The following is a 114,077-nucleotide window of genomic DNA, read 5'->3' as shown; positions in this document are numbered from 1 at the left end:
ACCGCCCAGCAGTTCGCGGCGCGGCAGGGTGAACTCCGTCGGGGCGGGCAGCGCGTGCACCAGGGCGAGCAGCGGGGCGAGGTCGCGCGGCTCGGCGGGGCGTACGGGGTCGGGAAGCCGGTGCCACAGCGTCACGGGGTGGCCCTCGACCAGGCGCGGACGCCGCTCGGCCGCGCGGACGGCCGGGACACCGGACGCGGCGAGCCAGTCGGCGAGGACCACCTCGCGCTCGGCCCGCTCACGGAGCTCGGGGTGGCCGGTGGCGTCCCGGCCGACCTTGACCACCAGGTCGTCGGCCGCGAAGACCGCGTTCTCGCCCAGCGCGAGCAGCTCCGCCGTGCCGGGGAAACCCGCGGCCGTGAGCACCTCGCGCGCTCGCATCTCGTTCATGGATGCGATTTTCGCACCCTTGGCGGCCACCTTGACGAACCGACGGACCGTCAGCACGATGACGGAGGCCTCCCGGAACGTCAGAACGGGATGAAGTCCACCTCAGGCGCATCAGTGATTTACAGGACAGAGGGGTCTTCTTCGTGACATCGGTGACCGCGACGAAGCGGTCCGGAGCGGACGGCCCGCACGACGGGCGGAACGGCCGGGACGGACGGGACGGGCAGGGCGGGCACGGTGGAAGGGGCGGGCGTGCGGGGAGGTTCCGGCGGCCCGGGCGACCGGAGCATCCGGAGCGCAAGGCGTTCGGGGACCGGGCCGCCTGGTTCCTGGTGCTGCCCGCGCTCCTCCCGATCCTGATCCTCAGCGTCGGACCGCTCCTCTACGGCATCGCTCTCGCCTTCACCGACGCGCAGTCCGGCCGGACCCGCTCCACCGAGTGGATCGGCACCCTCAATTTCCAGGACCTGCTGCACGACACCCTGTTCTGGGACTCGTTCCGGATCGGCCTCATCTGGGCCGTGGGCGTCACCGTCCCGCAGTTCCTCCTGGCGCTCGGCCTCGCCCTGCTGCTCAACCAGAACCTGCGGATGCGCTGGCTGGCCCGGGCGCTGGCGATCATCCCCTGGGCGATGCCGGAGGTCGTCGTCGGCATCATGTGGCGGCTCGTCTACAACCCGGACGCCGGCATCCTCAACGAGACCATCCGCGATCTCGGACTCGGCGACGGCCGCGACTGGCTCACCGGCCTCGCCACCGCGCTGCCCGCCGTCATCCTCGTCGGCATCTGGGCGGGCATGCCCCAGACCACCGTGGCCCTGCTCGCCGGACTCCAGAACACCCCGCGCGAACTCCACGAGGCGGCGGCCCTGGACGGGGCGGGCGCCTGGCGCCGGTTCCGTACGGTCACCTGGCCCGCGATCAAGCCGATCGCGCTCGCCATCTCCGCGCTCAACCTGATCTGGAACTTCAACTCCTTCGCCCTGGTCTATGTCCTGACCAGCGGAGGGCCCGGCGGCCGGACCCGGCTGCCGATGCTCTTCGCCTACGAGGAGGCCTTCCGCTACGGGCAGTTCGGCTATGCCGCCGCGATGGGCTGTGTGATGGTCGCGGTCATCTCCGTGCTCCTCGCCGTCCATCTCGTCGGCCGACTCAGGGGAGGCGAGGACCGATGAGCCGAGGACCGATGGGGCGAGGGCCGATGGGGCGAGGGCCGATGAGACGCGCGGCCTCCGGGCGTGAGTCCACCGGGCTGCGTACCGGCCGGGCCGCCCGCACCGGGCAGTACCTGGCCCTCCTGGCGTATCTGGTCTTCCTCGCGTTCCCGTTCGTATGGCTGATCTCGACCGCCTTCAAGCCCGCCCCTGAACTGGGCTCCCTGCACCCCACCTGGATCCCCGAGCAGCCGACGCTGGACAACTTCCGGCAGGCCTTCGACGAGCAGCCGCTGCTCCAGGCCGCGGCCAACTCCCTGCTCGCCGCCGTCGGCGCGGCCGTGATCGCCGTCGTGATCGCCACCCCGCTGGCCTATGTGATGGCCCGCCACCGCGGCCGCCTCGCCACCGCGGCGACCGGCTGGGTCGTGGTCAGCCAGGCGTTCCCGTTCGTCCTGGTGATCATTCCGCTCTTCCTGATCCTGAAGAACCTGCATCTGATCAACACCCTGTGGGGCCTGATCCTCGTCTATGTCGTCTGGTCGTTGCCCTTCGCGCTGTGGATGCTCGCCGGATACGTGCGCGCCGTACCCACCGAGCTGGAGGAGGCCGCCGCCGTCGACGGGGCGGGCCGGGTGCGCACCCTCGTATCGGTCGTGGCCCCGCTGCTCGCCCCCGGCATCGTCGCCACCGCGCTGTTCGCGTTCATCACCGCATGGAACGAGTTCTTCTTCGCGCTCGTCCTGCTCAAGACCCCGGAGAAGCAGACCTTGCCGGTCGTCCTCACCCACTTCCTCGGCGCGGAGGGCGTGGCGGACCTCGGCCCGCTCGCCGCCGCCGCCTTCCTCGCCACCCTGCCCTCCCTCGTCCTCTTCGCCTTCATCCAGCGGCGGATCACCGGCGGGATGACGGCCGGGGCGGTGAAGAACTGATGCGCGCGCCGATCAGGCGGGCCGTCGCCGCCGTCGCCGTACTGGCCCTGCTGCTCACCGGCTGCTCCGGAGGCGGCGACGACGGACGTGACCCGGACGGCACGATCCGGCTCCGGTTCCAGTCGCTGGCCTGGCAGAAGGAGTCCGTCGACGCCAACAAGCAGCTGGTGAAGGAGTGGAACGCCGCCCACCCCGACGTCCAGGTGGACTACGTCCAGGGCAGCTGGGACAGCGTCCACGACCAGCTGCTCACCTCCTTCGAGGGCGGCGAGGCCCCCGACGTCATCCATGACGCCTCCGACGACCTGGCCGACTTCGCGTACGGGGGCTACCTCGCCGACCTGCGCCCCTTCCTGCCCGACCGGCTCAAGGCCGACATCCCCGAACAGTCCTGGCGCACCACCACGTTCGGCGAGGGCGTCCACGGGGTGCCGTTCCTCCAGGAGCCCCGGGTCCTGATCGCCAACACGCACCTGCTGAAGGCCTCCGGCGCCCGCATCCCGACCCCGGAGCGCCCCTGGAGCTGGGAGGAGTTCCGGCGGGTGACGAAGGAGCTGACGGGCAAGGGGCGGTACGGGATCGCCTGGCCGCTCAAGGAGCCGGTCTCCGTCACCCTCAACCTCGGTCTGTCCGGCGGCGGCCGGCTCTTCCACCGTGACGACGAGGACAAGGCGGTCCTGCGCTTCGAGCCGGGCGACGGCGTGGTCACCGGCACCATCCACGACCAGGTCAACACCGACGGCAGCGCGGCCCGCAGCGCGCTGGGCATGGGCGGATCGGACGCGCTGCCCGGGTTCTTCGGCGGCAAGTACGCGATGCTCCCGCTCGGGTTCTCCTACCGTCAGCAGATCATCCAGCAGGCCCCCGAAGGGTTCGGGTGGACGGTGCTGCCGATGCCGGCCGGCACGGGCGGCGCGGTCCAGGGCGTCAGCCCGCAGACGCTGTCGGTCGCCGAGGACAGCCCGCACAAGAAGGAGGCCGTCGCGTTCATCGACTTCCTGCTGCGGCCGCCGAACATGGTGCGCCTGGCGCGCGGCGACTGGATGCTGCCGACCGGGACCGAGGCGCTGGCCGATCCGTCGCTGCGGACGGCCGAGCACGGCTGGGCCGTCGGCACCGCGCTCGCGGAGGGGCTGCGGCCGGCGCCGGCCCCGTCGGTGCGGGGCTATCCGGAGTGGAAGGACAAGGTGGCGACCCCCGCGCTCCAGGAGTACTACAGCGGCGCGATCGACGCCGACGAGCTGAGCGAACGGCTGGTGGAGGACGGGAATCGGGTGCTGGCCCGCTATCAACGCTGACCCCGGCACGGAAGGAGCCGGCACGGAAGGAGCCGACACGGAAAACGGTTGCACGAGACGTCTCGTCTCGCTTAGGGTCTCCGGCATGACGGAATCCCCGCGTGCCCACATCGCCATGTTCTCCATCGCCGCCCACGGACATGTGAACCCGAGCCTCGACGTCATCCGCGAGCTCGTCGACCGTGGACACCGTGTCAGCTACGCCATCCCGGCCTCCTTCGCCGAGAAGGTCGCCGCCACCGGCGCCGAGCCCGTGATCTACACCTCGACCCTGCCGACCGACGAGGACCCCGAGGCCTGGGGCATCGAGCTGATCGACAACATCGAACCCTTCCTGAACGACGCCGTCCAGGCGCTCCCGCGGCTCGCCGAGGCCTTCGCGGGCGACGAACCCGACCTCGTCCTGCACGACATCACCTCCTATCCCGCCCGGGTCCTCGCCCACCGCTGGGGCGTCCCCGCCGTCTCCCTCTGGCCCAACCTGGTCCCGTGGGAGGGGTACGAGAAGGAGGTCGGCGAACCCATGACCGCCGAGCTGAAGCAGACCGAGCGCGGCAAGGCGTACTACGCGCGGTTCGAGAACTGGCTCACCGAGAACGGCCTCGGCCATGTCTCCAGCGACGACTTCGTGGCCCGCCCGCGCCGCGGTCTCGTCCTGATCCCCGAGGCGCTCCAGCCGAACGCTGACCGGGTGAACCGCGAGATGTACACCTTCGTCGGGGCCTGCCAGGGCGACCGCGCGGACCAGGGGGAGTGGGTCCGGCCGGCCGGTGCGGAGAAGGTGCTGCTGGTGTCGCTCGGCTCCTCGTTCACCAAGCAGCCCGCCTTCTACCGCGAGTGCGTCGAAGCCTTCGGCGCTCTGCCCGGCTGGCATGTGGTGCTCCAGATCGGCGCGCACGTCGACCCCGCCGAACTCGGCGACGTACCCGGCAACGTGGAGGTACGTGACTGGGTGCCGCAGCTGGCCGTCCTCGAGCAGGCCGACGCCTTCATCACCCACGCCGGCGCGGGCGGAAGCCAGGAAGGCCTCGCCACCGGCACCCCGATGGTCGCCGTCCCGCAGGCCGTCGACCAGTTCGGCAACGCCGACATGCTCCAGTCGCTGGGTGTGGCCCGGCATCTGCCGATGGAGGAGGCCGACGCCGCGAGTCTGCGCGCGGCCGTGCTCGCCCTCGTGGGCGACCCCGAAGTCGCCGATCGCTGCGAGCGTCTGAGCGAGCAGATGGCGCGGGAGGGCGGCACCCCGAGGGCCGCCGACCTCATCGAGGCCGAACTGTCGCGCTGAGCGGAGTCGGCTGACTGCTGTCCGGACGTTCTCCGTCCCGCCCCGTGTGCCGCACCCTGCGGTTTTCCGGGGCGGGACAGCTGTGTTTCGGCTCTGTGAAGCCTCTGTCACGACGGGTGCGGTCGACGCATCTGCACGCACGCCCTGGCGATTTCACACCCGGAACCGGGTGTTCACGCCCCGCGCGCACACCTTCACGGGTCTTCACGTGTCTTCACGCATGGTCACTCCTGCCCCATAGGGCTCGCGGTGGGGCGCGGGCGACGCTCGGGCGGCCGGCTCCAGGTACCCCAAGGGCGGCTCTGAGCAGGTGATATGGGCAGTTCGGACGTCCTCCTGGCGCGGCCCGGAATCTGTCGGTCCGGGCGAGCCGGACGCCCGTCGGCCTTTCACGGCCCGTGTGACCAGCCATGGCCGATTTCCTCTTACGCAACCTCGTTGAGGAAGTCGCACCTCCATGAAGGCCTTGAACTGTGCTCGTCAATCGGTCAGGGTTTCGAGCCAGCCCCCGGAGATCGTCCGGCCGAGGGCCAATCCCCCCACAAAGAATGACGAGGAGTGCCCTCTTCATGGCAAAGCACCAGCGCACCCGTCGCATCAAGCTGACCGCCGCGATCACCGCCGTGGCGGCCGCCGCGGGAGTCACCCTTCTCGGTACCTCGTTCGCGGGAGCCGCACCGGCTCCCATGGGCACGGTCTACGGCGCGGACGCCGAGACCGCGGTGTCCGGCAGCTACATCGTCCTGCTGGACGGGAAGAAGGCCGACAAGTCCAAGCTCGCCGAGGAGTACGGCGGCAAGCTCAAGCGCAACTACACCTCCAGCATCAACGGCTTCTCCGCCAGCGGCCTTTCGGAGACCGAGGCCAAGCGACTCGCCGCCGACCCGGCCGTCGCCAAGGTGGTGCAGAACAAGAAGTTCACCATCGACGCCACCCAGGACAACCCGCCGTCGTGGGGCCTGGACCGCATCGACCAGACCGAGACCGCGGGCGACAACGCCTACACCTACCCGGACGCCGGCGGCGAGGGCGTCACCGCGTACGTCATCGACACCGGTGTCCGCGTCACCCACGAGGACTTCGAGGGCCGGGCCACCTCGGGCTTCGACGCCGTGGACAACGACGACGACGCCGACGACGGCAACGGGCACGGCACCCACGTGGCGGGCACCATAGCCGGGGCCGCGCACGGCGTCGCCAAGAAGGCGAACATCGTGGCCGTCCGCGTCCTCGACGACAACGGCTCGGGCACCACCGAGCAGGTCATCGCCGGTATCGACTGGGTCGCCGCCAACGCCAAGGGCCCGTCCGTCGCCAACATGAGCCTCGGCGGCGGGGCCGACCCGGCGCTCGACGAGGCCGTCCAGAAGGCCATCGCCGCGGGCGTCACCTTCGGTGTGGCCGCCGGGAACGAGTCCAGCGACGCCGGCCAGGGCTCGCCCGCCCGCGTCCCCGAGGCGATCACCGTCGCCTCGTCCACGGACGCCGACGAGCAGTCCTCGTTCTCCAACTACGGCTCGATCGTGGACATCTACGCCCCGGGCTCGGACATCACGTCCACCTGGAACGACAGCGACACCGGCACCAACACCATCTCCGGTACGTCCATGGCCACCCCGCACGTCGTCGGCGCGGCCGCCGTCTACCTGGCGGGCCACCAGGACGCCACCCCGGAGGCCGTCGCCACGGCGCTCACCGAGGGAGCCACCCCGGACGCCATCGGCAACGCCACCGAGGGCACGGCGAACCTGCTCCTCAAGGTCGTCGAGTAGCCACTCCGGTATTCCGACCGGACGCCTGGCCGCGGTGGTCACGTACCACCGCGGCCCGGCCCCGCGCACACCAGCCGCCGCGCTCTCCCCCACGGGGCGCGGTGGCTGCGCCGTTTCCGGGCGCGGATCCGGCGAGGTCGTCCCCCACGGGAGCTACACCGAGGTGTCCACCGGGGGGTGCCGCTTTCGGGCCGCGATCTCCATAGCGTTCCGATCAGCCGGGGCTCACGGCGCCCGTCGTCACGACAGGCCCGGGCCCGGCCGTATCCGCGCACCGCTTCCCGGAGGCTTTCCCGTGTTCCGCACCTCTTCAACGCCCTCGCCGCCCTCGCCGTCGTGTGCACGGTGGGCGGCATGGGCCTGGTCGGCTACGAGGAGTTCATCAAGAGGGACTCGCCGGGAACCCGTTCCGAGGGCTCCCTCGGAGACCTGTTCACCGGGGCCAGGAAGATCAGGATCGACGGCCGTTCGGTCAACGTCTCCTGCACGGGCGACGCCTCCGGGTCCGGCCCCCTCGTCCTGCTGACGGCCGGCGGCGGCGACGGCCTGGAGACCATGGCCCCGCTCGGCAAGGCCGTGAGCAAGAAGTCCCGGGTCTGCTCCTACGACCGGCTCGGCGAGGGCGCGAGCGACAGGCCGGACGGGCCCCAGAGCATCGACGACAGCTCCGCGATCCTCACCTCGGTGCTCGACCGCCCCGCCGGCGACCGCCCGGTCGTGCTGGCCGGCCACTCGCCGGCCGGCCACCTCGCCGCCCGCTACGCGCCGGGTCACCCGGACCGGATCAAGGGCCTCGTGCTGCTGGACGCCACCGTCCCGACGCTGACCGCCGACATCCCCCGCACGATCCCCGCCTCCGCCACCGGCGTGCCCGCGCAGCTGCGGGCCCAGGCCATCGCGGTCAACAAGGTCGGGCACCCGGAGCAGTTGGTCATCGCGGACGGCGAGGTCCGCCCCGCCGGGGACATCCCCGTGGAGATCCTCCAGTACGCGTCGCAGTGGCCCTGGTGATCAGCCGGGAGACCGCCAAGACCTTCGTCTCCCGCATCCTCACCGAACTCTCCCTCCGCGACCGGGTCCAGGCCGTCGTCTACGCCTACCGGAACGGCCTGGTCCACTGACCTCCGCCGGCCCGCACCGGACCCTGTTCCCGATCCGGCCAATCCGGCCGGATCCCGGGGCGAGGGCCTAGGGTGGGTGGCCATGACGACGACGTACGCGGCGCTGCTGCGGGGGATCAACGTGAGCGGCAGCAAACGGGTCCCGATGCCCGAACTGCGCACCGTGCTCACCGAACTGGGACACACCGGTGTCGCCACCTATCTGCAGAGCGGGAACGCCGTCTTCAGGAGCGGGAGCGACGACGAGGACGCGCTCGCCGCCGATCTGGAGCAGGCCCTGCGCCGCCGGTTCGGATTCGCCGTCGACTGCCTCGTCCGCGACGCCGACTATCTCGCCGCCGTCGCCGACGCCTGCCCCTTCCCCGCCGCCGAGCTGGAGGGCAAGCAGCTCCACGTCACCTACTTCGACCGGCCCGTGGACGCCGAACGCTTCGCGGACCTGGCGGCGGCGGAGTTCCTGCCGGAGGAGTTCCGGCTCGGCGACCGCTGTCTGTATCTGTACGCCCCCGACGGGCTCGGCCGCTCCAAGCTGGCCGTCGCGCTGGGCCGCCCGCGCCATGTCAAAGGCCTCACCGCCACCTCCCGTAACTGGAACACCGTGGTGAAACTCGTGGAGATGACCCGTGTCTGAGCCCTCGTCCGCCGTGGCCGCAGCCATCGAGGGCGAACTGCGCCTGCTGGACCCGGCGGTACGGGCCTCCGCCGGGCTCCTCGCCTCGCTGCTGCACCCCGGCTTCCGGGAGATCGGCACCAGCGGCCGGCTCTGGAGCAGAGAGACGATCATCGCCTCGCTCACTTCGGACGACGCCCCGCGCCCCGGCCCGCTCACCGCCTCCCGGATGCGCGGCGAGCAGCTCTGCGCCGATCTGGTGCACCTCACCTTCGACACGGAGTCCAAGGGGATCCGCTCGCACCGCAGCTCCTTGTGGCGGCTGACCACGGAGGGCTGGCGGCTCTACTTCCACCAGGCGACGCCGTTCAGCGACGACGTCCTCGACGACCCCTTCGCCGGCCCCGCAGCCGAGGTCTGACCCGCCGGGCGGGGCTCCGGCTCCAGCCCGGGGGTCCCAGCCGTGGCGGATACAGGTTAGCCTTGCCTTCGTTTGGCTGGAGATGGGTGGCCGGAAATCGCCTCTCCGTTGTCCGTGACACGCTGAGGAGCAGATGAAGTGGGGGCTGATACCGCTGGGCGCGGCGTCATACGCCGGGCCGTCGCCGGGCAGCGGCGGGACGTCGTCGTCGGATCACTGCTGGGCGCCTGCCACCAGATCGGAGAGGCGCTCGTCCCCGTACTCATCGGGCTGATCGTCGACCGCGCCGTGGTCCGGCCCGACGGGGGAGCACTGGCGATCTGGCTGGTGGTCCTCGCCGTCGTCTACACCCTCCTCTCCTTCGGCTTCCGCTTCGGCGCCCGCGCCGGAGAACGCGCCGCCGAACAGGCCGCCCACCGGCTGCGCCTGGACGTCGTACGCCGGGTCCTCGCCCCGCACGGCGGCGCGGAGGCGGGCCGTCCGCCCGGCGCACTGGTCAACGTGGCCACCGAGGACGCCCGCCGGGTCGGCGCCGTCAACATGGCCCTGACCCTCGGCATCGCCGCCGTCGTCGGCGTCGTCGCGGGCGCGGTGCTCCTGCTCCGCGCCTCCCTGCCCCTCGGGCTCCTCGTCCTGATCGGCGCCCCGGTCCTGATGGCGCTCGGCCACTTCCTGGCCCGCCCCCTGGAGCACCGCAGCGAGGCCGAACAGGAACAAGCCGCGCACGCCTCCGGAGTCGCCGCCGACCTGGTCGCCGGAGTCCGCGTACTCAAGGGGCTGCGGGCCGAGCGCGCCGCCGTCGACCGCTACCGCGCCACCAGCCAGGCCTCCCGCGAGGCCAATGTGCGCGCCGCCCGGGCGGCCGCCCTCCAGACCGGCCTGATGCTCACCCTCACCGGCTCGTTCATCGCGCTCGTCGCCCTCGTCGGCGGCCGCCTGGTCCTCAGCGGCTCCATCGGCCTCGGCGCCCTCGTCTCCGCTGTCGGCCTCGCCCTCTTCCTGCCGGGCCCGATCGGCGTGCTGGCCTGGGTCGGCGCCGAACTGGCCAAGGGCCGCGCCTCCGCCGCCCGGATCGCCGACGTCCTGGCCGCCCCGGGCGAGACCACCGGCGGCACCGCCGAACCTGCCGCCGACGCCCCCGGCGGACTGCGCCTGAACGGACTCGGCCACGCCGGACTCGACGCCCTCGACCTGACCGTCCGCCCCGGCGAACACCTCGGCATCGTCGTCACCGATCCGGCCGACGCCGCCACCCTGCTGCACTGCCTGGCCCGCCGCTGCGACCCGGACCGGGGGAGCGTCGAACTCGACGGTGTCCCGCTCACCGAACTGGCCCCCGCCGCCCTGCGCTCCGCGCTGCTCGTCGCCGAGCACGACGCCCAGCTCTTCGACGGCACCCTCCTGGAGAACGTCACCGCCGCCGCCCCCGCCGGGGCCGACCCGCACCCCGCCATGGACGCCGCCGCCGTCGACGAGGTGGCCTCCGCCCTGACCGGCGGCACCGGCGGCCGGATCGGCGAGCGCGGCAGCTCGCTCTCCGGCGGCCAGCGCCAGCGCGTCGCCCTGGCCCGGGCGCTCGCCGCCGACCGGGACGTCCTCGTCGTCCACGACCCGACCACCGCGGTCGACGCCGCGACCGAGGCCCGGATCGCCGCCGGCATCCGGCGCGCCCGCACCGGCCGCACCACCGTTCTGGTCACCAGCAGCCCCGCGCTGCTCGCCGCGACCGACCGCGTCGTCCTCGTCGACGGCGGCACGATCACCGCCGAGGCCCCGCACGAGGACCTCGTACGCGACCATCCCGTCTACCGCACGGCGGTGCTCACATGACCACGACCGCGGACATACCCGAGCTCGCGGAGAGCGACGGCGACAGCGCCGAACTGCTCCCCGTCGCCACCCCCGCCCGCACCCGGGCCGCCCTGCGCGCACTGGTCCGCCCCGACCGGGGCCTCGCCCTGACCGGCATCGGCGTCCTGGTCGCGGCCACCGCCGTCGGCCTCCTCGTCCAGCCGCTGCTGGGCCGCATCGTCGACATCGTCGCCGACGGCCGCCCCGCCGCCGACCTGACCCTCCCGGTCGTCCTCCTCGTCGCGGTCGCCGCCGTCCAGGGCCTCACCACGACGATCGGGCTGACCCGCGTCGCCCGGCTCGGCGAGACCGTACTGGCCCGGCTGCGCGAGCGGTTCGTCGAACGCGCCCTGAACCTCCCCGCCGACCGCCTGGAACGCGCCGGGGCCGGAGACCTCACCGCACGCGTCACCGGCGACGTCGCCCGGGTCGCCGAGGCCGTCCGCTCCGCGCTGCCCGAGATGGCCCGCTCCGTCCTCGCGATCGTCCTCACCCTCGGCGCGCTGGCCCTCCTGGACGTACGGTTCCTGCTCGCCGCGCTCCTCGCGGTGCCCGTCCAACTGCTCACCGCCCGCTGGTACGTACGCCGGGCCCTCACCCTCTACGCCGACCAGCGGATCGCCAACGGGGCCCAGCAGCAACAGCTCCTGGAGACCATCGGCGGCGCCGTGACCGTACGCGGCCACCGGCTGGAGGCGCAGCACACCGAGCGCAGTGCCGGACGTTCACGCAAGGCCGTCGACCTGACCATGCGCAGCGTCAACCTGGTGCTGGGCTTCTACGGGCGGCTGCACATCGCGGAGTACATCGGCCTGGCCGCCGTGTTGATCGCCGGATTCTGGCTGGTCCGCGACGGCGCTGTCTCCATCGGCACGGCCACGGCCGCCGCCCTCTACTTCCACAGCCTGTTCGGGCCGGTCAACGCCGCACTGGTGCTGCTCGACGACGCCCAGTCGGCGGCGGCCGGACTGGCCAGGCTGGTCGGGGTGACCGACCTCGCCGAGCAGCCGGAGCCGGCGGCCGGGAAGGCGGACCCCGTCCCCGTACCGCACCAGCGCACCGCGCCCGACGCCGCGCCCGACCCCACGGCCGCCACCGCACCCGGCGCCGCCGCCGTCACCGTGCACGCCGTCGGTCACGCCTACGGACCCGGCCGCCCCGTACTGCACGAGGTCTCCCTCACCCTGGAGCCCGGCGAACACGTCGCGCTCGTCGGGACCAGCGGGGCCGGCAAGTCGACCCTCGCCCGGATCGTCGCGGGCGTCCAGCAGCCCACCTCGGGCACGGTCACCGCACCGGCGGGCAGCGGAGAGGCAGCGGTCGTCCTGGTCACCCAGGAGGTCCACGTCTTCACCGGCACCCTCGCCGAGGACCTCCGGCTCGCCCGCCCCGACGCCACCGACGCCGGCCTGCGCGCGGCCCTCGCCACGGTGCACGCCCTCGACTGGGCCGAAGCGCTCCCGGACGGGCTCGGCACCGTCGTCGGCGAGGGCGGCCACCGCCTCGACCCCGCCCGCGCCCAGCAACTCGCCCTCGCCCGGCTCGTCCTGGCCGACCCCGCCCTCGCCGTCCTCGACGAGGCGACCGCCGAGGCGGGCAGCGCGGGCGCCCGGGTCCTGGAACGCTCCGCCGAGGCCGCCCTCGCCGGCCGCACCGCCCTGGTCGTCGCCCACCGCCTCACCCAGGCCGTCGCCGCCGACCGGGTCGTCGTGCTGGAGGCCGGCCGCGTCGTCGAGAGCGGCCCGCACGAGGAACTGCGCGACGCGGACGGCCCGTACGCCGCCCTGTGGCGCGCCTGGTCCGGCAGCCGCACCGCACCCCACCCCTGACCCCCACGGCACCACGCCCCCGTCCCCGGCGTACGCCACGCTCCCGAAGGAATCCGTCACGTTCCGCATGTTCCAGCGCACCCGGCTGACCGCCGTGGCCGCGTCGGGCCTGCTGCTGTTCGGAGCCGCGGCCCGCGGGTCCGGCGAGAGCGACGACAAGGCCGCGCCGTCCGGCGACAGTGCGGCGAAGGGGGCGTTCCCGGTCACCCTCGACCACGAGTACTGCACCACCACCGTCAAGAACGACCCGCAGCGCATCGTCACCGTCGGCCTCTCCGACCAGGACGCGGTCCTCGCCCTCGGCAAGGCGCCCCTCGGCACGACCGAGTGGTTCGGCGCGTTCCAGGGCGCCACCGGCCCCTGGGCGGAGAAGGCGCTCGGCGACAAGGCGCGCCCCACGGTCCTGCACGACGACGGCACCGGCCCGCAGGTCGAGAAGATCGCCTCGCTCCGCCCCGACCTGATCCTCGCGCTGATCGTCACCGGAGTGCTCGGCGCCCCGGTCCTGCTCTGGCTGCTCATCCGCGTCAACCACGCGGGCTCAGGAGGCTGTCCGATGTCCACCGCCGAACCCGAACTCCGGGCCGAGGGCCTGCACCTGGGCTACGACGACCGGCCCGTCGTCAGCGGCCTCGACCTGGCCGTGCCGCCGGGCCGGATCATCGCCATCGTCTGCGCCAACGCCTGCGGCCAGTCGACCCTGCTGCGCGCCCCGGCCCGGCTGCTCGCCCCGCGCGACGGCGCGGTCAGCCTGGACGGACGGGCCCTGCACACCATCCCGACCCGTGAGCTGGCCCAGCGGCTCGGCATCCTCCCGCAGTCGCCGGTCGCCCCCGCCGCATCGTCGCCGAGGGCGCGCCCGTCGGCGTGATCACCGCCGAGACGGTCGAGGACGTCTTCGGACTCCGCTGCCAGGTGGCCACGGACCCGGTCAGCCGCACCCCGCTGGTCATCCCGGTCGGCCGCCACCACACCCCGGAGCCGGAGTCCGAGGAACCGGCCACGATTCTGGGCTGACGGGCCGCCGCACGTACCCGCCCGTACGGCGGCCCGCCCGATGCGGGCTCAGATGCCCGCCGACGCCATCTCGATGACGGAGCGGTAGTTGGCGGCCGTCGCGACCACGCAGGCGCGGTAGGTGCGGTTGTCCTTCACCACGAGGAAGTAGTCGCGCAGGTTCTTCCAGTACTGGACGAGATAGCCGAGGCCCGGGACGAAGCCCGGCGGCCGGGGCACCAGCGCGAACGCCTCGGAGCACCGCAGGATCTGGTCGGTGGCCTGCGAGAGTACGTCGGCGACCTCGGCGTTCATGTTCCAGCCGGCGGCGAGCTGGGGCGTCCAGATGGCGCCCGCGATCTCCCGGAGGCCCTCCTGCTCCTCGGGCGTCGGATCGGCCTGGAGCCGGAACGCCTCGGCGGCCGGCGGGGTGCCGGTGTGCCCGCTGCCGGCGGCCAGGGCCGGTGCGGCCGCCCCGGCGGTGAGCATCGCCCCGGACAGCACCAGAGCTAACGCCGCAATAGTCGTGGACCTGCGTCTTCTCATGATCGTTCCCCTCCCGGTCGCCCGCCCTGTCGGCGGGACCGTGCGCGGTCGCTCCGCGCGAACCGACGCTGACATGCCACCCGTTGCCCGTCAACGGCGCCTGTTCGGCCGTTCCGCGCCCGGGACGGCGTACAGAAATGGCCCACCGCACCGGCTGCGGATTGGCCCGGGATCTTATGCCACTCGCCGCCTAGGCTCAGACGCATGAGTACACAGCACGCCACCACCGGGCCCGCTGCCCGCACCGCCGTCGACTTCTTCTTCGACCCCGCCTGCCCCTTCGCCTGGATCGCCTCCCGCTGGATGCTGGAGGTGGAGCGGCACCGGGACATCGAGCTGCGCTTCCGCCCGATGAGCCTGTACCTGCACAACGAGGGCAACGACCTGCCCGACCGGTACCGCGAGCTGGTCGACAAGTCGATCGGCCCGGTCCGTGTGGCCGTCGCCGCGGCCGCCGCCCACGGCGACGGAATCCTGCGCGACCTCTACACCGCGTTCGGCACCCGCATCCACCGGCACAAGGAGGAGGACTTCGACGCGGTGGTCGCCGCCTCGCTCGCCGAACTGGGGCTGCCCGCCGAGCTGGCGGAGGCCGCGCACTCCACGGCGTACGACGACGAGGTCGCCCGCAGTCACGACGCGGGCAAGGATCCGGAGCAGGGCGCGTACGTGGGCACGCCGACGATCCACGTCGACGGCACGGTCTGGTTCGGCCCGGTCCTCAACGCGATCCCGCGCGGCGAGGAGGCGGCCGGACTCTTCGACAGCTTCCGGGTGCTCGCGAACCACCCGGGCTTCTTCGAACTCAAGCGCGCCCGGCCCGGCGGCCTGTCCTACGACTGAGCCGCCGGGCTCTCACGCCGACAGCGAGGCCCGCTCCCGCACCCGCGCCTCGTCGTACCGGTCCAGCAGCAGCCGCGCCAACTCCGGCGCGGGACCCAGCACATCGGCCAGGACGTCCGCCCCGGCCGCCTCGGCGCCCGCCGCGATGCGGTCGGGGAGCCGGCCGGGTGCGATGACGTACGGGGCCACCGCCACCCGGGCCACGCCCTCGGCGCGCAGCGCCTGTACGGCGTCCTCGGTACGGGAGAAGCCGCCGGCATGAACAGCGGAGGCGAACGCAGGCCGCACGGCGCACCAACCGGTGTGCCGCAGCTCCCGCGCGATTTCAGCGATCACTGCGATCGCCTCCGGGTCTGTGGATCCCGCCGAGGCCAGGACGAGCCCGGTCCGGGGGAGATCGCCGGGACGGATCCCGGCCTCCCGCAGCCGCCGCCCGAGGGTGGCGTTGAGCAGCGGGGACGGGCCGAGGACGTCGGCCTGCCGGATGTGCAGCCTGGGCAGCCGGGCGCGGGCCTCGCGCAGGACCGAGGGGATGTCGGTCTTGGCGTGGAACGCCCGGGTCAGGAGGAGCGGCAGGGCCACGACCTCGTCCGCCCCCTCCGCGGCCAGGCGCTCCAGCACCCGGGGCACGGAAGGGGCGTTGAACTCAAGGAACCCGGTCTCCACGCGCAGCTCCGGCCGCTCGGCCCGCACCCGCTGGGCGAGCGCGTGCACGGTCGCGGCGTGCCGGGGGTCGCGGCTGCCGTGGGCGATGACGAGAAGCGTGGGACGGGACATGGCGTGACTCAGTTCTTGACGAGGAGACCGCGGCTGCGCAGCACCCACCGCTCCAGCGGACTGAAGATCAGCAGGTCGATGGCGATGCCGACGAACAGGATGAGCAGGATCGAGAGGAAGACCCCGGGCATGTCGAAGTTGCTGCGGCCGTTCTCCAGCAACTGCCCGAGTCCCAGACCCAGTTCGGGCGAGGAGGCGATGATCTCGGCGGCCATCAGCGAGCGCCAGGAGAACGCCCAGCCCTGCTTGAGGCCCGCCAGATAGCCGGGCAGCGCGGCCGGCAGCACGATGTGCCACGTCCCGCGGATCCCGGTCGCGCCCAGCGTGCGGCCCGCCCGGAGGAACAGCGGCGGCACCTGGTCGACGCCGGAGACCAGCCCGTTGGCGATCGAGGGCACCGCGCCCAGCAGGATCACCGCGAACATCATCCGGTCGTTCAGGCCGAGCCAGATCACCGCCGGGGCCACCCAGGCCACCGAGGGCAGCGACTGGAGCCCGGACAGGATCGGGCCGATCGCGGCCCGGACCAGCCTCACCCGGGCCACCAGCAGCCCCAGCGGCGTACCGATGGCGACCGCGAGCAGGAAGCCGAGCAGACCGCGCGAGACGCTGGTCCAGACGACCTCCAGCAGCGTGCCCTTGAGCCACATCTCCTGCGCGCTGTCCCACACCGCGGACGGCGGCGGCAGCTTGTAGACCTCGGTGACCTGGGCGCGGACCAGCAGCTCCCAGACCACCAGGACCAGGGTCACCGCCACGACCGGCGGCAGCACCTTGCGCAGCAGGACCTCGCGCACCGGGGTGCGGCGGACCTGCACCGCGTCCAGCGCGTCGAGCCCGGCCTCCAGGCCGGCCAGATCGTCGGGTTTCGCGTCGACCGGTCCGGCCGCCGCCTCGTCCGGCCGCTTCCGGTCGGACGTGATGTCAGTGCTGGCCATGTCGGCGGATCTCCCCACGCAGTTCTTCGGTGATCTCGACGGACAGCTCCGCCACGGCGGTGTCCTCGATACGGCGCGGCTGCTCGATGTCGACCGTCCACTCCCGGGCGATCCGGCCCGGCCGGGACGACAGCAGCACGACGCGCTGCGCGAGCCGTACGGCCTCGCGCACATTGTGGGTGACGAAGAGGACCGAGGCGTTCGTCTCCCGCCAGATCCGGGTCAGCTCGTCGTGCAGCACATCGCGGGTGATGGCGTCCAGCGCGGCGAACGGCTCGTCCATCAACAGCAGTTGACTGTCCTGGGCGAGTGCGCGGGCCATCGCGACGCGCTGCCGCATACCGCCGGACAGCTCGTGCACCCGCTTGCCGTACGCGCCGCCGAGCCGGACGAGTTCGAGCAGCCGCTCCGCCTCGGTGCGGCGCTCCGACTTCGGCACCCCGCGCAGCCGCAGGGCCAGTTCGATGTTCTTGCCCGCGGTCAGCCACGGGAAGAGGGCGTGCTCCTGGAACATCAGGGCCGGCCGCCCGCCGGGGGTCTCGATGGACCCCGCGGACGGGCGGTCGAGTCCGGCCACCAGATTGAGCAGCGTCGACTTTCCGCACCCGGAGGCTCCCAGGAGGGTGACGAACTCGCCCGGAGCGACATCGAGCGTGATGTCGTCCAGGACGAGCTGCCGGCCCGTGGGTCCGGCGAAGGACTTCGAGACGTGCGAGAGACGGGCGGCGTGCTCGACCGTCGTACGGTCCTCGGCCTTGGTGAGGGTGGTGGTCGCCATGGTCGTCACCTCCTGGGGATCCTGGGTCCTGGTACGGATGTGCGGGCTACTTGACGCCGATGCCGGCGTCGGCGACCTCGGGCCGGCCCTCGGCCTTGAGGACCTTGTTCAGCGGGCCCAGGTCGTAGATGCCCCGGAGGTTCGGGTCCTTGAGCAGACCGGACTTCACCGAGTGGCCGGCCTGCGTCTTGAGCGTCTCGGCCAGCGGATCGTCGGTGATCTCGATGGACTCCCACGCCGGGTCGAGGATCTCCTTGGGCAGCGCCTTGCCGCTCAGGGTCTCCAGCGCCTTGTTGGCGGACGCCTTGGCCTCCTCCGGGTTGGCGTTGATCCACTTGTTGGTGGACACCGAACCCTTCAGCACCGCCTCGACCACGTCCGGGTGCTCCTTGAGGAACTTCTGCGACACGATGATGTTCGTGATCACGAACTTCTTGTCCGGCCACAGGTCCGTCTCGTCCAGGAGCACCTTCGCGCCCTCGGAGACCAGCTTGGACGCGGTCGGCTCGGGCACCCACGCGCCGTCCAGGTCACCGGACCTGTAGGCGTCGGGCGTCACCTTGTTGTCCGAGCGGACCACGGAGACGTCGCCCTTGCCGCTCTGGGCGTCGACCTTCCAGCCCTTCTCGGAGATCCAGTTGAGGAAGGCCACGTCCTGGGTGTTGCCGAGCTGCGGGGTGGCGATCTTCTTGCCCTTGAGGTCGTCCAGGGTCTTGATCCTGTCCGGGTTGACGACCAGCTTCACACCGCCGGAGGCCGAACCGGAGATGATCCGCAGCCCCTTGCCCTGGGACCTGGTGTAGGCGTTGATGGAGGGGGAGGGGCCGATGAAGCCGATGTCGATGGACCCGGCGTTCAGCGCCTCGATCTCGGAGGGGCCCGCGTTGAAGGCCGTGGACTCGACCTTGGTGCCGCCCAGTTCCCTCTGGATGGTGCCTTCCTGGATACCGACCAGGGCCGTGGCGTGCGTGAGGTTCGGGAAGTAGCCGATCCTCACGGTGTCGGAGGAGAGCTTCTTCCCTGTGGCGGAGACGTTCGTCTTGGCGTCGTCGTCCTTCGCCTGGGAGCCGTAGCCGCAGGCGGTGGCCGCCAGGGCGAGCAGCGGCAGGACGGCGACGGCGGCGAGGCCGCGACGAACGGTGGGACGGGGGGCAGGCACGGGAGGGTTTCCTCTCGTTGGCCCGATCTCACCCCGCTGTCTGGTCAGGGGGGTGAGACCGGAAGGTCGGCAGGTCTGCGGCGGTTCGGGTACGAGTGCGGGGCGCGCGAGCGGTGCGCGTACGTCAACACGCACATCGCCCGACCCCGCCCTGGCCTCCCCCAAGCTCTCGAATTCGCTCGAGCAGCGGGTGCCCCCTCCCCAGGGCGCCACTGCCCACGCGGCCGCCCTCCTTCGCGAAGGAGGAGAGGAAGTCGGTGGCCATCAGAAGTCCCACTCGGCGTCGTCGTCGGCCGCCACGACGGCTTCGGCCGCCGCGGCGAACGCGGCACCCGCCATTCCGGCGCTCAGCGTCGTACCGTCCGCCGGGTCGATCAGCAGGAACGAGCCGGTGCGCCGGGAGTCCTCGTACGCGTCGAGCGCGAGCGGCTCGGCGGTCCGCACCACGACCCGGCCGATGTCGTTGGCGACCAGCTGTCCGGGGGCCGGGTGCTGGGAGAGATCGTCCAGGGTGAGCCGCGAGGGGATGTCCTTGACGATCGCCTTGACGGTCCGGGTGGTGTGCTTGAGCAGCACCCGCTGGCCCACCGAGAGCGGCTGGTCGGCCACGTGGCAGACGGTCGCCTCGACGTCCTGGGTGACCGGCGGGGCGTCGTCGACCGGTGCGATGAGGTCGCCGCGCGAGATGTCGATGTCGTCGGCCAGCCGCAGCGTCACCGACTGCGGGGCCCACGCGATGTCCACGCTCTCGCCGAGCGCTTCGATGCCGGTGATCGTGGTCGTACGACCGGAGGGGAGTACGGAGACGGACTCGCCGACCCGGAACACCCCGGCCGCGATCTGACCGGCGTAACCCCGGTAGTCGGGGTGCTCGGCGGACTGCGGGCGGATCACGTACTGCACGGGGAAGCGCGCGTGGCAGGCGGTGAGGTCATGGCTGACCGGCACCGTCTCCAGATGCTCCAGAACGGTCGGCCCGCCGTACCAGTCCATGTGCGCGGACGGCTCCACCACATTGTCCCCGGCCAGCGCCGAGATCGGGATCGTGGTGATCTCCGGGACGCCGAGCGAGGCGGCGTACGCGGTGAACTCCTCGGCTATCGCGGCGAACACGGGCTCCGCGTAGTCGACCAGGTCCATCTTGTTGACCGCCAGCACGACGTGCGGGACGCGCAGCAGCGCGGCGACGGCGGCGTGCCGGCGGGTCTGCTCCACGACCCCGTTGCGGGCGTCGACCAGCACCACGGCCAGCTCGGCGGTGGAGGCGCCGGTCACCATGTTCCGGGTGTACTGCACATGGCCCGGGGTGTCGGCGAGGATGAACCGCCGCCGGGTGGTGGCGAAGTAGCGGTAGGCGACGTCGATGGTGATGCCCTGCTCGCGCTCGGCCCGCAGCCCGTCGGTCAGCAGCGCCAGGTCCGGTGCCTCCTGGCCGCGGTTCAGCGAGGCCTGCTCGACGGCCTCCAGCTGGTCGGTGAGGATCGACTTGGAGTCGTGCAGCAGGCGTCCCACGAGGGTGGACTTGCCGTCGTCGACCGACCCGGCGGTGGCGAACCGCAGCAGAGTGGTGGCCGACAGCTGCTCGGCCGACTGAAGTTGGGTGGTCATGGTTAGAAGTACCCCTCGCGCTTGCGGTCTTCCATCGCGGCCTCGGACATCTTGTCGTCGGCGCGGGTCGCGCCCCGTTCGGTGAGCCGGGAGGCGGCGATCTCGGTGATCACGGCGTCCAGCGTGGTGGCGTCGGAGTCGACGGCGCCGGTGCAGGACATGTCGCCGACCGTGCGGTAGCGCACCAGACGGGTCTCGGTGGCCTCGTGCTCCTTGGGCCCGCCCCAGTGCCCGGCGGTCAGCCACATGCCGTTGCGGTTGAAGACCTCGCGCTCATGGGCGAAGTAGATCTCCGGCAGCTCGATGGACTCGCGCTCGATGTACTGCCAGACGTCCAGCTCGGTCCAGTTGGAGATCGGGAAGACCCGGACGTGCTCGCCGGGGGCGTGCCGGCCGTTGTACAGCTGCCACAGCTCGGGCCGCTGGCGGCGCGGGTCCCACTGCGAGAACTCGTCGCGCAGCGAGAAGACCCGCTCCTTGGCGCGCGCCTTCTCCTCGTCGCGCCGCCCGCCGCCGAACACCGCGTCGAAGCGGTGCTGCTGGATCGCCTCGGTCAGCGGGACGGTCTGGAGCGGGTTGCGGGTGCCGTCGGGGCGCTCGCGGAGCTTCCCGGCGTCGATGTACTCCTGCACGGAGGCGACGTGCAGCCGCAGCCCGTGCTTCTTCACCGTGCGGTCGCGGTACTCCAGGACCTCGGGGAAGTTGTGCCCGGTGTCCACGTGCAGCAGCGTGAACGGCACCGGCGCGGGCGCGAACGCCTTGAGCGCCAGGTGCAGCATCACGATGGAGTCCTTGCCGCCGGAGAACAGGATCACCGGCCGCTCGAACTCGCCCGCCACCTCACGGAAGATGTGGACCGCCTCCGACTCCAGGGAGTCCAGGTGGCTGAGCGCGTACGGATTGACGGTGCCTTCCGGCACGGTGGCGACGGTGCTCACGCCAGGCCCCTCTCGGTGAGCAGCGCGTGGAGCGCCGCTGCGGACTCCTGCACGGTCTGCTGGTGCGACTCGATCCGCAGGTCGGGCGATTCGGGGGCCTCGTAGGGGTCGTCGACCCCGGTGAGACCGCTGATCTCGCCGGCCGCCTGCTTGGCGTAAAGACCCTTCACATCGCGTACGGAACACACCTCGACGGGCGTCGCGACGTGTACCTCCAGATAGGTGGTGGACTCGGCCGCGTGCCGCTTGCGGACGGCCTCGCGGCTGTCGGCGAACGGGGCGATGACGGGGACCAGCACCTTCACGCCGTTGGCGGCCAGCAGTTCGGCGACGAAGCCGATCCGGGCCACGTTGGTGTGCCGGTCCTCGCGCGAGAAGCCGAGGCCCGCGGAGAGGAACTCGCGGATCTCGTCGCCGTCGAGCACCTCCACCTTGTGGCCCTCGGTCCGCAGCCGGCCCGCCAGCTCGTACGCGATGGTGGTCTTGCCCGCGCTCGGCAGACCGGTGAGCCAGATGGTGGCTCCCGTCTCCGTCACGCTCATCGAAGTCTCCTGGTCAGTCGTCATCAGCCGTGCAGCCCGCATTCGGTCTTGCCCCGTCCGGCCCAGCGGCCGGCCCGTGCGTCCTCGCCCTCCAGCACCCGGCGGGTGCAGGGCGCGCAGCCGACGGAGGCGTAGCCGTCCATCAGCAGCGGGTTGGTGAGCACCCCGTGCTCGGCGACGTAGGCGTCCACGTCGTCCTGGGTCCAGCGGGCGATGGGGGAGACCTTCACCTTGCGGCGCTTGGCGTCCCAGCCCACGACCGGGGTGTTCGCCCGGGTCGGGGACTCGTCGCGGCGCAGCCCCGTCGCCCACGCGGCGTACGCGGTCAGGCCGTCCTCCAACGGCTTGACCTTGCGCAGCGCGCAGCACAGGTCCGGGTCGCGGTCGTGCAGCTTCTCGCCGTACTCCGCGTCCTGCTCGGCGACCGTCTGCCGGGGGGTGATCGTGATGACGTCGACGTCCATCACCGCGTCCACCGCGTCCCGGGTGCCGATGGTCTCCGGGAAGTGGTAGCCGGTGTCCAGGAACACCACGTCCACGCCCGGCAGCACCCGTGAGGCCAGGTGCGCGACCACGGCGTCCTCCATCGAGGAGGTGACGCAGAAGCGCGGCCCGAAGGTGTCGGTGGCCCACGTCAGGATCTCGGTGGCGGAGGCGTCCTCCAGCTCCCGTCCGGCCCGCTCGGCCAGCTCCCGGAGCTCCTCGTCGGTCAGCTCTCCGCTCAGCAGAGTGTCCGTCATGTCCGTTCCCCTTCACCGTCGTTGCGCTGCACGCCCCGGGTCAGCAGGCCCAGGAACTTCAGCTGGAACGCACGGTTGCAGGAAGCACATTCCCAGGCGCCGTGCCCGGTCTCGTTGGGGCGCAGGTCCTCGTCGCCGCAGTACGGGCAGTAGAACGGGGCGGCTCGCTCGCTCATGACAGCGACTCCGCACTGGCGCGCGCCGCCCAGGCCGCGAAGCGCTCGCCGTCCTCGCGCTCCTCCTGGAAGCGGCCGAGCACCCGCTCGACGTAGTCCGGCAGTTCGGCCGACGTGACCTTCAGGCCACGGACCTTGCGGCCGAATCCGGCCTCCAGGCCGAGCGCCCCGCCGAGGTGCACCTGATAGCCCTCGACCTGGTTGCCGTCGCCGTCCAGCATCAGCTGGCCCTTGAGACCGATGTCCGCGACCTGGATGCGGGCGCAGGCGTTCGGGCAGCCGTTGATGTTGATGGTGATCGGCTCGTCGAACTCCGGGATGCGGCGCTCCAGTTCGTCGATGAGGGAGGCGCCGCGCGCCTTCGTCTCGACGATCGCCAGCTTGCAGAACTCGATGCCGGTGCAGGCCATGGTGCCGCGCCGGAACGGGGACGGCGTGACCTTGAGGTCCAGCGCCTCCAGACCGGCGACCAGGGACTCCACCTGCTCCTCGGCCACGTCCAGCACGATCATCTTCTGCTCGGCGGTGGTCCGCACCCGGCCGGAGCCGTGCGCCTCGGCGACCTCGGCGATCTTGGTGAGCGTGGAGCCGTCGACCCGGCCCACCCGCGCGGCGAAGCCGACGTAGAAGCGGCCGTCCTTCTGCCGGTGCACCCCGAGGTGGTCGCGCCAGGTCTGGGCGGGCTGCTCGGGCGCGGGCCCGTCGACCAGCTTCCGCTTCAGGTACTCGTCCTCCAGGATCTGGCGGAACTTCTCCGGTCCCCAGTCCGCGACCAGGAACTTCAGCCGGGCGCGGGTGCGCAGCCGCCGGTAGCCGTAGTCGCGGAAGATCCCGATGACCCCGCCGTACACGTCGGCCACCTCGTCCAGCGGCACCCAGGCGCCGAGCCGGACGCCGAGCTTGGGGTTGGTGGAGAGCCCGCCGCCGACCCAGAGGTCGAAGCCGGGGCCGTGCTCCGGGTGGTTCACGCCGACGAAGGCGATGTCGTTGATCTCGTGTGCCACGTCCAGGTGCGGGGAGCCGGAGACGGCGGACTTGAACTTGCGGGGCAGGTTGGAGAAGTCGGGGTTGCCGATGAACCGGCGCTGGATCTCGTCGATCGCGGGCGTGCCGTCGATGATCTCGTTCTCGGCGATGCCCGCGACGGGGGAGCCGAGGATCACGCGGGGCGTGTCACCGCAGGCCTCGGTGGTGGAGAGGCCCACCTCTTCGAGCCGCCGCCAGATCTCCGGCACGTCCTCGATGCGGATCCAGTGGTACTGCACGTTCTGCCGGTCGGTGAGGTCGGCGGTGCCGCGCGCGAACTCCTGGGAGATCTCTCCGATCACCCGCAGCTGCTGCGTGGTCAGCCGGCCGCCGTCGATCCGGACGCGCAGCATGAAGTACTCGTCGTCCAGCTCCTCCGGCTCCAGCACGGCCGTCTTGCCGCCGTCGATGCCGGGCTTGCGCTGGGTGTACAGCCCCCACCAGCGCATACGTCCGCGCAGGTCGTTGGGGTCGATGGAGTCGAAGCCGCGCTTGGAGTAGATCGTCTCAATACGTGTCCGTACGTTGAGACCGTCGTCGTCCTTCTTGAACTGCTCGTTCCCATTGAGGGGCGTGTGGTGGCCCACGGCCCACTGACCTTCACCACGGTGCCGTCCGGCCTTGCGGCGGGGCGTGGCGGTCGCAGGCTTTTCCGGGGTAGCGGCCATGGCAATACGTCCTTCGGGACTGCGGGAGGGCGGCTCTGAGCGGCACACTCGCGCTGAGGCGCGGCGGTGCGCAGGGCGGTTCAGAGGTAAGAGAGGTGCGGCGGTGCTGGGTCTGTCAGCTCGCCGGACAGATGGCACTGGACATGCGGCCGAGGTCGACGTGGCGTCGACTCACCAAGGCAATTCCAGTTCCGGACATGACGGAAGCGTGTCACGCGCATCTCGGGGCAGTCCACCACTATCCGTCATGTGGACGGCTGGGTCTCGAAGGGTGAGATGGTGTGGTGCTGGTCACGGAGTGCCACCCCGGCATTGGTGACAAAACGCCCGGGCGTGAACCGTCGAAGGAGGGGCGGTGGCTCCACCGCCCCTCGGGAACACGGACGATCAGGAGGTGTACGCCCCGGGCCACGGACCGGGCGTCGCCACCTCGGGCTCCACCTCGGTCTTGGTGTCGAAGAGCCGGAAGCCGCGCCGCAGGTAGTTGTCCATGGCGTGCGGGCCGTCCTTCGAGCAGGTGTGCAGCCACACCCGCTTCGTCGCCGGCCGCTCCGGCCGGCGCTCCGCCAGATCCCAGGCGCGCGCCACCCCGTAACTGAGGAGGTGACCGCCGATCCGCCGCCCCCGGAACGCCGGGATCAGCCCGAAGTACATGATCTCGACCACCCCGTCGTCCTGCGCGTCCAGCTCCACGTACCCGGCCGGCGTCCCGTTCTCGTACGCCACCCAGGTCTCCGACCCGGGCCGCTCCAGGATCTCCTGCCACTGGGCGTACGTCAGGCTCAGCCGGTCGGTCCACCGGATGTCGCCGCCCACCGCGGAGTAGAGGAAGCGGCTGAACTCCGGCAGCGGAACCTCGGACCGGACGATGCGCACATCGCCCTCCGGCTCGCGCGCCGGACGCAGATCGGCGGGCGAGGTCTGCTCCAGCGACCAGACGGTCACCTCGGTGGTCGGCGCTGCGGACTGCGGGATGTCGCTCATGACGGCCAGAAAACCATGCCCCGGCCCGCCCCCGCACAGTGCCCCCGGCTCAGGTGGCCCGCGGCCCCCCGGCTCAGGTGGCCCGCGCCGCCCTCCGGGCCTCCGCCACCACCGGCGCCATCGAGTGCGGCAGCAGATCCGCGCCGTGCTCCGGGTGGATCACCTCCACCTCGACCCCGTCGCCGAAGCGGTACGGGCGGTGGGCCAGCACCTCCGCCAGATGGCGCCGCAGCCGGGAGACCTCGGCCCGGACCGTCACCGTCCGGGTCGCGTCCCCGAAGATGTCCCGCGCCAGCTCCGAGGCCGTCCGCCCCTGCCGGTGCACCGCCAGCGCGTACAGCAGCTCCGCGTGACGCGGCGAGAGCCGCTCGGTGCGGTTCCCCAGCGGCCCGGTCAGATGCACCGCGAGCGCCCGGGGCCGGCTCAGATCCAGCACCACCCGGCGCGGCGCACCCTGCGCCCCGCCGTCGTCCACCTGCACCAGCCAGCCGCCCGGCAGCGGCTCCACCTGGCACATGCCGAGCGAGGGCAGCCACACCGGACCCGGCCGCAGCGACTTCGGCAGCGGCAGCCGGTCCACCGGGGCCATGCCCGTCACCGCCGCCAGCCGCCCGTGCACATCCACCGCCAGCGCCCGACCGCCGACCCGGCACAGGATCGGCGCGGCCACCGCCCGCAGCCGCTCGATCTCCATCAGATGGCGGGTGCGGATCTCGCCCTCGGCCAGCCGGGCCACCGAGTCGACCAGGGCCAGCGTCGCCGGATGGAAGGTGGACGCCGGTCCGCTGATGTCCACGATCCCGATCAGCCGCCCGTCGCGCGGATCGCGGACCGGGGCCGCCGCACAGGTCCAGCCGTGCAGCGCCCGGATGAAGTGCTCGGCCGAGTGGACCTGGATGGGTATCCGGGCGGCCAGCGCCGTCCCGATCGCGTTCGTCCCGGTCGCCGCCTCGGCCCAGGCGGCCCCCTCCTCCAGACAGATGTCGTGGGCCCGGCGCAGCACCCCGGTGTTGCCCTGCCGCCACAGCACCCGGCCCTCGGTGTCGGTCACCACCATGATCTGCTGCGCGGCGTCCGCGATCGAGGCCAGCCCCGCCCGCAGCAACGGCATCAGCTCACCGAGCGCCGTACTGCGACGCCGGTGCTCGATCTCGTCCGCCTCCAGCAGCCTGCTCTCCGGCGACTGGTCGGGATCGATACCGCTGCGCACCACCCGGTCCCAGGATGCGTCGATCTCCGCCCGGGGCGCGACCGCGGACCGCTCGCCCGCCAGCCGGGCCTCCCGCGCCCGGTGGAGCAGCCGGGTCGCCTGGCGGCCCGCCCCCTGGCCCGTCACCCGCACCACCCCCACAGAACCTGTGTCCGTCATGGTCCCCGTTCCCCCCGAACGCTTCCCGACCCCCGGCCCGGCCCATCCTGCCGTCCACCGGCCCGGAGCCGCCGATCAGTCCACACAATGGTTGCAACCCTTTGCAACTCTGGCGATGCCCTGCGGGTCCGTACAAGACTGGCAGAACACTGTGCGCCGGGCCTGTCCCGGTCGCCCGGTGTTGCAGAAGCATGGAGGGTGGTGCCGTGTCGGCGCAGCACCACCCTCCGTCGCTTCTCCCCGGTCGCCGGGCGACGGCTTTCGCCGGTCCCTAGTCGACGACCGGCCGGGCCCGCGCCACCACCGAGGCCAGCCCCAGCGTGTGCGGCAGCGTTCCGAACCCCGCGCACCGGTCCCGGCCCAGCCGCGAGGCGCAGAACGCGTCTGACACCTCCGGCGGGGCCCAGCGCACCAGCAGCGAACCCTGGAGCACCAGCGCGATCCGCTCCACCAACCGCCGCGCCCGCGCCTCGATGCCCTCCAGATCCGCCAGCTCCGTGAGCAGGTCCCTGATCGCCGCGTCCAGCCGGTGATCGGCCCCGCGCGCCTTACCCACCTCCCGCAGGAACGCGTCCAGCGCCCGCGGCTCCCGCTGCAGCGCCCGCAGCACGTCCAGCGCCTGTACGTTGCCCGAGCCCTCCCAGATCGAGTTGAGCGGCGCCTCGCGCAGCAGCCGGGGCATCCCGGACTCCTCCACGTACCCGTTCCCGCCCAGGCACTCCAGCGCCTCGCCCACCACGGCCGTACAGCGCTTGGTGACCCAGTACTTCGCGGCGGGCACCGCGAGCCGCAGGAAGGCCCGCTCCTCCTCGGTGTCCGTGTCGTACGCCGCGGCCAGCCGCATCGCCAGCACCGTCGCCGCCTCCGACTCCAGCGCCAGATCCGCCAGGACGTTGCGCATCAGCGGCTTGTCGATCAGCGGCCCGCCGAACACGGCGCGGTGCGCGCTGTGATGGATCGCCTGCGCCACCGCCTGCCGCATCAGCGCCGCCGAACCCACCACACAGTCGAGCCGGGTGGCCGCCACCATCTCGATGATGGTGCGCACCCCGCGCCCCTCCTCACCGACCCGGCGGGCCCACGTCCCGTCGAACTCCACCTCGCCGGAGGCATTGGACCGGTTGCCGAGCTTGTCCTTGAGCCGCTGGAGCGCGAAGACGTTGCGCGTGCCGTCGGGCAGGACGCGCGGCACCAGGAAGCAGCTCAGCCCGCCCGGCGCCTGCGCCAGCACCAGAAAGCCGTCCGACATCGGCGCCGAACAGAACCACTTGTGCCCGGTGAGCAGATACTCGCCCGCGCCGCCGACCGGCTCCGCCCGCGTGGTGTTGGACCGCACGTCCGTGCCGCCCTGCTTCTCCGTCATGCCCATCCCGAAGAGCACCCCGCTCTTCTGCCCGGCGGGCCGCAGCCCCTCCTCGTACACGTGCGAGGTCAGCAGCGGCTCCCACTCCGCGGCCAGCGCCGGATCGGTCCGCAGCGCGGGCACCGCCGCGTGCGTCATCGACAGCGGGCAGCCGTGCCCCGCCTCGGCCTGCGTCCAGACCAGGAACCCCGCCGCACGCCGGACATGACCGGCCGGACGCCCCCAGGCGTCCGTCAGCCCGGCCTCGACCGCGTGCCCCAGCAGCCGGTGCCAGGACGGATGGAACTCCACTTCGTCGATGCGATGCCCATAACGGTCATGGGTGCGCAGGACGGGCGGATACGCGTTCGCCTGCGCACCCCAGTCCCGCGCCTGGGCGGAGCCGGCGGACCGGCCGAGCTCCCCGAGCTCCTCCAGTGCCACGGGCCGGACACCGGGCTCGACATGACGCCCGACGGCCTCGGACAGCGCCCGGTCGGCGGCGAAGACGTCATAGCCGACCAGCGGCGGAACCTGATTGGTCACGGTGTGGGTGGTGGCTGCCATGCCGATACGGTAAGGACGTGCAGGCAGCAAATGAAACACCCGAGCGGCCACCGGGCCGGCTCCACCGGGCGCGAGTGCTCTACCGCAACGTCTCCAAGAGGCGGATGGCGTGGCACTTGCTCAAGGACACCGTCAACTCGTGCATCGAGTACCGCATTCTGGGGCTCGCGGCGGAGGCGGCCTTCTTCACCCTGCTCTCGTTGCCCCCGCTGCTGCTCGGCCTGATCGGACTGCTCGGTTACGTCGACGAGTGGACGACGACCACCACGGTCGCCTCCATCGAGCGCAACATCCTCTCCGCCGCGCAGACGGTGCTGTCCGAACGCGGGGTCAACGACTTCGCCAAACCGCTGCTCGCCGACGTCACGACCGGGGCCCGCCCCGACGTCATCTCCATCGGCTTCGCCATCGCCCTGTGGTCCGGCTCCCGCGCGGTGAACGTCTTCATCGACACCATCACCGTCATGTACGGACTCGACGGCCACCGCGGCATCGTCAAGACCCGGCTGCTGGCCTTCCTGCTGTACGTCGTCGCCCTGCTGCTCGGCGCGGTGGTGCTGCCGCTGCTGGTCGTCGGCCCGGACCGGGTGGTCGAGTTCGTGCCCTGGGGCACCGAGGTCATAGCCGTCCTGTACTGGCCGCTGGTGATGCTGCTGACCGTGGCGTTCCTCACGACGCTCTACCACGTGTCCGTGCCGGTGCGGTCGCCCTGGATCGAGGATGTGCCCGGGGCGCTGGTGGCGCTCGGCATGTGGGTCCTCGGCAGCTTCCTGCTGCGTATCTATCTGACCAACACGGTCGAAGGCCCGACCATCTACGGCTCCTTGGCCGCGCCCATCGCCGTCCTGCTGTGGATCGGCATCTCCGCTTTCGCGGTCCTGGTCGGCGCCGCGGTCAACGCGGCCATCGACCGGGTGTGGCCCTCGCTCGCCACGGCCGCCGCCCGCGAGGCCACCGAGCGCGTCCGGGCCGCGCAGGCCGCCGAGTTCGTCGCCCGGACCCGTTCGGCCGGCTACGAGGCCGCGGACGACGACGATGACGAGGACGACTGCCCGGCGTACATGCCCTCCGAGTTCCCCGAGCGCTGGTCCCGCTTCCTGCCGCCCGACGACGTGAAGTCCCGGCTGCACGCGACCTGGGAGAAGGAACCCAAGGACCCGCAGGAGCCCAGGGAGCCCAAGCACGCCAAGGACACCGGGGAAGCCGAGGGCCCGCCCTCGCGCTAGCGTGGGGGCATGGCCCGGGAAGACCAGCGCGACCAGGAACACCGGCGCTACCGGGAACGGCCCTCCCGGCTGGGCGGGGCCGTCGTCTGGACGCTGGACGTTCCGCCCGGCCCGCGACAGGCCGCCCGGTCCGTCCTGCCCGACGGCTGCATGGACCTGATCTGGACCGCCGGACGCCTCATCGTCGCCGGGCCCGACACCCACGCCTTCCCGGTCGACCCCCGTGACCGCGGTTCCTGCGCGGCGATCCGGTTCGGGCCCGGCACCGCCCCCGTCCTGCTCGGCGTACCGGCGTACGAGGTGCGTGACCACCGGGTCGAACTCGCCGACCTCTGGCCCCGCGCCACCGTCCGGGAACTCACCGGCCGGATCGACCGGGCCGCCGACCCCGCCACCGCTCTGGAGGACTTCGCCCTGGGCCGGGCCGCCGACACCGGCCCCCCGGACCCCCTCACGGCGGCCGTCGCCGACCGGCTGCGGCGGGGCGGCTCCGTGGCGTCGACGGCCGCCGAGACGGGTCTCGGCCGTCGCCAGCTGCACCGCCGCTCACTCGCCGCCTTCGGCTACGGCCCCAAGACGCTGGCCCGGATCCTCCGGCTCCAGCGTGCCCTGGCCCTGGTCCGCTCGGGCCTGCCCTACGCCGAGGCCGCGTACCGGGCGGGCTGCACCGACCAGGCGCACCTGGCCCGCGAGATGCGCGACCTGGCCGGCACGACCCTCGGGGCCCACTTCGGGCGTTACGAGGCGTCGGCCGCGGCGAACAGCGAGACCCCGCAGCCGTCCGGGTCCAGCACGACCGCGTAGCGCTGCCCCCACACCGCGTCCCACGGCTTCAGATGCCCGGTGTACCCGGCCCCGGTCAGCTCCGCGTACAACGCGTCCACCTCCTGCGGGCTGTCGCAGACGAAGGCCAGGGCGACCCGCTCACCGCCGTCCGCCGGGCGCTTCCAGTCGGGGTCGAACGAGGCGATGACCTCCTCCGTGTCCCACAGCAGCCGCTGCCCGCCCGGCAGGGTCACCTCGACATGGGGCGCGGACTCCGCCCCGTCGGGGATGTCGAGGCCGAGCCTGCGGTAGAAGGCGAGCGAGGCCGCCAGGTCCGCCGTGATGATGCTGATCGCGTCGAGTCGTGGAGTCATGCCCCGACCGTAGGCACACGGCACCGCGGCCGTCTTGTACGAATCGGTCACCCGAACCGGTGGGTTCACCCCAGGCAGTCCTCCGGCGAGGTCCCCGGATCGGTCAGCGCGAGGCCCAGGGCGGCCCGCTCGGTGATCCACCGCGTCGGCCGGTGACGCGGGTCGCCCGTCGTCGCGTGCAGCGACCGCTGGAGCTCCAGCACCCTCGCGGCCCCGACCCGCTCGCCCCAGGCCAGCGGCCCGGCCGGATAGCCGAGCCCCGTGGTCACCGCGAGATCGATGTCGGCGGGCGCGGCGAGCGAGCGCTCCGCGATCGAACAGCCGACCGCGACGACCGAGGACAGCAGCCGCTGCGCGACCGAGCCCGCGGTGTCCCGCACCACCGACACCGCGTACGGCTCACCGCCCTCCGCGGCCCGCGCCAGCACCGCCCGCGCGTCCCGGGCGGCCGCCGGATCACCGGCCGCCGTCACCGCGAGGACCCGCCGCCGCCCCGCCGCCGGCAGCACCTCGACGCCGAACGTGCGCTCCCGGGGCAGCCCGCCCGCCGCGACCGCCGCCGACACCGCCGTCCCCCAGACCGGCACCATCACCACAGCCTCCGCCGACGGTCCCGCGCCCCGCTCCAGCCGGGCCCCCGCCGCCTCCAGCGCACCGGCCAGGGCCTCCTCGTACGCGGCGGTCTCCGGCCGCCCGCCCGGCACCAGGAACACCGGGCGATCCGCGTCCCCGGTGACCGCGCTCTCCGGTGCCGGGCCGGCCGCCCCGTCGCCGTACGCGTACCAGCCCCGGCCCGTCTTACGGCCGTGCAGCCCCGCCACCACCCGGTTCGGGGTCAGGAAGGACGGGCGCAGCCGGTCCTCGTACCGGAAGCCCTGCCAGATCGAGTCGATCACCGCGGCCGTCACATCGAGACCGGTCAGATCCATCAGCTCGAACGGGCCCATCCGCAGCCCCAGCACGTCCCGGCCGATCCGGTCGATCTCCGCCGGGTCCGCCACCGACTCCTCCAGCAGCGCCAGCGCCTCCGTCACCAGCCCGCGCCCGGCATGGTTCACCAGGAATCCGGGGGTGTCGGCCACGGTCACCGCCCGGTGCCCGCAGCCCTCCACCAGCCCCGTCAGCAGCGCCGGGATCTCCGGGCGGGTCGCCGCGCCCGGCACCACCTCCACGATCCGCATCAGCGGCACCGGGTTGAAGAAGTGCAGCCCGGCCAGGCGCGAGGGGTCCTGGAGCGTCGCCGCGATCCGGGTCACCGACAGGGAGGAGGTGTTGGTCGCGAAGACCGCGGAGGAGGGCAGCGCCCGCTCCAGCTTCCCGAACACCTCGGCCTTGGTCCCCAGATCCTCCCGTACGGCCTCGATCACCAGCTCCACCTCCGGACCCGACGCCCACGGCTCGGCGAGCGGCACCAACCGGGCCACGGCCCCGTCCCGGTCGGCGGCGGACATCCGGCCCTTGGCCACCGCCCGGTCCAGCATCGAGGCGACGAAGCCCAGTGCCTCCGTCACCGCCTCGGGCCGTACGTCCCCGAGCTCGACTGTGTGTCCGGCGCTCGCCGCCCACTGGGCGATCCCGCGGCCCATGGCCCCGGCTCCGACGATCCTGATACGCATGGCGGTGAGAGCCCTTTCGGTGGGGTACCCGCGGCGGAGTACACGGTTCTTCAACGGAGGTAGACCCGGCCCGGGTCGACATCGTCGCGCAGGAGCAGCAGCTCCGCCGGGGTGGGCGGGTCCGTCGTCGCGACCGTGTCGGCCACCTCCAGGTCCCAGCCGGTCGCGGCCCGCACCTGCTCCACGGTGACCCCGGGATGCACGGCGACCAGCCGCAGTTCGTCGCCGACGCCCTCCCGGGCGAGGACGCCCAGCTCGGTCATGACCCGGGTGACGCCGATGCCCAGTGGACGGATGCCGTCCGCCAGGGCCCGTTCCGGACCCGGCGTGGTGCAGAAGTCCAGTTCACCGGCGAAGGAACGCGGCGTGTGGCGGCGCATCACCACGAACACCTCCCGGGCGTTCGCCATCACCTCGACCGCGCCCCCGGAACCCGGCAGCCGCACCGACGGGCGGTCCCAGTCCCCGATGACCGAGGTGTTGAGGCTGCCCCACCGGTCGATCTGCGCCGCCCCCAGGAAGCCCACGTCGATGTGCCCGCCCTGGAGGACCGAGCCGAACAGCGTCGGCATGGACACCACCGCCTCGGCGCCCGTGATCAGGACGGCGTCCGCGATGGTCTCCGGAAGACGGGAGGGGTGCGCCCCGCAGACCCCGGACTCGTACACCACCTCGATGTCCGGCGCGATCGTCAGCCGCGCCAGCTCGGCCGCCAGCGTCGGCAGCCCGATGCCCGCGAACACCGTTCGGCGCCCGGCCAGTTCACGCGAGGCGACGACGGACAGCAGCTCCGATGAGGTGACGGACCGCGTGGGCTCCGCGGGCTCCCTGGACTCCGTGGGCCGACCGCTCACAGCCGCCGCCCGTAGTCCACCGGCTCGCTCAGCGCCTCGCCGACCGCGAGCCCCGCCCAGAACTCCTCGCCCAGCTTCGCCACGTACGCCGCGTGGTCGGCCGTTCCGTACACCCATTCCTCCAGCCACTCCCGCAGCCGCACCGGGTCCGCGCTGATCGCGGACCAGGACCGGTAGAAGGCGTTGTCCCGGTCGTAGTAGCCCTGCGCGAACGAGGGGTGCGCCCCGCGCGGGCAGACGACCACCGCGTCGACCGCGTGCGCCGGGATCAGCGTGCGGTTCGGGTCCGAGCGGATCACCTCGTCCGCGACCAGCTCCTCCACCACCACGACCGCCCGCTCCGCCGCGAACACCGCCTCGGCCTGGACCCCGGTCAGCCCCCAGATCTGGGTGTTGCCCCGGCGGTCGGCGCGCTGCGCATGGACGAACGTCACGTCCGGGTTGACCGGCGGCACCACGTAGATCTGCTCGGGTTCGCGCCCGTCCGGCCCGGGATAGGGCGATGTCACCTTGCGGATGCCCGGGTTGACCGAGGGCAGGTCGCTGCCGCCGTACGAGCGCAGCGGATGGAACGGCAGCCGCTGCGCACCGGCGAGATACCGGCACACCATGCCGTAGTGGCTGTACTCCTCGAACGCCAGCGGCTCCGGATCGGCCCGCTCGATCCGCCGCCGCAGCTCGCCGAGCGAACCGGCGGAGGAGTTGCCCACGAAGGACGAGACCAGCCGCGTCACACACCCGGCCGCCAGCATCTGGTCCACCACGATGTCCGCCGTCATCCGTACGACGGTGAGCCCGCGCCGGCCCTGCCGGATGATCTCGTGGCCCGCGGCGGTCGGGATGAGATGGGTGAACCCTTCCAGGCTCACGGTCTCCCCGTCGTGCACGAAGCGCGCGACGGCCTCCCGCATCGACACGACCTTGCCGGCCGTCCGTTCCACAGCGCTCCCCGACGTCGGTGTACAGGTCGCACCACCGTGCCAGGGGCCATTGATCGGTGTCCAATACCGAATTAGGCTCGCATTGAGAGGCACCAGGTCTCACTCACCGGAAGAGAGCCGAGCGGGCACCCGTATGGAACTGCGCCACCTGAAGGCCTTCCTCGCCGTGGCCGAGGAACTGCACTTCGGCCGGGCCGCCAAACGCCTCCAGATGGCACAGCCGCCCCTGAGCCAGCAGATCCGGCAGCTGGAGCGGGAGCTCGGCGTCCAGCTGTTCCGCCGCAACACGCGCTCCGTCCGGCTCACCGGCGCGGGGGAGACCTTCCTCGATCCCGTACGGACCGTCCTCGACGACCTCGACACCGCCGTCCGGGCCGCCCGCTCGGCGGGCCGGGGCGAGTACGGCCGGGTGACCATCGGCTTCGCCGGCGCCTCCAGTCACGAGACGCTGCCCCGCCTCACCCGCGCCGTCCGCGCCGCACACCCCGGGCTCGAACTGGTCATGACCGGCCAGACGTACGCCAACGTCGCGCTGTCCCGGGTCGCCGACGGCTCGCTCGACCTCGGCTTCGTCCGGCTGCCGGTGACCCGGCCCGGAGTGGCCCACCGGGTGATCGACGAGGAGGAGCTGCTGTGCGCCCTGCCCTTCGACCATCCGCTCGCCCGGCACGCGGCGGTGCCGCTCGCCGAGCTGGCGGACGAGCCGTTCGTCTCCTTCCCCGCCAACACCGGCTCCACCGTGCGCGACGCCATGACCGAGGCCTGCGAGAGCGCCGGATTCACCCCGCGCGTCGTCCAGGAGGCCCCCGACTCGTACACGATCATGGCGCTCGTCGCCGCCGGGGTCGGCGTCACCCTCACGGTCACCTCCGTACGCCACATCCAGCAGAGCGGACTCACCTACCGGCCCCTCGCCGGACCGCCCATCCGCCGACAGGCGGCCCTGGCCTGGCGGGCCGACAACCCCTCCGCCGCCCTGCACGCCGTGCTCGCCGTCGCCCAGGACGCCCTGCCGACCCCCGTACGCGGACCACGCGGCGAACCGATTGAGACGCCGGGCCTCTCGGTGGGGGACACATCCGGTATTGGACCGGCTCAGTCACCGGATGCGAAGGTCACCTCAGCACCCGCCGCTCCGCGCACTCCGCCACCCGCGCCCCGCCCGTCGCCCTGAAGGAAAGGCTCCGCCGTGCCGCTCGACGTCGTCATCTGCGAACCTCTGCGCACCCCCATCGGCCGGTTCGGCGGGGCCTTCGCCCAGCAGACCCCGGCCGCGCTGGCCGCACGCGTCATCGCGGAGATCGTCACCCGTACCGGCATCGACCCCGACCGGGTCGACGAGGTGATCCTCGGCCACGCCTACCCGACCAGCGAGGCCCCCGCCATCGGCCGGGTAGCCGCCCTGGACGCCGGACTGCCCACCACGGTCACCGGCTCCCAGATCGACCGCCGCTGCGGCTCCGGGCTCCAGGCGGTGCTGGACGCGGCGATGCAGATCCGGGCCGGGTTCAGCGAGGTGGTGATCGCGGGCGGCGTCGACGTGATGAGCGCCGCCCCCTACTACACCCACGACGGACGCTGGGGCATCAAGGGCCCGGGCCTCCAGCTCCACGACGCCCTCGCCCGGGGCCGCGTCACCGCCGGAGGCGTCAACCACCCGGTCCCCGGCGGCATGATCGAGACCGCGGAGAACCTGCGCCGGGAGTACGGCATCGGCCGCGCCGACCAGGATGCCCTGGCCCTGCGCTCGCAAGCGCGCGCCGCCCGCGCCGTCGCCGAGGGCCGCTACGACGCGGAGACCGTCCCCGTCACCGTACGCACCCGCAAGGGCGAGACGACCGTCACCGCCGACGAACACCCCCGTCCCGACACCACCGCCGAACAACTCGCCGCCCTCCGGCCGGTGATGGCGAAGTCCGACCCGGACGCCACCGTCACCGCGGGCAACGCCAGCGGCCAGAACGACGCGGCCGCCGCCTGCCTGGTCACCAGCGCCGAAACCGCCGAACGCCTCGGCCTCACCCCGCTCGTCCGGCTCGTCTCCTTCGCCCGCGCCGGGGTGCCCGCCGCGACGATGGGCATCGCCCCGGTCGCCGCCACCCGCACCGCCCTCGACCGGGCGGGACTCACCCTCGCCGACCTCGACCTGATCGAGCTGAACGAGGCGTTCGCCGCCCAGGTGCTGGCCTGCACAAGGGAGTTGGGCCTCGGCGAGAAGGACCACGAGCAGCGCATCAACGTCAACGGCTCGGGCATCTCGCTGGGCCACCCGGTCGGCGCCACCGGAGCCCGCATCCTCGCCACCCTCACCCGCGAACTCCACCGCCGCGAGGCGCGGTACGGCCTGGAGACGATGTGCATCGGCGGCGGCCAGGGCCTCGCCGCGGTCTTCGAACGCATCGCGGACTGACGGCAGTCGGGCCGCCGCCGCCACACGGGACGACGGCGGTCTCCTCGTGGAAGTAGTGCCGCGCCGCGGTCAGTACCACGCGGAACCAGACGTCCACCTCGTCCTGTCCCATCGACGGCCAGTCCGGGGTCTCCCCGACCAGGGCGCGCCCCATCCGACGGCCCAGCTCCACGAAGTGCGCACCCGCCGCAGTGCGTTCGTCCGCGTACCGCTCCAGCGCGGTGGCGAGGTCCGGCCCCTCCCGGAGCACCCGCTCCAGGCACAGGGCGTCCTGGAGGGCCTTGACCGCGCCGGTGGCGGTGTGCGGCCTGGTCACCCCGGCCGCGTCCCCGGCCAGCAGCAGCTGCGAGCGGGCGACCCGGGGCGCCTGCACATCGGCGACCGGGTGGCAGACCGCCGCCCGCCGCCCGCCCCGCGCGACGATTTCCGCCCACGCGGCCGGGAAGTGCTCCTCCGCCAGCTCGTGCACGTGCGGCCCCGGGTCGGCCCCTCGGGAGGACGGCCGTAAATGGCGTACGCCAGCAGCCGGTTGCCCGCGCCACCGCTTCCGTCACCGTCCTGCGGGCCGCCCGGGATCAGATAGAAGACGCCGTGCCCGCCGGGGTACCCCAGGGTCACCCACGCGCCGCGCAACAGCTCCAGCTCCCGGGGACGCCCGGACAGCGCGTCGAGCGGGATCGCGCCGCGCCAGACCCGATAGGGGGCGGGCTGCGGCCGCAGCCCCGGGGCGAGGAGCTGCCGGGTGGCGGACGCCTGCCCGTCGGCGCCCACGACCAGGTCGTACGGTTCCTCGCCCCGCGCGGTGGTGATCACCGCCCCGCCGGATCCGCCCGGGCCGACCGAGGCCACCGGCTGTCCCCGGAGACAGCGCACGCTTCCGGCACTCGCGCGCAACGACCGCCACAGAAGACCCCAGTTGCACGGGGGCACGGGGGAGGACTGCCGGGCCGGCTCCCGCGCCGACCGGCCGCCGGGCTCCCGGGCCAGCCAGACCCGCGTGCCCACCGGGGCCGTCGGCATCGCCGCGTCCAGATACCCGGACCCGACCAGCTCCGCGTGGAGCGACGGCGGGATCACGATGCCGAACCCCCGGTCCCGCAGGTCGGCTTCGCTCCGCTCGTACACGGTGACCTCCGCCCCGGCCCGCGACGGCCGCCGCGCACCCCGCGATACTGCCGCCGATCACCCCGATACGTAACGCAGTCGCCACGTCCCCGGCCCTTCCCGTCGTCCCGCTCGCTCCCGGCCTTCCGCGCGGCGCTCCGGGCCGTCGTTCCATCACCGCGCCCGGAGCCCCGGGCGAACCGGCCGCCGCGCACACAGAAGGTCCGGCCGGACAGTCCCCGCTGTCCGGCCGGACCTCGTTCTTCCGCAGGACCTCCGTCAGTCCCGCGCGTTGCGCGTACGGCGCATCAGTACGGCACCGCCGAGCAGCAGCGCGGCGCTCGCGCCGGCCGCCAGGCCGAGGTCGGCGGCACCGGTGTCGGCCAGGTGCGCGTCCGGGGTGTTGGACCCGGGAGTGCTGGACCCGGGCGTGTCCGAGCCGGGGGTGTCGGTACCGGGGGTGTCGGTCGGAGGCTGGTCCACGGGCGGCTGGTCGACCGGGGGCTCGTCGACGGGCGGCTGGTCGACCGGGGGCTCGTCGACGGGCGGCTGGTCGACCGGGGGCTCGTCGACGGGCGGCTCGTCGACGGGCGGCTCGTCGACCGGGGGCTCGTCGACGGGCGGCTCGTCGACCGGGGGCTCGTCGACGGGCGGCTCGTCCACCGGGGGCTTGACCGGCGGGTGTTCGTGCTTCGGGCCGTCGGCGTTCACGCACTTGTTGCCGAAGGCCGGGTTCAGCAGAGCGATGACGTTGACGGTGTTGCCGCACACATTGACCGGGACGTGCACCGGCACCTGCACGGCGTTGCCCGAACCGACCCCCGGCGAGCCGACGGCCGCGCCCTCGGCCGACGCGTCGGCGTGCGCGGTGCCGCCCACCGCTGCCAGGAGGCCCGAAGCGGCCGCCATGACGATAATGCTTTTGTTCAAGACCTGTCGCATTACTTGCCCTTCCTTAGGACATTCGCGAGGACATCGCGTGGGTGCTTCGCGCGCGGACGGGCAGCCATCGGGCGGAGCCGCTGCACAGCCGGATCGCGCGGGAAGCCATGGTGAAAGTGATGAAGACGTGCGCGCTGGACGATTGCCATAACGATGCGGGTCCGTACGGGAAACTTGGAATTGCGTGGAAAATGTGTAATCACCCGAACGGGTGGTGTCCGTCGATCCCGCGCATCCCGGTGCGCAGAGCGAGAAAAACGATTCGCCCTCAACTGGGCTGCAGTCTGCTGGTGTTGACCCCGGGAAAATGCTCACCCCGGATGCCTAGCGGCGTCAGGGTCGTCGATCCTCGCCCACCCGTTCGGGCGAAAGGTGTCTGGACGAGCGTGCGCAATTTCTTCACGAACGCACGGCCGTACGAACAGGGGTGGGGGACCGCCCCTTGTCCGGCATTCGGGTGAATGGGCGGAACCAAACGCCGGGTCGTGAGTTGACCAGGGGGCTCCGCCGCGGGGCAATCGGTACGAGAAGGGTTCATCGTGATCAAGAAGGTTCTGGCTACGGGCGCTGTCGCCGCCTCCATCCTCGGTCTCGGCGCGACGCAGGCCATGGCGATCGGCAACGACGGAGGCACGACCTCGGTCAACGGCAACGGCGCCTCGCAGTCGTTCGGCAACGCCGAGACCCACGGCGACTGGAGCCCGCAGTTCGGCCTGGTCCAGGGCTCGCTCAACAAGCCCTGCGTCGGTCTGCCGCTGAAGGCCAACGCCGGTTCGCTCGTCGGCCTCGTGCCGATCTCGGTCCAGGACATCAACGTCCTGTCCTCGCCGCAGAACCAGCAGTGCACCGAGAACTCCACCCAGGCCAAGGGTGACGAGGCTCTGTCGCACATCCTGGACGACATCCCGATCCTGTCGGGCAACGGCGCCAACAACGGCTGATACGGCTGAAATGCCCGGGCCCGGGCCCTCGGAGTTCCTCCACCGAGCGGCTCGGGCCCGCTGCTGTGCCGGGCATTGCGGCATTCGGGCGGTTCTCCGGAAAACCGCTCCCGGAAGAGTTTCGATCGCGGACCTCCGTCGTTACGAATAGCAGCGCCGGAGTCACGAGCGATCAGGATCCGGCTCGGGCGGCACGAATGTCGTGACCGCACCGGACTCCGCCGAGGAAAGGGAAGAAAAGTGAAGTACACCAAGATTGCCGCCGTCGCCGCAGGAACGTTCATGGCGATGGGTGCCGCCGCGCCGGCCATGGCCGACTCGGGTGCCGAGGCCATTGCCGCGCACTCCCCGGGTGTGCTGTCGGGCAACATCCTCCAGGCCCCGATCCACATTCCGGTGAACGTCTGCGGCAACACCGTCAACGTGATCGGTGCGCTGAACCCGGCCTTCGGCAACACCTGCATCAACAAGTGAACCTCTGACCGGCCGGGCCGTGTGCCCGAAACCGGTGGGCCCCGTACGGCATTCGCCGTCCGGGGCCCTTTTCGTGCGCCGTCGGAGAAAAATTCCGCCCCGCAGTTTCCAGTATGCGACCTGATCGTTATTCAAGGAGAGAGCGGCAGAAGTCACAGGTAAAGAAGGCTTGTGTGCGGCACGGGAACGTGACCGAAACAGATGCCGCGCAGAAGGGATTCCCAGTGAAGTACGCGAAGACCGCCGCGCTCGTTGCCGGTTCCGTGGCCGCCCTCGGAGCGGCTGCTCCCGCCTTCGCCGCTACTGACGTCACGGCCCCCAACTTCAGCCTCGACCGCGGCCTCAACCAGGTCATGGCCAGCGCCCCGCAGGTCGTGGACCCGCTGGTCGAGACCGTCGGCGACACCACCGAGACGGTCTCGAAGGACGGCACGGTCGGCAAGCTGGCGGGCGAGGCCACCGGTGTGGCCGGAGGTGCGGCCCCGCTGCTCGGCGGAGTGCCCCTCGGCGGCTGACCGTCCAGGACGGCGGTTCCGCCGGCTTTCTCCGATCCGTTCCTCCGGTGCCGTTCTTCCTTCTCGTGGACACCCGAACTCGTGGACACCCGGAAGGAAAAGCACCGTTCGAGTGAATGGGCATAACCAGACCCCGCCGGAACGAGTTGATCAGATCGCTCCGGACAGGCGGGCACACGTTTCATCCAGAAGGGCTTTTCATGATCAAGAAGATTATGGCCTCGGCAGCCGTCGCTGCCTCGGTCGTCGGTGCCTCCGCTGCGGCCGCCCCCTCCGCCATGGCCATCGGCAACGACAGCGGCACCACGTCGGTCAACGGCAACGGCGCCTCGCAGGCCTACGGCAACTCCGCCACCCACGGCGACTGGAGCCCGCAGTTCGCGCTCATCCAGGGCTCGCTGAACAAGCCCTGCATCGGCCTGCCCGCCAAGGCGAACCTCGGCTCCCTCGTCGGCGTCGTGCCGATCGCGGTCCAGGACATCAACGTCCTGTCCTCGCCGCAGAACCAGCAGTGCACCGAGAACTCCACCCAGGCCAAGGGTGACGAGGCTCTGTCGCACATCCTGGACAACATCCCGATCCTCTCGGGCAACGGCGTCGCCAACAACTGACGCCACCCGGCACGACCCCGGGGCCAGCCCCTCCGTACGGCGACCGTTCTTCGCCGGACCGGACGGGCTGGCCCTTCGGCGTGCCCGGGGCGCATCCCGCGCGAGGACGAGCGGATGCGAGCGATGGATGTGCGGCGTGCGACGTGCGGCGGGAGGTTGGGCCGGATGCCGTAGCACCTGCTGACGGTCCGCCCGTGCCCGGGTAGTGCATCTCCATGGATCCGTACGGCAGTCAGCCCCCGCAGCGCAGAGAGCAGCAGCCCGCACCGAGCGGCACGCCGATCTACGACCGGCTCGTCGCCGAGTGGCGGGCCTCCGGACACGACCCCCAGCCGGAGGCCCCCCGGCAGCCGGCCGCCCCGCGCACCGGCTTCGTCCCGGCGGCCCGCTCCTCGGACGAGGCCGCCGGGACGTGAACGACGCCGTCGACCTTGCGCCGGATCGAACCCATTTGAGTGGTACTGCGCAACCGATCGTGGTCCGCGTCGGTTGATCAGTGCGTTCCACAACGGGACGTTCCGAAAGGTGAAGCTTGATGAAGAAGATGATGGCCGGCGCGGCAGTGGCTGTGTCCCTGCTCGGTCTGTCCGCAGCCGCGGCTCCCACGGCCATGGCGATCGGCAACGACGGTGGCACCACCACGGTCAACGGCAACGGCGCCGAGCAGGAGTTCGGCAACGCCGAGACCAAGGGTGACTGGAGCCCGCAGAACCAGCTCGTGCAGGGCACGCTGAACAAGCTCTGCATCGGCCTGCCGGCCAAGGCCAATGTCGGTGCGCTCGTCGGCCTCGTGCCGGTCGCGGTCCAGGACATCAACGTCCTGTCCAACCCGCAGAACCAGCAGTGTGCCGACAACTCCACCCAGGCCAAGGGCGACGAGCCGCTGTCGCACGTCCTGGACGACATCCCGGTCCTCTCGGGCAACGGCGTCGGCAACAACTGACGTACCGAGCGCGGGCGGTCCGGAGATCACACTCCGGGCCGCCCGTCCTCGTTTTCGCGGCACGGTGACACGGCCGCACCGCGGCACGGGCGAGGCCCACCACTCCACGGGGGGTGGTGGGCCTCGTCGTTCGTGCGGAGCGGCGGGGTCGTGGGCTCAGCCCAGGGAGCGGACCGGGAGCAGGCAGTGGGCGGCCGTGCGGACGACCTCCTCGTCGGCGGCGAAGGCCCGCAGCCGGTCCTCGCTGACCGGCTGCCCGGGAACGGCCTCCGGCCACGGGCTGGTGGCGAACATCCCGTACACCTGGCCCTGCGCCTGAGCCGCGGCCAGCCACTCCGCGGGAGCGGGGTACTGCGCCGTGAGGTGAGGCAGCGTCAGGACGGCCCGGCCGGCCTGGACGAGCAGCTTCGCCTGGATGCCCGGGGTCTCGGCCGCGTCCTGGATCGCGCCGCCGACCTGGAGGCCCGCGCGCTCCAGTGCGGCGCGCATGGCCTCGCGGCCGACCACCGGGCCGTCCTTCCCGTCGCCCAGCGAGTAGGCGAGGAGGAAGGCGGTGTCCTGGTCGGCGTCGGGCTGCCGGCCGCTCCAGCCGATCAGGATCTGGGTGCCCAACTGGGCCTGTGTGAACGTGACGGTGGAGCCCTGGGGTGTGGTCATGCTCGGCACCCTAACGGCCACGAACCGGTCCCCATGCATGCGTATCACCCGATCGAGGGAGATTGCGGTTATCCCTCGCGAATACGCCGGCCCGAACATCCCTCGACCGTGGACCCGGATAAATCGGTTGACGGTGCTCCCGGGGGCCGGGCTAGGGTGATCACGGTTCCGTCGGAAGCCGGAGGAACCGGAGAAACTCCGAAAACCAGAGGAATCAGGAGGTGAGGACATTGATGACTGTCGTTGCGATGGGCACTGCCCACAACCGGAAGAGCATCGTCCTCATCCCTGTGGCCACCGGCTGACCACTTCTCTCCTTTCCGCGCCGAGCGCGCCTGCCGGGGCCACCCTGTGAAGGGTTTCCCTTGTCTTTCTCGTTTCCCTCCCTCTCTTCTTCCGCTGTCGCTTCCTCGCACCCGCTGACTCCGTACGGCTGGGACGAGGACTGGGCGGCCGCCTTCTCCCCGTACGCCCGGCAGGGGCTCGTGCCGGGGCGGGTCGTGCGGGTGGATCGCGGTCAGTGCGACGTGATCACCGCCGACGGTACGGTCCGCGCCGACACCGCGTTCGTGGTGCCGCGTGACCCGATGCGGATCGTCTGCACCGGCGACTGGGTGGCGCTCGACGCGGACGGCGACCCGCGCTTCGTCCGTACGCTGCTGCCGCGCCGGACCGCCTTCGTCCGCTCGACCTCGTCGCAGCGGTCCGAGGGCCAGGTGCTCGCCACCAACATCGACCACATCGCCATCTGCGTCTCGCTCGCCGTCGAGCTGGACCTCGGTCGGGTCGAGCGGTTCCTCGCGCTCGCCCTGTCCAGTTCGGAGGGCGCCGCGCTGCTGGGTGACGGCTCCGGCGGGGCCTGCCGGCCCCAGCCGATCGTGGTCCTCACCAAGGCCGACCTGGTGCCCGACGCGGTCACCCTGTCCCACCTCGTCCAGGACATCGAGGCGATCGCCCCCGGCGTCCAGGTGCTGCCCGTCAGCTCCACCACGGGCGAGGGGCTCGACGTCCTCGGGGCCGTCGTCTCCGGTGGCACCAGTGTGCTGCTCGGCGTCTCCGGAGCGGGCAAGTCCACCCTGGCCAACACCCTGCTCGGCATGGACGTGATGGAGGTGCAGGCCGCTCGTGACGTCGACGGCAAGGGCCGGCACACCACCACGACCCGCAATCTCCTGCTCCTGCCGCACGGGGGCGTCCTCATCGACACCCCCGGGCTGCGCGGGGTCGGCCTCTTCGACGCCGCGGCCGGGGTCGGCGAGGTGTTCTCCGAGATCGAGGAGCTGGCCGGACGCTGCCGGTTCCACGACTGCGCCCACGAGGCCGAACCGGGGTGCGCGGTCCTCGGCGCCCTGGAGGACGGAACCCTGCCCGAGCGGCGGCTGGAGAGCTACCGCAAGCTGATCCGCGAGAACCAGCGGATCGTCGCCAAGACCGATGCCCGGGTACGCGCCGAGATCCTGCGGGACTGGAAGCGCAAGGGCGCGGAGGGGCGCGCGGCCATGCAGGCCAAGCGCGGCCGGGTGCGGTAGCCCGGGGCGTACGGGTTCGACGTCCGAATTCCGCGAGTGCGGCGGCCCCGGCTGCCGCACACTGGACGGTGTGATGGACGAACGGACCAGGTACGAGGCGGTGAGCAGCCGCGACGCACGGTTCGACGGCGCGTTCTTCTTCGCCGTCGTGACCACCGGCATCTACTGCCGGCCGAGCTGCCCTGCCGTCACCCCCAAACGCGCCAACGTGCGCTTCTACCCCACCGCGGCGGCGGCCCAGGCGGGCGGTTTCCGGGCCTGCCGCCGCTGCCGCCCGGACGCCGTGCCCGGCTCCGCCGAGTGGAACGTCCGCGCGGACGTCGTCGGCCGGGCCGTGCGGCTGATCGGCGACGGCGTCGTGGACCGCGAAGGCGTCCCCGGACTCGCCGGGCGGCTCGGCTACAGCGCCCGGCAGGTCCAGCGTCAGCTCAACGCCGAGCTGGGCGCCGGACCCGTCGCGCTCGCCCGGGCCCAGCGCTCCCACACCGCCCGGGTGCTCCTCCAGACCACCGGGCTGCCGGTCACCGAGATCGCCTTCGCCGCCGGGTTCGCCAGTGTCCGGCAGTTCAACGACACCATCCGGAAGATCTACGCCCGCACGCCCAGCGCCCTGCGCGCCGAGGCCGGTACGGGGCTGGGCGGCGGGCGCCGCGAGGGGCTGCGGGCCGGGATCCCGCTGCGGCTCGCCCATCGGGGCCCGTACGCCACCGGCGCCCTGTTCGACCTGCTGGCCGCCGAGGCGGTCGCGCGGGTGGAGGAGGTGGCGGGCCCGCCCGGCCGCCGCACCTACCGGCGCACCCTGCGGCTGCCGTACGGCACCGGGCTCGTCGCGGTCGACGAGGCGTCGCCCGGCGGCCCCTGGCTGGAGGCCCGGGTCCAGCTCACCGACCTGCGCGATCTGACCACCGCCGTCCAGCGGGTCCGCCGCCTGTTCGACCTGGACGCCGATCCGTACGCCGTGGACGAGGCCCTGGCCGCCGACCCCCGGCTCGCCCCGCTGGTCGCCGCCCGCCCCGGGCTGCGCTCGCCGGGCGCGGCCGACCCGGAGGAGGCCGCGCTGCGGACCCTGCTGGGGCGCGCGGACGCCGCGGAGCTGGTCGAGCGGTACGGGAAGGCGCTGGACGTGCCGTGCGGCGGGCTCACCCATGTGTTCCCGGAGCCGGACGTGCTCGCCGGTTCCGCCGAGGATCCGGCGCTCGCGGGCCTGGCCGCCGCGCTCGCCGACGGCCGGCTGCGGCTGGACGCCGGGGCCGACCGGGACGAGGCGGAACGGACGCTGCTGACGCTGCCCGGCATCGGTCGGCGCACCGCCGCCCTGATCCGGCTGCGGGCGCTCGGCGACCCCGACGTCGACCCGTACGGAACGCCGGGCGCGGAGCGGTGGCGGCCCTGGCGCTCCTACGCCGTCCGCCACCTGGAGGCGGCGGGTGCGCCGGTCCCCGCCTGACCCGGCCCGATGCTGCGCGGAACCGGCCGCCGAAGGGGCTCGGCTCAGGACCAGAGCACCGCGCCCAGCCAGGCGCCCGCCACCAGCAGGCAGCAGAACAGCTCCACCAGCACCGCGTAGCCCGTCGCCCGCATCACCGAGCGCACCGACGCCCAGCCCGCGCCGCGACTGCCCAGCCGCAGCCGCTCCGCGCCGAAGATGGCCCCCACGTACCCGAGGATCCCGCCCACCACGGGCACCACGAAGAAGCCCACGATTCCCGCCACCCCGCCGATCATCAACGTCCGGCTGGGCGCCCCCGACTCGCCCGGGCGGCGCGGCGGCAGCAGCGGTTTGAGGGCCTGGTTCAGCAGCATCAGCGCCGTCGCGCCGATCAGGACACCCCAGGCCGCCGGTGTCATGTCCGTCAGAGCCCACCACAGCACCGCCGCCCAGACGATCGCCTGACCCGGCACGCCCGGCACCAGCACCCCGACCAGACCCAGCAGCATGACCAGGCCCACGGCGACGAGCTGCCACACACTCATCTGACCAGCCTGCCGGAGAGTGCCCCGCTCCGCCCGTCAGCGCACCCCGGCCACCCACGGCCACCTGCGCCGATGCCGCCCCGGACGGTACGCCTCAGGCCGGCTCGGTACGGGCCACCCAGCCACGCTCGTACGCATGCCAGCCCAGCTGGAGCCGGGTGGAGACCCCGGTCAGCTCCATCAGGCCCTTGACCCGGCGCTGCACGGTCCGCAGCCCCAGATCCAGCTGCTTGGCCACACTGGCGTCCGTCAGCCCCGCCAGCAGCAGCGACAGGATCTCCAGGTCCGTCGGATCCGGCCCGACCCCGTCCTCGCGCACCCCGCCGCCGCCCTCGCCCAGCCGCAGCGGCATCGCCTCCCGCCACACCGCCTCGAAGAGGCCCATCAGCGATTCCAGCAGTCCGCTGGCGTGCACGACCAGGGCGGCGGGCTCCTCGCCGCGACCGGTCAGCGGGACCATCGCGAGGCTCCCGTCGGCGACCACCAGCTTCGTCGGCACCCGGTCCACCACCCGGCACTGCTCGTCCCGGCTCAGCGCCGCCGACAGCTCCAGGATCCCGAACGGCGTCGACAGCACCTCCCGCTCGACCACCACCCGGTAGCTCACCCCGCGCGAGGTGGCCCGCTCCTCGGACTCGTTCTCCATCCCGGTCACCGCGATCGGCTTGCCCGTCACCAGGGCGCACACCTCGGACATCGCCCCCAGCTGCAGCTGGTGGAAGCGCTGTGCCACGGCGCTCGCCCCCGTCACCACCTCCACCAGATCGTGCACCGCCGGTTCGCTCGCCTCGGCCCGGTACTCCTCGGCGAGCAGCGCGGACGCCAGCTCCGCCTGCTCCAGCTCGTGCCGCTGCTGGATCAGCAGCGCGCCCAGCGCCACGCCGGGCGGCGCCGCCACCCAGCGACCGGGACGGGCCGAGGACTGGGCGGCCAGACCCTGCTGTTCCAGCCGTCGCAGCACGCGCTCGGCCTCCGCCTCCGACAGCGCCAGCCGGTGTGCGAGATCGGTGAGTTCCGCGGCTCCCGCGGCGACGAGCGCGCGGTACGCGCTCTCCTGCCTCTCGTCGAGACCTATGGCCCCCAGCATTCTCCCGACCTCCCCTGGTGTGGTGATCGCGCATCACGGCGCCCCTGCGGCGGGGTCCTGGGTGGCGGGAAAGGGCCACGGCGTAAACCCGCCGCCCACATCATCCCCTGTACCCCTGGACCCTCTGCCACTGTGGCGCCACCGCAGCACCAACAACCTCCGGGATGCGGCCTCTTGGGCTGCTTCGTTCCGGAATGACCTGGGGAGAGCGATGCGCCCGATATCGCGTACGGCACTCGGAGCGGCGACCGCCGCTGTGCTCGCCGTCACCGTGATCGCGCCGTCGGTGGCGGCGCCACCGGACGAGCGGGACACGAACAGACCGATCACCGGAAGCGCGGCCGCCGCCGAGGGGCCGAAGCCCGTCACGCTGACGCTCGTCACCGGCGACACGGTGCTGGTGACCACGGACGCCTCGGGCGCGGCCACCGCCACCGCCCTGCCCCGCGAGGACGGCACCGTCCCGCTCGTCCAGACCCGGCAGTCGGGCCCGGACCTGTACGTCTACCCCGAGTCCGCCGTGTCCGCGCTCGCCGCGGGCACCGTGGACGAGGAGCTGTTCAACGTCACCGGGCTGATCCGCCAGGGCTACGACGACAGCCGCACCGACTCCGTCCCGCTGATCGCCACCTACACCGGCGACACCGCCCGCCGCACCCTCGTCACCCCGCGCGGGGCCGAGCGCGGAGCGGCCCTCGACATCATCGGCGGACTCGCGCTGAAGGCCGACAAGAAGAAGGCCGCCGCCTTCTGGGCCGACCTCACCGCACCCCGCTCCCGGTCGGGCTCCGGACTCAAGAAGCTCTGGCTCGACCGCAAGGTTCAGGCCAGTCTCGACAAGTCGACGAAGCAGGTCGGCGCGGACCTCGCCTGGGCCGCCGGCTACGACGGCACCGGCACCAAGGTCGCCGTCCTGGACACCGGGGCCGACGCCGAGCACCCCGACCTCCAGGGCCGGATCACCGCATCGGAGAACTTCACCGACTCCGCCGGCACCGACGACTTCCAGGGCCACGGCACCCATGTGGCGTCCACCGTCGGCGGCTCCGGCGCGGCGAGCGACGGGAAGAACAAGGGCGTGGCGCCCGGTACCGATCTGCTGGTCGGCAAGGTCCTCAACGACAGCGGCTCCGGCGCCGCTTCCTGGATCATCGCGGGCATGGAGTGGGCCGTCGACCACAAGGCCGACGTCGTCTCCATGAGCCTCGGCAGCGCCGAACCCACCGACTGCACCGACCCGATGAGTCTGGCCGCCACCGAACTCGGCAAGAACAAGGACACGTTGTTCGTGGTCGCCGCCGGAAACCTCGGCCCGTCCCTCAACACCGTCTCCTCGCCCGGCTGCGCCCCCGGCGTGCTGACCGTGGGTGCGGTCGACCGCGACGACTCCACCGCGAACTTCTCCAGCCGCGGCCCCGCGATCGTCTCGCACACCCTCAAGCCCGAGATCGCCGCGCCCGGCGTCGCGATCTCCGCCGCCGCCGCGGGCGGCCGGGGCTCACAGGCGTACCGCTCCATGTCCGGTACGTCGATGGCGACCCCGCATGTCGCGGGCGCGGCGGCCGTGGTGAAGCAGCGCCACCCCGAGTGGACCGCCCAGCAGATCAAGGCGGCCCTCGTCTCCTCGGCGCACAGCGCCGTTCCCGGTGACGTACGCGAGACCGGAGGCGGCCGTCTCGACGTCGACCGCGCGATCCGTACGTCCGTGCTCGGCGCACCGGCGGTGCAGGGCGGCACCTTCAACTGGCCGCAGGACAGGAGTGATCGCACCACCGTCGCCGTGCCGTACACCAACACCGGCGGCAAGGCCGTGAAGCTCTCGCTGAAGGTCGCGGGCGTCACCGGCAACGACGGCTCGGCCGTCCGATCCAAGGTCGCCTCGCTCGGCCGGAGGTCCGTCACCGTGCCCGCAGGGGCGACCGTCGAGGTGCCGCTCGCCCTCGACCCGGACGCCCGGCTGACCGCCGCCCAGTACGGCGACGTCACCGGCCGCGTCCTCGCCACGGCCTCCGGCGGAGTGCGGGTCTCCACACCGTTCTCGCTGTACGTGGAGCCGGAGACGGTCACCCTGCGCGTCAAGCTCGTCGACCGCACCGGCAAGCCCGCCGACGGCGTCTCCTCCCTCGATCTCATCGGCACCGACACCGCGTCCGGCGAACGCCGCTTCAACGAGGGCGCCACCGACCAGACCTACCGGGTCCGGCCCGGGGCGTACTTCGTCTCCAGCTTCATCGCCACGCCCGACACCACCGACGCGACCGGACAACTCGTCGGCTCGGTCGGCTATCTGGCACGCCCTCAGCTGAACGTCACCAAGGACACCACCCTCGTCCTCGACGCCCGCAAGGCCCACCGACTGAAGGTGCGGACCGAGGACAGGGCCGCCGAGACGCGCGGCGCGACCCTCGCGTTCGGGCGCTCCTGGGACGACACCTGGCTGCACTCCGGGTCCATCTCCGGCACCGGGATCGTCAAGGACTACCTGGTCGACGTCCAGGGCAAGGCCCGTGACGGGGACTTCGAGTTCGCCTCCTTCTGGCGCGCCTACGCCCCGCAGGTCCAGAAGTTCGCCCTCGTCGGCGGAGCGGCCCTGCACCCCCGGCCCGCCACCACGGGCTCGGTCAACCTGGACGGCACCGGCCGCGCCGAGGTCGTCGACGCCGGTGCGGGCAGCGCCGCCGAGCTGGAGGCCGCCGGAGCGCGGGGCCGGATCGCCCTGGTGAAGGTCGGCGACGACTCCTCGGCCGTCCTCACCCAGGCACGCGCCGCCCAGGCCGCCGGGGCCACAGCGCTCCTGGTGCACCGGCCTTCGGCCGGCGACTGGCAGCCGTCCCTCGGCTACGGGGCCGCGCCCCTGCCGGTCCTCGGACTGCGCGCCGACGAGGCCGCCGTGCTGAAGAAGGCGCTCGGCAAGGGCCGGGCTGAGGTCTCCTGGACGGCCACGGCCGTCAGCCCGTTCGTCTACAACCTCTCCTTCCCGGAGCAGGGGCAGATCACCTCGGACCGCACCTACAAGGTCCGTGACAAGAAGCTCGGTTCGGTCGTCTCCACCCACGCGGCCATGGGCGTGGCCGCCGACTACGTCGACACGCTCCTGGTCTCCCGCCCCTACGGCGCGACCTTCGGCGCGTCCTCGCTCGCCCTGGTCTCCGCTCCCGGAAAGCGCACCGAGTACTACACGGCGGGCGACACCGGCTGGCAGAAGGTGCTCTCCTCCAGCTTCCCCTGGGGCGAGCTGATGACGGGCGACGCCCGTACGTACCGGGCGGGCCCGGCCACGACGGAGGAGTGGTACCGGGGCCTGCTCGTCCCCGGCGCCCCGCGCGACGCGAAGGGTGAGGAGGCGCTCGCCGGCGAGCGGCAGGGTGATCGGATCGGCGTCGCCCCGGCGTTCATGACCGACTCCGAACACATCGGCCAGCAGGGCTCGTTCGGCGACATCGGCAATGTGCAGCTCAAGCGCGAGGGCGAACTGGTCGGCAGCAGCGGCTATCCGTTCGGCGTCTTCGACGTGCCCGCCGAGGCCGCCGCGTACGAACTCACCATGATGACCACGAAGATCGGCTCGCCCGCCGCGGTCTGGAAGCGGTCCACGCAGACCGAGACCACCTGGAAGTTCCGTTCCGAGCGGAAGCCGGACGTGGTGTCGCAGGGCCTCCCGCTGCTCTTCCCGCGCTACGCCGTGCCGGAGGACGGGATGAAGACCGTGCCCGCGAAGAACGGCCAGAAGATCGGGCTCGACGCGACCGGGCACGCCGGATACACCCCCGGCGAACTCACCGGCGCGAAGGTCTCCTTCAGCTACGACGGCGGCGAGACCTGGCACGCGGCCACCACCGCGCGGCAGGGCGGCCGCTGGACCGCGACCGTCGACCACGCGGACGCGGGCGGGAAGCCCGTCACCCTGCGGACGGAACTGACCGACGCGAACGGCAACACCGTCGTCCAGACCGTCGACGACGCGTACGCGGTGCGGTGAAGCGACGGGGCCGATGAGCCGTTGACCCTGTGATCGGGTGTTCGTACGAACGGTTGACGCGCTGAAACGATGACCTGCCGATCACTGCGACCGGTCCGCCGGGCGTCCCTTCCCGTGGGGGGTGGGGGCCGCCCGGCGGGCCTCTTTTACGGGCCACTTTTTCCTGATGCCCCGTTTTCGGAGCACCTTCGCGGTGGACAATAGGGGCATGAGTCAGCAGGGGGAGAAGCCCGCCGCCCACGAGGACGACTGGTGGCGCAAGCTGTACGACGAGACCGCGCCGGACACCGGTCCCAGCAGCGCGGCCGACAGCCTCGACGACCGCTTCGACTCCGTGTCGGACACGGTGCGCAGGCCGGTGGACGACCACCGCGACCAGGACACCGTGCGCGAGACCGTCCGGGACCCGTACGCGGAGGCGTACGAGGACCCGTACGCGGACCGCTACGAGGAACCGGACGCGGAACGCGAAGAGATTCCGTACACGGACCGTCACGCGGGCCCGCACGCGACGGACGCGTACCGGCTGCCGGAGCCGGGCCGGTCCGTGGTGGCGCAGCGGGGCCCGGGACCGGCCCCGAGCCCGGCATCGGATCCGGTGCCGGACGGGGACCGGCACCTGGTCCCGGGAGCGGACCCGGACCCGGTGGCGGACGCTGTTCCGGTGGCGGCTCCGGACCCGGTTGCGGTGGCGGCTCCGGACCCGCGGTCGGCCTGGGACCCGTATGCGAAGCGCGACCCGGACCCGGAACCGGAACCGGAGCCGGAGCCGGAGCCGGAGTCCGGACCGGCTGCCTCTGCTGTGCCGGCTCCGACACCGGCACCGGAGGCCGGGTCGGCACCGGAACCCGCAACGGCCGCCGGTCGCGCCCGGCCCGCCGCATCCACCCCGGCCGCCACACACGTCCCGCCCCCACCCGTGTCGCCGCCCCCGCCCGCCCCACCGGCCCCATCCCGCACCATCGCTTTTCCCGCCCCCTGGGAGGCGCCCGCCGGGCGGCCGGGGCCCCGGACGTTCGCCGTGCCGCGGGCGGCGGAACCGCCCGAGCCCGATCTCGCGCCCGACCCCAGCGCCCTGCACCGGCTGCCGGACCTCGCCGACGGTGCCGACGGCCGGCCGGCCGTCGGGCATCTCGGGGACCGGCCGCCCACCTATGACGCCGAGCCCGCCGCCCTGCCCTCCGCGACCTCGGAGAATCTGGACGGCCTCGTCCCCGACACCGTCCTGGACGGCGCGCGGTACGGGACGTACACCCTGCGGGCCGTCTCCGTACGCGGCGACTCCGCCCGCTTCCGGGGCGAGCCCCGGCGCGACGGGCTGCTCACCGCCCGCTTCGGGGCCGCCGAGAGCGCCCTCGTCCTCGTCGCCGTGGCCGGCGGCAGGCGGGACGCCGAAGCGGCGCACCTCGCCGCGGCCGACGCCTGCCGCTGGATCGGCGGAGCCGTCGCCCGCAGCCACGTCCGGCTCTCCGAGGACATAAGAGCGGGCCGCCGGGGCGACCTGAAGTCAGGGCTGCACCGGCTCACCGACCGTACGTACGGCAAGCTGCGCGCCCGCGCCGCCGAACTCGGCGTCGAACCGGACGCGTACACCGCTAGCCTCCGCTGCCTGCTGCTCTCCGCCGACCCCGACTGCCGCACCCGGGTCTTCTTCGGCGTCGGCAGCGGCGGACTCTTCCGTCTCCGCGACGGACTCTGGCAGGACCTGGAGCCCATCATCCCGGAGAGCGGCGCCGCCCCGCAGCCGGGCGACGAACAGGAGGAAGGACCCGACGGGGACCGGCTGACCATGGATCTCCAGATCACCGCGCCGGCGGCCCCGCACTTCGAGGGGCCCGCACAGCCGCCCGCCGAGCCCTTCCGCTTCCGGGCCTCCGTGGCGCGGCCGGGCGACACGCTGATGCTGTGCAGCAACGGCCTCGCCGAGCCCATGCGCGGTGAGGCGGCGCTCCCCGGTGAGCTCGCCGAGCGCTGGGGGAGCGAAGGGCCGCCCGGTCTGCCCGCCTTCCTCGCCGACACCCAGCTCCGGATCAAGGGGTACGCCGACGACCGCACCTGCGCCGCCGTCTGGGAGGCGTAACCGCGCACGCCGTGGGTTGATGGTTCCGGAGCCCGGCGGAACGGTGTTTCGCCGCTCCGGTCCCCGGACAACCGAAGTGCACGGAGCACGGGCAAGGAAGGGCGCGCACCCATGGCCAAGCAGAACCTGGCGGAGCAGTTCGTCGACATCCTCGCCAGGGCGGGCGTCAAGCGCCTGTACGGCGTCGTCGGCGACAGCCTGAACCCCGTCGTGGACGCCATCCGGCGTAACTCGGCCATCGACTGGATCCACGTCCGGCACGAGGAGACCGCGGCCTTCGCCGCCGGAGCGGAAGCGCAGGTCACCGGCTCGCTCGCGGCCTGCGCCGGCTCCTGCGGGCCGGGCAATCTGCACCTGATCAACGGTCTGTACGACGCGCACCGCTCCATGGCCCCGGTGCTGGCCCTCGCCTCGCACATCCCCTCCAGCGAGATCGGCCTCGGCTACTTCCAGGAGACCCATCCGGAGCTGCTGTTCCAGGAGTGCAGCCACTACAACGAGATGATCTCCAACCCGGAGCAGATGCCGAGGCTGCTCCAGACGGCGATCCAGCACGCCGTCGGGCGCGGCGGTGTCAGTGTCGTCTCGATGCCGGGCGACGTCGCCTCCAAGCCCGCACCCGAGAAGTCCGTCGAGCACGCCCTCGTCACCGCGCGGCCGACCGTACGCCCCGGCGACGACGAGATCGACAAGCTCTGCCGCATGGTGGACGAAGCCAAACGGGTGACGCTGTTCTGCGGCAGCGGCACGGCCGGGGCGCACGCCGAGGTGATGGAGTTCGCGGAGAAGATCAAGTCACCGGTCGGGCACGCGCTGCGCGGCAAGGAGTGGATCCAGTACGACAATCCGTACGACGTCGGCATGAGCGGGCTGCTCGGCTACGGTGCCGCGTACGAGGCGACCCACGAGTGCGACCTCCTCATCCTGCTCGGCACGGACTTCCCGTACAACGCCTTCCTCCCGGACGATGTGAAGATCGTCCAGGTCGACGTACGCCCCGAGCACCTGGGCCGCCGCTCCAAACTCGACCTCGCCGTCTGGGGCGATGTGCGCGAGACCCTGCGCTGTCTCACCCCCCGGGTGAAGACCAAGTCCGACCGCAAGTTCCTCGACCGGATGCTGAAGAAGCACGCGAACGCCCTGGAGGGCGTGGTCAAGGCCTACACCCGCAAGGTCGAGAAGCACGTCCCGATCCACCCCGAGTACGTGGCCTCCGTGCTGGACGAGATGGCCGACGACGACGCCGTGTTCACCGTCGACACCGGTATGAACAACGTGTGGGCCGCCCGCTATCTGACGCCCAACGGCAAGCGCAGGGTGATCGGTTCGTTCAGCCACGGCTCGATGGCCAACGCCCTGCCGCAGGCGATCGGCGCCCAGTTCACCGACCTGGGCCGGCAGGTCGTCGCGATGGCCGGTGACGGCGGATTCTCCATGCTGATGGGCGACTTCCTCACGCTTGTCCAGTACGACCTGCCGGTGAAGGTCGTCCTGTTCAACAACTCCTCGCTCGGCATGGTCGAGTTGGAGATGCTGGTGGCCGGGCTGCCCTCGTACGGAACCACCAACAAGAACCCCGACTTCGCCGCCATCGCCCGGGCGGCCGGCGCCTACGGCGTACGCGTGGAGAAGCCCAAGCAGCTGCAGAGCGCGCTCAAGGACGCGTTCAAGCACAAGGGCCCCGCGCTCGTCGACGTCGTCACCGATCCGAACGCGCTCTCCATCCCGCCGAAGATCAGCGCCGACATGGTCACCGGCTTCGCGCTCTCCGCCAGCAAGATCGTGCTCGACGGCGGAGTGGGCCGGATGCTCCAGATGGCCCGCTCCAACCTCCGTAACGTGCCGCGCCCTTGAGGTCTCTCAGGCCGGGGTCAGCCGCACCGTCAGGATCTGGAACGGCCGCAGATCGAGGACCAGCCCGTCCTCGTCGGCATCCGCCGGGTGCAGCGGCCGCTCCAGCAGATCGGTGATCCGGGCCTCGGCGACCGGGAACGACACCGTCAGCCGGGTCCGCGCCCGGCCGCCCGCCGACTCGTAGAGCCGGACGATCACATCCCCGCCCCGGTCCTCGGCGAGCTTCACCGACTCGACCGTCACCGCCGGATGCCCCGTCGACACCAGCGCGGGCACGGCCGGCGCCACCGCCGCCCGCAGCGGAAGGTTCAGCGCCAGGCCCTCCCGTACCGCGTCCGTCACCTCCGCGCCGGGCGCGAGCGCGTAGCGGAAACGGTGCACACCCAGGTCGGTGTGCGGGTCCGGGCTGTGCGGGGCGCGCAGCAGCGTGAGCCGGACCGTCGTGCCGAGGCCCTCCGGGTGCGGCGTGCGGGTCACATCGTGGCCGTACGTCGCGTCGTTGAGCAGCGCGATGCCGTAGCCCGGTTCGGCGACCCGCAGCCAGCGGTGGGCGCAGATCTCGAAACGGGCCGCTTCCCAGGACGTGTTGTCGTGGGTCGCCCGGTGGACGTGGCCGAACTGGATCTCGGCCGTGGAGCGTTCGGCGTGCACATCGAGCGGGAACGCGGCCTTGAGCACCTTCTCCGACTCCTGCCAGTCCACCTCGGTGTCGATGTCGAGCTGTCGGCTGCCCGCCGCGAGCCGCAGCTCCTGCACCACGGTCGACCTCCCGAAGGAACGGACCACCCGCACGGCCGCCCGCAGCGGCCCGTCCTCGACCGGCGACACCGAGTCGGCGGCGGTGAGATCGGTGCGGCTGCGGAGGTAGTGCCGGTCGATGTCCCAGGCGTCCCAGCGGTTGGGGTGGTCCGGGTGCAGCTGGAGGAGGTTGGCGCGGGCGCCGGGGACCAGCGCCTCACGCCCGGCGACCAGATCGTGGACCGAGGAGACCAGCCCGTCCCCGTCCACCACGACCCGCAGCAGCCCGTTGTCCAGGACGATGTCACCTGCATCCGAGGCTTCCGCCGTCACCGGGTGCTCCGGGACCGCCGCACCGTCCAGCAGCCCCGCCCCGAGCCCCGGGCTCCGTGCCAGCACCGCCGCCCGGCCCTCGCCCAGCTCCTGGACCCGCGCCCCGGACGGCAGCACCCCGGCCGCCTCCGCGTCCAGCTCGATCACCTGAACCCGTTCGTACGGCGAGGAGTTGAGCGCCACCATGCCCTCGGCAGCACCCAGCGAGGTCACCGCCCCGGCCACCACGTCCGCGAGCTCGGCGCGCACCTCCTCGTAGGTGTCGCGCGCCTCGCGGTGCACCCAGGCGATCGACGAGCCGGGCAGGATGTCGTGGAACTGGTGCAGCAGCACCGTCTTCCACACCCGGTCGAGACGCTCGTACGGATAGGAATAGCCGGGCGAGCGCAGTGCGGCCGCAGCCGCCCACAACTCGGCCTCACGCAGCAGATGTTCGCTGCGGCGGTTGCCCTGCTTGGTCTTCGCCTGGGTGGTGTACGTCGCCCGGTGCAGCTCCAGATACAGCTCGCCCGACCAGACGGGGGCCCGCTCCCCGTACTCCTCCTCGGCCGCCGCGAAGAACGCCGAGGGCTTCTCGACCGTCACACGCGGCGAGCCCTCCAGGTCCCGCAGCCGGCGGGCCCGCTCCAGCATCTCGCGGGTCGGCCCGCCCCCGCCGTCGCCCCAGCCGAACGGCACCAGCGAACGCGTGGCCCGGCCCTTGTCGGCGAAGTCGCTTTCCGCACGCGCCAGTTCGCGGGCGTGGAGCTGCGCGTTGTAGGTGTCGACCGGCGGGAAGTGGGTGAAGACCCGGGTGCCGTCGATGCCCTCCCACCAGAAGGTGTGGTGCGGCATGTCGTTGTGCTGGTTCCACGACAGCTTCTGGGTGAGGAACCACTTCACCCCCGCCAGCCGCGCCAGTTGGGGGAAGGCCGCGGTGTAGCCGAAGGAGTCCGGCAGCCAGATCTCCTCCGTGTCCACGCCCAGCTCCTCGGCGAAGAAGCGCTTACCGTGCACCAGTTGGCGGGCCAGCGCCTCGCCGCCCGGCATATTGGCGTCCGACTCCACCCACATGGAGCCGACCGGCGACCACTGCCCCGCGGCCACCGCCTCCTTGATCCGCTCCCAGATGTGCGGCTGATGCTCCTTCACCCAGGCGTACTGCTGGGCCTGCGAGCAGGCGAAGACCAGCTCCGGGTAGTCCTGCGCGAGGGCGGTGACATTGGCGAACGTACGGGAGGCCTTGCGGACGGTCTCGCGCAGCGGCCACAGCCAGGCCGAGTCGATGTGCGCGTGCCCGGCCGCCGAGATCCGGTGCGCGCTCGCCGAGGCGGGCCGCGCCAGCACACCGGCCAGCGCCGCCCGGCCCGCCGCCGCGGTGCCGGAGACGTCGTGCAGGTCCAGCGCGTCGAGCATCGACTCCAGCGCCCGCAGGATCTCGTGCCGCCGCGAGCGGTCGGCGGGCAGCTCGTGCATGAGCTCGGACAGCACCTCGATGTCCAGGACCAGATGCCAGACGTCCTCGTCCAGGACCGCGAGGTCGGCGGAGGCGAAGCGGTACAGCGGCCGGTCGCCGGCGGTCAGCACATCGCCGAGCGGTGTCGGTGCGAAGCCGTGCTCCAGGACCGCCGGATTGGCCGCCGCCTCCAGCAGCAGATCCACCGGCTCCCCGCCCGCCGCCGGGGCCGCGAGCGTCAGGTGCCGGTTGCGGGGATGAACACCCTTGAGAGGGACGCCCAGGTGGTCGTACAGCATGCCTTCCGCCTGGAAACCCGGACCCTGACCGGTGAACCCCGGATCGACGACCACCTCCACCCGGCGCCCCGACCACTCCCCGGGCACCGCCCCCCGGAGCCGGAACCAGCTGGTGGACCAGGGCTTCCCCCACTCCGTACCGGCCGTGAACGGCGCGAAGTCCGCCCCGAGGGCCTCGGCCACCGGCACCGGCTCGCCCGGAGCGTGCCATACGGACAGGGCGAGCGGGGCGCGGGCGGCGTACTGGGCCGGGCGGACGAACTGGTGGAGGGCCCTCTCCAGGCGGCCCTCCACCAGGGTGCGGTCGTCGTGCATCAACAGCTCCTCGGGAAGGTGTGGGGTCCTGGCGCGGCGGCTCAGGTTCCCTTCCCCCGGAGCGGGCGGAAAACCCCTCGGAAGCGGGGTCAGCAGTCGTGGTCGACCAGATCGAAGGAGGCGTAGTGGTCGGCGGTGTAGTAGTCCTCCTCCACCTGCTCGCCGGTGACGATCCGGCGGGCGCCACGGTTCGGGGAGCCCGGCGTGATGACCGTGTACTCGTGGTAGTAGCCGGTGGACCGATCCGGCAGCAGGCCTTCGCGGTTCTGGAAGACGGTGCCGTCCTGCTCGTACGGGAACGGCCCGCCCCGCTCGATCAGATCCAGGGTGTCGTGCGCCTGGGACGGCAGGGCGGAGGAGCAGATGCTGCCGACCGCCGCCGCCCGGAACGCGGTCGCGGAGTAGGCGGTGGTGGAGGTCGTCGCCGGGGTGGCGGCCTGGGCCGTGACCGGGCCCGAGGCGAGGAGAAGGGACAGGAGGGCGGCCGAGCCGCCGAGCCGGGTGATGCGTGGGGGGAGGCGCATGCCGTCATGATGACGCGCGTAGAAGTCGGGCCGTCAACGCCAACTCGGATGCTTTCGCCGGACGTTGACCGGAGCTGCGCCTATGTGGTGATGGCGTGCGCGGGTGGGATGTTCCGTGCGCCCCTCGCCGCTCCCGACCGTTCACTTATTGATGAGTCGACAAGCGTGACCGTGTGCGTACAGGGGCATGCATCCCGTGAGGCTGTTCGACGGACAGCCTGAGTGAAGGAGGTCGGTTCACTGTGCGGGCGGGGGAAATGACGAAGCGCCAGAAGAGGACCACGGCCGTCGAGGGGCGCGGCCCCCGGGGACGGAGACCGGGTGAGGCGCCGCTGCCGGCCCGGATGCGCCGAAGGGTCGGCCACACCGAACGGTCGGCGGTGGGGGAAGTGCGCAGGGAGCTGCGGGAGTTCCTCCGACATCGCTCCGGCCAGGAGCAGACCGATGCGGCGGAGTTGCTGGTGAGCGAGCTGGTGACCAACGCCCTCATCCATACCCGGCACGGGGCCGTGGTCACCGCCACGGCGACCTCCGCCCGGCTGCGGGTGGAGGTACAGGACTTCGCCTCGGAGGATCTGCCCGCGCCGTACGTACCGAACGCCGACGACGGTACGCACGGCAGGGGCCTGATCCTGGTCCGGAGCCTGGCCGACGCCTGGGGCGTGGAGGCACAGGCCCTGGGCAAGGTCGTCTGGTTCGAGCTGCACGGCGGAAGGCCCTGAGGGGCCGTCCGCTGCGAGGCGCGATCAGCCGAACTGCTGCTCCAGATCCTTCAGTTTCTGTTCCAGCGAGTCGAGCCGGGGGAGCGTCTGGGTGTCGTCCTCCGCGGTGAGGTCGACGGTCCGCGGGTCACTTCCCCGGTTCGGCGCGTCCAGGCTCTTCGAGCTCGAACCGTCCGCCGCCTGCTTCGGGCCGACGGCTTGCAGGGATGGCCGGGGTCGCAGAGGCAGCTGACCCGGCTCTGCTATGGCGGGCTCCGCGACGGCCGGCGCGCCGCCCGATGCCGGAGTGAGGGCGGGCACGTCCACCTGCTGCCCGGCCCGGCCGCCGCGCCCCCAGACCCGGTTCTGCCGGTTGAGGGCCTTGATGCGGGCCCGGTCCAGCTTCTCCTGGTCGCGTCGGCGCAGCCGGTCCTGCTCGCGCTCCCTGCGGTCCTCCCGCACCTCGTCCACCGCCTCGTCCAGGGTGCGGACACCCTCCAGGAGCATCAGCGACCAGGCGCCGAAGGTCTCCCTGGGCGCCCGCAGCCAGCGGACGATCCGGATCTGCGGCAACGGGCGGGGCACCAGGCCCTGTTCGCGCAGCGCGGCGCGGCGGGTCTGCTTCAGCGCGCGGTCGAAGAGCACCGCGGCCGAGAGGGACATCCCCGCGAAGAAGTGCGGAGCGCCGGCGTGGTCCATGCCCCGGGGGGCGTGCACCCAGTTGAACCAGGCGGCGGCCCCGGCGAACGTCCACACCAGCAGCCGGGAGCCGAGAGCCGCGTCTCCGTGGCTCGCCTCCCGTACGGCCAGCACGGAACAGAACATCGCGGCGCCGTCCAGTCCGAACGGGACCAGATACTCCCAGCCTCCGCTGAGACTCAGGTTCTGCCGGCCGAAGCCGACGAGCCCGTGGAAGGAGAGTGCGGCGGCGACCGCCGCGCAGCAGAACAGCAGGACGTAACTGGCGGTGGCGTACAGCGCTTCCTTGCGTCTGCGGCGTTCCTCGCTGCGTTCCCAGGAGTCGTCGGCCGCGGCCTTGCCGGCGGCACGCTTGCCGCGTGCGACCACCGTCACCGCCGCCATGACTCCCACGAGCAGTACGGCGCCCGGAAGCAGCCAGTCAAGCGATATGTCGGTCAGTCTCATGCGCGGTCCCTTGCGTCACGTAGGGCGTTTCGTGCGCCATCGTGACGGAATTCCCGTCCCGCTCCGGTGGTTTCGGGACAAGAGCACGCCATGGGGGTGGGAGAGGCTATCGATGGGTGGAATCTTCTCGAACGTTCGCCCGGTTAGGCCGAGTTGTGTTCGATTCCACGTCATCCGGACGGGTGGTGTGGATCAGGAAGCTGCCGCGAGCTTCCGCACCCGGTCCGCGTCACAGGTACGCGGGCAGGTCACACAGGTGTCCTCGGGGCGCAGGGTGTAGAAGAGGCAGCAGCTCGCCCGGTCCCGGGTCGGCAGCGACCGGCCGTCGGGCCCGGCCAGCTCACGGAAGCCGGCGCCGCCGGCGTACGGCTTGGTGGTGCCGGGGAGCAGTAGCTCCAGCTCGGCCATCGCCCGGCGCTCCTCGCCCAGCAGATGCGCGATGTACCAGAGGCCCTCGACGATCTCGTCCGTCGCCATCCCCCACAGGGCGCGCTTGCCGCGCCGCATGCGCGGTCCGAAGCCCTCCAGCACCGGAGCGAGGTGCTCGGTCAGGGAGGCCAGGACCTCGGCCCGCAGCGCCGCCTCGTCCGCGACCACCCGGGCCCCGGGCAGCGAGGCCGCCGGGTCGTCCGGCAGGCAGGCGAATTCCCGGACCCGCACGGTCAGGTGCCCGAGCGCCCGTTGGAAGGCCACGTCCTCGACCGGGATCCGGGGCACCCGGCGCTGCAGGAACCAGGGCATCGTCACCAGCAGACAGGCGGGCCAGGCATACCGGTGCAGACCGAAGCTGGCCACCACGTCCGGCCGCGCCTCCCGGCCGTAGTCGCGCAGCACCTGGGCGTTGTCCCAGGCCAGGAAGGTGTCCACGGCGGAGCCGCCGGCGGCCAGCTCCGCCGCGCCGACCCAGCCCGCGCCGGACGGGGCGACGGCGTCGCCGTCGAGCACGTCGGCCCGCAGACCGGGGAACACCTCGGTCAGACGGGCGTACGCGGCGGTCACGGGGGACGTCGCGGTGCCGGTGAACGGCGGGGAGAGGGTCATGCAGGGGACCACCGAATCGGGATCGTTTGCAGGTAAGGCTTACCTTACCCGACCCCGTCGATGTTTGAACTGCAGCCTCCTGCATCTATCGTGCACAGGAGGTACGGCGTACGCGAGTCGGCCCGCAGCAGGTGGAGGAGGTCCGGGTGGAGCAGGGCAGCGCGCGTGAGGGCGCACGTCCGGCGTACGTCCCCGGAGCGTTCCCGCACACCCCGGCGGAGCGACGGATTCCGGAGGGCCGGGTGCCGGAACAGTCCCGGACGGAGCAGTCCCGGACGGAGCAGTCCCGGTCCGAGCAGGCCCGGGGCGAGCACACCCACAGTGAGCCCCCCGCGCCGCGTGCCGTCCAGCGCCACTCCGTACGCGGCCAGATCCTGGACGCCCTGCGCGCCGCCCTCGTCGACGGTGAGCTGGTGCCCGGCCAGGTGTATTCCGCCCCCGCCCTCGGCGCCCGCTTCGGGGTCTCCGCCACGCCGGTGCGCGAGGCCATGCAGCGGCTGGCGGTCGAGGGCGCCGTCGAGGTCGTGCCGAACCGCGGCTTCCGGGTCAGCGAGCGCGGCCCCCGCGAGCTGGCCGAGCTGGCCGAGGTGCGAGCGCTGATCGAGGTACCGGTGATGCTGAGCCTGGCGCGTACGGTCCCGGCGCACCGCTGGAGCGTCCTGCGCCCGCTCGCGGAGGCCACGGTCACGGCGGCGGCCGTGGGCGACCGGGCCGCCTACGCCGAGTCGGACCGGGCCTTCCACCGCGCGGTTCTCACCCTGTCGGGCAACGAGCAGCTCGTGAGCGTCGCCGAGGAACTGCACCGGCGCTCCCAGTGGCCGCTGGTCTCCAACCCGGCCACCCGCCGGGCCGACCTGCTGGCGGACGCCTCCGAGCACACCGCCCTGCTCGACGCCCTCATCGCCCAGGACCTGAAAGTCGTCCAGTCGCTGGTACGCGAGCACTTCACCGGCGCCGACGGCTGACCCGGACGGACCGCTGAGGGCCTCCGCCCAGCCGGATAGGGTGTGCCCGCACCGCGCGGACATGATCGTTTCCCCGTGGTGCCCAGAGGACGTACGAGGCGCACAGGAAGCAGGGGCGGGACATGGCGGGTACGGCGAAGGCACGAAGACGACCGCGGGGCCCGGTGGCGGCGGCCATGGCGGCGGCCGCTCTGGTCACGGGGCTCGCGGGCTGCTCGGACGGGGCGGACGACCGTACGCCCAGGGCCCCGACGCCGTCCGCCACGAGCGCCTCCGCCACGCCGACGCCCGGCGGCGGCGCGGAGGAGAGCGCGAACCCGAGTCCCAGCGCCTCGCCGAGCCCCACCACCGCCCCCGCGACGACCGCTCCGCCCACCACGCCGCCCCGTTCCACGCCCGAGGCGCCCCTGCCCGTGCCGCGCACCAGCAGGCCCGTACCGCCGAAGACACCGGTGATCCCGCCGCGCCGGGACGGCGGCGGCTCGGGCTCCGGGGCCACCGTCGTACCGCAGAACCCCAACCGGGGCCCGAACCCGCCGCCCGCTCCGTCGCGCCCGGTCCCGAAGCCGGACTGGACCGACGCGCGGTGGAAGCCGGGGGACCCGGTCGACGACCGGACCGGCGGCTGACCGGGGCCGCGGCGCACCGGTCAGCCGTCCCCGCGCCCCTGGCTCAGCTCGTCTGCGCGGTGCGCGGCGCCGGAGGGCCCAGGTACGGGGCCAGCCAGGTGGGCACACCGCCCAGCAGCCGGAACAGCCGGCCGGCCTCGGCGCGCAGCCGGGCCGCCTCCGGTTCCTCCGCCGCCTCCGCGAGGGAGATCAGGGCCGGGGCCGTACCGACCAGGAACCCCAGCTCCTCCCGGATCCGCAGCGACTCCGCGAAGCCGTGCCGGGCCTCGGCCAGTTCGCCCTCGCGCAGCGCCAGCGCGGCCAGATGCCGCCAGGTGGACGAGAGCAGCAGTTCGTCGCCCCGGGCAGCCGCACCGGCGTGTGCCCGGCGGAACGCGGCGCGCGCCGAATCCGGCGACTCCGCGATGTTCTGGGCGATCAGCCCGCGCCGGAAGTCCAGCAGCGGCCGGGCCGGGGACGCGGGGGCCAGCAGCGCGGCCGACCGGCTCAGCGCCACGCTCGCCTCGTCGGACCGGTCCCGTACCGCCAGGAGGGTCGAGGCGTACGCCAGATGGCCCCGCTCGGAGGCGGCCGCGCCGCGCTCGTCGTCGCCGCGGGCGATGGCCTCCGCCGTGCGCAGGGCGTCCTCGGCGTCGGTCCAGCCCTGCCCGGTGTAGAGACAGCGCTCGGTCAGCAGGGCGGTGCGCTGGAGCGCCGCCGCCGGATCGGTGTGCGCGTGGTGCTCCAGCAGTGCTGCCGCGTCCGTCCAGCAGGCGCGTGACCGCAGCCGCCATACCGCGGTCTGGAGCGGCGGATCGTCATCTGCTGTCGTTCCGGAACCAGACATGGCGGTATGCGCCACATTGCCCTCCCCGAGCGCGCCATTGTGCTGTTGGGTACGGCGCATCACAGCATGGAATGGCACGCCGGGCCAAGGGGTCCGGACAATGTCAGGTGAAAGATTTCACAATCGGTCGGAGTGCGACGGCGTCCCGCCGGCCCCCGTGCGCGGCCGGAAGATCAGCTCATACGCAGGGCGAGGAAGAAGTCGAGCTTGTCCTCCAGGCGCGAAAGGTCACGCCCCGTCAACTGCTCGATTCGTCCGACGCGATAGCGCAGTGTGTTGACGTGCAGGTGCAGCCGGGCCGCGCAGCGGGTCCAGGACCCGTCGCAGTCCAGGAACGCCTCCAGCGTCTCGATCAGCTCCGCCCGGTGGCGCCGGTCGTAGTCGCGCAGCGGATCCAGCAGCCGGGCGGTGAAGGCGCGCCGCACATCGTCGGGGACGAACGGCAGCAGCAGCACGTGCGAGGCCAGTTCGTGGTGACCGGCCGCGCAGACCCGCCCCGGACGGGCCGCGGCCACCCGGCGGGCGTGCCGGGCCTCCTCCAGCGCCCCGCGCAGCCCTTCGGCGGAATGCACGGCCGCGCTGACACCGAGTGTCAGCCGGCCGTCGTCGGCGAGTCCCGCCGAGAGCGGTTCGCGTACGGAAGCGAGCAGCGCGTCGGCGTGCAGCCCGGGCTCCCCGGCCAGCGCGTCGGCGTCCTCGCCGTCCGCCCGCGCCGCATCGCCCTCCCCGCCCTCACCGGACTCCGCCGGCACGGTGACGACCGTGGGCAGCGGCACCAGGGCGATGGCCTCCTCGCCCGTGTGGGCGACGGCGATCCGGTCGGCGGAGTCGGGCCCGCTGACCGCCGGGTCGACGAGGATCTCCTCCAGCAGCGCCTGGGCCACCGGACCGCTCGCGATGTCGCCCGCGGCGGTCCCCTGGCCCGAGGCGCTCCAGTCGACCCGGGCCACCACGACCTGCCACTGCGGGGCCACGCCGAGGCCGGGCAGCAGGACCGGTGCGGCCACCCGCAGCCTGGCCGCGATCTCGGCGGGCGCGGCGCCCGCCTGGACCAGCTCCAGGACCTCCTGGGCGAGCCTGCGGCGTACCGTGCGGGCCGCGTCGCGGCGGTCGCGCTCGACCGCGATCAGCTGGGTGACGCCCTGGAGCAGGTCGAGCCGGGCGGCGGGCCAGTCCGAGGCGTCCGCCTCGACCGCCAGCAGCCAGTCGGAGAGCACCGACTCCCGGACGTCGCGGGCGGCCGGCACCGCGCCCCGGCCGGTGTTCCGGATCGGGAAGAGCGAATACGTCGTGCCGGCGACCGCCGCCCGGTACGGACCCCGGCGGCCGGTGCGGGTCGCGCCCAGGTGGTGCCCGGCCAGCGCCGCTCCCAGCGGACCGGGCAGCGGGGCGCCCGCCCCGGCGATCTGGCGGCCGGTGGGGGAGAGGACCCAGGCCCGCAGGTCCAGGTCGGAGGTGAGGAGGTCCAGGACCACCTCGGGGCCGCCGCCCGCCGGGCCCGAGGTCATCAGCCGGCGGTGTCGGTCCACCACGGCGGCCAGATCGCCCGCCCGCTCGCCGGAGACCTGGCGCACGACGTGCTCGGTGATCGTTGCGAAGGCCACGGTCTCGTGCACGGCGAAGAGGGGGAGGCGGTGGTGGAGGCACGCCTCGACCAGATCGGCGGGGATGTCGCCGAGCTCCGCCTCGCCGGCCGCGAGACCGGCCACCCCGGCGCCCGCCAGGATCCGGACGAACGGCTCGGAGTCCGCCGCGTCCCGGCGCCAGGCGAGGCCCGTGAGCACCAGTTCACCGCCGGAGAGATAGCGGCTGGGGTCGCGCAGGTCGGTCGTCATGACGCCCCGGACCGTGCGGTCCAGCTCGTCCTCGCCGCCGAGCAGCCGCAGGCCCAGCGCGTCGGTCTCCAGCAGTGCGCGCAGCCGCATCTCGTCGCCGCCGATCTTTCCGTAGAGGGAGCAGGTGAAAGGGGAGAGGGAAGGAGGTCGTGAGGGGGACAGCAGTGGGGTGAGCGGGTATCTGTGAATTGCGGTGAGGTTACTGATCCCCGCCATTCGTTCGAATCTACAAGACGAGGACGGACACCAGCCAACTCCTTCAGTGTTTCGGTGACTGCACCGGCAGGGGCTGGGCTTGTGTACTGGGCCACACACCACGTGAACACCACATGAACGAGCCAGTCGAGGCAGGCCGTCCCCGGCCCCGGCGAACGACCCGATTGAGAAGAGAGCCACTCATGGACTTCCTTCGCCCCGCCAGCTGGGAGGAGGCGCTCGCCGCCAAGGCCGAGCACCCCACGGCTGTGCCCATCGCGGGCGGCACCGATGTGATGGTCGAGATCAACTTCGACCACCGGCGGCCCGAGTACCTCCTGGACCTGAACCGCATCGGTGAGCTGTCCGAGTGGGAGGTGGGCCAGGAGAGCGTGCGGCTCGGCGCCTCCGTGCCGTACAGCAGCATCATGGAACACCTGCGCACCGAGCTGCCCGGTCTGGCGCTCGCCTCGCACACCGTCGCCTCCCCGCAGATCCGCAACCGCGGCGGCGTCGGCGGCAACCTCGGCACCGCCTCGCCGGCCGGTGACGCGCACCCGGCCCTGCTCGCGGCCGACTGCGAGGTCGAGGCCGAATCCGTACGTGGCACGCGGCTGATTCCCATCGACGCTTTCTACACAGGGGTCAAGCGCAACGCCCTGGAGCCGGACGAGCTGATCCGCGCCGTGCACATCAGGAAGGCCGACGGGCCGCAGCAGTACTCCAAGGTCGGCACCCGTAACGCCATGGTCATCGCCGTCTGCGCGTTCGGAATCGCGCTGCACCCCGAGACCCGCACCGTGCGCACCGGCATCGGCTCCGCAGCCCCGACGCCCATCCGGGCCAAGGAGGCCGAGGAGTTCCTGAACGCCGCGCTCGACGAGGGCGGGTTCTGGGAGAACGGCAAGATCATCACTCCCGCGATCGCCAAGCAGTTCGCCGCCCTCGCGTCCGGCGCCTGCAACCCGATCGACGACGTACGCGGCACGGCGAAGTACCGCAGGCACGCGGTCGGCATCATGGCCCGCCGCACGCTCGGCTGGACCTGGGAGCAGTACCGCGGCGCGGGCCGCACGCTGGAAGGAGCTGCGTAACCATGCGAGTCAATTTCACGGTCAACGGCCGTCAGCAGGAAGCCGACGACGTGTGGGAGGGCGAGTCCCTCCTGTACGTCCTGCGCGAGCGCATGGGCCTGCCCGGCTCCAAGAACGCCTGCGAGCAGGGCGAGTGCGGTTCCTGCACGGTCCGCCTGGACGGTGTCCCGGTCTGTTCCTGCCTGGTCGCCGCCGGTCAGGTCGAGGGCCGCGAGGTCGTCACCGTCGAGGGCCTGGCCGACTACGCCAAGCACCGCGAGGACGCCCACCCCGGTGGCGGCTGCGCCGCCGGATCCTGCGGCACCACCCTGGACGCCGCCAAGCGCTGGCAGTCCAAGCCCGCCGACGGCCAGACCGGCGAGGCCGTCGAGCTCTCCTCGATCCAGCAGGCGTTCATCGACGCCGGAGCCGTCCAGTGCGGCTTCTGCACCCCCGGCCTGCTGGTCGCCGCCGACGAACTGCTGGAGAACACCCCCTCGCCGTCCGACCAGGACATCCGCGAGGCGCTCTCCGGCAACCTGTGCCGCTGCACCGGTTACGAGAAGATCCTCGACGCGGTCCGCCTCGCGGCCGCCCGCCAGGGAGAGGCGGCCCAGTCATGACGACGCGCCCCGAAGCCGGCACGCGGCCCGCGGCCACGATGCCGAAGGCCCAGAACGTACCGTCCGGCACCCCGACCAAGATCACCCAGGGTTCGCCCACCAAGGGCGGCATCGGCGAGTCCACGCTCCGACCCGACGGCACCCTCAAGGTCACCGGAGAGTTCGCGTACTCCTCCGACATGTGGCACGAGGACATGCTCTGGGGGCAGACGCTGCGCTCCACCGTCGCGCACGCCGAGATCGTCTCCATCGACACCTCCGAGGCGCTCGCCACCTCCGGCGTCTACGCCGTGATGACGTATGACGACCTGCCCGCCGAGATGAAGAACTACGGCCTGGAGATCCAGGACACGCCGGTTCTCGCCCACGGCAAGGTCCGCCACCACGGTGAACCGGTCGCCATCGTGGCCGCCGACCACCCGGAGACGGCCCGCCGCGCCGCCGCCAAGATCAAGATCGAGTACCGCGAGCTGCCCGTCATCACCGACGAGGCCTCGGCGACCGCCCCGGACGCCGTGCTCGTGCACGAGAACCGCGACGACCACCACATCGGCCACGTCCCGCACCCCAACATCGTGCACCGGCAGCCGATCATCCGCGGCGACGCCGACAAGGCCGCCGAGCGCGCCGACGTCATCGTCACGGGCGAGTACACCTTCGGCATGCAGGACCAGGCCTTCCTCGGCCCCGAGTCCGGTCTCGCCGTGCCCTCCGAGGACGGCGGCGTCGAGCTGTACGTCGCCACCCAGTGGCTGCACTCGGACCTCGGCCAGATCGCCCCCGTCCTCGGTCTGCCCGAGGACAAGGTCCGCATGACGCTCTCCGGCGTCGGCGGGGCCTTCGGCGGCCGCGAGGACATCTCGATGCAGATCCACGCCTGCCTGCTGGCGCTCCGCACCGGCAAGCCCGTCAAGATCGTCTACAACCGGTTCGAGTCCTTCTTCGGACACGTCCACCGGCACCCGGCGAAGCTCCACTACGAGCACGGCGCCACCAAGGACGGCAAGCTCACGCACATGAAGTGCCGCATCGTCCTGGACGGCGGGGCCTACGCCTCCGCCTCCCCGGCGGTCGTCGGCAACGCCTCCTCGCTCTCGGTCGGCCCGTACCGGATCGAGGACGTCGACATCGAGGCGATCGCCCTCTACTCCAACAACCCGCCCTGCGGCGCGATGCGCGGCTTCGGCGCGGTCCAGGCGTGCTTCGCCTACGAGGCGCAGATGGACAAGCTCGCCGCGAAGCTGGACATGGACCCGGTGGAGTTCCGGCAGCTCAACGCCATGGAGCAGGGCACCCTGCTGCCCACCGGACAGGCGTGCGACTCGCCGGCCCCGGTCGCCGAGCTGCTGCGCCGGGTCAAGGCCCGCCCGCTGCCGCCCGAGCAGGAATGGCTGACGGCGGGCAGCGACGGCACCTCCGTCGACGTGCGCGCCCTGCCCGGCGGGCTCTCCAACACCACCCACGGCGAAGGCGTCGTGCGCGGTGTCGGCTACGCGGTCGGTCTGAAGAACGTCGGCTTCTCCGAGGGCTTCGACGACTACTCCACCGCCCGCGTGCGGATGGAGGTCATCAACGGCGAGCCGGTCGCGACCGTGCACACCGCGATGGCCGAGGTCGGTCAGGGCGGCGTCACCGTGCACGCCCAGATCGCCCGTACCGAACTCGGTGTCAACCAGGTCACCATCCACCCCGCCGACACCCGCGTCGGCTCCGCCGGATCCACCTCCGCCTCCCGGCAGACGTACGTCACCGGCGGCGCGGTCAAGAACTCCTGCGAAGCCGTCCGGGAGAAGGTCCTGGAGCTGGGCCGCACCAAGTTCGGCACCTACCACCCGGCCTGGGCCACCGCCGAACTCCTCCTGGAGGGCGGCAAGGTCGTCACCGACGGCGGCGAGGTCCTCGCGGACCTGGCCGACGTACTGGAGGACGAGGCGATCGACATCGAGCTGGAGTGGCGCCACCGGCCCACCGAAGCCTTCGACCTCCGTACCGGGCAGGGCAACGGCCACGTCCAGTACTCGTTCGCCGCCCACCGCGCGGTCGTCGAGGTCGACACCGAGCTCGGCCTGGTCAAGGTCATCGAACTGGCCTGCGCCCAGGACGTCGGCAAGGCGCTCAACCCGCTCTCCGTGCTCGGCCAGATCCAGGGCGGCACGCTCCAGGGCATGGGCGTCGCGGTGATGGAGGAGATCATCGTCGACCCGAAGACCGCGAAGGTGCGCAACCCCTCCTTCACGGACTACCTGCTCCCCACCATCCTCGACACGCCGACGATCCCGGTCGACGTGCTCGAACTCGCCGACGAGCACGCCCCGTACGGGCTGCGCGGCATCGGCGAGGCCCCCACCCTGTCGTCCACCCCGGCCGTCCTCGCGGCGATCCGGAACGCGACGGGTCTTGAGCTCGACAGGACGCCGGTGCGGCCCGAACACCTCACCGGCACCTGAGAGCCCGCCGGGTGACCTCCCACCGGTCGTCGCCCGGCAGTCTCCGAGCGGTCCCCCCCGAACTCTCCGGGCGGTGCGCAGAGCCGAGAACGTCACACTTTTCCGCACCCCGCACCGCCCGGAGGCCCAAGTACCGCACCGCTCGCGGTTCTTCACCGCCGTGCCCGAGAGCACGGCCGCGCCTCACGGATCATCCGTGCCGCCGGCACATCCGTTCTGCTTCAACAGTCCGTCCCGGCCGTCCCCGGGTCGTGCAGCCGACGCAGTCATCCCAAATCCCGCATTCAGGAATCTCCAAGCGGGTGCCCCTGTGAACCTTGGGAGTCAGGCATCATGACCCAGCAGTCAGTGGAACCGAAGACCAGTCCGGAAGGTGCGGGCCCCGGCTCGCGCGTCCCCGCCGGAAGATCATGGCTCGACCGGTACTTCCACATATCCGAACGAGGATCCTCGGTCGCGCGCGAGGTGCGCGGCGGCGTCACGACCTTCATGGCCATGGCGTACATCCTCCTGCTCAACCCGCTGATCCTGGGCGGGGAGGACGTCAACGGCAACCTCCTCAGCCAGCCCGGCCTGATCACCGCCACCGCCTTCGCGGCCGCCGCGACGACCCTCCTCATGGGCTTCGTCGGCAAGGTGCCCCTGGCGCTCGCCGCCGGACTCAGCGTCTCCGGTGTGCTCGCCTCGCAGGTCGCGCCCAACATGACCTGGCCGCAGGCCATGGGCATGTGTGTGATCTACGGTGTGGTGATCTGTCTCCTGGTGGTCACCGGCCTCCGCGAGATGATCATGAACGCGATTCCGCTCGCGCTCAAGCACGGCATCACCATGGGCATCGGGCTCTTCATCGCCTTCATCGGACTCTTCAAGGCCGGATTCGTCCACAAGGGCGCCGGCGCGACCCCCGTGTCGCTCGGCCCGGCCGGTGAACTGGCCGGCTGGCCCGTCCTGATCTTCAGCGTGACCCTGCTCCTCATCTTCATGCTCCAGGCGCGCAACATCCCCGGCGCGATCCTCATCGGCATCGTCGTCGGGACCCTGGTCGCGATCGTCATCAACGCGATCGTCGACATCGACCCCAAGTCGTGGAGCAGCGGCCCGCCGGAGCTGGAGGGCAGCGCGGTCTCCACCCCGGACTTCTCGCTCTTCGGGAACGTCGAGTTCGGCGGCTGGGGCGACGTCGGCGTGATGACGGTCGGCATGATCGTCTTCACCCTGGTGCTGGCCGGCTTCTTCGACGCGATGGCCACCATCATCGGCGTCGGCACCGAGGCCAAGCTCGCCGACGACAAGGGCCGCATGCCCGGCCTGTCCAAGGCGCTGTTCATCGACGGCGCCGGCGGTGTCATCGGCGGTGTCGCCTCGGGCTCCGGCCAGACGGTCTTCGTCGAATCGGCCACCGGCGTCGGCGAAGGAGCCCGGACCGGGCTCGCCTCCGCCGTCACCGGCCTCTTCTTCGCCGCCTGCCTCTTCTTCACCCCGCTCACCGCGATCGTGCCGACCGAGGTGGCCTCCGCCGCCCTCGTCGTCATCGGCGCGATGATGATGCAGAACGCCCGGCACGTGGACTGGGGCGACCGCTCGGTCGCCATCCCGGTCTTCCTGACCGTGGTCCTGATGCCCTTCACCTACACCATCACCACCGGTGTCGCCGCGGGTGTCATCGCGTACAGCGCCATCAAGCTCGCCCAGGGCCGGGCCCGCGAGGTCGGGGCCTTCATGTGGGGGCTGACAGTGATCTTCATCGTCTTCTTCGCCCTCAACCCGATCGAGAGCTGGCTGGGCGTCCACTGACGCACCCGAGCCCCCTCCCCTTCAGTCCAAGGAGACACGCCATGCTGGACATCGCCGAAGAACTGCACCGGTGGGTCTCGCAGGGACGCGAGTTCGCCGTCGCCACCGTGGTGGCGGTCGGCGGCAGTGCGCCTCGGCAGCCCGGCGCCGCCCTCGCGGTCGACCGCGACGGCACGGCCATCGGCTCGGTGTCCGGCGGATGCGTGGAGGGGGCCGTCTACGAGCTGTGCCAACAGGCCATGGAGGACGGACGCCCCGTCCGAGAGCGGTTCGGCTACAGCGACGAGGACGCCTTCGCGGTCGGCCTGACCTGCGGCGGCGTCATCGACATCCTGGTGACACCGGTACGGGTGGACGACCCCGCCCGCCCGGTGTTCGCCGCAGCGCTCGCGGCCGCCGCGGAGGGGTCGGCGGCCGCGCTGGCACGGATCACGGACGGGCCCGAGGAACTGCTCGGGCTCCCGCTCCTGGTCCGCGCCGACGGCAGTTACGAGGGCGGGCTCGGCGGCCACCCGGCGCTCGACCGGACCGCCGCCGCCGAGACCCGCGCCCTGCTCGACGCGGGCCGCACCGGGCCGCTCGCCATCGGCGCGGAGGGCTCGCGCTGCGGCCGGCCCATCGAGCTCCTGGTCGAATCCAGCGTGCCGCCGCCCCGCATGATCGTGTTCGGCGCCATCGACTTCGCCGCCGCGCTCGTGCGGGCCGGGAAGTTCCTCGGCTACCGGGTCACCGTCTGCGACGCCCGACCCGTTTTCGCCACCGCGGCCCGCTTCCCCGAGGCCGACGAGATCGTCGTCGACTGGCCGCACCGCTATCTCGCCGGCACCACCACCGACGCCCGTACCGTGCTCTGCGTCCTCACCCACGACGCCAAGTTCGACGTACCGCTCCTGGAGGCCGCCCTGCGCCTCCCGGTCGCCTACGTCGGCGCGATGGGCTCGCGCCGCACCCACCTGGAGCGCAACGACCGGCTGCGCGAGGTCGGCCTCAGCGACCGCGAACTGGCCCGGCTGCACTCGCCGATCGGTCTCGACCTCGGCGCCCGTACGCCGGAGGAGACGGCCCTGTCCATCGCCGCCGAGATCGTCGCGGTCCGGCGCGGCGGCAGCGGCGTACCGCTCACCGGGGCCCACACGCCCATCCACCACGACAGCAGCGGACAGCCGCTCGCCTCGGTGGCCTGAGGTGGCCTGAAACGCCCCTCAACACCCCGTCCACCTCGGGCGGGTTACCGCCACGGCGGTTTCCCGCCCGCCCCGAACGCAGCGGTCACCCCGGATTTACCGGTAGATCAGCTGCATGACTTCTTCCCCCTCCTCCGTTTCCGGCCGGGCGAGATCCGCTCGCCCAGGACGCAGAGCCCTGTTCCTGGCGACCTCGGCGGCCCTCCTGGGCGGCATGCTGGTCCCCTTCGCCGGTGCGGGCCCCGCCGGCGCGGCCCCGGTGCCGGGCGCCGACGCCCCGCGCTCCGCCCCGCGCACCGAGAGCCACACCGTCACCCTGGTCACCGGCGACGTCGTGCGGTACGTCGACGGCCCCGGCGACCAGGACACCGTCACCGTGGACCGCCCCGACGGCGCGAGCGGCGGCGTCCGCGTCCAGCAGGCGGGCGAGGACGTGTACGTCCTGCCCGACGAGGCCACCACCTTGATCGCGGCGGGCGCCCTGGACCGTCGGCTCTTCAACGTCTCGGCCCTGGTCAGGATGGGGTACGACGACGAGGGCAGCGGCGCCATCCCGGTCATCGCCACGTATCCGCCCGCGCGCGCCAAGGCCCAGCCCGCCGCCCCGCGCGGCGCGAAGAAGGTCCGCACCCTCGCCTCGATCCACGGGGCCGCGCTCACCGCCGACAAGGCCGGGACGCGCACGTTCTGGGACGCCGTCACCCGTACCCCGAGCGCCCGTGCGCTCGACGGCGGGATCGCGAAGCTCTGGCTGGACGGGCGCTCCGAGGCGCTGCTGGCCGAGTCGGTGCCGCAGGTCGACGCCCCGCAGGCGTGGGCCGACGGCTTCGACGGCAAGGGCGCCAAGGTCGCCGTCCTGGACACCGGCATCGACGCCGATCACCCGGACGTCAAGGACCGCCTCGTCGGCTCCCGCAGCTTCGTCCCGGGCGAGGAGGTCGACGACAAGCACGGCCACGGCACCCACGTGGCCTCCACCATCGCCGGATCCGGCGCGGCGTCCGACGGCGCGAACAAGGGCGTCGCCCCGGCCGCGGACCTGCTCGTCGGCAAGGTCCTCAGCGACGAGGGCTCCGGCGCGGACTCCGGGATCATCGAGGCCATGGAGTGGGCGAAGGCCGAAGGGGCCGACATCGTCTCCATGAGCCTCGGCTCCCCGGTGCCCGACGACGGCACCGACCCGATGTCCCAGGCCGTGAACTCCCTCTCGGCCGACGGCGGTCCGCTGTTCGTGATCGCGGCCGGCAACGCGTACGGGGCCGGCACGATCGGCTCGCCGGGCTCGGCGGAGCAGGCGCTCACCATCGCCGCCGTCGACAAGCAGGACGGCCGCGCCGCCTTCTCCTCCATGGGCCCGCTCGTCCGCTCGCACGGCCTGAAGCCCGACCTCTCGGCCCCGGGCGTCGACATCAACGCCGCCGCCTCGCAGTCCGTGCCCGGCACCGAGGGCATGTACCGCTCGATGTCCGGTACGTCGATGGCCACGCCCCATGTCGCGGGCGCCGCCGCCATCCTGAAGCAGCGTCACCCCGACTGGACCGGTCAGCGCATCAAGGACGCGCTGATGACCTCGTCCAAGAGGCTCGACACGTACACCCCGTACGAGCAGGGCACCGGCCGGCTCGATGTGAAGGCGGCGATCGACACCACGATCGAGGCCACCGGCTCGGTCGAGGTCGCCTCCTACGCCTGGCCGCACAGCCCGTCCGACGAGGTCGCCGAGCGCACCATCACCTACCGCAACACGGGTGACGCGGACGTGACGCTGAACCTGGCCACCGACACGGACGAGGCCGCCTACACGCTCTCCACCGGACAGCTGACCGTCCCGGCGGGCGGCACCGCCGCAGCGGTTCTGTCCCTGGACCCGGCGAAGGTCGCCAACGACACGACCTTCTCCGGCCAGGTCGTCGCCAGCGACTCGGCGGGCACGACGGTCGCGCACACCGGCTTCGCGCTCACCAAGGAGAAGGAGCTGCACGACCTGACGCTGAAGCTCCGCGACCGGTCGGGCAAGCCGGTGGACGGCCTGGTCGTCCTCGGTGAGCTGGGCGATCCGCAGCTCGGCCTCGTCCAGGTCAGCGGCGGCGAGACCACCCTGCGGCTGCCGCCGGGCAACTACACCGCCTGGGCCTCCGTGGACATCGACGGCGACCGCCCCGACTCCAAGGCCGTCGCGTTCCTCGCGGCCCCCGAGACGATCCTCACCGGCTCCACCACCGTCACCCTCGACGCCTCCGAGGCCCGCAAGGTGAGCGTGCGCACCCCGAAGGAGACCGAGACCCGCCAGCTCCGCTACGACATGGCACGCACCGCCCCGGACGGCACCGTCCAGCGCGACGCGTACCAGATACCCCTCACCTACGACCAGTTGTGGGCGAGCCCCACCAAGAAGGTCACCCAGGGCAGCTTCAGCTTCCTGACCCGCTGGCGGCAGGGCGAGAAGCTGATCGACGTCGAGGCCGACGGCCGTGACGTACCGGTCTTCGTCCAGGGCGGCGCGGCGACGGCCGAGGACAGCCGGCAGAAGCTGAAGGCGGTGTACGCGGGCAAGGGCGCACCGGCGGACTACCGGGGCGTGAACGCGCGCGGCAAGGCCGTCGTGATCACCCGCAGCGCCGACGTCACCCCCGCCGAACGCCTGGCGGCCGCACTGGACGCGGGAGCCAAGGCGCTGTTCGTCGTCAACGACGGACGCGGTGTGGCGATGGAGAGCTACACCCCGTACGGCGAGCAGACCACCATCCCGGTCGCCTCCGTCCAGGCCTCCGCGGGCGAGACGCTGATCCGGGCGGCCCAGCGCGGCAAGAAGGTCCAGGTCGACCAGAAGAGGTTCGCGGACTACCTGTACGACCTGGTGGACCGCCACGACGGCACGATCCCGGACCGCTCGCTGGCCTTCGCCCCCTCGGCCCGGCAGCTGGCGAAGGTGGAGAACACCTTCTACGGCCACGAGAAGACGCTCGGCGGCGGCTACCGCTACGACATCCCGGACTACGGTCCCGGCCTCGGCTTCGAGGAGTACGAGCAGTTCCCGGACGTCCGCACCGAATGGGTCAACCCGCTGCCGGGCGACTCGTTCTGGTACGAGAACCACTCGGTCCTCAACGCCGAACAGTCCGACCGGGCGCACGAGATGCGCAGCACCGAGCTGGACTACCGGGCGGGCAAGGGCTACCGCGCCGAGTGGTTCGCCCCGGTGACCCGGCCGCGCCTGGGCACCGCCTACTGGGGTCCGTTCCGCACGGTCCACGACGACCTCCAGTTCAACATCACCCCGTGGACGGACGCGGGCGCGGGCCACTCCGGCTCGATGCCGGAGAACGAGTACGACACCACCTCGTACGCCTTCTACCAGGGCGACAAGGAGCTCAAGAAGGGCGCGGGCCGGGCCGGTTACATCGGTGACCTCTCCACCGAGAGGCTGCCCTACCGCCTGGTCATCGACTCGCAGCGGGACGCGGAGACCTGGAAGACGTCGACCCGTACCCACTCCGAGTGGGGCTTCGTCTCCGGTGCGCTGGAGGAGAGCGGTCCGTACCAGGCCGACATCCCGATGCTCCAGCTCGACTACGCCGTCGACACCGACCTGGCGGGCGATGTCCGGGCCGGCCGCCCGACGGAGATCGGCCTCTCCTCCGGCACCCAGGAATGGCTGCCGGGTGCGGTGAAGGCGAACAAGGCCTCCCTGTCGGTCAGTTACGACGACGGCGAGCACTGGACGAAGGTGGACCTCCGGAAGAAGAAGACCGGCGAGTGGACCGCGAAGTTCCGTACCCCGTCGAAGGGCGCGGCCTCGGTCTCGCTCAAGGCGCACGCGGAGGGCCCCGGCGGGCTCGTCGTCGACCAGGAGATCATCCGGGCCTTCGGCCTGACGTGACCCGCTGAAGCGACCTGCTGACGCGGCCCGGGCCCGCACCCTCCCCGGAGGGTGCGGGCCCTTCCCCGTCAGCCCCCGGCCGGAAGGCTCGCCGCCGTCCGCCCGAACCGGGCCAGCAGATGCCAGACCTTCTTGAGGTCCTGTTCCGCATGGCCCCCGGCACGTGCCGCGTCGCCGATGATCCGGGCGTCCAGATACCCGTCGACGGCGAGGGCCGCGCCGAGCTCGACGTACTCCGGCCCCCGGAAACCGGGCCGGCGGCGCAGCTCGTCGACGCCGAGCCGGAACCCCTCGTGCCACTCGACCGGGCACGGCAGCCGCCCGGCCGCGGCCTCCACCGCCGTGCCCCGGAACGCCGGGTCGAGCACGAGCGCCTCCACGTCGCTCTCCAGCCGGACCGGGGCGTGGATCTGCGCCTCGATGTAGTCGTCCAGGGCGTCACGGCGGTCCGCCGCCGCCAGCTCGACCAGCCCCGACATCCGGGCCGCGACCCCGAAGTGCTCGGGCTCGGCCGCGCTGTCCGGGTAGCAGAAGGTGGCCGAGCCGAGGACGTCCGCCGTCAGCCGGAAGTGCGCCGAACCGAACCGGGGCGCGGCGCCGAAGGAGGCGCGCCGCACGTCCAGCGCCCCGTAGACGGGCCGTTCGGCGGGTCCGGCCCGGTCGTACGCGCCGCCGAAGATCCGGCTCTCCCAGCGCCACCGGTCACCGCCGGGGCGGGCGGTGAGCCCGCCGTTGCTGGTGCCGGTCACGAACTGGGAGACGTACAGACCGTCCTCGCCCAGCCGTTCCAGGATCGGCCGCCCCGCCACCGCACGGTCGGGGTGGAAGTTCAGGGTGATGCGCAGTCCGGGGTCCACCGGAGCGCCCGAGGACAGCGCGGCGACATGCTCCAGCGCACGCAGGCGGGGCGGGGCGAGAGGGAGTTCGGCGTCCATCGGGACAGTCTGCCCGGACCGCTCCCGGGGGTGCGAGTGCGTAGCGCCGTCCACCGGTGCGGTTGGATGAGCGTATGAGCGTTCACGACGTGGCCCGCAGGCTGCCGGGCATATCCGTCCTCACCGATCTCTGCCGTTCGCTGGCGATGCTCGACGCGATTCTCTGCCCGGAGTGGGACAGCCGCTGGCACGCTTTTGACGCGCGGTGGTCGCCCACGGAGGAGATGGCCTCGATGCGGGACGGGTCGGGCGGGGAGTACTCCGTGGTCGTCTCCGCCGACGGGGCGTACGCGCGGGGATTCGACCACGAGTCGCCGATGAGCCCGTACGTGGAGGACGGCCCCTGGCCCGGGGTGCTCGACGAGGTGCCGGCGGTGTTCCGCCGTTACGTGGACGAGCCGTCGTTCACCGACGAGTTCGGCCTGCCGGTGGTCACCGCCTGCCTCTGGCGCGAGAGCGGCGACGACCGCTGGCGGGCGGGCAGTATCGAGTTCCCGGAGGACGGCGAGGACTCCGACGGCGCGGACTGGCTCTTCCAGCTCCTGGTCACGGGCACCCCCGAGGCGTACCAGGAGTGGGCCGAGGACTACTTCGACGTCCCCGTCGACCTCGACGCCGTACGGCATGTCTACGCGCTGCGGCCGCTCACCGACGAGGTGATCACCGCACTCAACCCCGAGCGGGTGCCCGCCGAACTGGCCGAGGACATCGAGGAGATCGGCTATCCGGCCGGCGCGGGGGAGTAGCGGCGGGGCATCCGGGGCGCGTGGCCCCGGGCGGTCTCTCCGCGCAGTGGAGAGTCCCGCCCGGAGCCGTGCTCACTTTCCGCTCTGCAGGGCCTTCCAGGTGACCGGGCCCACCTCGCCGTCGACCTCCAGGCCGCGGGTGTCCTGGTAGCTGCGTACCGCGGTGTGCGTGGCCGGGCCGAAGGTGCCGTCGGCGTCGACGGTGGTGCCGAGCGCCGCCGTCAGGGCCCGCTGGAGCCGCTTCACCGGCTCGCCCGAGCTGCCCTGCTTCAGCAGCGGGGTCGAGCCGGCCGACAGCAGGGCCGTCCAGGTCTTCGGGCCCACGATCCCGTCGGCGCCGAGCGAACGGTCCTGCTGGAACGCCTGCACGGCGCTCTTCGTGGCGGCGCCGAACCGGCCGTCCACCGCGCCGGGCTGGTACTTCTGCGCGGTGAGCAGCGTCTGGACGGCGGAGACCTGCGGGCCCGAGGAGCCGGACTGCTGGGTCGCGTACACGGGGAAGGTCAGGCCGTCACCGCCGCTGCCGGGGTCGCCGTCGATCAGCTCCATGTAGTGGTTCCAGTCCCAGTTGGGGCCGGGGTCGGTGTGCGTGGCGCCGGGCGCCTCGCTGTGACCGATGATGTGCGACCGGTTCTTCGGGATGGAGTACCGCGCCGCGAGGTGCTTGGTCAGCGCGGCCGAGGAACGGTACATGGCCTCCGTGTACCAGGCCGGGTTGTCGACGTAGCCCTCGTGCTCGATGCCCACGGACGAGGAGTTGACGCTGCCGGCGTGCCAGGCGGTGTCCTTCTCCCGCACCGACTGCGTGACCTCGCCGTCCGACGAGCGGATCGTGTAGTGCGCGCTGACCTCCGACTCCGGGTTCTGGTACCAGCTGATGGAACCGGCGTAGGAGCCCTGGGTGGTGTGGATGATCACCTTGTCGACGGTGGCCTTGCGGCCGACGACGTAGTTCCCGGAGTACGCGGGCACCCAGCGCGCCGAGGGGTAGTCCTCGCTCTGGACGTAGACGTCGGACGCCGACAGCTCGCCCTTGTCCGGGTCGACCGGCCGGGCGGGCACGAGGACCTCCTCGCCGCCGGGCACCTTGGCGGTCACGCCCTCGGCGAGGAACGTGAAGACGGTGTCCGCGTAGAGTGCGGCGGCCTGGCCCTCGGCGGCGCTGTAGCGGGCCACCGCCTGGTACCAGGAGTCGACGTCCCGGCGCTCGGCGGGGTCCAGGCCGAGCGCGTCGGCGTGGTCGCGCAGGACGGCCGCGCCGCCGAGGATGTTGGCCGTGGTGTCCCGGCGCAGCCGGGCGGCGCTCTCGCCGGTCAGCTCGGAGGCCTTCTCCAGCGAGCGGTTGACGGGGTTGCTCGCCAGGTGCATCACGCCGTAGCCGTTCGCCTGGCTGGGCTCTCCGCCGTGACCGTTCAGCCGGGACTCGCCGTAGCCGACGGCGGCCAGCAGATCGCGCGGTACGTCGTACGCGTGCGCCGCTTCGGCGAAGGCGCGGTTCACCGGGTCGGCCGTGTCCGCGTGCGGGGCGGCGTTCGAGGGCTGCCCGGTCGCGAGGAGGGCCGTGGAGGTGAGGACGGCCAGGGCGCAGACGCGGGCCCGGGTGCGGGCGGCGGTGCGTGGGGGCATGGGGGCTCCTGCTCCGTGGGAGGAAGTAAAAAGCCCTCGGGCCCGGGTGGGCCAGAGGGATGCCGAACCCGGCCAGGCTATCGATGTGAGGGGTGCATGACAAAGAGGTGAATCGCCGATCCGGCTGGCAACATCCTGCAAATGCACGGGAGTTACTCGGCCCGCTGAGCCTGTCGGGTGACATCGGGCGTCACCCGACAGGGGCGCCGGTACCGGTTGACGCGGGCTCCGCCGCTACCAGCGGTCGCGGTGGATGACGTCCGCGACCGGGCGCCGCCGCACGGGCCCGAAATTGCCCGCGGGCCACCCCACCGGAACGGCGGCGAACGTCGCCATGTCCTCCGGGATGCCCAGTTCCTTCTTCCACTCCTGCTCCAGCATCAGATGCCAGATGGTGATGTTCGCGGCGAGCCCCAGACCCCGGGCCGCGAGCAGCAGGTTCTGCACCCCCGGATAGACGCAGGAGCCCTCGGCCAGCGCCTGGAAACGGGTCTGCGTGGTCATCATGTGCTCCGTGCCCGCCGGGCCGAGCGCCCGCGCCGAGGCGGCGAGACCCTCCTCGTCCAGCCGCGGCTCGGGGAACCGGTAGCACGGCACGATCAGCACCGGGGTGTCGGCGAAGTGGTCGCGCTGATACTCGATCGCCGCGACCATCCGGCCGTACGCCGCCTCGTCCATGCCCTCGGGCGCGTACTTCCCGGTCGTCGCCAGATACGCGTCCACGCACCGCTTCCACAGCGGGGCGAGCCGCGCCATCACCTCGCGGTCGGTCACCACCACGTACTCGTAACACTGCATGTTGCCGCCGCTGGGTCCCCAGACGGCGGCCTGTATCAGCTGCTCGACCGTCTCCTCGGGCACCGCGTCGGGCTTGAGGCGGCGCATGGCGCGCATCGTGGCCATGGTGTCGAAGAGAGCGGGGCCGCCGAGGGCGGACGGGTCGGCCTGAACTGTATCCCTGGTCATGATCGCGGAGTTTACGGTTCGTATCCGCGCACCATAAGGGGCTTCGGCGGCCCGTCCGCGACGCTGCTCAGCTCCGCGTCAGCCGGACGACCGGGATGTCCCGCTCGGTGCCCGCCTGATACTGCGCATAGCGCGGGAACAGCTCCACCAGACCCGGCCAGACCCGCGCCTTCTCCTCGGCCGGCAGCGTCGCCGCGACCGCCCCGAACCGCTCGGTGTTCACCCGCAGTCGTACCTCCGGGTTTGCCTGGAGGTTCAGGAACCACAGCGGCGGCCGGTCCGAGCCGCCGTTGGACGCCACGATCAGATAGTCCTCGCCGTCCCGCCCGTACATCAGCACCGTGCGCCGCACCGTCCCGCTGCGCCGCCCCACGTAATCCATCAGCAGACACGGCACCCCGAGCTGCGTGGTGCCCTTCGTGCCGCCGGAGGACTCGTAGAGCTCGGCCTGCCGGGCGACCCAGTCGGCGGGGCTCGGCGCGACCTCCGGGGTGTCGTCGCGATCGCCGTCCTGTGCGGCCGTCATGGGCTTCTCCTTCTCTCGTGCGCTCCCGTACGGGCTCCGCCCCCATCCTGGCACCCCACCCGCGTCGCACTCCGGATTCGTACACCTGGACACCCTTCCCACCGCACGGGGGAACGCGGACCGGGTACCCGTCCGCGAAGGCGTATAAAGGGTCCTTCCGGAGCAGCCGGCGTCCCCCGATGGCCCCTCCCCCCACCTCCCCTCACACGCGGCCGGCGTCACCGCGTCACCGAGCCCAGGAGAGCCGAATGAGCACTTCGGAAGAGATCAGCACGCTGCTGGTGACGAAGTTCGGAACCGACCCCGGGGCGATCAGCCCCGATGTCCCGCTGCACCGGCTGCGGCTGGACTCCCTCGCGCTGGAGGAGCTGCGGCTGCTCATCGAGGACCGGCTGGACGTGGATCTGGAGGACGTCGCGCTCACCTCGCGCGACACTGTCGGCCGCCTCGTCGAGGCCGTCCACGGAAAGGTCACCGCATGAGCGCGGCTACCGCGCGGCCCTACCGGCGGGCGCCGCTCGCCCCGTTCGCCGCCGCCGTCACCGGCGTCGGCCTGGTCACCTCCGCGGGTACGGGCGTGGACGCCGCCTGGCACGGGGTCACCGAGGGCCTCGCGCCGGCCGCCGCACCCCGGCCCGAACTGGCCGGCCTGCCCTGCGACTTCTTCTACTCCGTCATCGACTGCGACCCGGGCGCCGTCCTCGGGGTGGCCGCCCAGCGGCTGATGGACCGTTTCGCCCAGCTCGCCGTCATCGCCGCCCGCGAGGCCGTCGCCGACGCCGGGCTCGACCCGTCCGTCTGGGACAGCGGCCGCGTCGGCGTCGTCATCGGCTCCGCCCACGGCGGACTGCCCTTCTACGACGAACAGGCCGCCGCCCTCGCCGCACGCGGCCCCCGCCGGGTCTCCCCGAAGCTCGCCCCGCTCTGCGTCGTCAACGGCGCGGCCAGCAGCGTCAGCCTGGACCTCGGCGTCCACGGACCCAGCCAGGCCGTCTCCACCGCCTGCTCCTCCGGCACCGTCGCCATCGGCACCGCCCACCAGATGCTCCGCTCCGGGGCCTGCGACATCGTCGTCGCGGGCGGCGCCGAGTCCACCTGCACCCGCCTCCTGATCGCCAGCGCCTGCAGCCTCAAGGCCGTCTCCACCCGCCGCGAGGACCCCGCGGCCGCCTGCCGCCCCTTCGACACCCACCGCGACGGCTTCGTCGTCGGCGAGGGCGCCGGACTCGTGGTCCTGGAACACCCGGAGCACGCCCGCGCCCGGGGCGCCGCCGTCCGCGCCCTGGTGAGCGGTTACGGAGCCTCCAGCGACGCCCACTCCGCCGTCGCCCCGGACCCCGAAGGCCTCGGCATCGAAAGGGCGTTGCGTATCGCGCTCGCCGACGCGGGCCTCGCCCCGGCCGACATCGGGCACGTCAACGCGCACGGCACCTCGACGCTCTCCAACGACCTGATCGAGGCGACCATGCTCCGCCGGGTCCTCGGCGAGCACCCCCTGGTGACCTCCACCAAGGCGATGACCGGGCACACCCTCGGTGCGGCAGGCGGCATCGAGACCGCGCTCACCGTCCTCGCCCTCCAGCACCAGCTGGTCCCGCCCACCGTCAACCTGGACGCGCCCGATCCGCGGATCCCGGTCGACGTGGTGGCCAAGGAGGCCCGCGCCGCCTCCTTCGACTGCGCCGTCAAGACCTCGCTCGGCTTCGGCGGCCACAACGCGGCACTCGTCCTCACCAGGGCCTGAGCGGAAGGGAACGCAGGAGCACATGCCCGAGGAGATCATCCGGACCCTGTCGGTCGACGGAGTGCGCTACAGCTACCGCGTCCTGCCGCACTCCCGCCCCGGCGGCGTCCCCGCCACCGAACCGACGCTCATTCTCGGCGGCGCGCTCCAGGGCATGTTCGGCTGGCCCCAGATGGACGACCATCTGGGCCCGGCCGCCGATGTGGTCACCGCCGACCTGCCGGGCATGGGCAGCGCCGACCCGCTCCCGCCGGGCCCCAGCGCCGATCTGCTGCGCCGGGCCGTCCTCTCCATCGCGGACGACCTCGGCGCCCCCCGGCTCAACGTCTTCGGCTTCTCCTACGGCACCGCCATCGCCTTCGGCTTCGCCCGCCGCCACCGGGAGCGGGTGGCACGCCTGGCACTCGGCGGCGTCCCGGTCCACATCGACGCGGCCCAGGTCGCCTGCTGGGAGCGGGCCCGGCAGCAGCTGGCGGCAGGCGACCGCGCGGGGTTCGCCGCCACGGCGGCCGACGCGCTGATGTGCCTGGACCCCGAACGTCACGTCCATCGCAGGGAGTTGGCCCGCCGCTATGTGCGGCGCTCGTTCCTGCACGCGCTCACCCACTCGCCGCACGCGGCGGACTCCCTCCACCGGGCGCTGGCGGACCGGCCCGACTTCTCCGGCGGGCTCACCGGCGTACCGGCGCTGGTCTTCGCCGGGGAGCACGACACGGTCACCTCGCCCGCACGGCAGGAGGAGTTCGCCGCGACGATCGAGGGCAGCCGGTTCCTGACGATCGGGGAGTCCGACCACTGGGTGGTGCTGGAGCGGGCCGAGGAGGTGGCCTCGCTGGTGTCGCGGTTCTTCACCGGACGCGAGCCGGTGGCCGGCGCGGTCACCCTGCCGCGCCAGGCGGGCGCCCCGGTGGGGCGGACCTGAACCTCCGGTCCGCCCCACCGGGTCACGGCCTCAGTGTCCGTGGCCGCGCGAACCCTCGGCCTTGATCCGGACCACCTGCGGGTCGTGGTCGCTCGCCTGGTCGGCGAACTCGGCGTTGATGTGCACCACGTCGTAGTCGAGGCGGCGGATGCCGGGGCTCGTCAGGATGTGGTCCAGCGTCTGCGAGTTGCCGTCGTAGACATAGCTGTACCGCTCGGACGCGGGCAGCTTCGCGATGAGCGGCTTGAGCGCCTTGCCCTTGGTCAGCGCCTTCATCGTCAAGGAGAACTCGAAGTCGTTGAAGTCCCCGAGCGCGACGACCTTGGCCGACCTGTCCGCCTTCAGGAGCGAGGCGACGAAGGTGTTCACCTCGGTGGCCTGCTGGATCCGCTCCGTCTCCGAGGAGCGCGTCGGCTCCTGGTAGCGGCCGTGCAGCGGCTGGTCGCCGCCCTTGGACGCGAAGTGGTTGCCGATGACGAAGACCGGCCTGCCCCGGAAGACGAACTCGCCCACCAGCGGCTTGCGGCTGTTCGCCCACGCCGGGCTCGCCGGGTTGATCCGGCCGGGTGAGGCGGAGAGCCTGACACCCTTCCCGGCCTTCACGGCCTCCACCGCGGTGGTGGCGTCGCCGCCCGGACGGTCGGTGAAGGAGACCCGCTTCGGGTTGTAGAGGAAGACGTTGCGGATGTTGCCGCCGGGCTGGCCGCCGTCCTTGTTGTTCTCGGGGGAGATGTAGCGCCAGGCGTAGCGCGGCCCGCCCTTCGCGACGATCGCGTCCGTGAACCGCTTCAGCGTGGCCTCGGAGCCCACCGTGCCGTCGTTGACCGCGCCGTTGTCGTCCTGGATCTCCTCCAGCGAGACGATGTCGGGGGAGGAGAGGTTGACCGCGACGCCCTCGGCCAGCGTGTCGAACTTGGCCTGGTCGTCGATCGCGTCGAGGTTCTCCACGTTGTACGTGGCGACCGCCAGCTCGTCCTTCTTCTGCTTGCGGGTCACCTCGCGCCGCAGCTTCTTGTCCAGGACCGTGCCCAGCTCGGTGGCCTGTACGTTGTAGCCGCCGTACGACGCGTAGTCGAGGACGCCGGTGGTACGGCCCTTGAGGACGTCGCCGACGTTGGCCGTCGGCACCGGCTGCGCCGGGTCCAGCGACATCACCTTGAGTCGGCCGGTGTTCTGGTCCTGGTACGAGGCGTAGCGCGTGCCGCCGCGCCGGGTCGGGTTCTCCTTCGGCTTGACGGTCACCCAGATCTCGTCGTACGCGGTCGTCGCCCCGGTCACCCGGGTGTCGGCGATCCGGACCCGGGAGCCCTCCAGCGCCTCGTACAGGTCCAGGGCGTAGCGCTTCGGGTTCAGGGGCAGCGCGTCGATCGCCCCGCCGTCCGCCGAGGGCACGTAGCGGCCGGGCACCGAGCGGGCGTCGAGGACGACCGGGGCGGGCAGCGCGTTGCCGGAGGAGAGGACGGTGGTGCGCGGTGCGGTGATCTGGGTGAGCGACTGGGTGCCGGTGCCCGGGAAGTACTCGGCGACCTTCCCGCTGACCAGGACCGCGTCGCCGACCTGCACGGCCGGGGCGGCGGAACCGGTGTAGACGAACAGGCCCTCGCTGGTGCGCGGGTCGTTGTCGGGCGCGGTGTCCTGGATCCAGAAGCCGCGCGAGCCGCTGGTGCGCACGCCGGTGACGACGCCCGGGACGCCGTCGACCGTCGAGCCGTCGAGCGGGGAGATGCGGGTGATGCCCTGGACGTCGTGGATCCGTACGTCGCCGGGCTCGGTGGGGCCGGGCTCCTCGGGCTCCTGGCCGCCGCCGGACGTCTCGCCCTTCGTGTTGACCGGGCTCGGGGCGCCCGCGGTGAGGTCGGCCGCGTTGTCGTCGGTGTCGGCGAGCGAGGCGGCCCGCGCCACGGACGCGGTGGCCGAGGCGCCGGGGACCGGGCCGCTGCCCTCCCGGACGACCGCGGAGCCGTAGCCGACCAGATCGACGATCCGGGTGTCCGCCGCGCAGTCCGCCGCCGACTTGCAGGTGAGCGGGGCCGTCCCGGAGACCAGGGCGACGGTGCCGCTGCCCGCCGCCATGGCGATCGTGCCGGTGGCGTCGGCGGTGGGCAGCGAGACCGTTCCGCCGGTGCCCGCGGCCTGGGCGACCAGATAGCGGCCGCCGGGCGCGACCGACCCGGTCAGCTCGGAGACCTGCCACCGCGAACCGGCCGACGGGCTGCCCGGCAGGTACTGGACGCTGAGACCGCCGACCTCGAAGGGTGCGGAGCCGGCGTTGGCCAGCTCGACGAAGTCCCGGGTCAGCGTCGCGCCGGAGTTGCCCCCGCCGCCGTACACCTCGGAGATGACGGCGCTGGCGGACGGGGCCGCCTGGGCGGCGGGCAGGGCCGTCACCGCGAGCGCGACGGCGACGGCGCCGGTCAGCAGGACGGAACCGGATCTGTATATCTGCACGGGAGGTGCCCCCAACTGAACTGAGTAGTAGGGGCAAAAGCTATGCGCGTAGAACGGGCATGACAAGGTACCGGAGGTTAATTCCCCGCGTATCCCGGGTGAGCGTCCCGGGCGGAGGCCCGGTGCGGTTCGGGAGGCGACCGCACCGGGCACAGCACGACGGTGTCCGCCCCGTCCGGTCGGCGGCCGGGGCGGAAGGGGTCACTGGCGGATGCGCTCGCGGATCCAGACCCCGGCCTCCTTCAGGACCCCGGTTCCCGTCCAGTTGCTCCCGTCGCAGGTACCGGTCTTGAAGACGGCTCCGGAACGGTGGTCGTCGGAGTAGTTCCAGTTGGTCCAGGAGATCTTCTTGCGCTTCATCAGGTCGAGGTAGCGCTGCGACATGGTGAAGTCGTTGGCGCCCTCGCCCGCGTAGTTCTGCGTGCCGAACTCCGTGACGAACACGGGCAGTTTGTCGGAGGCCCGGTCGAGGGTGTTCAGGTACTCCTCGCGGTGCGAGGCCGCGTAGAAGTGGAAGGTGTACATGATGTTCGAGGCGCGGACGGGGTTGTTCACGACCTCCTTCTCGTCGGAGCCCTCGGACACTCCGAAGGAGGACCAGGCGCGCGTCCCGACGAGCACCACCGCGTCGGGGTCCTGGGCCCGGATCACCGGGATGATCTGCTCGGCGTAGGACTTGATGCCCGACCAGCTCACCCCCGAGGGCTCGTTGGCGATCTCGTAGAGCACGCCCGGGTGGTTCCTGTACTTCTTCGCCATCGCCGTGAAGAAGGTCTTCGCCCGCGAGAGGTTCGCGTTCGGGTCGCCCGGGGAGAGCATGTGCCAGTCGATGACCGCGTACATGCCGCGTGCGTGCGCGGCGTCGACGAACTTCTGCGCCCGGGCGGTGAATCCGGCCGGGTCGGTCTCGTAGCCGCCCTCCTGCACATAGGTGGAGACGCGCAGTACGTCGGCGCGCCAGTCCTGGGCCAGGGCGTTGAGTGATCCGTCGGTGACGCACTGGGCGTACCACTGGGTGCCGTGCGTGCTCATCCCGTTGAGGGCGACCGCCTGGCCGGAGGCGTTGCAGAGCTGGCGGCCGCAGACGGAGAGCTGGCCGTTGGCGGCGAGCGGGGTGGCGGCGGTGGGAGCGGCGCCGGCGGGGGAGGCGGGGGCCGGTGCGGCTCCGGCCCGGACCGGAGCCATGAGTGCGGTGACGACACCGAGCGCGGACGCGGCGAGCAGGGCCTTGCGGGCCAGTCTGCGGCGGCCGGTCGTGGGGGCGGAACCGGTGGGGGGATTGGTGCGCTGGTGCATGGTGGTGCTCCCTTCGGAGGGGGGTGGGAGGCGCCATGTCGGCAGAACTGAAAGTAAAGGTTCCTTCCAATTGGCGTCAACAGTGTTGGGAAACTTTCCTGTCTATTAACGCGCGTGGCGGAAGGGCCCGTTGGGACCCTTCCGCCGTTCTGCCCTCAGCTCCGCGCCGGTCAGCCCGTCGGCAGCGGACAGACCGCCAGCGAGAACGAGTGGCCCGCCGGATCCCCGTACACCCGCACGTCCCGGGGCCCGCTGTTGCTGTCGCCGGTGTCGACGGGCCGGGCGCCCAGGGATATCGCCTCCCGCTCGGCCTCGTCGATGTCCTCGCGCCCCACCAGGATCCGCAGATGCGCCTGCTGGGAGTCCTCCGGGCGCGGCCAGCTCGGCGGGGCGTACCCGTGGTCGCGGCGAATCGCCAGCCGGACGCCGTCGTTGCCGACGATCTCGACGAAATCGGGGTCGGTGCCGATCCGTACCTCCGCGTCGAGCAGTCCGGCGTAGAACTCGGCCAGCTCCATGGGCTCGGCACAGTCAAGGACGAGGACGCTCGTCTTCTCCACAGTCATGCGGGAACGGATACCCCCGGTGGCCCCGGACACGCCGTGCCGGACCCGGGCCGTTGTCCGGCCCAGGCATCCGGGCCACCGGCGCGGACGTGTCCCGGATGAGGAAACACCCGCCGCGACCTAAGGTGCCAACCATGGCACGGAGCGCGGTGACCCCCGGGCCGGCCGGGGGCGACTCCGCCCCGGACGGCCCCGACCCCCGGCGTTGGCGGGCACTCGGCGTCTGCCTGGTGGCGGGCTTCATGACCCTGCTGGACGTCTCCATCGTCAATGTGGCGCTCCCCTCCATCCGGGAGGGCCTGAACACCCCCGAGTCCGACCTCCAATGGGTGCTCTCCGGCTACGCCCTCGCCTTCGGCCTCTTCCTCATCCCCGCCGGACGCCTCGGTGACGCGCGGGGCCGCCGGGCGGTCTTCATGGTGGGCCTCGCCCTGTTCACCCTGTCCTCCGCCGCCTGCGGGGCCGCCCAGTCCAGCATGTGGCTGGTCATCGCCCGGCTGGTGCAGGGCATCGCGGGCGGCCTGATCTCCCCGCAGATCTCCGCCCTGATCCAGCAGATGTTCTCCGGGCGGGAGCGCGGCCGGGCCTTCGGCATGTTCGGCACCGTCGTCGGCATCTCCACGGCCGTGGGCCCGCTGCTCGGCGGACTGCTCATCCAGGCCGCCGGGCCGGAGCACGGCTGGCGCTGGGTCTTCTACGTCAACCTCCCGCTCGGCGCCGTCTGCCTCCTGCTCGCCCACCGCCTGCTGCCCGACACTCCCTCCGCCGGCCGGGTCCGGCCGCGCGACCTGGACCCGGTGGGCGTCGCCCTCCTCGGGGCCGGGGTGCTGGCCCTGCTGCTGCCGTTCGTCCAGGCCCAGCAGTGGCCGGGCAACGCCAAGTGGCTGCTGCTCGTCCTGGCCGGGGCGCTGCTCACCGCGTTCGTCGCCTGGGAAGCGCGGTGCACGGGCGGCCGCACCCACCCCGTCCTGGACCTGTCGCTGTTCCGGCTGCGCTCCTACTGGCTGGGCTGTCTGCTGATCCTGCTCTACTTCGCCGGTTTCACCTCGATCTTCTTCGTCACGACCCTCTACCTCCAGTCCGGCCTGGGCTACTCCGCCCTCCAGGCCGGACTCGCCATCACCCCCTTCGCCCTGGGCTCCGGCGTCGCCGCCTCCATCGGCGGCCGGCTCGTCGGACGCTTCGGCCGCCCGCTGGTGGTGGCGGGCCTGGCGATGGTCGCCCTCGGTCTCGCGGGCACCGCGCTCGCCGTCCACCTGGTCCCCGGCGACGGAGCGGGCTGGGCCATGGCCGCCCCGCTGCTCCTCGCCGGCCTCGGCAGCGGCCTGGTCATCGCCCCGAACCAGACCCTGACCCTCGCGGAGGTCCCGGTCCAGCGGGCGGGCAGCGCCGGAGGGACCCTGCAGACCGGGCAGCGGGTGGGCTCCGCGATCGGGATCGCCGCCGTCGGCGCGGTGTTCTTCGCCCAGGTCGGCCCGGACGGCTGGGCCGACGCCTACGACCACGGGCTCATCGTGTCCGTCGCCTTCGTGCTGGCCGCGCTGATCGTGGCGCTGGCCGACGTCGGAGCCGACCGGCGGGGCAGACGACGTGCGGCAGACCGTTCCACCGACGCATCGAGGAGCACGGCATGAGTGACACGGCAGCGGACGCCACCGGAGACGGCAGTGCCGGAAGCGACGGCAACACCTCGTACGGACACAAGCCGTTCAAGCGGTCCCGGAGCCACTTCGCGGACCGGATCACCGCGGACGGCCGGGACGGCTGGCCCGTCGAACCCGGCCGCTACCGCCTCGTCGTCAGCCGCGCCTGCCCCTGGGCGAGCCGCGCTCTCGTCTCCAGGCGGCTGCTCGGCCTGGAGGACGCGCTCCCCCTCGCCGTCGCCGACCCGATCCAGGACGACCGCAGCTGGCGCTTCACACTGGACCCGGACGGCAGGGACCCGGTCCTCGGCATCCGCCATCTGAGCGAGGCCTACGACGCCCGCGAGAGCGGCTACCCCGGTGGCGTCAGCGTGCCCGCGATCGTGGACGTACCGAGTGGGAAGCTGGTCACCAACGACTACCAGCGGATCACGCTCGACCTCGCCACGGAGTGGACCGCCCTGCACCGCCCCGGCGCCCCCGACCTCTACCCCGAGCCGCTGCGCGCGGAGATCGACGAGGTCATGGAGGGCGTCTACCGGGACATCAACAACGGCGTCTACACGTCCGGTTTCGCCAGCTCCCAGCACGATTACGAGGAGGCGTACGAGGCCCTCTTCGCCCGCCTGGACCAGGTCTCCGCCCGCCTCGCCGACCGCCGCTACCTGGTCGGCGACACCATCACCGAGGCCGACATCCGCCTCTTCACCACCCTGGTCCGCTTCGACCCCGTCTACCACGGCCACTTCAAGTGCAACCGGAACAAGCTGACCGAGGACCCCGTCCTGTGGGCGTACGCCCGCGATCTCTACCAGACGCCAGGATTCGGCGACACGGTCGACTTCGACCACATCAAGCGGCACTACTACCAGGTGCACACCGGCATCAACCCGACCGGCATCGTCCCCCTCGGCCCCGACCTCTCCGGCTGGACCACCGCGCACCACCGCGAGCGGCTCGGCGGCCGGCCCTTCGGGGACGGCACCCCTCCGGGTCCCGTGCCGCCGGGCGAGCGGGTCGCCCCGCCGGACGCCGGCTGAGCCGGCCCGGCTACCGCACGCGCGGCGGCGGAGGCGGTGGTGCGAGCGTGCCTCTGGCCAGCGGCGTACGGGCCAGGCGCACGCACCCCGTGGCGATCAGGGCCAGCGCCGCCAGCTCCGGCAGCAGCCACCAGCCGGTCCGCAGCTGCTCGTCGAAGAGCGTCACCCCGTACAGGACGCTGATCAGCGCGTCCCCCAGGGTGAGCATCGGCTGCACCGCCACCAGGCTGCCCGCCTGAAGCGCGTTCTGGAGCAGGAACAGGGCGCCCACCCCGGCCGCCGCCGTGGCGTACAACTGCCAGGACGCCAGCAGCGCGAGCACCCCGCCGTCGTCGAGGTTGGCCATCGCGTCCTTCATCAGAGCCGCCGTCAGCGCGTAGCCGCAGGCGGCGGCCAGCCCCAGCAGGGCCGCCCGGGGGTTGCCGCGCGTCCGGAGCGCGGAGCCGATCAGCGCCGCCTCGAACACCCCGGTCAGCACCAGCGCCGGAATCCACGCCGCGTCCCGGACCGTGTCGCTGCCCTCGACCGGCGCGGCCGACGCCATACCGAGCGCGAGGCCGACCGTGACGGCCGCGACCCCGTACCAGACGTTCCGGTCGACCCGCAGCCGCATCACGTAACCGGCGATCAGCAGCGTGGCGGGCAGCTCGATCACGAAGATCGGCTGGACCACCGCGATCGGACCGGTGGCCAGGGCGACCGCCTGACAGACGGCCGCCACGATCACCAGCCCGATGCCCGCCAGCCACACCTTCTGACGCAGCAGATGACCGATCAGCGAGAGCCGCATCGCCTCGCTGTCGGGCACCCGCATCGCCGCCCTGCGCTGGAGCACCGAGGCGGATCCGTTGCTGATGGCGGTGAGGACGGCGAACAGGACACTGATCACCGGTTCATCATGGAGCCGCCCCGGCCGGGACGCCCGGCACACGGGTCCGGTGGGCGTAACGCGCGGCGGCTGCCGGTGTCGACGAGACGCGCATGCTCCGCCGCCGGGTGTGTGACGCGCGTGCTCCGCCGCTTGCGGACCGTGGCTGACCGCAAGCGGCGGTAGCGTGCGGACCATGGCCGCGAAGACGCACCGCACCGCCGCACACCCCGCCGTCCTGCCCGTCCGGGCGCTGAACCGGGCGACCCTGGACCGCCAGCTCCTGCTGCGCAGGTCACCGATGTCCGCGAAGGACGCCGTCGCCCACCTCCTCGGGCTCCAGGCGCAGAACACCAAGCCGCCGTACTTCCAGCTGTACGCCCGGCTCGCGGACTTCGACCCCGCGGAACTGTCCACCTTGATGGAGTCCCGCGAGGTGGTCCGGATCGTGAGCCTCCGCTCCACCCTCCACACCCACACGGCGGACGACGCGCTCACCCTGCGCCCGCTGGTGCAGGCGGCACGCGAGCGGGAGCTGAACATTTTCCGGCGCGGGCTGGAGGGGGTGGACCTGGACCGGCTCGCGGCGGTGGCGGGGGAACTGGTCCGGGAGCGCCCGCGCCCGGTCAAGGAGCTGCGGGAGGAACTCCTCGCGCACTGGCCGGACGCCGACCCGCTCGCGCTCACCGCCGCCGCCCGCTGTCTGCTGCCGCTGGTCCAGGTCACCCCGCGCGGACTGTGGGGGCGCAGCGGGCAGGTCGCCCTGACCACCGTGGAGCACTGGCTCGGCCGGCCCGCCTCGCCCGTGCCCGCACCCGACGCCACCGTGCTGCGCTACCTCGGCGCGTTCGGCCCCGCCTCGGTGATGGACTTCCAGTCCTGGGCGGGTCTCACCCGTACGAAGGAGGTCTTCGAACGGCTCAGGCCCGGGCTGCTCACCTTCCGCGACGAGCGGGGCGTCGAGCTGTTCGACCTGCCCGACGCCCCGCGCCCCGACCCCGGCACCCCGGCCCCGCCGCGCTTCCTGCCCGAGTTCGACAACGTCCTCCTCGGCCACGCCGACCGCACCCGCGTCATCCCCGCGGTGAACAAGGGGCGCAACGGGGTGGGCAAGCAGGCGTACGGTTCCGTGCTGATCGACGGGTTCTTCGACGCGGTCTGGCGCATCGAACGCGAGGGCGGCGCGGCGCTCCTGACCGTCCAGCCGCTCCGGAGCCTGGCCCGCGCCGAGCGCGCGGAGATCACCGAGGAGGCGGCACGGATGCTGGCCGTGATGACGGACGCGACGGACCACGACGTCCGGTTCGGCACGTTCCTGGACTTCGGCGACTGAGAGCGCCACCGCACACGGGTCGCGATCCGGGGCCGAAACTCAGGGCAGCAGCCCCGCCCGGCGGGCCGCCACCACCGCCTCCAGCCGGGTGTGCGCCCCCAACTTCCGCATGGCGGAGCGCAGATACCCCTTCACCGTCTCGGGCCGCAGCCCCAGCCGCTCGGCCGTCGCCGCGTTCGTCGCGCCCGCCGCCACACACGCCACCACATCCACCTCGCGCGGCGCGAGACGGACCTCCCGGGCCGCGGGCGCCTTGGCCCCCGACGCCGAGGCCAGCCGCCCGCAGACCTCCAGCAGCTCGTCGCGCAGCGCCGGATCGACGACCCTCGGCACCAGCGCGCGCAGTTCGCGGTGGGCCTCGCGCACGTCCTCCCAGGCGCCGGGCACCGTGCCCGGATCGCACACCTGCTCCCGGCCCGCCGCCAGCAGCCGCCGGACCTCGTCCCGAACCGCGAGCGACTGCTCCACATCACGGGCCGACGCCACCACCGCGTCGAACGTCCGGTCGCCGAGCGTGACCGGTGTGCGCAGCGCCCCGTACAACACGCCCCGTACCGTCCGCCGTACGACGACGGGTACCGCGACGACCGAGCGCAGCCCCTCCGCCGCCACCGCCGCGTCGTACTCGTGGCTGATGTGACGCGAGGAGGCGTAGTCCGTCACCGCACAGGGCCGCGACAGCGCGATGGCCTTGCCGCCCAGGCCGCTCCCGGCGGAGATGACCAGGCCCCGCAGCGCGCCGGTCTGGGCCCCGTTCAGCTCGGCGATCCGTGCGTGGCGCGCGTCGGAGAGCAGACCGCCGAACGCCACCGGAAGCCCGCTGGTGCGGCGCAGCCTCAACAGTGCCGCCTGCATCTCGACCGCATCGACCGGTTCCGGCACTCCGACGCCCCTCCACCCGGCCCGTGTCGCCTCCCCCGGACGAGGGAGGGGACCACCCCCGTCCGGGGGTGGTGAGACCTGGGTCACTGTTTACATGATGTTAGGCGACCGGTCCGTAATGAGGAGGGCACATGTCGGCAACCAGCGCGACCGAGACGTTCCGGGCCGCCCGGGACTTCCTGCTGGCGCACCGCGAGGACTACGACACCGCGTACGCGGGCTTCCGCTGGCCCCGGGCGGACCACTTCAACTGGGCGCTGGACTGGTTCGACGTCATCGCCGAGAACAACGACCGCACCGCCCTGCACATCGTGGAGGAGGACGGCCGGCGCACCGAGGTGTCCTTCGCCGCGATGTCGGAGCGCTCCGGCCGGGCCGCCAACTGGCTGAAGGCGCAGGGCGTACGGGAGGGCGACCGCATCCTCGTGATGCTCGGCAACCAGGTCGAGCTGTGGGAGACCGCCCTCGCCGCGATGAAGCTGCGCGCCGTCATCATCCCCGCCACCCCGCTGCTCGGCCCCGCCGACCTGCGCGACCGGGTGGAGCGCGGCCGGGTGCGCCACGTGCTGGTGCGGGACGCGGACACCGCGAAGTTCGACGAGGTGCCCGGGGACTACACCCGGATCGCGGTGGGCGAGGACGTGGCGGGCTGGCTGCCGTACGCGGGGGTGGCCGAGGCGCCCGCGGCGTTCACGCCCGGCCGGGAGACGGACGCGGACGAGCCGCTGATGCTCTACTTCACCTCCGGCACCACCGCCAGCCCCAAGCTGGTCGAGCACACCCATGTGTCCTATCCGGTGGGCCACCTGTCGACGATGTACTGGATCGGGCTCAGGCCGGGCGACGTCCATCTGAACATCTCCTCGCCCGGCTGGGCCAAGCACGCCTGGTCGAACCTCTTCGCCCCGTGGACCGCCGAGGCCACCGTCTTCATCTTCAACTACACCCGCTTCGACGCGGGCCGTCTGATGGCCGAGATGGACCGCTCGGGCATCACCAGCTTCTGCGCCCCGCCCACCGTCTGGCGGATGCTCATCCAGGCCGACCTGGGTCAGCTGAAGGTCCCGCCGCGCGAGGTCGTCGCGGCCGGGGAGCCGCTGAACCCGGAGGTCATCGAGACGGTCCGGCGGAAGTGGGGCGTCACGATCCGGGACGGCTTCGGCCAGACGGAGACCGCCGTCCAGGTCGCCAACACCCCCGGCCAGCTCCTCAAGACCGGTTCCATGGGCCGCCCGAGCCCCGGTTTCACCGTCGAACTGCTCGACCCGGTGACGGGACAGCCCGGCGCGACGGAGGGCGAGATCGCTCTCGACCTCTCCGACCGCCCCGTCGGCCTGATGACCGGCTACCACGGCGACCCGGACCGCACCGCCGAGTCGATGGCCGGCGGCTACTACCGCACCGGCGACATCGGCGCACGCGACGAGGACGGCTACATCACCTACGTGGGCCGCGCCGACGACGTGTTCAAGGCATCCGACTACAAGATCTCGCCGTTCGAGCTGGAGAGCGCCCTGCTGGAGCACGAGGCGGTCGCCGAGGCCGCCGTGGTGCCCGCCCCCGATCCGCTGCGCCTCGCCGTCCCGAAGGCGTACGTCGTGCTCGCGGAGGGCTGGGAGCCGGGCCCGGACACCGCGAAAATCCTCTTCGAGCACTCCCGGGCCGTCCTCGCCCCGTACAAACGCATCCGCAGGCTGGAGTTCGCGGAGCTGCCCAAGACCGTCTCGGGCAAGATCCGCCGCATCGAGCTCCGGGAACGCACCGCCCTGGGCACCGGCGCCGAGTTCGACGAGGGGGACCTGAAGTGAGCGAGCCGGCACACGAGAAGCTGTCCTACGCACACGGCACCGGCGACACCGCGCTGCTCGGCGACACCATCGGCCGCAACCTCGACCTTACGGTCGCCGCGCACGGCGACCGCGAGGCACTGGTCGACGTGGCCTCCGGCCGCCGCTGGACGTATACGGAATTCGCCGCGGACGTCGACGAGCTGGCCCGCGCCCTGATGGGGTCCGGGGTGGCGAAGGGCGACCGGGTCGGCATCTGGGCGGTCAACTGCCCCGAGTGGGTGCTCGTGCAGTACGCCACGGCCCGGATCGGGGCCGTCATGGTCACCATCAACCCGGCCTACCGCGCCCACGAGGTGGAGTTCGTCCTCAAGCAGGCCGGCATCTCCCTGCTGGTCGCCTCGCTCTCGCACCGCACCAGCGACTACCGCACCCTCGTCGAGGAGGTCCGCGGCAACTGTCCCGACCTGCGTGCCGTCCACTACATCGGCGACCCGTCCTGGGCGGAGCTGACCGCCGCCGCCCCCGCCGTGACGCGGGGACAACTGGCCGCCCGCGAGGCGGAGCTGTCCTGCGACGACCCGATCAACATCCAGTACACCTCGGGCACCACGGGCTTCCCCAAGGGCGCGACGCTCTCCCACCACAACATCCTCAACAACGGCTATTTCGTGGGGGAGACGATCGCCTACACCGAGGCGGACCGGGTCTGCCTCCCGGTGCCCTTCTACCACTGCTTCGGCATGGTGATGGGCAACCTCGCCGCCACCTCGCACGGCGCCTGCATCGTGATCCCGAGCCCGTCCTTCGAGCCCGCCGCCGTGCTGGCCGCCGTCCAGCAGGAGAGCTGCACCTCGTTGTACGGCGTGCCCACCATGTTCATCGCCGAGCTGAACCTGCCGGACTTCGCCGCGTACGACCTCTCCTCGCTGCGCACCGGGATCATGGCCGGTTCGCCCTGCCCGGCCGAGGTGATGAAGCGGGTCGTCGCCGAGATGCACATGGCCGAGGTCTCCATCTGCTACGGAATGACGGAGACCTCACCCGTATCCACGCAGACCCGCCGCGACGACGACCTGGAACGCCGCACCGGCACGGTGGGCCGGGTGCTGCCGCACATCGAGGTCAAGATCGTCGACCCGGTCACCGGCGTCACCCTGCCGCGCGGCAGCGCCGGCGAACTGCGCACCCGGGGCTACAGCGTGATGCTCGGCTACTGGGACCAGCCCGACCGCACCGCCGAAGTCGTCGACGCGGGGCGGTGGATGCACACCGGTGACCTGGCGGTGATGCGCGAGGACGGCTACGTCCAGGTCGTCGGCCGGATCAAGGACATGATCATCCGGGGTGGCGAGAACGTGTACCCACGGGAGATCGAGGAGTTCCTGTACAGCCACCCGAAGATCGCCGACGTCCAGGTGGTCGGGGTGCCCGACGAGCGCTACGGCGAGGAGATCCTGGCCTGCGTCATCCCCCGCGACCCGGCCGATCCGCCGACCCTGGAGGAGGTCACAGCACACTGCCGGGAGAGGCTCGCGCACTACAAGATCCCGCGCAGGCTGCGGATCCTGGAGACCTTCCCGATGACGGTCAGCGGGAAGGTCCGCAAGATCGAGCTGCGTGAGACGTACGCGGACTGAGCGGGCGGGCGGCGGGTCAGGCGGCTTCGATGATGTCGGGGCCGCCCCGGGTCGCCGCCGCCCACTCGATGAGCAGCACCTCGTACGTCGCCGCCTCCGCCGCGGACCAGCCCTGTCCGGAGGAGTCGACGAGCGCGCGGATGGCCTCGTTGGCCTGCTCGGCGGCGGGCGCGGGGCGGTCTGCGGGGAGGGAACTGTCCGGGAGTAAAGCCATGCGCACAGCTTACGCGTTGCCACTGACAGCCACGGGTTCCGAGACGTCCGCGGGCCCCGAAGCGTCCGGAATTCGCGGAGGGTTGACTGCCACCGGCACCTCCGGCAGTCGAGGATCCGAAGGCCGGGCATCCGAAGGCCGGGCGTCCGGCGTTCGGGCCGTCGGCGTCAGTTCACGTCGCATGCAGACCCGGGGCCAGCGGTCGAGCCCGTGCTGGGCCTCCTCGGCGCGGATCGCGCGCAGCCCGTCGGTGAGTTCGGCCTCGGGCAGGACCCGGAAGCCGATCCGGGCGTAGTACGGGGCGTTCCACGGCACATCGGTGAAGGTGGTCAGGGTCAGCGCCGCCATTCCCCGGGCCGAGGCCAGCTCGGCCAGGTGGGCGATCAGGGCCCGGCCGATGCCCCGGCGGGCGGCGCACGGGTCGACCGAGACCTGCTCGATGTGCAGGGCGTCGTCGACGGGGTCGGCGAGCACATAGCCGAGCGGCCGGTCGCCGGTGGCGGAGAGAGGGTCGGTGGCCACCCAGCAACGGTCTGCCTGCCGGTAGCTCTCCAGCAGGTCGAGCGGGGGCGGATCGTCGTCGGCCACGAAGGCCATGCCCAGGGCCCGGAACGGTTCCCCTGCGGCGCGCTCGATGTCCTGGAGAAGCGGAAGATCCGAGCGTCTGGCGGAGCGGATACGCATGTACTCAGTGTGCCGCGCCGGACGGCGGACCGGTACGCGGGTGGCCGGATCCACCTTCCGGCGGAGCCCGGGGCGTTTGTTCAGGCGCCCGTGCTGACCAGCTCGTCCGCCGGGCCGTTCACCGGCTGCGGGGTCCCGGTGAGGTCCATGACGAAGAGCGGGAGTCCGACGCCGTCCGCGCGGGCCAGGGCATCGGCCGCGTACCCCGCGAGGGAGAAGAACACACCGGCCGCCGAGGCGCCCAGTGCGTTGAGCCAGAGGGTCTCGACCGCGCGGAGCGTCGTCGGCCGGGTGCTGGAGTCGACCTGCGCGATCAGCCCGTCGGCCCGCAGATCGATCCCGGAGGCCGGGCCCGCCCCGGGCCGGCCGACGTCGCGGTACCCCAGCCACGTCAGATAGAGGCCGGCCGCGCTCACCGCGTCGTGTCCCGTGCGGATTGTCATCGGGCGGAACGTCGGGCGCGGGTGCGCGGCGGTGCGCGGCAGCGGGATGTGGGCCGGGGAGACCGGCGCGGCCGGGGCGGAGGCTGCGGCCACCGGGCGCACCGGTATCCGCAGGACGGTCCCGCACGGGCAGCACAGCTCGGGCTGCGGCCACTGGTCCTCCCGGGCGCAGGACGCACAGCGGACGGTGACCCAGGCGTCGCTCCAGCTGCGGTGGGTGACCAGGACCGCCGGGGCGCCCGGCAGCAGCGGTGGGGCGGTGGGCGTCCCGCACGGGCAGGGGTAGGCCGGTGTGCTGTAGGCGTGGTCCCGGCCGCAGGCAGGGCACCGGACCGGCACGGACTCCACGTATCTCTCCCTCCGGCACGGCCGCGCGACCGACTGCGCTCCGTGCCTCCCTCGTCACACCATCGTCCACCAGGAGCGAGGCTCTGGGGAGGGGATTGACGCACTTCGTACGGGCGGACGGCGGTTCACGCCCTTGACGGGGGTCGCCCCAGGTTTTAGATTGCTTCCGTATAGCAGAACTGAATTTCCGTAATGCGGAATTGGTGCTCTCAGGTGGCGCGACAGAGCCCGACTCCACCAATCCCGAGCAGGAGCACTCAATGCCTCGTATGACCGCTGCCCGAGCGGCAGTTGAGATCCTCAAGCGCGAAGGCGTCAGCAACGCGTTCGGTGTGCCGGGTGCGGCGATCAACCCCTTCTACGCGGCCCTCAAGGCCTCCGGCGGGGTGCAGCACACCCTGGCCCGTCACGTCGAGGGCGCCTCTCACATGGCCGAGGGCTACACCCGGGCCAAGGCCGGCAACATCGGCGTCTGCATCGGTACGTCGGGCCCTGCGGGCACCGACATGATCACCGGTCTGTACTCCGCCATCGCCGACTCCATCCCGATCCTGTGCATCACCGGCCAGGCGCCGACCGCCGTCCTGCACAAGGAGGACTTCCAGGCCGTCGACATCGCGTCGATCGCCAAGCCGGTCACCAAGGCGGCGACCACCGTCCTGGAGGCCGCGCAGGTCCCCGGCGTCTTCCAGCAGGCCTTCCACCTGATGCGCACCGGCCGCCCCGGCCCCGTCCTCATCGACCTGCCGATCGACGTCCAGCTCACCGAGATCGAGTTCGACCCCGAGCTGTACGAGCCCATCCCGGTGCACAAGCCCGCCGCCTCCCGCAAGCAGATCGAGCGGGCCGTGCAGCTGCTGAACGCCTCGGAGCGCCCGGTGCTCGTCGCGGGCGGCGGCATCATCAACGCCGACGCCTCCGAGCTCCTGGTGGAGTTCGCCGAGCTGACCGGCGTCCCGGTCATCCCGACCCTGATGGGCTGGGGCATCCTGCCCGACGACCACGAGCTGAACGCCGGCATGGTGGGCCTGCAGACCTCGCACCGCTACGGCAACGCGAACTTCCTGGAGTCCGACTTCGTCCTCGGCATCGGCAACCGCTGGGCCAACCGCCACACCGGCAAGCTGGATGTCTACACCCAGGGCCGCACCTTCGTCCACGTCGACATCGAGCCCACCCAGATCGGCAAGATCTTCGCCCCGGACCTCGGCATCGCCTCCGACGCCAAGGCCGCGCTGGAGCTCTTCGTCGAGGTGGCGCGCGAGCTGAAGGCCGCGGGCGAGCTGAAGGACCGCTCGGCCTGGGCCGCCTCCACGCAGGAGCGCAGGGCGAGCCTCCAGCGCAGGACCCACTTCGACAACGTGCCGCTCAAGCCGCAGCGCGTGTACGAGGAGATGAACCGGGCGTTCGGCCCGGAGACCCGTTACGTCACCACTATCGGGCTCTCGCAGATCGCGGGCGCGCAGATGCTGCACGTCTACAAGCCGCGCCACTGGATCAACTGCGGCCAGGCGGGCCCGCTGGGCTGGACGATCCCGGCCGCGCTGGGTGTCGCCACCGCGGACCCGGAGGGCACGGTCGTCGCCCTCTCCGGCGACTACGACTTCCAGTTCATGCTGGAGGAGCTGGCCGTCGGCGCCCAGCACCGCATCCCGTACGTCCACGTCCTGGTGAACAACTCCTACCTGGGGCTGATCCGCCAGGCGCAGCGCAACTTCGACATCGACTTCCAGGTCAACCTGGAGTTCGAGAACCTCAACTCCCCGGAGCTGGGCGTCTATGGCGTCGACCACGTCAAGGTCGTCGAGGGCCTCGGCTGCAAGGCGATCCGGGTCACCGAGCCGGACCAGCTGCTGCCGGCCTTCGAGGAGGCGAAGAAGCTGGCGGCGGAGTTCCGGGTGCCGGTGGTGGTCGAGGCGATTCTGGAGCGGGTCACGAACATCGCGATGAGCGGTACGGACATCGCGTCGGTCAACGAGTTCGAGGACATCGCCACGGACCCGTCCCACGCACCCACCGCGATCCGCCCCCTGACCGTCTCCTGACCCACCCGCCGCCGAACGAGGGCCCCTGCTCCGGAGAAGCCTCCGGGCCAGGGGCCCGCGCGTCTCACCTGCGGACCGGACCCGCTACGAACGGTGTGCCGGGCGCTCGGCCCGACCGCGGGACGTTCTCAGCAGAGCTCGCCAGCGCGGCAGTTCGGTGAAGGGTACGACCAGGCACAGGACGGTCACCGACGCGGCGATCCACGTCCCCCACAGCGCCCATGCGGACGCCGCTGCCGCCACCAGCTGGAGCACGACGAGCGAGACGGTGACGGTGCCGGGCACCGCTACGGGCGGGTCTCCGCCGGGCCGGTCGCCCGGAGTGCCGAAGAGGGCAGGCAGCCCGATCAGCAGCAGGACGGCGCCGATCGCCAGTGGGACGGAGTACGACCACAGGGCCCAGGGGGTGCACACCCAAGCGGTCATCTCGGCGACGAAGCGCAGGCCGCCCCGGACGTGGTCGTGCCCCGGAGGCTGCGTCCCGGTCCTCATGGCGCGGGGGTGTGGCCAGGGGCGTCGGCCAGGAAGCCGGCGATGAGGGTGTCGACGAGGAAGCGGAAGCTCCGTGTGACGTCACGCGGCAGTCCGAAGCCGTCGGCGCTCTCCAGGGTGACGAACCCGTGAAGCGCTGATCGCAGTGCCCGTGCGGAGTCGACCACGCGCGCGTCGGGCAGGCCGAAACCGGCGAGGACGTCGAGCAGCACCCGCAAGGCCTCTTCGCCGGCGTGCCGGTCCTCCTCGTCACCGGCCGCCGGAGCGGGGACGGTGGCGGCATAGCGGCCGGGATGCTGCCGGGCCCAGTGGCGGTAGCTGTCGGCGAACGCCCGCACCGCGTCCGGGCCGGAACGGCCGACGCACTCCCGGGCCAGGTGGTGGGCGAGTTCGCGCTTGGCCCGGACGGAGATGCCGTGCCGCAGTTCGTGCAGGGAGCCGACGTGCTTGTACAGGGACGGCGTCCGTACGCCGAGTCTGTCGGCCAGCAGCCCCATGGTCAGGCCCGCCCAGCCGACCTCGTCGGCGAGTGCCGCTCCCGCCGCGACGACGGCGTTCGTATCGAGGCCCGCCCTAGGCACGGGTGTGCGTTTCCAGGAAGGCCAGCATCAGGGACACCGTCTCCTCGGGGTACTGGTCGTGCGGGTAGTGGCCGGCTCCCTCGATCACCGCGAGCTCCCCGACACCGGCAGGCATCGCAGCCACGATCGCCTCGCCCTCGGCGCGCGGATCGACCCAGTCGGGGTCGAGCGAGCCCTGCACGATCAGGGCGGGGCGCCGTACGCCGCCCAGCTGGGCGCCGGCGTCGGTCGGCGCCGACTGCCCCATCTTCCGCATCGCCCGCTTCCGGCCGGGCTCGCCCAGCATCGCCTCGACGCGGGCCAGCCGGTCGGCCCAGTCGGCCGGCTTGCGGCCCGGGTAGGCGTGGTCGAGGTAGCGGGACCACAGTCCCACACTGCCGAACAGGCCGGCGCCGAGCAGCAGGAAGGCGCCTTTGCGGTAGCTCTTCGAGCGGAAGTCGCCGGGCTTGATCGACTGTGCGCGCGTGAAGGGGCCCAGCTCGATGACGCCTCTGACCAGGCCGGGATTCTGGGCGGCCGCGATGGTGGCGGCGCCGCCGGAGATCGAGTGTCCGACCAGGACGGCCGGGCCGCTGTCGAGGTGACGGATCACCGCGAGCAGATCACCCGCGATGTCGGTGCGCGAGTAGGAAGGCCATGACGCACTCGACTCGCCACAGCCCCGCAGGTCGACCGCGGCCACGCGGTACCCCGCCGCCACCAGACGCGGCAGGACGAACCTGTACGCCGCGCGGCTGTCGCCCATGCCGTGGGCCAGGACGGTCAGTGGGCCCTCGCCGGCGGTCTCGTAGGCGAGGGTGCCGCCCGGGACGGAGATGAACTCGGTCATGACATCTCCCTGCTCGATGAAACGCGAAAGCTATAAGCTAATGCGACTAGCTAGAGGCTAATGCCGTTAGCCAACGGCGTCAAGCTCGGCCGGACCAAAGAGCCCGTCCGGCGTCCGAGGACGGAACCGTGGGGCTGGAGCGGGCCGTCTCCTGCGTGAGGGACACGGCGGCGTCCCTGCTCCGAAGAGTGCGCGCCCACCCGCGCAAGGGTTTTGTCCTCAAACGCCGGACGGGCTGGATACGGGGCGGCCTCACCACGCTGACGGTTCCGTCCTCAAACGCCGGACGGGCTGGGGTGCCCGGGCTGGAATGGTGCGGGCACGCGAGAAGGGCGTGGAGTACGGGACCGTATCCGTACTCCACGCCCTCGTTCAGGGGGTGACAGGGACCGCGGCGGCGGCGATCGGCCCGGGCGAGGGCGTCTCCTTCAGGTCAGGAGACGGTCCCCGGGTCTTCACCACCGCACTGGCATCGCACAGCCGCCGCGGCCTCGTCGTCCTGCCCGTGCCGCGCGGCACCCCTCATCCGGGTGCGCGGTACGGGCAGGGGTCTGTGCGGGAGGCTCAGTCCTCGCGCAGGGCGCGGACCGCCTCCTCCACGCGCTTGCCGTAGTCGGCGTCGGCGGCGTGGAAGTGGGCGAGGTTCTTCTCGATCACGTCGTCGCGGGTGACCTGCGAAAGGCCTCCGGCGATGTTCGCGACCAGACGGCCCTTCTCGTCCTCCGACATGAGCCGGAAGAGTTCGCCCGCCTGGAAGAAGTCGTCGTCCTTGGTGTGGGCGGGCGCCTCGTGCGTGCCCGTCCAGCCGTGGATCGCCAGCGGGGCGGCGAGCGCCGCGTCGGTCTGCGCCGGACCGGCGTACGAGTTGGGCTCGTAGTTCTTGTCGTGGCGCGAGCCGTTGCGGGTCGCGTGGATGCCGTCGCGGCCGTAGTTGTCCACCACCGCGGTGCGCGGCGCGTTCACCGGCAGGTGGGTGTGGTTGACGCCCAGGCGGTAGCGGTGCGCGTCCGCGTACGCGAACAGCCGGCCCTGGAGCATCTTGTCCGGGGACGGACCGATGCCGGGCACGAAGTTGTTCGGCGAGAACGCGGCCTGCTCGACCTCGGCGAAGACGTTGTCCGGGTTCCGGTCCAGGACCAGGCGGCCGACCCGCTGGAGCGGGTAGTCGCTGTGCGGCCACACCTTGGTGAGGTCGAACGGGTTGAACCGGTAGTCGGCGGCCTCGGCGGCCGGCATCACCTGGACGTACAGCGTCCAGGACGGGTTGACGCCGCGCTCGATGGCCTGGAGCAGGTCCGTCTGGTGCGAGTTGGCGTCCTTGCCGACCAGCTCGGCGGCCTGGTCGGCGGAGAGGGACCGCACGCCCTGGTTCGTCTTGAAGTGGTACTTGACGAAGAAGGCATCGCCCTCGGCGTTCGTCCACTGGTAGGTGTGCGAGCCGTAGCCGTTCATGTGACGGTACGAGGCGGGGATGCCGCGGTCGCCCATCAGCCAGGTGATCTGGTGCGTCGCCTCGGGGGCGTGCGCCCAGAAGTCCCAGACGTTGTCCGGCTCCTGCTTGCCCGTGAACGGGTCGCGCTTCTGCGAGTGGATGAAGTCGGGGAACTTGATCGGGTCCTTGATGAAGAACACCGGGGTGTTGTTGCCGACCAGGTCGTAATTGCCCTCGTCCGTGTAGAACTTGAGGGCGAAGCCGCGCGGGTCGCGGACCGCGTCCGCGCCGCCGAGCGAGTCGGCGACGGTCGAGAAGCGGATGAACGTCTCGGTGCGTTTGCCGACCGAGGAGAGGAAGTCGGCGCGGGTGAAGCCGGTGACGTCGTCGGTGACCTCGAAGTAGCCGTACGCGCCGGAACCGCGGGCGTGCACCACGCGCTCCGGGATGCGCTCACGGTTGAAGCGGGCGAGCTTCTCCAGAAGATGCTGGTCCTGGAGGAGGATCGGTCCACCGACACCGGCGGTGGCGGAGTTCTGGTTGTCGGCGACCGGGGCGCCTGACTCGGTCGTGAGCACACGCTTAGCCATGTGGCGGGATGACCTTTCGTACGAGCTGCTGACGGCTTGAGGAGCGTAGATTCGCCGCGAGACAACGTCAACAGTTTGTTGAAAACGAAGTATGTGGTTCCGGGCCGCGGCAGCGCCTGGGCGCGACAGGACAGGTGTCAGCGCCACCGCGGCCCGGAGATCAGGGGGCCCGTCGTGCGGGCCGTGGCCCCGTACGAGGCCAGGGGCTCCTTGCGGAGCCGGGGGAGGAATCAGACCTGGGAGCCGGACAGCCGCTCGACCGAGCGCAGCAGCGCCGAGTGGTCCAGGCCGCCGTCGCCCTGGGCGCGCAGCGAGGCGACCAGCTGGGCGACCACACCGCCGACGGGCAGGGCCGCGCCGACGTTGCGGGCGGCGTCCGTGACGATGCCCATGTCCTTGTGGTGCAGGTCGATCCGGAAGCCGGGGGCGAAGTCCCGCTTCAGGAAGTTGTCCTTCTTGCGGGTCAGCACGGTCGAGCCGGCCAGACCGCCGTTGAGCACGTCCAGCGCGGCGGCGAGGTCGACGCCGGACTTCTCCAGGAAGACCACGGCCTCGGCGCAGGCCTGGATGTTGACCGCGACGATCAGCTGGTTGGCGGCCTTCACCGTCTGGCCGGAGCCGTGCGGGCCGCAGAGCACGATCGTCTTGCCGAGCGCTTCGAGCAGCGGCTTCGCGGCGTCGAAGTCCGCCTGCTCGCCGCCGACCATGATGGACAGGACCGCCTCGATGGCGCCGGCCTCGCCGCCGGAGACCGGCGCGTCCAGGACCCGGACGCCCTTCTCGGCCGCGTTCTTGGCGAGGTCCACGGAGGTCTGCGGGGTGATGGAGGACATGTCCACCAGCAGCGCGCCGCGCCTGGCGTTCTCCAGGATGCCGTCGGGGCCGTAGGCGATGGCCTCGACCTGCGGCGATGCGGGCACCATCGTGATGACGACATCCGCGTCCCGGACCGCGTCCGCGATCGAGGAGGCGCCGGTGCCGCCGGCCGCGACCAGCCGGTCGATCTTGTCCTGCTCCAGGGTGTATCCGGTGACGGAGTAACCGGCCTTGATCAGGTTCTCGGACATGGGGGAGCCCATGATGCCGAGGCCGATCCACGCAACCTTGGGGAGGTTGTTGCTCATGAGGGTGCCTTCCTGAAAAACGTGTGTACGTAAGGGGGTTGGGCGCGACCCTCAGGTCCGCCCGGCCCGCCCGCGGCCGGTCAACCGGTCAGTGGGCCGCTCGGGCCGACGCCGGGAGCCAGTCGATGGACTCCGCGCTCGGCCGGTCGCCCGGCTTGTACTCCAGGCCGACCCAGCCCGCGTAACCCGCGTCCTTGAGCTCGTCCAGGAGCCGCTCCAGCGGGAGCGAGCCGGTACCCGGCGCACCGCGGCCCGGGTTGTCGGCGATCTGCACGTGACCGGTCTTCGCGGCGTACGCCTTGATGGCCTGGCTGAGGTCCTCGCCGTTCATCGAGAGGTGGTAGAGGTCCAGCAGGAACTTGGCGTTACCGAGGCCCGTCGCCGCGTTGACCTTGTCGACGACCTCGATCGCGGCCGGTGCGCTGACCAGCGGATAGAGCGGCGACTCCGGCTTGTTGAGCGTCTCGACGAGCAGGATCGCCCCGACGCGGTCCGCCGCTCGGGCGGCCAGCGCCAGGTTCTCCAGCGCGAGCGCGTCCTGGACCTGCGGGTCCGCGCCCTCGACGCGGTTGCCGTACAGCGCGTTGAGGGCCGTGCAGCCGACCGAGGCGGCGAAGTCGGCCGCCACCTCGATGTTGGCCCGGAAGCGGTCCGACTCCGTGCCGGGCACGGAGAGCGCGCCGCGGTCGGGGCCGGGCAGCTGTCCGGCGTAGAAGTTCAGCCCCACCAGCTGGGTGCCGGCGTCGTCGAGCGCCTTCTTGAGGGCGTCGAGCTCCGCCTGCGGCGGGGTGGGGGTCTCGATCCAGGGCCACCACAGCTCGACCGCCGTGAAGCCCGCCGCGGCGGCTGCCGCGGGACGCTCCAGGAGCGGGAGTTCCGTGAAGAGGATCGAAAGGTTCACATCGAAGCGCTGGTCCGGGTATCCCATGAGGATGTCGGCGCTCCTTCCGTATTGCGGAAGTTAGTTTCTGCTTAACGGAAGATTGCCCGGAGGGTGGTGGGGCTGTCAAGGGGGTGCCGGAAAATTCGCCCCGGCCGGCGGCGTACGGAATCGGTGGCGCGGGCGCCTTCGGGCATACGAAAGCGGGGCGGAGGCCGCCGTCGACCCCCGCCCCGCCCGGTTCTCACGCCGTGCGCACCGCTCCCGCAGAAGCAGTTCCCGTACGCGGTGCTATCCCGCCGGAACCGTGTCCTCGAAGCTCGTGCCCGCGTCGCGGTACGTCCCGACCATCGCGTTGACCTGCGCCGGGGTGAGCACCTGGTCCTTCACATGCAGGACGTAGTCCACCTGCTGGTCGTAGGCGCGGGGCGTGGTGCTCGGCTGCCCCTCCAGGTCGATCAGCCACTGGTTGAAGTTGATCGACATCGGCCGCTCGGGCAGATAGGCCGCCCCGTGCGTCCCGAAGTGCTGCCCGTCGACGTAGTACGTGATCTCGTTGTCGTCGATCGTCACCACCAGGTCGTGCCAGCCCGCGTAGGACTGCCGCGACTCGCTGTGCGCGTTGACCGCCTCCCACGGGTCGGGCCGGTAGGTCTCCCACGACGTCGTGTACAGGATGTTCGCCGGCTCGCCCCAGCCGCCGTTCGGCAGATACTCGAAGTCGTACTCCGCGTAGTCGTCCGCCATCGGCGCCTTGAGGTCGTTGATGGTGAAGAACGTCTGCACGATCCGGTCGCCGTCCGGGCCCGAGCGCGGCGCGTCGCTGAACTTCACCCGTGACGCGTACGTCCCGTTCCTGAACTTCATCGACTGCGTCAGGATCTCGGTGTGCTTCGTCGACGCCCCGGTGCCCGCCGTCGAGGTCTCCAGGTTCATCACCGTGTTTCCGCCCTGGTCGGCGAAGGTGACGTTCTCCGGAGCCCAGGTCGCGCCCGGCACGCCCGGACCGCCGGAGTTGGACCGTACGCTCCAGCCGTTCGCGTTGATCTCCGGGTCGGTGTGGGAGCTGTAGTCGAAGTCGTCGAAGAGCGCCGGCGCGTCACCCGGCGGGTCGGTGGGCGGGTCCGTCGGGTCCGGCGGGTCGGTCGGCCCGTTGCCGCCGGGCGCCTCGCCCCACACGGTCGCGCCGGAGACATGCGCCGTCACCTTGGACCAGTCGCCGTACGCGGTCCGGTCCGGGCCGAAGGAGTAGTCGTCGGACTGGACGAGCGAGGCCCAGGACGCCTGGTGGAACCGGAGCTGCATGTCCCCGGTGTCCGCGCCCGGTGCGAGCGAGCCCGCCCCGGCGGTGAAGCCGATCTCCAGATAGCGGTCCGCGGTGGCCGTCGGACCGGCGAGCGTCCCGAACGTCCCGGTGATGTTCGCGCACCCCTTGACCGCCCACGAGCAGGCGAACCGGTAGGCGGCGGACGCCGAGTCGGCCTTGAAGTAGTAGCGCACCTTCACGCCGCTCAGCGGTACGGAGGCGGAGCCGGCGTTACGGACCTTCAACCACGGCTCGCTCTGGTCGGCGCTCGCACCGGACGCGCTCGTCCGGTACTGGACGACGATGCCGTCCGCCGCGGCGGACGCCGAGGACGGCAGAGCGGCGAGCCCGGTGGCGGCCAGGGCCGTGGCGGCGGCCGAGACGGCGGCGGTGCGCAGCCTGGACCTGCGCGGATTCCTGCGTGATGTGTTCACGGGTGTGTTCCTCTCCGGAACGGTGGTGGGGGAGTGGTTACGAGTGGGGTCGCGCTGTTCCTGAGGACGGGGACGCGTACCCGGCCGTCGCGAGCGACCGCGCGTCCAGCGGGCGGTAGGGGACGCCCAGGGCGTCCAGCCGGGCGGTGTGGTGACGCAGCCGCTCGACGAACCCCGGCCAGTCGCCGCGCCCGCCGGACCAGGAACGGTCGGCGAGCGCGCACAGCCGTGGGTAGCTGAGGTACTCGATCTCCTCGGGGGTGCGGGCGTACTCCGTCCACACCTGGGCCTGGGTCCCGAGCACCCGGCCCCGCTCGGCCTCCGGCCAGTCGGGCGGGGCCGGTTCGTAGTCGTGGACCGTGTGCAGGCAGACCGGCGCTCCGGGCTGGGCCACCGGTTCCGACGGGTCGCCGGACTGTGCGTAGTCGAGGTAGGTCGCCCGGTGGTGCGCGGCGATCACCTGGTGGCCGCGGTGTACGGCGGCCCGCGTGTGCGAGGAGTCGCGCCAGGTCATCACCGTGAATTCCGGAGGGAGTTCGGCGCCGTTCTCGACCCAGCCGAGTGGAATCCGGCCGCGCTCCACCAGGAACGCCCCGATCCGGCCCATGAACCAGCCGTGCAGCGCCGCCGGGCCCGCGAGCCCCAGCGCCGCCGCGCGCTCGCGGGCGGCCGGGCTCTCCTCCCATTCGGTGGTCGGGCACTCCTCGCCGCCGATGTGGATGTACGGCGACGGGAAGACCTCCAACACCTCCTCCAGCACGGCGCGGCAGAAGTCGAAGACCCCCTCGTGCACGCCGAGGATCGTGTCGCACACCCCCCAACGGGTCCACACGTCCAGCTCCCGCTCCGGGTGATTGCCCAGCTCCGGATAGGCGGCGAGCGCGGCCCGCACATGGCCGGGCATTTCGATCTCCGGTACGACGGTGATGCCGCGCTCCGCCGCGTACCGCACCAGGCCCCTCAACTCCGCCTTCGTGTAGTGCCCTTCGTGCGGCACCGTGTCGAAGTGCGCCCCGTCCGGACCGGTCGGGCCCTTCTGCGACCCGGCCCGCCGGGAGCCGACCGAGATCAGCCGGGGGTAGGCGTCGACCGGCATCCGCCAGCCCTGGTCGTCGGTGAGATGCAGATGCAGGACGTTCAGCTTGTGCAGCGCCATCAGGTCGACGTACCGGCGCAGATAGCCGATCGGCTGGAAGCGCCGCGCCACGTCCAGCATCGCCCCGCGCCACGGCCGGTCCGGTACGTCGGTGATCTCGACGCACGGCAGCTCCCAGGAACCCGTGCTCGCCGGACCGCCCGACAGCGCTGCGGCGGGCAGCAGTTGGCGGATCGTCTGGACGCCCCGGAGCAGCCCGGTGAGATGGGCGGCGCGCAGCTGGAGGGCCTGCGGGGCGACCGTCAGCCCGTACCCCTCCTCGCCGAGGCCGCCGAGCCGGTCGTCCAGGGCGAGGACGACCCGGCCGTCCGGCGCGGGGGCGAGGGGCAGTCCGGTGGTGCGGCCGACCAGGGTGCGCAGCAGGTCCGCCGCCGGCTCCGCGCCCCGCAGCGCCCGGACGGTGGTCTTCCGGTCGAGGGTGAGCCGGCCGCCGAGCGAGGAGATCCTGCTGGGCCGGGGGAGGAGGGAGAGAACGGGGGCGGGGCGCGATGCGGGCACGGGGTCTCCGGATTCGGTTCGCGGGCGAACGGGTGGCGAGGTGGTGTCGGACGCTCAGCCCTTGACGGCGCCGGCGGCGAAGCCGGACGTGACATGGCGCTGGAGCAGGAGGAAGATCACCAGGGCGGGCAGCGCGAAGAGGGTGGAGGCGGCCATGGTGGCGCCCCAGTCGGTGCCGAAGGTGTTCTGGAAGGACGACAGCCAGACCGGCAGCGTCCGGTTGTCCTGCTGCTTGATGATCAGGAAGTTGGCGTAGGCGAACTCGTTCCAGGCGGTGATGAACCCGAACAGCGAGGTCGCCATCAGACCCGGCGCCAGCAGCGGCAGCGCCACCCGCCGGAACGCCCCGGTCCTGGAGCAGCCGTCGACCTGCGCGGCCTCCTCCAGCTCCGGCGGGATCGTCCCGATGAAGCCCCGCAGCACCACGACGGTGAACGGCAGCGTGATCATGAAGTAGATCAGCGTCAGCGTCGGCAGCCGGTCCAGCATGTCGGTGTCCCGCGAGATGATGTAGATCGGGATGATCAGCGACTCCCAGGGCGCCATCTGCGCGATGAAGATCATCAGCATGAACTGCCGCCGTCCCTTCCACCGCAGCCGCGCCACGGCGAACGCCGCGCCCAGCGCGACCAGCAGCGCCAGCAGGACGGCCCCGAGCGTGACCAGGATGCTGTTACGCCAGAAGAGCGCGAACCCGTCGGCGTCCACGGCGCGTCGGAAGTGGTCGAGCGTCCAGGTGTGCGGGAAGAGCTGCGGGTCGGCGGACTGGATGTCCTTGGACGGCTTGAAGGCCGTGGAGATCATCCAGTAGACGGGGAAGAGGCAGACCACGACGGTCACGGCCGCGGCGAGGTTCAGCGGCAGACGCCGCAGCCGAGGGTGCGGGACAGGTGGGTTCATCGGGTCTCGTCCTCCTGGCGGAGCATCTGGCGGAAGTAGAGGACGAGCACCCCGGACATCAGGACCACGGTGACCATCGAGGCGGCGGAACCCAGGTCGTACCGCTGGCTGGAGAGCGCCGTCTGGACCGCGTAGACCGGCAGGATCGTCGTGGCGTCGCCCGGCCCGCCCCGGGTCATCACCCAGATCTGGACGAACGCCTTGAACGTCCAGATCACCTCCAGCGACACCACCAGCAGGAAGATCGGCCGCAGGATCGGGAAGGTGACCGAGCGGAAGATCCGCCCCGCGCCCGCCCCGTCCAGCCGCGCCGACTCGTACAACTCGGGGGAGACGGTGGTCAGCGCCGAGTACAGGGTGATCGCGGCGAACGGCACCGACTGCCAGACGATCAGCGTCACCAGGATGGCGAAGGCCGCGGTGCCGTTCGCGAACCACGGATAGCGCTCGAAGGAGTCGAGGCCGAGCGAGGTCAGCGACCAGTTGACGATCCCGAACTCCGAGTGGAACAGCCACTGGAAGACCGTGGTCGCCGCCACCACCGGCATCGCCCAGGCCAGCACCAGCGAGCACAGCACCACCGTCCGCCCGATCCGGCCCAGCCGCTCCACCATCAGGGCGACCAGGGTGGCGATCACCATGATCAGCACGACATTGACCGCCATGAACAGGAAGGTGCGGCGCACCACCTCCCAGAACCGTGGATCGGTCAGCAGCGTGCGGTAGTTCCGCAGCCCGACGAACTCCGCGTCACCCGCGATGAGCTGGCGCAGCCGGAAGTCCTGGAACGAGATCAGGACGGCCCGCACCAGCGGGTAGACCAGCAGATAGAGCATGCCGCCGACGGCGGGGGCGATCAGGGCGTACGGCCAGAGGCCCTGGGCCCTGCCCCGCGGGGTCGGGTCCTTGCGTACGGCGAGGCGCGGGGCCGGGCGCCGCCGGGGGGTGCGGTGTGCGGTCCGTTGGTCGACGACCGGCACGGCACGCCTCCTTTCGAGCTGCTGCGGTGGCGGATCGGGGACCGGTTCAGGAACCGGCGTTCATGGCCCGGGTGATGTTCCGCGATGCCTTCGCCGCCTCCTTCGCCGGATCGCCCCCGGTGAGCACGGCCGTCATGTAGTCCTTGATCGGGTTCTCCGCCTCGACCGCGGCCCAGCCCGGGGTGTTGGGCGTCGCGTGCCCGTTGGCCGCGCCGACCGCCATCGCGGCGGCCCCCGGGTCGTCGGCCACGGCGGACGCCAGCGTGGTCCGGTTCGGTACGTAGCTCATGGCGACGGCGAGCTTCTTCTGCCAGGTGTCCCCGGTCAGCTCCTTGATGAAGGTGACCGCCTCGTCGGGATGGGCCGCGGCGGCCGGCACGACCAGGTCGGAGCCGCCGGTGAAGACCGCGCCCGGAGTGTCCGCGGTCCTGCCCGGGATCGGGAAGAAGGCGAGCTTGCCCGCCAGTTCGGGGTTCTTCTCCGCGATGACCTTGGCCCCGCCCGGGGTCTGGATGACCTGGGCCACCTGCCCCTGGGCCATCACCTCCGTCTGCGGCGGGTCGTCCTCGTCGGAGTCCTTGGGACCCTTGCCGAGCGCCTGGAGCTCCTTGTAGAACGCCATGCCGCGCAGCGCCTCGGGGGTGTCCAGTGCGC

At 72.2% G+C, this 114,077-nt stretch carries 99 protein-coding genes and 4 pseudogenes (2 of these 103 running past the window's edge); 48 read left to right on the top strand and 55 right to left on the bottom strand.

The annotated features are described in order from the left end of the window. Positions 1-390, bottom strand: partial view of a phosphotransferase enzyme family protein gene (locus AC0VY3_RS23675; protein WP_475550536.1) — the 5' end (the start) only. 477 nt of this gene lie to the left of the window's left edge; only the first 390 of its 867 coding nucleotides appear in the window; it begins with the start codon at positions 388-390; its stop codon lies off the left edge, out of view. Between the two features lie 143 nt (positions 391-533). Between AC0VY3_RS23675 and AC0VY3_RS23670 the strand changes: the two genes are divergently transcribed. From AC0VY3_RS23670 to AC0VY3_RS23610, 13 genes and pseudogenes are all read left to right on the top strand, one after another. After that, complete coding sequence (locus tag AC0VY3_RS23670; protein WP_475550535.1) at positions 534-1,565, top strand: carbohydrate ABC transporter permease; 1,032 nt, start codon at positions 534-536, stop codon at positions 1,563-1,565. Between the two features lie 41 nt (positions 1,566-1,606). After that, a complete protein-coding gene (locus AC0VY3_RS23665; protein ID WP_475550534.1) occupies positions 1,607-2,476 on the top strand; it encodes a carbohydrate ABC transporter permease in 870 nt (289 codons plus the stop codon). Beyond that, positions 2,476-3,774 (top strand): ABC transporter substrate-binding protein, encoded by a 1,299-nt coding sequence (locus tag AC0VY3_RS23660; protein ID WP_475550533.1) that lies wholly within the window; start codon positions 2,476-2,478, stop codon positions 3,772-3,774. The genes AC0VY3_RS23665 and AC0VY3_RS23660 overlap by 1 nt, the downstream gene beginning before the upstream one ends. Before the next feature lie 48 nt (positions 3,775-3,822). After that, a pseudogene (mgt, locus tag AC0VY3_RS23655) lies at positions 3,823-5,059 on the top strand (macrolide-inactivating glycosyltransferase). Between the two features lie 569 nt (positions 5,060-5,628). After that, positions 5,629-6,831 carry a S8 family peptidase gene (locus AC0VY3_RS23650; RefSeq protein ID WP_475550532.1) on the top strand — a complete coding sequence of 401 codons (1,203 nt, stop codon included), beginning with the start codon at positions 5,629-5,631 and terminating at the stop codon, positions 6,829-6,831. Positions 6,832-7,185: 354 nt separating this feature from the next. Next, entirely contained in the window at positions 7,186-7,842 is a 657-nt protein-coding gene (locus tag AC0VY3_RS23645) for an alpha/beta fold hydrolase (RefSeq protein WP_475550531.1), read from the top strand. Next, positions 7,824-7,952 (top strand): annotated as a pseudogene (locus AC0VY3_RS23640) (DNA-binding response regulator); the annotation flags it as partial. The gene AC0VY3_RS23645 and the pseudogene AC0VY3_RS23640, both read left to right, overlap by 19 nt. Before the next feature lie 82 nt (positions 7,953-8,034). After that, complete coding sequence (locus tag AC0VY3_RS23635; RefSeq protein WP_475550530.1) at positions 8,035-8,583, top strand: DUF1697 domain-containing protein; 549 nt, start codon at positions 8,035-8,037, stop codon at positions 8,581-8,583. Next, a complete protein-coding gene (locus AC0VY3_RS23630; protein WP_103507513.1) occupies positions 8,576-8,983 on the top strand; it encodes a nuclear transport factor 2 family protein in 408 nt (135 codons plus the stop codon). Before AC0VY3_RS23635 ends, AC0VY3_RS23630 begins: the two co-directional genes overlap by 8 nt. 138 nt (positions 8,984-9,121) lie before the next feature. Continuing rightward, positions 9,122-10,813, top strand: coding sequence for an ABC transporter ATP-binding protein (locus AC0VY3_RS23625; RefSeq protein ID WP_475550529.1), 1,692 nt, complete (start codon positions 9,122-9,124; stop codon positions 10,811-10,813). Further along, positions 10,810-12,663: an ABC transporter ATP-binding protein gene (locus tag AC0VY3_RS23620; protein WP_475550528.1), complete on the top strand. Its 1,854-nt coding sequence runs from the start codon at positions 10,810-10,812 to the stop codon at positions 12,661-12,663. The genes AC0VY3_RS23625 and AC0VY3_RS23620 overlap by 4 nt, the downstream gene beginning before the upstream one ends. 67 nt (positions 12,664-12,730) lie before the next feature. Then, a pseudogene (locus AC0VY3_RS23615) lies at positions 12,731-13,138 on the top strand (ABC transporter substrate-binding protein); the annotation flags it as partial. An 81-nt stretch (positions 13,139-13,219) separates the two neighbouring features. After that, positions 13,220-13,680: pseudogene (locus tag AC0VY3_RS23610) on the top strand (ATP-binding cassette domain-containing protein). Between the two features lie 48 nt (positions 13,681-13,728). On the opposite strand, the gene AC0VY3_RS23605 reads toward AC0VY3_RS23610, so the two are convergent. Continuing rightward, positions 13,729-14,205 carry a hypothetical protein gene (locus AC0VY3_RS23605; RefSeq protein ID WP_475550527.1) on the bottom strand — a complete coding sequence of 159 codons (477 nt, stop codon included), beginning with the start codon at positions 14,203-14,205 and terminating at the stop codon, positions 13,729-13,731. 204 nt (positions 14,206-14,409) lie between these two features. Between AC0VY3_RS23605 and AC0VY3_RS23600 the strand changes: the two genes are divergently transcribed. Further along, positions 14,410-15,048 carry a mycothiol-dependent nitroreductase Rv2466c family protein gene (locus tag AC0VY3_RS23600; protein ID WP_475550526.1) on the top strand — a complete coding sequence of 213 codons (639 nt, stop codon included), beginning with the start codon at positions 14,410-14,412 and terminating at the stop codon, positions 15,046-15,048. Positions 15,049-15,060: 12 nt separating this feature from the next. On the opposite strand, the gene AC0VY3_RS23595 is transcribed toward AC0VY3_RS23600, so the two are convergent. The 14 genes from AC0VY3_RS23595 to AC0VY3_RS23530 form a co-directional block, all read right to left on the bottom strand. Beyond that, a complete protein-coding gene (locus AC0VY3_RS23595; protein WP_475550525.1) occupies positions 15,061-15,825 on the bottom strand; it encodes a sirohydrochlorin chelatase in 765 nt (254 codons plus the stop codon). A gap of 8 nt (positions 15,826-15,833) precedes the next feature. Then, on the bottom strand, positions 15,834-16,763 hold the full coding sequence (locus tag AC0VY3_RS23590; protein WP_475550524.1) for an ABC transporter permease: 930 nt from the start codon (positions 16,761-16,763) through the stop codon (positions 15,834-15,836). Next, entirely contained in the window at positions 16,750-17,541 is a 792-nt protein-coding gene (locus tag AC0VY3_RS23585) for an ABC transporter ATP-binding protein (protein WP_030083835.1), read from the bottom strand. Before AC0VY3_RS23585 ends, AC0VY3_RS23590 begins: the two co-directional genes overlap by 14 nt. Positions 17,542-17,587: 46 nt before the next feature. Continuing rightward, positions 17,588-18,700 carry an aliphatic sulfonate ABC transporter substrate-binding protein gene (locus AC0VY3_RS23580; RefSeq protein ID WP_103507572.1) on the bottom strand — a complete coding sequence of 371 codons (1,113 nt, stop codon included), beginning with the start codon at positions 18,698-18,700 and terminating at the stop codon, positions 17,588-17,590. A 264-nt stretch (positions 18,701-18,964) separates the two neighbouring features. Continuing rightward, entirely contained in the window at positions 18,965-20,308 is a 1,344-nt protein-coding gene (locus AC0VY3_RS23575) for a sulfate adenylyltransferase subunit 1 (RefSeq protein WP_103507571.1), read from the bottom strand. Positions 20,309-20,310: 2 nt separating this feature from the next. After that, complete coding sequence (gene cysD / locus AC0VY3_RS23570; RefSeq protein ID WP_030083842.1) at positions 20,311-21,246, bottom strand: sulfate adenylyltransferase subunit CysD; 936 nt, start codon at positions 21,244-21,246, stop codon at positions 20,311-20,313. Beyond that, entirely contained in the window at positions 21,243-21,788 is a 546-nt protein-coding gene (gene cysC, locus AC0VY3_RS23565) for an adenylyl-sulfate kinase (RefSeq protein WP_010059288.1), read from the bottom strand. Before cysC ends, cysD begins: the two co-directional genes overlap by 4 nt. Before the next feature lie 23 nt (positions 21,789-21,811). Beyond that, positions 21,812-22,528 (bottom strand): phosphoadenylyl-sulfate reductase, encoded by a 717-nt coding sequence (locus AC0VY3_RS23560; RefSeq protein WP_103507569.1) that lies wholly within the window; start codon positions 22,526-22,528, stop codon positions 21,812-21,814. Beyond that, on the bottom strand, positions 22,525-22,704 hold the full coding sequence (locus AC0VY3_RS23555) for a hypothetical protein (RefSeq protein WP_103507568.1): 180 nt from the start codon (positions 22,702-22,704) through the stop codon (positions 22,525-22,527). Before AC0VY3_RS23555 ends, AC0VY3_RS23560 begins: the two co-directional genes overlap by 4 nt. Further along, positions 22,701-24,398 carry a nitrite/sulfite reductase gene (locus AC0VY3_RS23550; RefSeq protein WP_103507567.1) on the bottom strand — a complete coding sequence of 566 codons (1,698 nt, stop codon included), beginning with the start codon at positions 24,396-24,398 and terminating at the stop codon, positions 22,701-22,703. Before AC0VY3_RS23550 ends, AC0VY3_RS23555 begins: the two co-directional genes overlap by 4 nt. A gap of 115 nt (positions 24,399-24,513) precedes the next feature. After that, the gene (locus AC0VY3_RS23545; RefSeq protein ID WP_309486338.1) at positions 24,514-24,597 is read right to left on the bottom strand and encodes a putative leader peptide; all 84 of its coding nucleotides are present in this window, start codon (positions 24,595-24,597) and stop codon (positions 24,514-24,516) included. Between the two features lie 188 nt (positions 24,598-24,785). Then, positions 24,786-25,382: a GNAT family N-acetyltransferase gene (locus AC0VY3_RS23540; protein WP_103507566.1), complete on the bottom strand. Its 597-nt coding sequence runs from the start codon at positions 25,380-25,382 to the stop codon at positions 24,786-24,788. A 73-nt stretch (positions 25,383-25,455) separates the two neighbouring features. Further along, positions 25,456-26,751, bottom strand: coding sequence for a GAF domain-containing protein (locus tag AC0VY3_RS23535; RefSeq protein WP_475550523.1), 1,296 nt, complete (start codon positions 26,749-26,751; stop codon positions 25,456-25,458). 271 nt (positions 26,752-27,022) lie between these two features. Beyond that, positions 27,023-28,660: an acyl-CoA dehydrogenase family protein gene (locus tag AC0VY3_RS23530; RefSeq protein ID WP_103507564.1), complete on the bottom strand. Its 1,638-nt coding sequence runs from the start codon at positions 28,658-28,660 to the stop codon at positions 27,023-27,025. Positions 28,661-28,734: 74 nt separating this feature from the next. Here AC0VY3_RS23530 and AC0VY3_RS23525 point away from each other — a divergent pair, with 74 nt between their 5' ends. Further along, positions 28,735-29,886 carry a YihY/virulence factor BrkB family protein gene (locus AC0VY3_RS23525; RefSeq protein ID WP_103507563.1) on the top strand — a complete coding sequence of 384 codons (1,152 nt, stop codon included), beginning with the start codon at positions 28,735-28,737 and terminating at the stop codon, positions 29,884-29,886. 9 nt (positions 29,887-29,895) lie between these two features. Beyond that, on the top strand, positions 29,896-30,690 hold the full coding sequence (locus AC0VY3_RS23520) for a DUF6597 domain-containing transcriptional factor (protein ID WP_475550522.1): 795 nt from the start codon (positions 29,896-29,898) through the stop codon (positions 30,688-30,690). Here AC0VY3_RS23520 and AC0VY3_RS23515 read toward each other — a convergent pair. The 4 genes from AC0VY3_RS23515 to AC0VY3_RS23500 all read right to left on the bottom strand — a co-directional run bounded on the left by AC0VY3_RS23515 (position 30,624) and on the right by AC0VY3_RS23500 (position 34,436). Then, entirely contained in the window at positions 30,624-31,025 is a 402-nt protein-coding gene (locus AC0VY3_RS23515) for a VOC family protein (protein WP_103507577.1), read from the bottom strand. The two genes, AC0VY3_RS23520 and AC0VY3_RS23515, sit on opposite strands and share 67 nt — an antisense overlap. Positions 31,026-31,090: 65 nt before the next feature. Beyond that, positions 31,091-32,641 carry a 3-hydroxyacyl-CoA dehydrogenase gene (locus tag AC0VY3_RS23510; protein ID WP_475550521.1) on the bottom strand — a complete coding sequence of 517 codons (1,551 nt, stop codon included), beginning with the start codon at positions 32,639-32,641 and terminating at the stop codon, positions 31,091-31,093. 50 nt (positions 32,642-32,691) lie between these two features. Continuing rightward, a complete protein-coding gene (locus tag AC0VY3_RS23505) occupies positions 32,692-33,495 on the bottom strand; it encodes a CoA-transferase subunit beta (RefSeq protein WP_103508450.1) in 804 nt (267 codons plus the stop codon). Continuing rightward, positions 33,492-34,436: a CoA transferase subunit A gene (locus AC0VY3_RS23500; protein WP_181010801.1), complete on the bottom strand. Its 945-nt coding sequence runs from the start codon at positions 34,434-34,436 to the stop codon at positions 33,492-33,494. The genes AC0VY3_RS23505 and AC0VY3_RS23500 overlap by 4 nt, the downstream gene beginning before the upstream one ends. Before the next feature lie 133 nt (positions 34,437-34,569). On the opposite strand from AC0VY3_RS23500, the gene AC0VY3_RS23495 reads away from it, so the two are divergent. Then, a complete protein-coding gene (locus AC0VY3_RS23495) occupies positions 34,570-35,610 on the top strand; it encodes a LysR substrate-binding domain-containing protein (protein ID WP_475550520.1) in 1,041 nt (346 codons plus the stop codon). A 15-nt stretch (positions 35,611-35,625) separates the two neighbouring features. After that, on the top strand, positions 35,626-36,846 hold the full coding sequence (locus AC0VY3_RS23490; RefSeq protein ID WP_475550519.1) for an acetyl-CoA C-acetyltransferase: 1,221 nt from the start codon (positions 35,626-35,628) through the stop codon (positions 36,844-36,846). Here AC0VY3_RS23490 and AC0VY3_RS23485 read toward each other — a convergent pair. The 3 genes from AC0VY3_RS23485 to AC0VY3_RS23475 all read right to left on the bottom strand — a co-directional run bounded on the left by AC0VY3_RS23485 (position 36,743) and on the right by AC0VY3_RS23475 (position 38,892). Then, positions 36,743-37,219 (bottom strand): hypothetical protein, encoded by a 477-nt coding sequence (locus tag AC0VY3_RS23485; RefSeq protein WP_475550518.1) that lies wholly within the window; start codon positions 37,217-37,219, stop codon positions 36,743-36,745. The two genes, AC0VY3_RS23490 and AC0VY3_RS23485, sit on opposite strands and share 104 nt — an antisense overlap. Beyond that, positions 37,159-37,971 (bottom strand): Rossmann-fold NAD(P)-binding domain-containing protein, encoded by an 813-nt coding sequence (locus AC0VY3_RS23480; RefSeq protein WP_475550517.1) that lies wholly within the window; start codon positions 37,969-37,971, stop codon positions 37,159-37,161. Before AC0VY3_RS23480 ends, AC0VY3_RS23485 begins: the two co-directional genes overlap by 61 nt. A 258-nt stretch (positions 37,972-38,229) precedes the next feature. Then, entirely contained in the window at positions 38,230-38,892 is a 663-nt protein-coding gene (locus tag AC0VY3_RS23475; RefSeq protein ID WP_475550516.1) for a chaplin, read from the bottom strand. 539 nt (positions 38,893-39,431) lie between these two features. Between AC0VY3_RS23475 and AC0VY3_RS23470 the strand changes: the two genes are divergently transcribed. The 6 genes from AC0VY3_RS23470 to AC0VY3_RS23445 all read left to right on the top strand — a co-directional run bounded on the left by AC0VY3_RS23470 (position 39,432) and on the right by AC0VY3_RS23445 (position 42,376). Then, positions 39,432-39,833 (top strand): rodlin, encoded by a 402-nt coding sequence (locus AC0VY3_RS23470; protein WP_103508453.1) that lies wholly within the window; start codon positions 39,432-39,434, stop codon positions 39,831-39,833. Positions 39,834-40,073: 240 nt separating this feature from the next. Then, positions 40,074-40,307, top strand: a complete 234-nt coding sequence (locus AC0VY3_RS23465; protein ID WP_103508454.1) for a chaplin — start codon at positions 40,074-40,076, stop codon at positions 40,305-40,307. Positions 40,308-40,531: 224 nt separating this feature from the next. After that, the gene (locus AC0VY3_RS23460) at positions 40,532-40,822 is read left to right on the top strand and encodes a hypothetical protein (RefSeq protein ID WP_030083884.1); all 291 of its coding nucleotides are present in this window, start codon (positions 40,532-40,534) and stop codon (positions 40,820-40,822) included. 200 nt (positions 40,823-41,022) lie between these two features. Beyond that, entirely contained in the window at positions 41,023-41,433 is a 411-nt protein-coding gene (locus tag AC0VY3_RS23455; protein ID WP_242742925.1) for a rodlin, read from the top strand. Between the two features lie 215 nt (positions 41,434-41,648). Then, positions 41,649-41,849, top strand: coding sequence for a hypothetical protein (locus AC0VY3_RS23450; protein WP_103508456.1), 201 nt, complete (start codon positions 41,649-41,651; stop codon positions 41,847-41,849). Between the two features lie 119 nt (positions 41,850-41,968). Then, positions 41,969-42,376, top strand: a complete 408-nt coding sequence (locus AC0VY3_RS23445; RefSeq protein WP_103508457.1) for a rodlin — start codon at positions 41,969-41,971, stop codon at positions 42,374-42,376. Positions 42,377-42,532: 156 nt separating this feature from the next. On the opposite strand, the gene AC0VY3_RS23440 is transcribed toward AC0VY3_RS23445, so the two are convergent. Further along, complete coding sequence (locus AC0VY3_RS23440; protein ID WP_103508458.1) at positions 42,533-43,033, bottom strand: DUF5949 family protein; 501 nt, start codon at positions 43,031-43,033, stop codon at positions 42,533-42,535. A gap of 365 nt (positions 43,034-43,398) precedes the next feature. On the opposite strand from AC0VY3_RS23440, the gene rsgA reads away from it, so the two are divergent. After that, entirely contained in the window at positions 43,399-44,562 is a 1,164-nt protein-coding gene (rsgA, locus tag AC0VY3_RS23435) for a ribosome small subunit-dependent GTPase A (RefSeq protein WP_475550515.1), read from the top strand. A gap of 73 nt (positions 44,563-44,635) precedes the next feature. Beyond that, on the top strand, positions 44,636-46,009 hold the full coding sequence (locus tag AC0VY3_RS23430) for a DNA-3-methyladenine glycosylase 2 family protein (protein ID WP_475551725.1): 1,374 nt from the start codon (positions 44,636-44,638) through the stop codon (positions 46,007-46,009). A gap of 44 nt (positions 46,010-46,053) precedes the next feature. Here the strand turns inward: AC0VY3_RS23430 and AC0VY3_RS23425 are convergent, their stop codons facing one another. Together AC0VY3_RS23425 and AC0VY3_RS23420 are read right to left on the bottom strand one after the other, a co-directional pair. Then, a complete protein-coding gene (locus AC0VY3_RS23425) occupies positions 46,054-46,536 on the bottom strand; it encodes a DUF456 domain-containing protein (protein ID WP_103511248.1) in 483 nt (160 codons plus the stop codon). Between the two features lie 94 nt (positions 46,537-46,630). Continuing rightward, complete coding sequence (locus AC0VY3_RS23420) at positions 46,631-47,623, bottom strand: helix-turn-helix transcriptional regulator (protein ID WP_103511247.1); 993 nt, start codon at positions 47,621-47,623, stop codon at positions 46,631-46,633. 211 nt (positions 47,624-47,834) lie between these two features. Between AC0VY3_RS23420 and AC0VY3_RS23415 the strand changes: the two genes are divergently transcribed. The 3 genes from AC0VY3_RS23415 to AC0VY3_RS23405 all read left to right on the top strand — a co-directional run bounded on the left by AC0VY3_RS23415 (position 47,835) and on the right by AC0VY3_RS23405 (position 55,536). Then, entirely contained in the window at positions 47,835-51,602 is a 3,768-nt protein-coding gene (locus AC0VY3_RS23415; protein WP_103511246.1) for a S8 family serine peptidase, read from the top strand. Between the two features lie 208 nt (positions 51,603-51,810). Beyond that, complete coding sequence (locus AC0VY3_RS23410; protein ID WP_475550514.1) at positions 51,811-53,682, top strand: protein phosphatase 2C domain-containing protein; 1,872 nt, start codon at positions 51,811-51,813, stop codon at positions 53,680-53,682. A gap of 111 nt (positions 53,683-53,793) precedes the next feature. Next, the gene (locus AC0VY3_RS23405) at positions 53,794-55,536 is read left to right on the top strand and encodes a pyruvate dehydrogenase (protein ID WP_103511244.1); all 1,743 of its coding nucleotides are present in this window, start codon (positions 53,794-53,796) and stop codon (positions 55,534-55,536) included. 6 nt (positions 55,537-55,542) lie between these two features. Here AC0VY3_RS23405 and AC0VY3_RS23400 read toward each other — a convergent pair whose 3' ends face one another. Beyond that, positions 55,543-58,656 carry an alpha-mannosidase gene (locus AC0VY3_RS23400; protein WP_475550513.1) on the bottom strand — a complete coding sequence of 1,038 codons (3,114 nt, stop codon included), beginning with the start codon at positions 58,654-58,656 and terminating at the stop codon, positions 55,543-55,545. An 89-nt stretch (positions 58,657-58,745) separates the two neighbouring features. Further along, positions 58,746-59,180, bottom strand: coding sequence for a guanyl-specific ribonuclease (locus AC0VY3_RS23395; RefSeq protein ID WP_475550512.1), 435 nt, complete (start codon positions 59,178-59,180; stop codon positions 58,746-58,748). Between the two features lie 344 nt (positions 59,181-59,524). Here AC0VY3_RS23395 and AC0VY3_RS23390 point away from each other — a divergent pair, with 344 nt between their 5' ends. Next, positions 59,525-59,902, top strand: coding sequence for an ATP-binding protein (locus AC0VY3_RS23390; RefSeq protein WP_137234102.1), 378 nt, complete (start codon positions 59,525-59,527; stop codon positions 59,900-59,902). Between the two features lie 24 nt (positions 59,903-59,926). Here the strand turns inward: AC0VY3_RS23390 and AC0VY3_RS23385 are convergent, their stop codons facing one another. Together AC0VY3_RS23385 and AC0VY3_RS23380 are read right to left on the bottom strand one after the other, a co-directional pair. Then, entirely contained in the window at positions 59,927-61,027 is a 1,101-nt protein-coding gene (locus AC0VY3_RS23385) for a DUF2637 domain-containing protein (protein WP_103511241.1), read from the bottom strand. A 192-nt stretch (positions 61,028-61,219) separates the two neighbouring features. Then, entirely contained in the window at positions 61,220-62,068 is an 849-nt protein-coding gene (locus AC0VY3_RS23380) for a (2Fe-2S)-binding protein (RefSeq protein ID WP_475550511.1), read from the bottom strand. Positions 62,069-62,214: 146 nt separating this feature from the next. On the opposite strand from AC0VY3_RS23380, the gene AC0VY3_RS23375 reads away from it, so the two are divergent. After that, the gene (locus AC0VY3_RS23375; RefSeq protein ID WP_475550510.1) at positions 62,215-63,033 is read left to right on the top strand and encodes a GntR family transcriptional regulator; all 819 of its coding nucleotides are present in this window, start codon (positions 62,215-62,217) and stop codon (positions 63,031-63,033) included. A gap of 122 nt (positions 63,034-63,155) precedes the next feature. Then, positions 63,156-63,662, top strand: a complete 507-nt coding sequence (locus AC0VY3_RS23370) for a hypothetical protein (RefSeq protein WP_242742943.1) — start codon at positions 63,156-63,158, stop codon at positions 63,660-63,662. A gap of 43 nt (positions 63,663-63,705) precedes the next feature. On the opposite strand, the gene AC0VY3_RS23365 is transcribed toward AC0VY3_RS23370, so the two are convergent. Continuing rightward, on the bottom strand, positions 63,706-64,488 hold the full coding sequence (locus AC0VY3_RS23365) for a hypothetical protein (RefSeq protein WP_475550509.1): 783 nt from the start codon (positions 64,486-64,488) through the stop codon (positions 63,706-63,708). 173 nt (positions 64,489-64,661) lie between these two features. Further along, complete coding sequence (locus tag AC0VY3_RS23360; protein ID WP_103511237.1) at positions 64,662-66,413, bottom strand: PucR family transcriptional regulator ligand-binding domain-containing protein; 1,752 nt, start codon at positions 66,411-66,413, stop codon at positions 64,662-64,664. Positions 66,414-66,721: 308 nt separating this feature from the next. Here AC0VY3_RS23360 and AC0VY3_RS23355 point away from each other — a divergent pair, with 308 nt between their 5' ends. From AC0VY3_RS23355 to AC0VY3_RS23330, 6 genes are all read left to right on the top strand, one after another. Beyond that, the gene (locus AC0VY3_RS23355) at positions 66,722-67,612 is read left to right on the top strand and encodes an FAD binding domain-containing protein (RefSeq protein WP_103511236.1); all 891 of its coding nucleotides are present in this window, start codon (positions 66,722-66,724) and stop codon (positions 67,610-67,612) included. Between the two features lie 2 nt (positions 67,613-67,614). Then, entirely contained in the window at positions 67,615-68,214 is a 600-nt protein-coding gene (locus AC0VY3_RS23350; RefSeq protein WP_475550508.1) for a (2Fe-2S)-binding protein, read from the top strand. Next, entirely contained in the window at positions 68,211-70,661 is a 2,451-nt protein-coding gene (locus AC0VY3_RS23345; RefSeq protein ID WP_103511234.1) for a xanthine dehydrogenase family protein molybdopterin-binding subunit, read from the top strand. The genes AC0VY3_RS23350 and AC0VY3_RS23345 overlap by 4 nt, the downstream gene beginning before the upstream one ends. 333 nt (positions 70,662-70,994) lie before the next feature. Beyond that, the gene (locus AC0VY3_RS23340; RefSeq protein WP_475550507.1) at positions 70,995-72,455 is read left to right on the top strand and encodes an NCS2 family permease; all 1,461 of its coding nucleotides are present in this window, start codon (positions 70,995-70,997) and stop codon (positions 72,453-72,455) included. A 41-nt stretch (positions 72,456-72,496) separates the two neighbouring features. Further along, positions 72,497-73,639 (top strand): XdhC family protein, encoded by a 1,143-nt coding sequence (locus tag AC0VY3_RS23335; protein ID WP_103511233.1) that lies wholly within the window; start codon positions 72,497-72,499, stop codon positions 73,637-73,639. A gap of 214 nt (positions 73,640-73,853) precedes the next feature. Continuing rightward, positions 73,854-77,519, top strand: a complete 3,666-nt coding sequence (locus AC0VY3_RS23330) for a S8 family peptidase (protein ID WP_475551724.1) — start codon at positions 73,854-73,856, stop codon at positions 77,517-77,519. Between the two features lie 68 nt (positions 77,520-77,587). Here the strand turns inward: AC0VY3_RS23330 and AC0VY3_RS23325 are convergent, their stop codons facing one another. Beyond that, entirely contained in the window at positions 77,588-78,454 is an 867-nt protein-coding gene (locus AC0VY3_RS23325; protein WP_103511231.1) for a DUF3626 domain-containing protein, read from the bottom strand. 74 nt (positions 78,455-78,528) lie between these two features. Here AC0VY3_RS23325 and AC0VY3_RS23320 point away from each other — a divergent pair, with 74 nt between their 5' ends. Beyond that, complete coding sequence (locus AC0VY3_RS23320) at positions 78,529-79,200, top strand: hypothetical protein (protein WP_103511230.1); 672 nt, start codon at positions 78,529-78,531, stop codon at positions 79,198-79,200. A gap of 72 nt (positions 79,201-79,272) precedes the next feature. On the opposite strand, the gene AC0VY3_RS23315 is transcribed toward AC0VY3_RS23320, so the two are convergent. The 3 genes from AC0VY3_RS23315 to AC0VY3_RS23305 form a co-directional block, all read right to left on the bottom strand. Then, the gene (locus AC0VY3_RS23315) at positions 79,273-80,826 is read right to left on the bottom strand and encodes a peptidoglycan-binding protein (protein ID WP_475550506.1); all 1,554 of its coding nucleotides are present in this window, start codon (positions 80,824-80,826) and stop codon (positions 79,273-79,275) included. A 234-nt stretch (positions 80,827-81,060) separates the two neighbouring features. Continuing rightward, positions 81,061-81,792 carry a nitroreductase family protein gene (locus AC0VY3_RS23310; protein WP_242742953.1) on the bottom strand — a complete coding sequence of 244 codons (732 nt, stop codon included), beginning with the start codon at positions 81,790-81,792 and terminating at the stop codon, positions 81,061-81,063. Between the two features lie 67 nt (positions 81,793-81,859). Beyond that, positions 81,860-82,318, bottom strand: a complete 459-nt coding sequence (locus AC0VY3_RS23305; protein WP_475550505.1) for a nitroreductase family deazaflavin-dependent oxidoreductase — start codon at positions 82,316-82,318, stop codon at positions 81,860-81,862. Positions 82,319-82,566: 248 nt separating this feature from the next. On the opposite strand from AC0VY3_RS23305, the gene AC0VY3_RS23300 reads away from it, so the two are divergent. From AC0VY3_RS23300 to AC0VY3_RS23290, 3 genes are read left to right on the top strand one after another with little or no spacing between them, the layout of a single operon-like run. Further along, positions 82,567-82,800 carry an acyl carrier protein gene (locus tag AC0VY3_RS23300; protein ID WP_103511227.1) on the top strand — a complete coding sequence of 78 codons (234 nt, stop codon included), beginning with the start codon at positions 82,567-82,569 and terminating at the stop codon, positions 82,798-82,800. Then, positions 82,797-84,062 carry a beta-ketoacyl-[acyl-carrier-protein] synthase family protein gene (locus AC0VY3_RS23295; RefSeq protein WP_475550504.1) on the top strand — a complete coding sequence of 422 codons (1,266 nt, stop codon included), beginning with the start codon at positions 82,797-82,799 and terminating at the stop codon, positions 84,060-84,062. The genes AC0VY3_RS23300 and AC0VY3_RS23295 overlap by 4 nt, the downstream gene beginning before the upstream one ends. Positions 84,063-84,084: 22 nt before the next feature. Then, positions 84,085-84,984: an alpha/beta fold hydrolase gene (locus AC0VY3_RS23290; RefSeq protein WP_475550503.1), complete on the top strand. Its 900-nt coding sequence runs from the start codon at positions 84,085-84,087 to the stop codon at positions 84,982-84,984. A gap of 30 nt (positions 84,985-85,014) precedes the next feature. Here AC0VY3_RS23290 and AC0VY3_RS23285 read toward each other — a convergent pair whose 3' ends face one another. The 3 genes from AC0VY3_RS23285 to AC0VY3_RS23275 all read right to left on the bottom strand — a co-directional run bounded on the left by AC0VY3_RS23285 (position 85,015) and on the right by AC0VY3_RS23275 (position 89,294). Next, positions 85,015-87,432, bottom strand: coding sequence for an endonuclease/exonuclease/phosphatase family protein (locus AC0VY3_RS23285; RefSeq protein ID WP_475550502.1), 2,418 nt, complete (start codon positions 87,430-87,432; stop codon positions 85,015-85,017). A 201-nt stretch (positions 87,433-87,633) separates the two neighbouring features. After that, entirely contained in the window at positions 87,634-88,728 is a 1,095-nt protein-coding gene (locus AC0VY3_RS23280; protein WP_475550501.1) for a glycoside hydrolase family 5 protein, read from the bottom strand. A gap of 170 nt (positions 88,729-88,898) precedes the next feature. Then, positions 88,899-89,294, bottom strand: coding sequence for a VOC family protein (locus AC0VY3_RS23275; RefSeq protein ID WP_103511222.1), 396 nt, complete (start codon positions 89,292-89,294; stop codon positions 88,899-88,901). 134 nt (positions 89,295-89,428) lie between these two features. Here AC0VY3_RS23275 and AC0VY3_RS23270 point away from each other — a divergent pair, with 134 nt between their 5' ends. Next, positions 89,429-90,928, top strand: a complete 1,500-nt coding sequence (locus tag AC0VY3_RS23270; RefSeq protein WP_475550500.1) for an MFS transporter — start codon at positions 89,429-89,431, stop codon at positions 90,926-90,928. Then, positions 90,925-91,977, top strand: coding sequence for a glutathione S-transferase family protein (locus AC0VY3_RS23265; RefSeq protein ID WP_475550499.1), 1,053 nt, complete (start codon positions 90,925-90,927; stop codon positions 91,975-91,977). The genes AC0VY3_RS23270 and AC0VY3_RS23265 overlap by 4 nt, the downstream gene beginning before the upstream one ends. Positions 91,978-91,987: 10 nt before the next feature. On the opposite strand, the gene AC0VY3_RS23260 is transcribed toward AC0VY3_RS23265, so the two are convergent. Continuing rightward, complete coding sequence (locus tag AC0VY3_RS23260) at positions 91,988-92,866, bottom strand: DMT family transporter (RefSeq protein WP_103511219.1); 879 nt, start codon at positions 92,864-92,866, stop codon at positions 91,988-91,990. Positions 92,867-93,041: 175 nt separating this feature from the next. Here AC0VY3_RS23260 and AC0VY3_RS23255 point away from each other — a divergent pair, with 175 nt between their 5' ends. Next, positions 93,042-94,178, top strand: a complete 1,137-nt coding sequence (locus AC0VY3_RS23255; protein WP_103511218.1) for a winged helix DNA-binding domain-containing protein — start codon at positions 93,042-93,044, stop codon at positions 94,176-94,178. A gap of 39 nt (positions 94,179-94,217) precedes the next feature. Here the strand turns inward: AC0VY3_RS23255 and AC0VY3_RS23250 are convergent, their stop codons facing one another. Continuing rightward, complete coding sequence (locus AC0VY3_RS23250; RefSeq protein ID WP_103511217.1) at positions 94,218-95,060, bottom strand: response regulator transcription factor; 843 nt, start codon at positions 95,058-95,060, stop codon at positions 94,218-94,220. Between the two features lie 131 nt (positions 95,061-95,191). Here AC0VY3_RS23250 and AC0VY3_RS23245 point away from each other — a divergent pair, with 131 nt between their 5' ends. Further along, entirely contained in the window at positions 95,192-96,868 is a 1,677-nt protein-coding gene (locus AC0VY3_RS23245; protein ID WP_103511216.1) for an AMP-binding protein, read from the top strand. Beyond that, positions 96,865-98,487: an AMP-binding protein gene (locus AC0VY3_RS23240; RefSeq protein WP_475550498.1), complete on the top strand. Its 1,623-nt coding sequence runs from the start codon at positions 96,865-96,867 to the stop codon at positions 98,485-98,487. The genes AC0VY3_RS23245 and AC0VY3_RS23240 overlap by 4 nt, the downstream gene beginning before the upstream one ends. Positions 98,488-98,503: 16 nt before the next feature. Here AC0VY3_RS23240 and AC0VY3_RS23235 read toward each other — a convergent pair whose 3' ends face one another. The 3 genes from AC0VY3_RS23235 to AC0VY3_RS23225 form a co-directional block, all read right to left on the bottom strand. After that, positions 98,504-98,701, bottom strand: a complete 198-nt coding sequence (locus tag AC0VY3_RS23235) for a hypothetical protein (protein WP_030083973.1) — start codon at positions 98,699-98,701, stop codon at positions 98,504-98,506. Between the two features lie 9 nt (positions 98,702-98,710). Then, a complete protein-coding gene (locus AC0VY3_RS23230) occupies positions 98,711-99,385 on the bottom strand; it encodes a GNAT family N-acetyltransferase (RefSeq protein ID WP_103511249.1) in 675 nt (224 codons plus the stop codon). An 80-nt stretch (positions 99,386-99,465) separates the two neighbouring features. Continuing rightward, positions 99,466-100,176 (bottom strand): hypothetical protein, encoded by a 711-nt coding sequence (locus tag AC0VY3_RS23225; protein ID WP_475550497.1) that lies wholly within the window; start codon positions 100,174-100,176, stop codon positions 99,466-99,468. Positions 100,177-100,436: 260 nt separating this feature from the next. Here AC0VY3_RS23225 and gcl point away from each other — a divergent pair, with 260 nt between their 5' ends. Further along, on the top strand, positions 100,437-102,221 hold the full coding sequence (gene gcl, locus AC0VY3_RS23220; RefSeq protein WP_103511213.1) for a glyoxylate carboligase: 1,785 nt from the start codon (positions 100,437-100,439) through the stop codon (positions 102,219-102,221). Positions 102,222-102,305: 84 nt separating this feature from the next. Here the strand turns inward: gcl and AC0VY3_RS23215 are convergent, their stop codons facing one another. From AC0VY3_RS23215 to AC0VY3_RS23165, 11 genes are all read right to left on the bottom strand, one after another. Continuing rightward, on the bottom strand, positions 102,306-102,713 hold the full coding sequence (locus AC0VY3_RS23215; RefSeq protein ID WP_475550496.1) for a hypothetical protein: 408 nt from the start codon (positions 102,711-102,713) through the stop codon (positions 102,306-102,308). Next, entirely contained in the window at positions 102,710-103,294 is a 585-nt protein-coding gene (locus tag AC0VY3_RS23210) for a TetR/AcrR family transcriptional regulator (protein ID WP_475550495.1), read from the bottom strand. Before AC0VY3_RS23210 ends, AC0VY3_RS23215 begins: the two co-directional genes overlap by 4 nt. Beyond that, a complete protein-coding gene (locus AC0VY3_RS23205; protein WP_475550494.1) occupies positions 103,287-104,123 on the bottom strand; it encodes an alpha/beta fold hydrolase in 837 nt (278 codons plus the stop codon). The genes AC0VY3_RS23210 and AC0VY3_RS23205 overlap by 8 nt, the downstream gene beginning before the upstream one ends. A gap of 564 nt (positions 104,124-104,687) precedes the next feature. Next, entirely contained in the window at positions 104,688-106,145 is a 1,458-nt protein-coding gene (locus tag AC0VY3_RS23200; protein WP_103511209.1) for a catalase, read from the bottom strand. 230 nt (positions 106,146-106,375) lie between these two features. After that, on the bottom strand, positions 106,376-107,269 hold the full coding sequence (locus tag AC0VY3_RS23195; protein ID WP_475550493.1) for a 2-hydroxy-3-oxopropionate reductase: 894 nt from the start codon (positions 107,267-107,269) through the stop codon (positions 106,376-106,378). Between the two features lie 88 nt (positions 107,270-107,357). Then, positions 107,358-108,197, bottom strand: a complete 840-nt coding sequence (locus AC0VY3_RS23190; protein WP_475550492.1) for a TIM barrel protein — start codon at positions 108,195-108,197, stop codon at positions 107,358-107,360. A gap of 243 nt (positions 108,198-108,440) precedes the next feature. Beyond that, the gene (locus AC0VY3_RS23185; protein WP_242742978.1) at positions 108,441-109,889 is read right to left on the bottom strand and encodes a cellulose binding domain-containing protein; all 1,449 of its coding nucleotides are present in this window, start codon (positions 109,887-109,889) and stop codon (positions 108,441-108,443) included. Between the two features lie 37 nt (positions 109,890-109,926). Then, positions 109,927-111,543 (bottom strand): beta-N-acetylhexosaminidase, encoded by a 1,617-nt coding sequence (locus tag AC0VY3_RS23180; protein ID WP_475550491.1) that lies wholly within the window; start codon positions 111,541-111,543, stop codon positions 109,927-109,929. 54 nt (positions 111,544-111,597) lie between these two features. Next, positions 111,598-112,443, bottom strand: a complete 846-nt coding sequence (locus AC0VY3_RS23175) for a carbohydrate ABC transporter permease (protein ID WP_475550490.1) — start codon at positions 112,441-112,443, stop codon at positions 111,598-111,600. Next, positions 112,440-113,423 carry a carbohydrate ABC transporter permease gene (locus tag AC0VY3_RS23170; RefSeq protein WP_475550489.1) on the bottom strand — a complete coding sequence of 328 codons (984 nt, stop codon included), beginning with the start codon at positions 113,421-113,423 and terminating at the stop codon, positions 112,440-112,442. Before AC0VY3_RS23170 ends, AC0VY3_RS23175 begins: the two co-directional genes overlap by 4 nt. A 46-nt stretch (positions 113,424-113,469) precedes the next feature. Beyond that, a protein-coding gene (locus tag AC0VY3_RS23165; protein WP_475550488.1) for an extracellular solute-binding protein crosses the window boundary here: on the bottom strand, positions 113,470-114,077 show its 3' portion. It continues 661 nt past the right edge of the window; 608 of the gene's 1,269 nt are visible here — the last part of the coding sequence; its start codon lies beyond the right edge, outside the window; the stop codon is at positions 113,470-113,472.

The organism is Streptomyces sp. iso_384, assembly GCF_056172905.1.
This window is presented reverse-complemented; position numbering and strand designations above follow the sequence as displayed.

Coding starts and splice junctions, on each gene's coding strand:
- AC0VY3_RS23665 (WP_475550534.1), top strand. CDS start 1,607: ATGAGACGCGCGGCCTCCGGGCGTGAGTCCACCGGGCTGCGTACCGGC.
- AC0VY3_RS23660 (WP_475550533.1), top strand. CDS start 2,476: ATGCGCGCGCCGATCAGGCGGGCCGTCGCCGCCGTCGCCGTACTGGCC.
- AC0VY3_RS23650 (WP_475550532.1), top strand. CDS start 5,629: ATGGCAAAGCACCAGCGCACCCGTCGCATCAAGCTGACCGCCGCGATC.
- AC0VY3_RS23645 (WP_475550531.1), top strand. CDS start 7,186: ATGGGCCTGGTCGGCTACGAGGAGTTCATCAAGAGGGACTCGCCGGGA.
- AC0VY3_RS23635 (WP_475550530.1), top strand. CDS start 8,035: ATGACGACGACGTACGCGGCGCTGCTGCGGGGGATCAACGTGAGCGGC.
- AC0VY3_RS23620 (WP_475550528.1), top strand. CDS start 10,810: ATGACCACGACCGCGGACATACCCGAGCTCGCGGAGAGCGACGGCGAC.
- AC0VY3_RS23605 (WP_475550527.1), bottom strand. CDS start 14,205: ATGAGAAGACGCAGGTCCACGACTATTGCGGCGTTAGCTCTGGTGCTG.
- AC0VY3_RS23600 (WP_475550526.1), top strand. CDS start 14,410: ATGAGTACACAGCACGCCACCACCGGGCCCGCTGCCCGCACCGCCGTC.
- AC0VY3_RS23595 (WP_475550525.1), bottom strand. CDS start 15,825: ATGTCCCGTCCCACGCTTCTCGTCATCGCCCACGGCAGCCGCGACCCC.
- AC0VY3_RS23590 (WP_475550524.1), bottom strand. CDS start 16,763: ATGGCCAGCACTGACATCACGTCCGACCGGAAGCGGCCGGACGAGGCG.
- AC0VY3_RS23585 (WP_030083835.1), bottom strand. CDS start 17,541: ATGGCGACCACCACCCTCACCAAGGCCGAGGACCGTACGACGGTCGAG.
- AC0VY3_RS23575 (WP_103507571.1), bottom strand. CDS start 20,308: ATGACCACCCAACTTCAGTCGGCCGAGCAGCTGTCGGCCACCACTCTG.
- cysC (WP_010059288.1), bottom strand. CDS start 21,788: ATGAGCGTGACGGAGACGGGAGCCACCATCTGGCTCACCGGTCTGCCG.
- AC0VY3_RS23560 (WP_103507569.1), bottom strand. CDS start 22,528: ATGACGGACACTCTGCTGAGCGGAGAGCTGACCGACGAGGAGCTCCGG.
- AC0VY3_RS23555 (WP_103507568.1), bottom strand. CDS start 22,704: ATGAGCGAGCGAGCCGCCCCGTTCTACTGCCCGTACTGCGGCGACGAG.
- AC0VY3_RS23550 (WP_103507567.1), bottom strand. CDS start 24,398: ATGGCCGCTACCCCGGAAAAGCCTGCGACCGCCACGCCCCGCCGCAAG.
- AC0VY3_RS23545 (WP_309486338.1), bottom strand. CDS start 24,597: ATGTCCGGAACTGGAATTGCCTTGGTGAGTCGACGCCACGTCGACCTC.
- AC0VY3_RS23540 (WP_103507566.1), bottom strand. CDS start 25,382: ATGAGCGACATCCCGCAGTCCGCAGCGCCGACCACCGAGGTGACCGTC.
- AC0VY3_RS23535 (WP_475550523.1), bottom strand. CDS start 26,751: ATGACGGACACAGGTTCTGTGGGGGTGGTGCGGGTGACGGGCCAGGGG.
- AC0VY3_RS23530 (WP_103507564.1), bottom strand. CDS start 28,660: ATGGCAGCCACCACCCACACCGTGACCAATCAGGTTCCGCCGCTGGTC.
- AC0VY3_RS23520 (WP_475550522.1), top strand. CDS start 29,896: ATGGCCCGGGAAGACCAGCGCGACCAGGAACACCGGCGCTACCGGGAA.
- AC0VY3_RS23515 (WP_103507577.1), bottom strand. CDS start 31,025: ATGACTCCACGACTCGACGCGATCAGCATCATCACGGCGGACCTGGCG.
- AC0VY3_RS23510 (WP_475550521.1), bottom strand. CDS start 32,641: ATGCGTATCAGGATCGTCGGAGCCGGGGCCATGGGCCGCGGGATCGCC.
- AC0VY3_RS23495 (WP_475550520.1), top strand. CDS start 34,570: ATGGAACTGCGCCACCTGAAGGCCTTCCTCGCCGTGGCCGAGGAACTG.
- AC0VY3_RS23475 (WP_475550516.1), bottom strand. CDS start 38,892: ATGCGACAGGTCTTGAACAAAAGCATTATCGTCATGGCGGCCGCTTCG.
- AC0VY3_RS23455 (WP_242742925.1), top strand. CDS start 41,023: ATGATCAAGAAGATTATGGCCTCGGCAGCCGTCGCTGCCTCGGTCGTC.
- AC0VY3_RS23450 (WP_103508456.1), top strand. CDS start 41,649: ATGGATCCGTACGGCAGTCAGCCCCCGCAGCGCAGAGAGCAGCAGCCC.
- AC0VY3_RS23445 (WP_103508457.1), top strand. CDS start 41,969: ATGAAGAAGATGATGGCCGGCGCGGCAGTGGCTGTGTCCCTGCTCGGT.
- AC0VY3_RS23440 (WP_103508458.1), bottom strand. CDS start 43,033: ATGACCACACCCCAGGGCTCCACCGTCACGTTCACACAGGCCCAGTTG.
- AC0VY3_RS23430 (WP_475551725.1), top strand. CDS start 44,636: ATGGACGAACGGACCAGGTACGAGGCGGTGAGCAGCCGCGACGCACGG.
- AC0VY3_RS23425 (WP_103511248.1), bottom strand. CDS start 46,536: ATGAGTGTGTGGCAGCTCGTCGCCGTGGGCCTGGTCATGCTGCTGGGT.
- AC0VY3_RS23420 (WP_103511247.1), bottom strand. CDS start 47,623: ATGCTGGGGGCCATAGGTCTCGACGAGAGGCAGGAGAGCGCGTACCGC.
- AC0VY3_RS23415 (WP_103511246.1), top strand. CDS start 47,835: ATGCGCCCGATATCGCGTACGGCACTCGGAGCGGCGACCGCCGCTGTG.
- AC0VY3_RS23410 (WP_475550514.1), top strand. CDS start 51,811: ATGAGTCAGCAGGGGGAGAAGCCCGCCGCCCACGAGGACGACTGGTGG.
- AC0VY3_RS23405 (WP_103511244.1), top strand. CDS start 53,794: ATGGCCAAGCAGAACCTGGCGGAGCAGTTCGTCGACATCCTCGCCAGG.
- AC0VY3_RS23400 (WP_475550513.1), bottom strand. CDS start 58,656: ATGCACGACGACCGCACCCTGGTGGAGGGCCGCCTGGAGAGGGCCCTC.
- AC0VY3_RS23395 (WP_475550512.1), bottom strand. CDS start 59,180: ATGCGCCTCCCCCCACGCATCACCCGGCTCGGCGGCTCGGCCGCCCTC.
- AC0VY3_RS23390 (WP_137234102.1), top strand. CDS start 59,525: ATGCGCCGAAGGGTCGGCCACACCGAACGGTCGGCGGTGGGGGAAGTG.
- AC0VY3_RS23385 (WP_103511241.1), bottom strand. CDS start 61,027: ATGAGACTGACCGACATATCGCTTGACTGGCTGCTTCCGGGCGCCGTA.
- AC0VY3_RS23380 (WP_475550511.1), bottom strand. CDS start 62,068: ATGACCCTCTCCCCGCCGTTCACCGGCACCGCGACGTCCCCCGTGACC.
- AC0VY3_RS23370 (WP_242742943.1), top strand. CDS start 63,156: ATGGCGGGTACGGCGAAGGCACGAAGACGACCGCGGGGCCCGGTGGCG.
- AC0VY3_RS23365 (WP_475550509.1), bottom strand. CDS start 64,488: ATGTCTGGTTCCGGAACGACAGCAGATGACGATCCGCCGCTCCAGACC.
- AC0VY3_RS23360 (WP_103511237.1), bottom strand. CDS start 66,413: ATGCGGCTGCGCGCACTGCTGGAGACCGACGCGCTGGGCCTGCGGCTG.
- AC0VY3_RS23355 (WP_103511236.1), top strand. CDS start 66,722: ATGGACTTCCTTCGCCCCGCCAGCTGGGAGGAGGCGCTCGCCGCCAAG.
- AC0VY3_RS23350 (WP_475550508.1), top strand. CDS start 67,615: ATGCGAGTCAATTTCACGGTCAACGGCCGTCAGCAGGAAGCCGACGAC.
- AC0VY3_RS23345 (WP_103511234.1), top strand. CDS start 68,211: ATGACGACGCGCCCCGAAGCCGGCACGCGGCCCGCGGCCACGATGCCG.
- AC0VY3_RS23340 (WP_475550507.1), top strand. CDS start 70,995: ATGACCCAGCAGTCAGTGGAACCGAAGACCAGTCCGGAAGGTGCGGGC.
- AC0VY3_RS23335 (WP_103511233.1), top strand. CDS start 72,497: ATGCTGGACATCGCCGAAGAACTGCACCGGTGGGTCTCGCAGGGACGC.
- AC0VY3_RS23330 (WP_475551724.1), top strand. CDS start 73,854: ATGCTGGTCCCCTTCGCCGGTGCGGGCCCCGCCGGCGCGGCCCCGGTG.
- AC0VY3_RS23325 (WP_103511231.1), bottom strand. CDS start 78,454: ATGGACGCCGAACTCCCTCTCGCCCCGCCCCGCCTGCGTGCGCTGGAG.
- AC0VY3_RS23320 (WP_103511230.1), top strand. CDS start 78,529: ATGAGCGTTCACGACGTGGCCCGCAGGCTGCCGGGCATATCCGTCCTC.
- AC0VY3_RS23315 (WP_475550506.1), bottom strand. CDS start 80,826: ATGCCCCCACGCACCGCCGCCCGCACCCGGGCCCGCGTCTGCGCCCTG.
- AC0VY3_RS23310 (WP_242742953.1), bottom strand. CDS start 81,792: ATGACCAGGGATACAGTTCAGGCCGACCCGTCCGCCCTCGGCGGCCCC.
- AC0VY3_RS23305 (WP_475550505.1), bottom strand. CDS start 82,318: ATGACGGCCGCACAGGACGGCGATCGCGACGACACCCCGGAGGTCGCG.
- AC0VY3_RS23300 (WP_103511227.1), top strand. CDS start 82,567: ATGAGCACTTCGGAAGAGATCAGCACGCTGCTGGTGACGAAGTTCGGA.
- AC0VY3_RS23295 (WP_475550504.1), top strand. CDS start 82,797: ATGAGCGCGGCTACCGCGCGGCCCTACCGGCGGGCGCCGCTCGCCCCG.
- AC0VY3_RS23290 (WP_475550503.1), top strand. CDS start 84,085: ATGCCCGAGGAGATCATCCGGACCCTGTCGGTCGACGGAGTGCGCTAC.
- AC0VY3_RS23280 (WP_475550501.1), bottom strand. CDS start 88,728: ATGCACCAGCGCACCAATCCCCCCACCGGTTCCGCCCCCACGACCGGC.
- AC0VY3_RS23275 (WP_103511222.1), bottom strand. CDS start 89,294: ATGACTGTGGAGAAGACGAGCGTCCTCGTCCTTGACTGTGCCGAGCCC.
- AC0VY3_RS23270 (WP_475550500.1), top strand. CDS start 89,429: ATGGCACGGAGCGCGGTGACCCCCGGGCCGGCCGGGGGCGACTCCGCC.
- AC0VY3_RS23265 (WP_475550499.1), top strand. CDS start 90,925: ATGAGTGACACGGCAGCGGACGCCACCGGAGACGGCAGTGCCGGAAGC.
- AC0VY3_RS23255 (WP_103511218.1), top strand. CDS start 93,042: ATGGCCGCGAAGACGCACCGCACCGCCGCACACCCCGCCGTCCTGCCC.
- AC0VY3_RS23245 (WP_103511216.1), top strand. CDS start 95,192: ATGTCGGCAACCAGCGCGACCGAGACGTTCCGGGCCGCCCGGGACTTC.
- AC0VY3_RS23235 (WP_030083973.1), bottom strand. CDS start 98,701: ATGGCTTTACTCCCGGACAGTTCCCTCCCCGCAGACCGCCCCGCGCCC.
- AC0VY3_RS23230 (WP_103511249.1), bottom strand. CDS start 99,385: ATGCGTATCCGCTCCGCCAGACGCTCGGATCTTCCGCTTCTCCAGGAC.
- gcl (WP_103511213.1), top strand. CDS start 100,437: ATGCCTCGTATGACCGCTGCCCGAGCGGCAGTTGAGATCCTCAAGCGC.
- AC0VY3_RS23215 (WP_475550496.1), bottom strand. CDS start 102,713: ATGAGGACCGGGACGCAGCCTCCGGGGCACGACCACGTCCGGGGCGGC.
- AC0VY3_RS23205 (WP_475550494.1), bottom strand. CDS start 104,123: ATGACCGAGTTCATCTCCGTCCCGGGCGGCACCCTCGCCTACGAGACC.
- AC0VY3_RS23200 (WP_103511209.1), bottom strand. CDS start 106,145: ATGGCTAAGCGTGTGCTCACGACCGAGTCAGGCGCCCCGGTCGCCGAC.
- AC0VY3_RS23195 (WP_475550493.1), bottom strand. CDS start 107,269: ATGAGCAACAACCTCCCCAAGGTTGCGTGGATCGGCCTCGGCATCATG.
- AC0VY3_RS23190 (WP_475550492.1), bottom strand. CDS start 108,197: ATGGGATACCCGGACCAGCGCTTCGATGTGAACCTTTCGATCCTCTTC.
- AC0VY3_RS23175 (WP_475550490.1), bottom strand. CDS start 112,443: ATGAACCCACCTGTCCCGCACCCTCGGCTGCGGCGTCTGCCGCTGAAC.